We start from the raw sequence: 115,343 nt of genomic DNA, 5'->3' as shown, positions 1-115,343 counted from the left end.
AGGAACTTCACATAAACCGCAATTCCTGCAACAATTCCAGCGAAGAAAAAGGTCAACCATTGCCATATTTTCGAAAAGATTTTCATTGTAACATTTTATTTCATTACGAAGAACTGGAACAATGTGAATCCAATCGCAATCAAAGAACCTGTCAGACCGATTGATGTGACGATCAACCTTTTCATGGTCCTATTCGACAGTTGCTGGTCCTCGAGGACACGGATGCGTTTCTCCGTTTCGACGGCTTCCTTGGCATGGCATATATAATCACTTACCACGACGGACCTCTCATTGATGATTTTTTCATGTTCTGCGACCTTTCCGTTTAGTCGATCCAAACGTTGGGTGATGAGGTCGAGCTTGCAATCTATAACGTTAAATTGTCCTGTTATTTTTTCGTTTTGCGCCCTCATCGCATCCTGGATAAGTTCCTTGAGTTCCGTTGTTGATACTGTCATTTCTGGCATTTGCTTTTTGTATTTTTTAATGTTATTACGGGATCGACTCCTTTACCTTCCAATCCTCCTGCAATATGACCTGCCTGTAATTGGGTTTGACAATCTCGACCTGGTAGGTGTAGGTCTTCGGTGGATGGTTGAAATATGGAACATAAAACACCGTCAAGCAGTCCGAAGCCCCAACATCATACCATGTGTCACCTGTCACGGTGAGGAAAGCATTAGTGAAGCCAGACGATACCTTGAGAACGGCGGTGTAACCGCTCATTTCCGCGACCCTCTTGCCTTCGAGTGTGACGGTGAATTCGACGGTGTCGCCTTTGTATATTTCAATATCCTTTACGTCTGTCATTATTTCCTTTTTTATAAATACTATCGTTCCTTATTTTCCTTGAAAATTTCAATGATTTATTTTTTGGCAAGCGAACGCCTCACCGCCGTCCGGACCGATGGCTTGTCAAATCCCGCCTTGATGCCCGACAAGGAGGAAACGTGGACAGGTTCCGTCCTTTTTAATACCGTTGTCTGCTCCAGGGCGTCGTCAAATCTGTTAAGAATGATTTCATGATATTGATAGCCTTCCTTGCTTGATACAATGGTGTAAGGGTAAGCCGGTGTGACGATTGTATCTGTGCTCACAGGGTGGGATGTATTCATGCCGTTCAAGGTAATGGTGCTCGATTTCAAGTAAACATCAACGACACCCGACGCATCTGTGATAGTGGAACCGGTCAGGACGCACAAAACGGTCGATCCTGAATAGGTTGTCATTTCCGCCGGACTTCCGTCATTGCGGTTGATCCTGACAAAAACCCCGTGCATCGGATTATCATCCTCACTTTTCATTGTCAGTTTGAGATTGTAATGCAACTCGGCATATTCGTCGGTTGTCAGACCTGTCGGCGAGAGATTTTCGAATGAAACATCCGAGGTGTTGATTCGACTGCCGACGAATTGATAATGTTTTTCATCAGATGACGTTTGACCGGCTGCTATCAAAACCGGTGTTGTCATTCCTTTCTGTGATGACAACGCTATTGTCAGCATTTTTGACCCTCCAATTTTTTAATACAAGCCGTCAGTTGCTGAATTGCACGGTGCATGTGAGGTATAAGTGCCGTCGGCGATATGAAGTAATCACCTTCCGGTGTTTGACCGGCAAGACCCTCGACTCCCTTGCCCATGACATCCTGTGCGATGTATCCGGTGTGTTTGTTTGCATCCTTGTCCGATTTCCAAGCATACTCTGATACCGGAACTGCTTGAAGTACGGTTAATGCATCTATTGTTGCAGGCTGAATACAGCATTTTTTATTGCAATCACTGAGGGTGTATACTGCAAATGCACCACCTGTCGAGTTGGCAAGACCTCCGAGTTCGGTTCCCGCATTATTATAGGCTCTTAACGTGTATATGCACGTTGTCTCATTCGCACAACCCGAACGCACGAGAATGCCGAAACTGGTTGCCGCACAACTTGTGTTGCAAAATTCCGCTGCATAACCGCTTGCACTGCTGTTTGTAACATCAAGGCTGCTGTTGCAAATGTTGAAATTCGAACCGTTGCAAATGTTTATTATTGAACAGTCGAACACGGTTGTGGCATTAACACACAATTTTGAATTGTCAAACCTTAAATAAGTCCCTGCTGCATAGGCTAACTGAATCCCGTTGTTTCTTATTTCCGCCTTTCCTATGCTTGAATTGTAACAGAACAGGTCGATTTCGCTGTTCGTGCAAAGCAATAATGGACAGTTGCTTGAATTCGAATAAATTAAATATTCCGGGTCACGGTGGTAAACTTGAAAGCATTCCGTCTGGCTCACATTGTTGACAAGTGAATATGTTGTCTTTAAATAAACACCGGTTCCGCCTGTTGAATTGTTAAAAACTCCGTACAATTGCACGCTACATTGCCTGCAAGCTGCAAAGGTTGAATAAGGCGTTTTGTCACCGGTCGACCAGGTCCGGCAGGACAGAAGGTTGTTCGCATTGTCAAGCACGCAGGTGCTTCCGCAAAACTTGTAATTTCCGGCAAGACTGTATGTTTTGCAGGTGTATGTGTCACCATTGTCCGTGCAGGTGTTTGCATTAAGTGAGTATGCGGTGCTGAACCATCTGTTGAAACCAACTGTGTACATATTCCCGGCACAGGTCGGGAAATTCTTTGAGGCTTGGCATGAAGTGTAATCCGTCATTGTTGTTGAATTCCCGGCTGTTAATTCCTGAAAGTAAATCGTGCAGCTTGTTGTTCCCGCACAACGGTCAATACGCAAATCCGCACCGGTTGCGCACGATTCAGGTATGCAAAGACTTGACCCGCACAAAAGGTTTGCCAGCGGTGACAAACAGCCGTTGTTTATATTAATCCTTTCAACACCGTTCACATCCTTCACGCTTATTGTGTGCGTGCTTCCGTCTATGTCAATAAAACCGTCCGTTATTCCTGCGCTGTTTATTGTCCACACATCGCCAATGCAACCGCTTCCGGCACACACAACCCCCGACACATTTGCGTCAATTAAATTAGCGTTGCAAGCTGTCAAGCCTTCGGCGTTCAGGATTGTTTTTTTATTTGTCGCATTTATAGTTTGTCCCGTTACATTCGTGTAAAATTCAAGTTTTGGCGCACCTTGCTGCGTCCCGGTTCCGTATATCAAATTTCCTCGTGAAGGGTTTGATTTGTTGCCCCAAAGTGCAAACAACCACCCGGAAACGTCCGGCATGTTCGCTTGATAGGTGTTGCTGATGTTTACCTTGTAAGGCATTATGTTCGTGTTTGATGTTCCCATTGTATACCTGTAACGGTATGAACAGGTGTTTGCAATTTGAACCGTGCAGTTGAACATTGTGCTGCTGCTGACGGTTCCCATGTTGCAAACCAAGTTGTTTGAACAGTCGTACAGCGCAACTGCGACATTTCCCGTGTTAATCTGTATGCAATGGTTTAAATTCAAGGTTCCGCCCGTTGCACTGAATGCGTTGCTTTGCACATACTGTCCGGCTTGACAGCTTGCAACACTGTAAAACTGTCCGGGCGGTTCGATAAAACAGAAATAACAGGCACTGACATTGTTCAATGCAATACCCGTTGAACATTTGCTTTTATTCCAATTTTCACACACATACACCCTGCAAGTGCTGCTGTCACCACTGTAAGCACGCAGGAAACAACTGTGAACACCGTTTGAATTTGTTTGTAAAGACCACAATCCGTCATCCGGTTGTGCATAGTACCGTGAATCTTCGTGAACGGTGAAATAGAATCTATTTTTCGAACTGTCATAAGTAATTCCGGAAACAGCACAAACCGCACCGTTTCCAATAATCCAGTCGGTAACATTTTTAATTTTGTCAACCGTGAATTCCTTTGCGTACATAGCGCAATTAACTTTCAAATTTTGGAATTCAGCGTCTCCGGTGCTTCCAGCGCACCAACCCTGACCTGTCAGGGGGTCTGAAACAAAGTCATTTGTTTGAATGTCGCCTGTCGTTCTTGTATTGCCGCCTATGCTTAACCTTGCGTCACCAAGGTAAGCGGAATTTATTGATTGATACCCTGCAACCTTCAGGTCGGTCGTACAAGTCAGGGGTGTTTTCACGCAGGTGCTTCCGCAAACCAATGGTGAAACAACCGAAGTGCAAACATTCAAAGGTGTTGTGATATAAGTGCAGGTGTCCGTCAAACAAACCCTTTTCGTGTTGCTTGTTCGAAGTTCGAAAGGCGAATTGTCAAGGCTTCCTGCAAAGGCGACATTCGCAACGCTTGCACCGAAAGCGGCTTCAACATTGGTCGAATGCGCAACAAAATAGGCACTGTTGGTTCCCTGCATGACAACCGCATTGCTTTGCTGCAACGCTGTCGGAAAATAACAATGCAGTGCCGTTGCAGTAGCACCGGAGCCAGTGATGTGGATGCGATAATACGGCGTTGTCGTTCCGACACCCAATTTTGCAGCATTGGTGCTGCCGCTTTGTGTCAACATTGACAAATCCTGTGAAGTTGCCGAGCTTGCCCCGCCTGAGAAAACCGAACCGCTGCTTGTAATCGCAGCATTCAGTCCGAAACAGCATCCTGATCTTGATGCAGCGGGGATTGTCCTGTTTAATATAGTTATCATTATACCGATTTATCTATAAATACCCTGCGGTTATATTTCCGTGATTGTTTGGTCGTCCTGGTTCATCTCGATGAGCGTCACCTCGCTCCGGTTGCTGAATATGTATTGCTTCACCCCTGAAATCATCAGTTTTTTTCCTGCGAACTTCGGATCGTGATTATTTGTGTGATATCCGATTGGATTCACAAGGTTGTTCACAAACACCCCGTCCAATTGAATCGACGGCAGGCGGTAATTACTCAAGACGCTTCTCAGATAGAGGTTCTGCATGCTCGATGTAAGACCTTGCTTTGTATGACCTGTCGAAAAGTCCACATAATCGAAATTGAAAAAATAATTGTGAGTCTGATAGAAAATCGCACCCCTTTCGCTTGGATTCCTCACGATGCTGTCACCAATGTTCAATGTGGTTTCAGGATGCTCGTTCTCATAAAGCGGATCGAAATATGCGATTTTCTCATAATCCTGATCCGGCACGGTGTTTCCGTATTTGTCCACAATTTCAATGTCAACCCTTTTCACCCATACATCTTTTATTATGGATGTCATAGGGTCGCCATAAGGGTCGTCATTGTTCCATTCAATACCTGCAAAAGCATTAAGTATTGAGAACTGCAACTGTCCCGACACATGAAAAGGGATTAGTGAATACATACCGTAAAACATCGGGACATACAATCCCGCACTTACAACAAGCTGGTTGTCTTCGTACCGGTACGATCCGGAAACAGTGTCCGTCTCACCAATAGGTAGATCGACTACTTGTTTTTGAAAAAAAGGTATCCATAAAAGGTTTTCCGTTTCCGACCAAATGCCGTTGCTTCCGGGATATGTCGGTTCCCAATGGGTCGTCTTGGTAAACCATTGATCGCCCAACTTAAGTTTGCATGCAAGGAAGCCGCAATTCAGGTGCGAATTGGTTACAATTTCATTCGTGTTTACATCCGTTTTTTTGTAGCTGTCCTGCGTGCGGAACATTGCCGTGATGCTTATTTTGATGTAATACTTTTTATATGCATCAAGCAGGCTGTAATTATGATTTACCAGATATGTCTGTGAATTGAACGAGCAAGCTGTCTGACCGGTGTTGTTGCCTGATATGATGATGACATCCTCCGATTTTTCCTGGTTCTTCGCACCGGTTCCCTGCACTGTTGCAAGTTTTGCGTTGTATAAGGTGAATGCCGATCCGGTGTTTTGATAATAATTGTAATCAAAACCCCAATTGCCGTCGCTTGACTTTGTAACACCCGATAAAAAAGGCTGGTTTTGAACTTTCACTGTTGTGTCAATCGCTTTGGTGTTGGCGTATGGCGAGAATTTGACTTTTGCCTTGTTATATGCGGGTACTATTTGCAACTGCATTTCAGACGTCAACCCGGATGGAAGTTCACCGAGATTCGTTGATTGTACAGAGGTTCCTGCATACATGTAATTATTCTGTATGTCGAATTTTTTGTATGTGACATTGCCAGAAAGCGTCATGTTGTGATCTGTTATATACAGACCCCCGTCCTTCATGCGGATGTTTGCAGTGTATGGCTTCAAAGTGTCTTCAAGAACACCATACAACGCTTGTGGCTCGCCGTTTTCGTCGTAAAAATTATAGCTGTTTATTAGTTCGTCATGAAAGAGTGTCTCACTGCTGTCAGGAAAAACATGTGGGCTTGTCGTGGAAATTCCCACGTACAGGAATTGAATTGCATTGTAATTCATGGCATCAATGCAATCCTTTATCACATTGAACACAGGAATCAACTGATTTGTGCCTCCCGTGTAACTCAACCGCTTCAATAATGTGAACCCATTGTTCGCCACAAACCTGACGGTATACAATTGCTTGCTGTAATTCTCCGAGAAAGTTTCAGTGTTGAGCCAGCCTTCAAAAATTAAGATGCCATTGATGTACATAATAACATTCCAACGGAACATCAACGGTGTGTAAAAATCATAGAATTGCGAGTGCGTGGAAACAAGGCTGAACGACAGACCGCACGGTCGTACGACGTCGAATTTCTTCTTGTTTTCAGGATAATCCAGCACGATTGAATCATAGGCGAATTCAACATGCGTGTAGTTGCTTGAAGGGTTTGCACGGTCGATGATCAGGATTTTTGCATGGTCATCCGTATTGTATATGATTGTCGATCCGGAATAATTCATTAAATGTACCTGTTATACATATTGTCATAATTTTTAAGCACGCCGACGAGATCGGTTCCTTCAATCCTCACTGTTATCTCGCCGACTGCATTGTTCATCATCATCCTTGTCTGACCAGCCGTGCTTACTTTAGTGCCTATTGGCAGTTGAACACGCTCAGGTCCTCTTTCACCCACTATCTGAAAAGGTGTATCCACTGTCCCGGCATTTGCGAATGATCCGAGCATTGAACTGAACGCCGTTTTCGCCAGACCGCCTGCTGCTGCTGCCATTGCGGGTGCGACCAAGTAGCCAAAAGCAACCTTTGTGCTCCAGTCCTTCAATGCACTGGAAACCATTGCTGCAACTGCCTGACTGATGAGCGTCCCGATGATTTCTTTCACTGCGGATTTGAGTTGCTGACCGAATTTTTTAAAATTCTGCGCCCCTTGTCCAAGGACATTGGTAAGTTGCGACATGGATGAACTGAACGCCGTGAACAATAATTCACCTGCTTTCGTGCTATCCTCCTGCAATGCCTTCATTCCCTCCTGCAACTCTGCCATGAAACCTGTCGCCTCTTGAATCTTCTCTGTGTTGATTAAAGGCAACTTGCCAAAATCAGGCTGCTCGATCTTGCCCGATTTACTTTCGATCTTTTGCAAGAGAGGTTGTGACCGCAGTTCGTTGATCCTTTCCTGTTCCTGTCTTTGAACAGTAAGTTGAGCCGTCAATTCGCCCTGCTTTGTGACCATTTCTTTCAACCTGTCAGCTTCCTCCTTGCGTGTGCCGACCATCTTGGCATAGAGTTCGGCTTCCTTCTTGTCGTCCTCGTATGAGTTATTGCCGAGAGCGTTTTTTGCAGTAAGGATTTCATATTCCTCTTTTGCAATCAGGTTCTTTGCATTGGATAATTCCTTTTGAAGACGGATTGCCTGTGTGATGGCATTCTGACGCTCCTCGGCTGATTTTGACTTGTCCTCGGCGGTAAGTCTTAACTGAGCGATCTGAACCTCGTAATCGGCTTGCTTGCGGATCAGTTCATTCTGCTGTTTTTTCAGTTCATTTTCCCTTTGGGCGAAAGACATGGACTGTTGAGCGGTTTCTTTGATCTCTTCAAGAAGACCTCCTGAAAATGCTTGCTTGAGTTTTTCACCTGCTTGTTTGAATTTACCCTCAAAAACCAATGCAACCGCTTCGCCCAACAACTGCACACGGTTCAATATGGCAGTAAAAATGCCTTTTGCATATCCTAAAACTGTGTTGAGCTTGTCAGCACCATCCTTAGTGCCGGTCAGGTAAGAACTCAATGCAGCGAAGGCAACGCCCAAAGCCACAACAATCGCCCCGATGCCTGTGCTAATCAGTGCCGCCTTCACCCCGTTGATTGCAGGAATCATCGACTTGAACGCCTTGGCTCCGCCTCCGATTGCATCACCAATGCCAGAAATCTCGGAGGTCAGACCTCCCGTGACACCCGCAAGGCTTGAAAAAGACTGTTTTATTGATGAATTGGCATTTTGAATGCCGGTCTGCATCTGCTTCGCCTCCTTGGTGACCTTTGCAGCTCCGTCACTGAAGCCAGTAGAAGAGAGTATGAATTTGGTAACGACTGAGAAATCCTTGCCTGCCATTAGTGTATTTTTTCATAAATACTGGCGGAATCATTTATTTTGAATTAAAAAGATCAGTGATTGTTACACTTGATTATTCGTTTTGAGAATTGTTATTTTCAATTTTATAACAATTGTTACAGGGTGTCAGATTCCTTTATTCATAGCGGTTTTAGCGTATTACGCAAAACGAACAATTCCAGGAGGGGTGTTTTCTTAATTGATGCAAACATCATCCTGCACCCTGATAATGCCATGAAGTTGATGTTTACAATGAGAAAATAGCGGATTATCCGGGTTTGGTTTTTTGATTGTAGCTGTTGATCATTGTTCTCAACTCCTCCTGTGTAAGAGGTTCTTGCTTGATCTCTTCCTCCGGGTCCCAGGGGAGTTTCAATTCACCACCAAAGGAGGTGGCGACTGTGCGGGTGCGCTCCCAATCGTTTTTCAATTTGATGTTGATTTGATTGACGAAAGCATCGACCTCCCGGTCTGTCATTTCATACAGGTAGTATTCCGGAGTTACGCTGGTATGAGTGCAGATCAATGCGAACTCATCAAATACACTTGTTATTTCTTTTTTTTTGCAGGTTTCTGTTGCTCCTGTCCGGATTCTTGAGATTGACCCTTCACATTTTTATTCTCCAATTCCTTTAATGCATCAGTGAAAACCTCGATGTCAAGTTCGTGTTCATCGAGCATGTCGCAAAACTCATCGAATGAATAATTGAAAGTATTCCGGTTCGCACCTTTCATGTATGCATAGAACATCATCATCATATCCGTGTAACTGCCGGTGAATTCTTGGAAAAACTTGCCAGAAACAACCTCGAACACCATGTTCGCCTTCTTGGTCTTTCGGAGTTCGAATTTTTTGTCGCCGATTATTACATAAACCACTTCCTTCATAAAATTGTATTTTCTATAAATACTCGACTTCATTCAATAATTCGATATAAAAGAAAAAAAAGCAGGTCATCAGCCTGCTTTAAATGGAAAATTTATAATGAAAAACATGAACAAAGAGAATGTCCTTATGATATCGTCCAGTCGCCGACGCCTGAAATTGTCGCACTGTACTCGACAGCACCGTTGTAACTTGTGTCGATTTTTAAATCCTTGAACTTGCCTTGTCCTGAGATCATCGGTTCGTTGGTGTCCAATGTTTGCGGAACATTATCGTTGGTTGAGAACCCAAACGCCCAATCAATCAGGGTCTTGTTTTTATAGAGATTCGCAACACTATAAAAGTTGTTCGTGCTGCCCGATTGAGTGAAATCAACAAGACCACTGACGGTCACTGTGTACTTGCCTGGTCCGAGTTCAACTGATACACCGTCCCATGAGCTTGTGTCGATTTCTTCGTATGCATCACTGAAACTTGCCGTCCTTGCGCCGGCAACCGGCTGCTTTGTTGTGCCGGAAGTCACAAATGCCAAAAAATTCTTGCCTAAAATTTTCATTTATATTGGTTGTTAAATACTGTTATCCCTTTTGCATAAATACTGAGAGATTTATTTTTAATCGGTCTTGAAATCAAAATTCAACGTCTGCTGGAATAAATTACCATCAGTGTTCTCAATAGCACCATCGAAAGTGCAATCATGAACCACAATATTCTTATACTGACCGCTTTTATTCTCAAGCAATGATTTGACCTGAATTGCAGCATCGACGGCATCGTCATAATTATTATAAACAAGGTCGATCCGGACAGATGTCACATAAGCCAATCCGTCATAGCTGCTGTTTTCAGCGTCGATTTCATGTCCAGTCCTTTCGTAAGCTATAAGAGGAGTCACATCAGTCGAAAAGTGCGGACTGATGTTCGTTGTCACGCCCGAAAGCATGTGTTTGATGTATTTACCTATGGCTAAACCGCTCATATTGTCTGTGTTTTATCCGTATTTCTTGTTATATTTTGCAACTATCCTGCCCAAGGCGTTTATCATTGAATCCGACATTTTTTCAAACACAAGTTGCTCGGTCTGATCCTTGGCACGCTGGAAAAAATGCAACGCCCTCATCCGACCCGTTTTGTGCCATTTCTTTTCGGTCTTGAAAAGGTTTTTGCGTTTTTTTGTGAAATATCCACGCTCCTCGGTTCCCTCCTCGAACAAATGTGCAAGATGCCCTTCATATCCTCCATAACGCCTTGCACCAACAAGGGCGACATTGCGTTTTGAAAGTTTCATCCCGATTGACTTCTTGATTCTTTTGCTGCCAATATTCTCCTGTGCCTGACGGATCAACGGAGTCGACGCCTCTTTGAACCCCTTGTTCATTATTTCCCGCTGTACATTGGGCAGGAATTCATTGACCATCTTGGTGAATTCATCAAGACCTTTGATATCGGTTGCTTTAAAATCCATGATTTATTGTTGTTTCAATTCCGCAGTAATTATAAGATCGCCTTGCGGATCAATCTTGAATGGCGAGGTAATTGTGTACTCCCTTTCCCTGAACTTGATTTGAAATGTTTCATCAATATCCGTCCTGTATCGGATTTTAAATTGCAATACGGAGCTTGTGAACAATTCATAATTCTGAATTGACTTGTTGCCGCCGATCCATGTAATACCGGCACGAATATTCTTATAATCTGCAAATGTCACTTTCTGATTTGTGGAATAATCACTGGCTGAATATTCCGGTTTTTGCAGTGTTATCTTGTATTTAAGATCGTTCGCCGTCATAGTGCCAATCTTATTCGTATTTAATGAAAAACCTTTTCACATGAGGATTCAGGTATCTCTCGAAGGCATCGCCCTTTTTCTCAAGTCCGTATGAACCCCTTTCACTGTCGTACAAATCGCACACTTTCACTTTTATTGCCGACTGAAAATCTTTCGGCATCATCCCGGAATCGAAACCAGTCTTGAAATACACATGCAGTTCTTTTGCATTAACGGTCACCGGTAAATGCAACTCGAAATTGCATGTATTATGCTGAACAGTTGATCCTGTCACTGTATGGCTGACATTGTTGTGATCCGTGAAAGTGACTGCCGACAACGAATGATAATATCCTTCGTCGATCACTGCGATTTCACCTGAGAAGTCATTGATGACCCAATGGTTGACCGTCCTTGCAATGTCCTTTTGAATATAGGTCTCGGCAATGCTTACCGCTTCCTGGTAGGTATCAAGCAACTCCTGATAATCTGCTTCCTCGTCCCGCAACAGGACACGGAGCTTGTAATCGTTGAAATCAGGGTATTCCTTATGGGTTTTGTAATATTGAACCTTCATGTTCGCTGTTTGCTATAAATACTCTGAGCATTTGTTTTTAACATAAAAAAAGCGGACCGGCTTTTAAGACCGATCCGCCAACTATCATGAAAAAACGAAAAAAACAATTTTATGATTACGCTAATTTCGCATTGCGAATGACTTTGAAAGCATACGGGTTGAACGAAACGTCAGCCATTCTGTTGAACAGGAATTTCACTTCCCCTTCGTCGTCACCTTCGTAAGGGTTTATGAGAAGCTCAAGTCCGCTGAGATTGAAGAAACCAACATAAGCTCTCGCCCAATCGCCGAATATGATGTCATACATGTTCGTGTCATGCAGACCCATGAGGGTCATTACATCGTAAGCGTTGAATCCGAGCAATTTTCCAGCGTCAACGATGGTTTTAAAATCTGTCGCACCCTTAGTATTCTCAAGTTCGGAATAAATGGTCGAACCCATTGCGTAACCTGGTTTGCTGAACATAGCTGACAGAACCGATGCCTTCAATGCACCCAATATCTTTTGTGTCATTGTCATTGCTGAATTGGCAACTGCATAACCTGTCAGTGTACAAGCGGTATATGCAACAATGGTGTCCAACAATTCTTTGCTGATTTTAGCCTTGCAAGCACGGTCACCGTCAGCAATGGTTGTGTTTATGATTGAAGCAACAGACATGTTTTCCAACGAAATTATTTCAGAATGTCCGAAACGTGCTGGTTCAATTTTATCAGAAATTTTTGTACGGGTCTTTGCGCTTAAAGCACTGCCTTCGGAAACCTTATCGGAAACAACTCCCTGTCCATAGTTCAATTTGTGGACAGATGTCAAATTTGGAAGTTGTGTCACACCAAGGGTTTCGTAAACAGACGGCACTGCAACAATGTCGAGACCTGATGCTGTTTCACCAATCAAGCCGTCTGAGTTTGCATAGCTTATTCCTGCGGTTCTCAACAGAGCCTGGTGGGAAGTGCGTTCATACAGAATGTTGTCAGGAAAGAAAAGACCTTTTATCCTGTTGTTTTTTTCCTTTGAAAATGCCTGTACATCGGCTTCGTAACCGGTCAGCGACCTGCCGTTTGCAAATTCGTTGATTGCTTTTACGGAATCGTATTTACGGTTTTTTGCCTTTTGCTCAGATGTTATGATAGAAGGTGCTTCGATCCTTCTGGATTGAAGCTCCTGTTCGTCTTTGAGTTCACGTTCAAAAGACTGCATCTCTTTAAGTAAGTTGTCGAAATCGGTTCTTTCCTGTTCGGATTTCACACGTTTTTCGGTGTCAACCTTAGTGTTTATCGCTTCGAGTTTCGTACGAACCTCTGCAATTTTCGACTGTAATTCGTCTATTCTGGTCATTTTAATTTTATGTTCAAATAATATTATTCTTTACACTTTCATATAAATACTTAGCAATTCGTTTTTATGAAATAATTCCGAACATTTTTAAAGTGTCACGGTCTTTTTCAAGTTCGATGCGGTAATCTGGTTGCTCTGTAGTTTCGGACATAATACGGTTGAGCCTTTCTTTGGCAACTGCAATGTCGGATTCTATATATACATTGAAATTTTCCGAACCATCATTGATTGTCCGGACGATTTGAACGTCTGTATTGTCGTACGCCCCGAACCAAGTTGCGACACACTCGTCGATCAGCAACTCGACTTCAGTGATGTAGCGGGTGTACAAACCTGTTGCCGGATCATGCTCCCAACGCTCGCCTCCCTCGGCAATTGTGAATTGAAATGATGATTGATAATAATCGCCACGCTCAATCATTCTTAAAACATCCTCGCCTCTTGCCGTCCTTGGCATCTCAGCTTCATACATCAAACCCCTTTCATCCTTGGTAATTCTCAAAGTCCCGCTTGCGAGCCTTGCAAGAATCTCATCGGTGCGATGATTCACATCAAGCACAACGTCAAATCCTCCCCAATTGCTTGCAATCAACTTGTCAAACGCAGTGGATTCTATAATTTCGAAAAATGTCCTCCACTCACCCTTGTCGCTGATCCATTCGGTTATGATCTTTGATTTTTGGTTGAAGACAGCACCATAACCCCTTATAGTGCGGGATTCCTGCTGCGATGTTTCACCGCTTACACGGACTATTTGAGTCCGGAATTCCTTGTTTTTTATAAGAAAATCAGGGGTGCTTGCATATCTTTTTTCAATTCTTGAGGTCATTATTTCTGTTTATTATATGTTTTTGCTGATGTTTCAGCATTATTTTGATTGGATTCCGACCGTTTTTCTATCAATACCATGCGTTCGACATTCTTTCTTTCTGCATTCATAAGGTCTTCCCTGCTGAATGCGACGTTATTTGTTGTAATAAGTCTGTTTGTCATATCCTTAATGAATTTTATTCGTTTTTATTTACCATTAGATTCACACTACCAGCCGTCGCAGGAGACCATTTGCCGTCAACCATACTCAGCTCAAGAGGGATGTTCTGACTTTGCTGGTAATGGAATCGTGAATTTTCAAAATCGCCGTCATATCCTTCGATTTCAGCAGCCTCTCCCGGACTTATAATCGCCGAACTTGTAAGGGTTTTCAAATAGTTTGCCCGTGTGATCGCATCGGCTGCGAGCATCGCTTTCAAGTTGAATTCTATTGTAATACCTTTACGCCTTTCCTCCGGCATCAAGAGTTTTTTACTGAACTCCTCCTTGAAGCATTTTGCCAACGGCTGGATCGTTATTGATTGAAAAGACAGCAGTGATTGTTCAATATTGGTCTGCGATTCGAGATTGTTCATCCACATCGGTATTCCAAACAGTGCCAAAATCTGGCTGGTATTATATCTCAAGCTGTCCAAGATCATTGAGTCGGCAAACTCAAGTTTTGTTTCCTGAATCTCAACGCCAAAAGGCAAAGAAGGAACTTCTCCAGCTCTGAACACCCCTGAATTCGCCTTGAGCCAATCTTGCTGACCTTTATGGTACTCCTTGGAATCCACGTTTCCCATGCTTTTCATAAACTTATTCCCGTGAATGCCATTGCGATAATAATTTTCAGCGGTCGTCTGACCCTGCCAGTTGATTGATAACTGTTTCCTGATTGCTGCTATAGGGTTGAGTCCGATGATTCCGTCATCACTGAGTATTTTTAAATGGATCAGATCATCATTGTTTACCTCAATTTCACCATCCTTTGTCCTGAATTTGAATTTCAGAACACCTTCGGCATTAAGATCATGAGTTATATACTGTGACGGATGCAAGATTTGAAGGTTTTTCACTTTTCCTTCCTGCTTGTTCACTTTTGCGAAGGCGTTTCCCCAATCACATAAATGGTTCACAAGTGTGCTGATAAACACGTTCATCGTCTGATAGCTGTTTGGATCACTGTGAACAAGATAGAACAGCGGGTGCTCCTGATATTGTTTGTTTTTCAAAAGCACATTCATAGGGAGTTTCGACAAAGTATCAGCCAGAATCTTTTTCGCCGTGAAGACAGTATTAATTGTGTTTATATTGCCGTCGTTGAACACACCGTTGCCCTCCATTATGGCACGGATGCGTTCAGTTTGAATATCATTGAATGTCTTGTCGTTTGCGACAGTGACGTTTATGCCGAGTCCGGATAAAAAGGTGTTGAACATGTTCTTTTCCCATAAATACTTGGCGGATTAGTTTTTTAAAATTTTATCGAGATAGGTACGTATTCGATTTGATAATAGCTGTCTTTTATTTCACGTCTGATCAATTCAAGCGAGTTTTGGAATGCAATCACAGAATCAATTGAGTCAAGACTTTTCTTTTTCGAAATCTTTATGTTATTATTTTCCCCTCTATAGGTCACACAATTTTTGAATTGCCATTTAAAACATGGATTGTCGTCACAAACAACCTGACCTTGTGCAAAAATTCTGTCCAACAATTGCACAGCAGGTGTTATATCATAGATTCCCTGACTCACAAAAACGCACTCAAGCCAATATCCTTCGAGGTTTTTTAGCTTTTCCATATATGGGACGACCTCGTTTTCAAATCGACCATCGTGACCGATCCCTTTTATATTTGCAATTGAATTGATTTTCAATAGGTCGTTAATGATGTCGTTGTAATCAATACGATTTATCTCGCTTTGACATATTTTTCCATCAATGATCCATTGAGTGAGATCGACGCCACGACCACGGATTCTCTTAACTGGTCGGTTTGCCATGTAAATAAAGGGCATTACATAAAACAACCTCTTTTCAGGATCGAAATGAGTAACGCACAAACTTGAAAGATCGTCTGTCCTGCTAAGGTCCATACCGATATACACATCTTTATTCTTAAAGAAATCCAAATTGAGATTCATGTCTCGACCCTTCTGGAATGCCATGTTGACAAATTCCGGTTCAAGGAACACCTCTTCTTTAGTTTCAACCCACATGTTCAGCGTTTTGCAGAAGAAAGATTTCAAGGAACTCGGCGTCTGCTTGCTTGTCTCAAAATCGTCAATCAAATCTTCAAGTTCAAGGGAGCCGTTTCCGATGCATGGATTCGATTTCACCCACAAGTTCGGATCGGCTGCCTCGGTCTCATCGTCTTGTTCGAACATCATGACGAATGTCGTTTCGGAACTCACTTTTCCGTCGAGTATCCGGTCATAAGACTGCTCAAGCTCGTACTGAAAATAAGTCGTATTTTCCCCCCTGGTTGAAATTATCGAGAGCAGGGGGTTGTGCTGCGTCCTCATACCCTTACGGAGGATTTCGATGATTTTACCCGACTTCATTGTATGGATTTCGTCCACGATTGCCATGTTCGGCTTGATTGCCTCGCACCTGTCCTCCTTCTGAGGCAGGATGATCAGGGTATTGACCGAATCACCGTCACGGTAACGGAGAGAGTATTGCAATTTATCAATGCGTTTCTTTAATGCAGGACTGTTGGTTACAATATTCTTGGCAAATTCCAGTGCACTTTCCTTGCTGGTGCTTTCACTTTGTGAAACGATAACGATTTTACTGTTCCTTGATTCCTTGGTCAAGGCGTACATGCTGCATATAACTGCAAGGGTGGTCTTCCCGTTCTTCTTTGCAAGCGTAAGGAATGACGTCGTGAACCTCCTTTTATTCATATTCTTCGCCCAATGGAATCCGTAAATATTGGCAAAGTAGAACACCTGCCAAGGTTCCGGGTTGAACCGTGTGTATTGATCGGCTTCCTTGTCATGGAGGATTTTGACATAAAAGAGGTAGTTGAAAAACTTGTCAACCGCATCGGTACTGAAATAAAAAGAGGGATTTTGACGATCCCTCACATAGCGGTTGACCGCCTTCCTGATCTTCTTGCAACAGACGACCGTGCCGCCGGTAACACCCGCGACGTAACCTTCCAGCTTGTCATACAACGATTTCCTGTATTCTGCTTTCTCCCTTTCTATATCCAGTATTTCCGTCACTGATCATCTTGTTTATCCTTTAATCGTTATTTTTTCTAATTTTTCCATATTTTAAAATCGCTGAAAGACCTGATACAGGCTTAAAAGCCGTCATCATGCGATTCAACTGATTTTGATAGACCGAGTTTCTGTCTCTCTTGAACAGTGATGCCAAGTTTTGTGGATAATGCCAATATATTCTTCAGACAATTGTTATATATCGTCGATTGCGCCGACACTTGCAAAAGTGGATAGTTCTCATCCTTTCTGACTTGCGTCATATAATCACCTGACAAGAGGTCATTCATGACCCTGTCAATCAATTTGTAATTAAAGACAAGCTGATCGACCATTGTGATGTCAATCTCTTCCTTGACGCCTTTGCCTTCAAGGAGTTTAATGATGTTGCGTTTGAGAAGAACGTATTTGTTCTCCTTTCGTGTTGTTGCCGCTTTCTCCGCTCGTGCCTTGTTCTTGATTAATTTATCCCTTTTTGGCAAATTGATCGAATTCATATCTGTTGTTATTTAACCCCCCCTTGAAAATAACCTGTGAGTATATTCGAAAGGGTGGGACGTGGTATCAGTCAATTAGTTACGAGACTGTCGCCTCTCCCCCCTGTGTCAGTGACGGCTTTCAAAAGACGCTCGGTGACGGCGTCGAAGCGTTTATTTTTCCTTTCTTTATCCCTTGCGACATTCAGGGATTGCATGGTCAAACGTGAATGGTGATCATGTGTGCAGGACATGAGATTGCTGTACGTCAGCCGAAGCGACCAGTCTTGGTCTATATCAACTATGTGATGGACTTCCGATGCCGGTAATGAGTAACCGTATTCAAGGCACACGGGGCACTCGCAATCCGGACACATTTGGAGCTTGTAATCCCGGAGCTTTTTCCAGGCTGCCGACGCATAGAAACGATCCTTTTGATATGACGATATCCTGTTCATACTACCTCATCTTAAACAATATGACATTAGCCACTATCAGCAGGTTGCATGAGAGCAGCCATTTGCATAATGTCTTATCAACCGAGGCGAGTACGATGTAACCAATCAGGAAAAACATCAACATGGTCACAATGGTGAATATTGATTGCAATTGCCTCAGACGTGCTTCTGTTATGCTTATCCTCCCAATTCGCACCGCTGATATTATTTTCAAGCACCATGTTCTAAATTGTTTCACTGATGCCTTTTCAGGATTCTTCGCATCAAGTCCTGCCACCCTTCTTGAATATAAATCATATATCGCCATTATTTCATTTTACCATAAATACTGCCTGTTATGTTTTTCGACTTTTCCTGGTCGGACAACCAGTCCCGTATCAAGGCATTGCAAAATTTATCGAATGAAAGACTTGGAATGGTGTCTGTCAATCTGGTGATTGCTCCATCCAGTTCCTTGCTCAACTGCAATTCCACATTGACATACTTGTCATGTTCCTCGCCAGGCAGGATAATATATTTCTGCATATACACTGTCCTGTGCTTCATGTGATGCCTGATCGTTGTGATACTGAAACCAGTCTTGGCTGTACAATCCTTGACCGAGTCGTAATAACTGATGTCACCGGTCTCAACATCCCTGACGATCACAGTGACATCCCTGCCGTGCCTCGCTCTTTCGCCATTATAATTCATGTTGTTTTGCTCTTTTTCGTATTGTCTGACCCATTTGCGCACGGCATTATCACTGACTCCGTATTTCCTTCCGGTTGCCGACCAACCAAGGGTTTTGACATCATTCATTATGTATTCCATTCCCGGTCTCGGTTTCACCTTCCTTCCATTCAACTGTGCACATTTGACGCACCGTCTGACTTTGTTCTTGCTTTCCACCGACAACGGCTCACCGCAATCTGTGCAGAAGCCCGTGTTTTTCCTTAACGCCTTTTGCCAGTACGAGATCGTCGAAGGCGAAACATTGTACTTTGCTGACACCTCGTCCCTTGTCAAGGTTTGCAGCTCGTTGTATAGCTGAATGTCAGCGACCCGCTTCGTTTTTTGCTTCATTCAAATAATGCAATGAGAGGTAATAAGTGATTATGGTTTCCAACATTTCAATGATGTCGACCCTGCTGTTCAGACAATGATCCCGGAATTGGTTGAAAAGATGGTATTCGATTTTGACCTTCTTTGTGACGCCCTTTGTGTTGACTGTTTCCCCGGAATCTATATAGGTGTCGCCATAAACATCGAACAACAGGTCGAAGAGTGCAAGTTTGCCGGAATCATCCAACATAATTTGGTGATAATCCTGTTCCATCTTTACTATAAATACACAGGATTCATAAGGAATTCAGTTTTTTGTTAAAATATTTCTTTACAATTTCCTTTCAATGGCAAAATTTCGGAAATGCGGATGTGCGGAAGTTTTTTACACCCCTTGCGGATTGCTATCCATTGCAGCACTAAGGATACAGAAATTTTCCGCACTTCCGCACGTTCCGCACGGGCGTCCGTTTTCAATTCTCATTTTTTTTACTAAAAATCAAATAAATTTGCTATCAATTTGATTTTCATATAAATATATATAAATTATTATACTATTTTTTGTTGCGGAATTCGGATTGCGGTTTCCGCAAGCAGACGCCCCTTGCGGAAGTGCGGAAGTGCGGAAACTTCAGCAAAACCCCGTGGCTCTAAGAATAGCAATCCGCAACAGTCAAAAAACACATGTGCGGAAGTGCGGAAACCTCCGAAAAACCCCGTGGCTCTATGATCATATGCTAACGGTGATGCAAATCACCTTATATTATTCAGACTTTCAACCTCATTTTCCGTTCACTCGCAAATCCAGTTATGAAATCAATTAGAGTTCAATTGAATAGTGTTAATGCTTACAACCTTTCTGTAATACAGCAGGCGTTTGACATTGAAGAGACAGCCATCATTTACACCTTGTTGCATACGCATCTCACACTTGCCGAACTGTATGATCAAGCACAGTTAGAGCTTGCAAAGCGTGACAATCATAGAATCACCACCAAGATCGACAACCGGTGATCAAACCGGTATTATGCATAGCAAGGTAATCTGCGTTTTAAGTACCAAAAAATTTGTTAATGCATTGATAATCAATCTCGCATTTTCCAAATTCTAATACTATTTATTAGAAAACATAAGAATTATTTAAAAATATAATCATGAGCAAAGAGGAAGATTTTCTCCAATCCAAGCCTGAATTGTATAACCACTATTACACGGTGATACAGTACTTGAAGGAATACGTCGACATTCTTGTCGAGAAAAAAATAACCGAAATGAAAAAAAAGAGCAGCAACAATGGAAAAGATCAATAAAGCGGAGAACGATTGCTGCAATGCAATGATCTTGAGAAATGCTGAAATACAAACTGTGAGCGAGGCTTTCGGCGTCGATGCATGCAGCATTGCGCGTCTGACATGCAACTGCGACGATATGCTCACCAAGTTGTTCGAATATGCCGTGAGGAAGCAATCAGGCAGTGAGGAATACTGTCTTTGCAATAACTGTATTCATAACCCCTCAAACGATGTTCAACAATGAGCTGTCAATGGCTTTGCCAGGGAGTTTGAACGAAATCAACAGGCGTTTCGCAGAAATGCTTAATGTGAATGAAGCCGTTGTCATCAGTCAAACCCTTACTGTCCTTGGTTGGTCGCTTTGTAACCGGTATGAATCGACCATTACCAGCACGTGGTATTACCGCCCGAATTTGTGGTGTATGTCAGTACTGCCAAGCGGAGCAAACAAATCCGGATCGCTCGACACAGCATTTAAACCCCTGGAATCGCTAAATGCTGAGGTCTACAGCAAATATTTAAAGCAAAAAGAGGCGTGGGAAGCAGTTCAAAAAGCAGAAAGGCAAAAGTCCCGGAAACAAAAAGACCCTGAAAGCGTGACGAAAAGCATTGAGGAAATAGACAGGGCATTGAATTACAAGCTCTATAATGCGGGTCACAACATCACAGTCGACAAACCTGTAAAATATGAATGCTACCTTGAGAACATGACCATGCAAGGGATGCTCCGTTCGCTCATGAACAACGAGGGACGGGCGGCGATAATACGATACGACGAGATAGCGGGGTTCTACACGAGTTTGAACAATAGTGGATCGGATGAGACGGATTTAAACAAGCTCTATGACTACAGTTCCTATAAAAAAACAAGGCAGGACAGCACGCTGGATGCTTTCATAAGAGAGAAGACAGTATCCTTGATTTCCACGACGCAGAAAAAATTTCTGTTCGACATATTCAAACAGATGCGAATCGACAACGGCAATTTGTTCCGGTTCCTGTTCGTCTTTGAAAGCAGCGACGGTGATGACAAACGATTCGTAAACCCATTCAACATCAACATCGGAAAAAAAACGGCATTTGAGGATGCAATGCGTGATTATATGGAATTGTTCAATCATTTCCTGCCTTCTTATGAAAGCACCCCTTCGAGGATCAACCTGCAAATCACCGATGAGGTGATGATACACCTCGCAATTGTACGTGATGAAATAACCCAATATTATGCTGACAAGTGTGAAAGCGGTTTGCTGGCTTCCATAATTGCAAAATTCGACGGTTATCTGGTCAAGTTTGCTATAATCCTGAACCGGATTTGGGCATATTATGAAAACACCGAAGACGACATCACACTCAAAGACGTTGATTTCGACCGTGCCTCAGTTCTCGTTAAATATTACCTGGACAACACACTGAAAGTATTGGAATATGTTTCAAATCCTGCAAACCGTCTTGTCGACAACCCGAAGGAACTTGACTTCATCGCAGAAATGCCGGATAATTTCAGCACATCGGCGTTCATTGACAAATACATTGTAAAATACAATTGTGGCAAGAGAACGGCTGAAAAGTATCTATCGACCCTGAAAAACAAAGGTCTCATACGAAAGAACAAACAGGGAGAATATTACAAGGCGACCATTGAACAGAAATAATATGTACAAATACACACTAACCAACGCCAGAAGGACAGATTGCCCGCATTGCGGCAAGCGTGGCAAATACAGTGCATATATGGACACAATGACCAACATGCTCGCGCCATTACAATACGGGATGTGTTCAAGTTGTGGCGTGTATGTCATCCCTCCCGACAATTGCATGTTGGAAGATGAAGCAACTGTCCCTGGCAGGTTTGACGGTCTGTATTGTGATGCTGATACTATCGACTGGAATGAGTATAGGCATTTTCACAACTCGAAAGGCGTTGAAAATTCTTTCCTTTTGGGTCTTGTTCAACGCTTCGGCGTGGATCGTGTGAAACATGTGTATGATCTTTACAAGCTCGGCAGGTTTGATGACGACGGGATAATGTTCCCGTATTTATACACCGACGATCATATCTGCTCGGTCAAGATAATGTGGTATGATGGTGATTTGCACAGGGTCAAGGAAGGTCGAAAACAACATCCTCACTGGCTTCACAACTTGGTGTACAAGAATGACAAAGGATACGTCACCGATTACCGGAATCTTGAAGCCGACGATGATGGAAACGAGTTTGTATCATACAAATTGAAACTGTGTCTGTTTGGTCACAATCAAATTGTGAATGAACAGGAAAAAACAATATGTCTTGTGGAATCCGAGAAAACTGCGATAATAATGTCAATGGTATTTCCTGATTTCATTTGGCTCGCATCGGGTGGGAAAACGCTAATCCAGGATTATAAATTCACATTTTTCACCGGCAGGCGTTGCCTTGTGTTTCCTGATCTGTCGGAAGACAACAATGTGTGGAACTATTGGGTCAAAAAAATGACATATTATTCCATGAGTTTGGAATGCGATTTCGTTTTCATTGACTATTTCAGCGGATTCCTCCAAAAGGACAGGGAGTTGATTGGAAAAGTGAAATCGCTGTCATTCGATCCAGCCGACTTCGTGCTTGATTTCAACGACGGTGGCTGTTACACCACATGGTTAAAAAATCAAATAAATAAATGAATATTATAAAATGTTAGAAATGAAAACAAATGAGAAAATAAATGAGCTTGCGGGTTATCTTGCCGCTTACATGCTTAGAGGCAGAAATCCAGCCGAATTTGATATGAGAAACATCAAAGTGATAGAATTCGTGGCGTCTTATGATGATTTGTTCAATCACGAGGAATTTCTCGATGACCGTGATATAATCATCGAATACGAACCTGAGATCATCAGTGCGGCTTGCGGGAGGACCATACTATATGTCGAACGTTATCCCGGCGGCATGGACATAGGCTATAAATATAAAGATGAGTATGATGCCGAAGCACCGATGTTGTTCAGCTTTGACACGGATGCAACTGATGAGGAAGGTATCATCGAGGATTTTCTGACTGCCTTCATGCCGCTTGTGAACGTCGGAAAAAATTGAGAATTAGCGGTAAAGAACGCAGTAAATTCATGAAACTAAATGGGTTGTTCACAAAATCTGTTAAAACAAAGGAATGTCTCGTATGTTAAATCATATTAAATTTATCTTTGCAAGCTAAAATTCATGATCCGGTGTGTTGATAAATATAAAATTTTCGCTATTTTTCATAACACTCAGAGGGTTTTTCATGATATTGTGAATCAAACTTTTAATATTTTTCGTACACTATTTATACTGCATATCTTGTAATGGCAATTCATGAAGTTTTTCCCAAGCCTTTAGTTAAGCAGGTGATTTTTCAGATAAGGTTTCCGAACTTGTTTTACATTGAAAACAAGATAGGAGACATACAGCTTAAAATAATGAAGAAATTCCCTGTGTCAAACCTGTTGGTTCAAAAACAATTTCTTTTCGCTGATGTTAATCAGGAAAGCAGTTTGGAGGAGATAAAAGCCAACATTTCACCGAATGTGAATAAAAAGATATGGCAATTCAGGTCTGAAGACGGTGTTGTATTGAACATTCTTCCTGATTCATTGGATATGACGTCAACCAGTCATAAAACATACAACAATGAGGGATCGGAGCACCGATTCAGAGATGTTATTCAGTTCGTGGTTGATGCATTCCTGAGGGAAACTGGTATTCCGATCATCAACAGGATCGGTTTAAGGTATATAGATGAGGGTCCTGTTTTCGAGAACACGAATGATTCCTTCAGCTCATGTTACAATTCGATATTCAACCTCGGAAGGTTTGACTTGCGCACGGTCAACGCTTTTAATTCTATCGCATCCATTCAGGTTGACGGTAATACGTATGTAAATTACCGTGAAGAGTTGCAGAAAACTGAAGCGGGAAGCAAGTTGACTTTGGATTTCGACGGTGTTTCTAATAATATTGATGTTGAACGGTATTTGGAAGTGCTTGACCGGCTTCATGAGATTATTTCGAATGAATTTGAAAAAACGATTCAGCCCCGTATTTATGATTATATGAAAGAAAAATCCTAAACCTATGGAAAACAAACGCAATTATTTCGACCAGACAGGCAGTCATTCTGTAAATCAGAATATTTCGTCACTGAATTACCCCTTGGGACAGTTTATGGTTAAAGTTCAGGTTAACGAAAACAATCAATTTGTAGGTATTTCAGAGGTTTCCGTAAACAAACAATTTGTTGATTCCGGTTCATTATCCAGCAACAAGGGATTCAAAGATATTGAAGAGTATTACAAGGAAAAATAGTCATGTTTTATCAATCCCATGATGAAATTGACAGTAATTTGAGATTTGGCGACATCATTTCCGGTTTTCCGTTCATTTCATTTACTATTGACGATTTTCCCGAAACCGTTCATAATTTCAACCTGAATTTTTCATCAAAAAAATTCTATGTTGTTTTAACTCCATGTTGTTCCATCGAAGATGGTGCGTTGATTTTATCACCACTGGAACAAATACTGCCAAAGTTTTTCGATAATCCTTATTTCAAGGAAGACTTTACAAGGATTAATAGAATCACCCTTCCCAAGTACATGTTGCCTGAAATGGCATGGTCAAGAATGAAGCCTGAAGAACGGGATGAAAAGTTATCCAGAGAACCGGAATATCCTTTCGTTGAAAACTATATCTACAGTGAACATGAATTATTGCCGAAATATGAGCTAAAATACAAATCCACTGTAATTGCGACTACAGGATATTACATGATAAACTTCAAACGCATTGTTCAAATAAACTCAAAGAGGCTCAACAGACCTGTTCAAATACCGAAAATATTGCAACTCACAATTCCTACACGTGAAGAGCTAAGAAAAAAAATCGTCAAATATTACAACAGGGTTCCGCAAGAAGATATTATAGCATAATAGCTAAAGACGGGTGGCTCATTAACCCGCCACCCTTACACATGCCACTGTAATTAAAGTGCCCTCATCCTTGGAATTTTCGGAACCACTTTTTTCAACAAATCCTGTTGAAAATCTCCATCATTATAATTGTTTTTTGAATCAAACCAAACACAAGTCACCTTATCATCAGTGACATAATTTTCGACTGTCATATCCGGACCACCGGACTTTAGCTTGACAACATCGCCGCTTTTGAATATCTGTGACATAATAATGAATATTTAATTAATATCAACCCCTTGGAGGAAATGGATCGCTTTTCTTTGGAAACGTCCGCTCCTCCTGAATCCTGCCATTCTCCTTATGTATTACGACAGAGGAATCGCCTTGTTTTTTTGCCAAATCAGTTGTGCTTTTCACAACCTCCTGCTTGGTCTCACCTGTGGTGGACGCCTTTTTACCGCCTTCAGCCTTGCCTTGCCAGCCAGTGTCGGTTTTTGTTACATGATATGTTTTCCTGGTCATAGTTTTGTTGAATTTAAATATGTAAAAATAACCATCTAAGGTGGTGAAAACCACCGATAATGAGCGAAAGATTCATTGCTATTTTTTCAACTTTTTTTCAACAACATTGACATCATAAATTGTCTAAGCAAATCTGTTAGGCAAATTTTTCAAATCCATTGTCAACAGTCATGATACGCCGGTCAATACTTGTTGTAACAATGCCGTTTTTTTTGGCGTATCAGCATAAAAATAAGCAATATGAAAAAATATCACACCCACCTGCCGGATATTCTTGAACGTTATTATGTTTATGAAGCAGGGTCCGGACATTGCATTGAAGTGTTGACAATAGGCGATTCCCTAAAAGTCAGCGGAATGAATTCCGAATATGTTTCGGATTTGTTGGTTCCCTGCCCTGTTATCACAGTGCTGAAGGGTTACAAAATTGTCAAATGCAAGGATGGTCAGGAGTTTGTTGTATCCGAAGTTGCAGAATATAATGATGAGTTGGGATTGATCACCGATCCTAATGACGAAGAATTTTAACAAGATGAAAAAAGAGTTGCACATAGATGCCACCCCTGTTGATTAACTCCTTTGGAACTAATCTATTTCGCATTTTTACCGGGATATTTCACCTTCTTGCCATTGTACAGGAAAAAATCCGCACGTTGGGACAAGTAAATGGTCACCGTCTGATTGGTGACGCTTATAATATCAACTTTGACGGTTTTGTCCTGCCGGTTTGTTGTCAATATTTTCGGGTCTTTATTTATTACAATCTGTTTAACAACCTGCCTAATCTGTTCTTTTGAGACAACCGGTTTATTGATTTCATATTTACCATCCTTCATTTCATACAACGCCCCGAAACTGATGCTTTTCACGTTTACAATCTTGCTTTGTGCCTCGGCGATCAATTGATTTATCCTGTTTTCTTCCGTTTTCAAGGCGTCTGAATCCTTGTCAAACTGTTGCATGTCTATCTTTTCAAATGTGTATAATTCGACCAGTTTGTTACGCCTGTTTTCAATCTTTTTCAATTCGGCTTTCAATGTTTTAATATCTGATAAATTTTTGTCATTTTTTGATTCGTCGAATTTCAGGAGTTTGTACATATCCCGCAGGAAGACATACTGAACGGCGAATTCCAATTTGTTGATGTTTATTGAAGTGTTCCCGCAATTCTCCTGATAACGTATGCTGATGCATTTATAGGCATTGTCTCGCAAATCCTCACGCCGGTGTGCAAAATAGGATTTTCCGCAAACCCCGCACGTGATGAGCCTTTCATCCAATAAGTAATCGTATGTTCTATTTATACCCGCCTTGTTGTAATTGCTTGCTCTTATCTTATTGGCTTGTTTGTATGTTTCCTCGCTGATAATGGCGGGTGCTGGAATGAAAAACGACTGCCCTTTGCGTTCGGGTTTGTTTTTATTCTTGCTCTCTTTACGATCCTTGTAATAAAGTCGTTGACCATAATACAACGGATTCATTATAATATCATAAACAACCTTGTCACGCCACCTCACTCCCGTGCGGGTCGGGACGCTTTTTGCATTTAGATAGGCGGCAATTTTTTGAGTGCCATTGCCTTCGCAATACAATCTGAAAATATCTTCAATAACCGGTTTTTCTTCAGGGTTAATGACCAGTTTTTTGCCGTCAGGTTCTCTCATATAACCATAGGGCAGCATTTTGCCGCCTGTCCAGTTCCCCTGCTTTGCACTGTACATCAGTCCGGATTTACTCCGGTACTTTGTTGTTTCAAGTTCGTAACTATTGATGCTCGAAAGGATCGACATCACAAGCCCGCTTGTATAATTGACTGTCCTGTCGTCGTTGAGGGTTTTCAGGGTCTCCTTCAATGATATCAACCCGATTTTGTATTCATTGAGCGTCTCTATGGTGAAAATCACCTGCCCCGTCCTTCCCAAACGGGATAGTTCTGAAACAAGCACGAAGGATATGTCATTCCTGTTTTCTTTGCAGTATTCCAGAAGCTCCGTCAACATCTTTCTTTCGCGATTGCGTCCGGTCTCTTTTTCGCTAAATTCCTTGACAATATTGTAATTGTGCTTTTGACAATGATCTTTGATGTCCGAAATCTGCCGGTTGTAGTCCATGATATCACGGCTGACCCTGGTATACATGCATACATTGATTGTTTTCATTGCATTGAAATATTGATATTCAATGCAAATATACGCCAATTAATTTAAGTATGTTACGTCGGAAATTGTGTGGTGTGGCGACCGGAAAGGCCTGCACGTCATCAGCGAAGCATCCTTTCCCATTTTGCCGGCCACCGAATGTATTTTCGTCGTTTCGAGGGCTTCGTTAAGTGAAAGAGGCGGCAGGATCGTAGGAATCCGTTTTGCCAGCATAGTCTTTCCTGAGCCCGGAGGGCCGATCATCAGGAGATTATGCGAACCGGCCGCAGCGATTTCAAGTGCCCGCTTTACATTTTCCTGGCCTTTTACATCAAAGAAGTCCTCATCGTAATCGTTGATATTGTTGATGAATTCATTTCGTGTATCCACTACGGTTGGTTCAATCTCGGTTTGCCCCGTAAGAAACTCAACCGCCTGTTTGAAATGTTCCACACCTATGACGTCCAGGTTATTTACAACAGCTGCTTCACGGGCATTGTGGGCCGGAAGAATGAATCCCTTATAACCCTGGCGCCGGGCCTCAATGGCAATGGGCAACACTCCTTTAATAGGTTTAATGCCGCCATCAAGTGACAGCTCACCCATGATAATATACTTTTCAAGGTCGGGACATTCAATTTGCTCGCTGGCAGCCAGAATGCCTATTGCGAGGGGAAGATCATAGGCAGACCCTTCCTTCTTCAGATCGGCCGGTGCCATATTGATAATGATCTTACGGCCCGGCATACGGAATTCGCATGATTTGAGGGTGGATTCAATCCGGAACTGGCTTTCCTTAACGGCACTGTCAGGCAACCCGACAAGGAAGAAGCTGGCGCCCTGGATAATGTTGACTTCCATGGTTATCACCGCGGCATTAACTCCATACACCGCTCCACCGTATGTTTTTACAAGCATGTAATATGTGGCTTTATGATTAGCCGTTTGAATAGCTCCTTCTCTGCCTAACTCAACACCATTTCAACAACCTACTTCTTATGCTTCGACTCCCGATTTCATCGGACAAGTTCCGCTCTGCATGACATTCTTAATTACCTTGAGGAGCTTACAAGAGATAAATTTACGGTTTTGAACTATTAAAGACAAAAATATTAAAATAAAAAAGCGGAGACACTTACATCTCCGCTCTTTGTAATGGTGTGCCCGTGCCGGCAGATTGCTTCACCCCGGAGGAACCGGGGTTCGCAATGACGATCTTTTTATGCTCTATTTCTTTGCCATCGGCACTGCCAGCGCTTTATCAACCACTGCAACATCTTCATTTTTCGTAAGAAAATTCCAGCTGATGAAATCAATCATCCATTTATTGTCCGCTTTAATAGTATGATAAATGGTTCGTATCCATAATTTCTTGCTTACTGATGGCATGACGTATTGTTCAACAACCATTGCAGAGTTTCCATCCGGTGCTACATTGATTTCACGTTTTTCAACAGTATAGTTAATATGAACAGCTGTGTCAGCAAACATTTTAGTCCATTCATCCACTAAATTTTTCTTAGGCCAAAATTCTGAGGGATCCGTACCCCATGCAGCCAGGTTTTCAGACAAATTTCCGGCAATTGTAGTGACATCCTTTTGGTTGAATGAGTTGTTGAATATTGTAAATAATGAATCCAGCTTTGCTTTTTCTGCGGCAGTATCCACCGGTTTGACTTCAGGTTTGGTCTGGCATGATCCCAATACAAGAGCAGCCACAAACAGGAAAAGGAATGTTTTTTTCATAGTTTTTTAGGATTAGTTAAGAATGGAATGAATGAAAAGCAAACACAAATTACAAATTATTGAAATAAAAGTCAATAGGGATTTAAGTGATTGGTGACTGGTGACTGGTGACTGGTGACTACTATTTCCTCATCTCCCTCTTCCTTTCCCTCCGGCTGCTCTCATTTCGCATCCAGCTGCAGCCGCAATCATTGATATCGAAGTCGTTTTTACACCCCAGGTTAATATTGAGACCGAACCGGGCATTTATATTTTTTACACTTAACGGCACAATGAATCCAACCAGGTTGTCGGTTATAAAATAGATCTGCACAGGCCTGCGGCCATAAGAAAAACCCAAACCCAGGTTTAAGGGACTGTGATTCATATACGACCAGCTCAAACTTGTTCGGAATGCCTTATCAGCCCTTGTCAGTACTGAAACTGTTGCTCCTGTCTGAAGCTTCGACGGCAACAACCGGTTATAAAGCAGGAAATTTATATCGTACCTGTCATTCAATTTGCGGCTCGCACCCAAATATAGCCTGGGTCTTAAAAAGTAAGTATAGCTTTCGGCTGTTAGGCGGGCATTCATATTTGTATTCCATTCATTGAACATAGGTCTGAAATACCGGTTATCCCATCTGTTTAATCCGAATTGCCCGGTATACAGGTCAGATCCGTTAATCGAATAGGTATTCAGGTTTGATCTGTACCACAAAAAACCAAGATCCAATAAGCTTCCTGAAAAACTCCAATCATCAGAATATTTGTAAATAAAACCCATATCGAGTGCGAGGCCCGGATTATTCATATTCATCATGCGTTTAAACCATGACTCCGGGTATATTTCCTGCCAGTCATAAACACCGGGCGCCGTTTGTACAAGGCCATAAGGCAAAGAGCTGTTGTAACCGGCTCCTAAATCGAACAGCAGGTTCCGGGTTGTGGGTTCAACCGAAATTCCCAGGTTACTGCTTCCTGTTGTGAAATTGAATTTGCCGAAAAGTACCTTGAATTTCAACCCGAATGTCAGCCTGGTATTGTACTTATGTGAAATCCCCAGTGCATATTCGCGCAAATGATCCATTGTGAACCGCAATCCGTCGAGCTGGATCTGTTGTCCTTCGAAATTCTGACTGCCCCTCAGGAAAAATTCAATGAAATCAGGGGTGTAAATTATTTCACCGTTGTTTTTTTCAGTGATCGTGAAAGAATAGTAGAAGTCGTTTCTTTTCACTCCGACGGCCAATAGAACGGAATGTAATTCGGTAAGCAGATAATTCTTAGGCATCATCCCGCTGGTGCTCATTTCCGTTCGGCGGGAAAAGGTATTATCTGTATAAATAGTTACTATTTTCCCTGCAGGAAAACCGCTATTGGCATAATTGAAATGGAATGATGAAACAACGGGTAATCCGAGGAATATGCCGCAGTTAATCTGAACTGCCGGGTTTACATAATTCGCCTCAGGCAAATTATGCATAAAAAACAATGTATTATTTTGTTGCGCAGAAACCGGTAAGGTTAATGCCATAAAAAAGATAAAATGCAGAATCAGGGTGAAAATAAATTGAATCCCCTTCATAGCACCCGGTTTCAGATATTCAGTTCAATATAGTGAATCAGGGAATGAATAATTTTTATGTGAATCTCTTGTGTTCTGTCGGAGTATGTCGATTGGGGTGCCCTGACTTCAACATCCGCAATGCCGGCCAGTTTACCACCCTGTTTACCTGTGAGCGCAACAACTTTCATGCCTTTCTCTTTGGCAGTCAGCGCTGCATTCACCACGTTTGCACTGTTTCCGCTGGTGCTGATGGCAAGGAGTACGTCGCCCTGAAAGCCCATGGCCTCAATAAACCGGGAGAAGATATGTTCAAAACCAAAATCGTTGCCGGCACAGGTTAAATGTGAAGGGTCCGAAATTGAAATGGCTGCAAGAGCCTTTCTCCTGTCACGGAACTGCCCGGATAGTTCTTCCGCGAAATGCATGGCATCACTCATCGACCCGCCGTTTCCGCATGAAATAAGTTTCTTTCCCGATTTCAGGGCATCCACCATAATTCTGCCTGCAGATTCGATTTTTTCAAAATTCGAGTCCTCGGCAAGGAATGATTCCAGTATGGTTTTGGCTTCAAGAAATTCTTTCTTAATCACATTCATGGTTTAAAAACACCTGTAAGTTGTTCTTGTTTAATTTTCGATATGCTCTTCTTCATCAGGTTCCAGGTCCGCATCGGTCAGAGGCAGGAAGCCTGTAGCTTCTGCCTGGGGCAACGATTCAACATCCCTGAGTCTTCGCTGAATGGCTTTTGTGCGTTTTCCCACGAGTTCATCAAGCTGATTTGATGCCGTGTGCAGGTTCTTCTGTGCCTTTTCCAGCATACCTCCGAATTTCTCAAATTCGGTTTTAATGGCACCCAGCACCTTCCATACTTCACCGCTTCTTTTCTGAATGGCAAGTGTTTTGAATCCCATCTGCAGACTGTTGAGTATGGCCGCCAGCGTGGTTGGCCCGGTTACCATAATCCTGTAATCACGCTGCAACTGCTCCATAAGGTTGGTGCGCCTTATTACTTCAGCATACAACCCTTCAAAAGGGAGAAACATAATACCAAATTCAGTTGTGTTGGGAGGATCAATATATTTTTCCTGTATATCCTTTGCCATTCGTTTTATGGCATTGTCTAGGGTTTTGCTTGCCGTTTCAATCAGTTCCGGATCGCCCAGTTCATACATATCGACAAGGTGATGGTAGGCATCCTGCGGGAATTTGGCATCAATCGGCAGGTATACCACGCCCCTGTCGTCATCTTTGCCCGGCAGGCGAATGGCAAATTCAACAAGGTCAGAGGATCCGGCCTTTGTTTTCACATTCGAATCATACTGTTCCGGAGCAAGAATCTGCTCCAGCAGCATTTCAAGCTGCACTTCGCCCAAACCGCCCCGCATTTTCACATTGCTGAGCACTTTCTTAAGTCCACCCACATCCTGGGCAAGATTCTGCATTTCGCCAAGTCCTTTCTGCACACTTTCGAGCTGCTTGCTTACCAGTTCAAACGATTGTCCCAGCCTTTCATTGAGTGTCTTCTGCAGTTTCTCATCTACCGTCTCCCGCATCTGCTCCAGCTTCTTTGCTGTATCTGCGATCAGGTCATTTTGCCTGCTTTCTAGTGAACTGAACTTCTCTTTCTGAAGATTATTAAAGGAAGCCACATTCCGGTCGAAGGATTCCTGGAAAGTTTGCAGGCTCCTCGCCAGTTCGGAACGGTTTGTATCATGAATGAGCTTAAGCTGATCAAGTTGTGTTTTCGAAATTGAATTCAGGGCTTCAAGAAAAGAAGTCTGAAACGTGGTAAGGGTTACGGTGAGTTCCTGCCTGTTTGCCCTTACCTCTTCACGCAGTGCGGCTTCGAGATTGCTGTTGCTCTTTTCAAGCTCTTCAAGCCGTGAAGTGATTGATTTTTCAATGGTACGGGGACCATAAACCAACTGAAGAAAAAGAATAACAATTGCCAAAACCAGGATAACAACGATGAGAAAAATTTCCATTTTATAAAACAGTTAACAGAACCTTCTAAAATTGATAAATATCCGGTGTTTTAATAATCGGATTGTATTAAATTTAAGAGGTCTTAATACTCTATAAAGATAACAATTAAACGTCAAACTAATTCTATGAAAGTAAAACCGTCACGCAGAACATTCATCAGGCAGCTGGGAAGTTCCTCATTATTACTTGCAGCTGGCTCGATTAATTCACTGGCAAGTGAAAACAGGATGGAGAAAAGGGTTATCCCTTACAGGAAAAGGATTTCATCAAACGACAACATTCAGGTTGCCACGATTGGAATGGGAATCATGGGTCATGCCGACACGGATTCAGCGATTAAAGTACCGGGCGTTAAGCTTGTTGCAGCCTGTGACTTATATAACGGCCGTCTCGAAAGGGCTAAGGAACAATATGGAAAAGACGTTTTCACAACCCGAGATTACCGTGAACTGCTCACGCGCAAAGATATTGACGCCATAATTATTGCAACCAGTGATAACTGGCATGCCCGTATTACAACCGAAGCATTGAACGCCGGCAAACCCGTTTATTGCGAAAAACCCGTAGTTCAGAAAATCAGTGAAGGCTTACCGGTTATCGAAGCCTGGAAAAAATCAGGAAAAACGATGCAGGTGGGCAGTCAGCGTGTTAGCAGCATCGTATGGGCCGAAGGTAAAAAGCAGTATAAAGCCGGAGCCATTGGCCAGCTCAACTGTATAGAGGCTTTCTACGACAGGCAAAGCGCATTGGGTGCATGGGAATACACAATGCCTACCGATGGTTCACCCCAGACTGTAGATTGGGATGCCTACATCCGCGGAGTGGAAAAAATGCCCTGGGATCCCAAGAAATTCTTCTGGTGGAGAAATTATAAGGATTTCGGAACAGGCGTGGCCGGCGACCTTTTTGTTCACCTGCTTTCAGGTATTCACCTGATCACCGATTCGATGGGACCTGTTAAGATTTTTGCAAACGGTCAGCTGAACTACTGGAAAGACGGCAGGGATGTACCCGATATCATGACCGCTCTTATGGAATACCCGCAAACAAAAGAACATCCTGCATTCCAGGTAATGCTGAGAGTGAATTTTGTAAGCGGCCAGGGCGAAAAAGGCGTTACACGCTTCATCGGAAGTGAAGGCGTCATGGATATGCTCGACAACGGGTTTGCGCTTACAAAAAGCATTATGCCGAAAGCACCGGGTATCGGGGGCTGGGACGCCCTTCATACTTATCCGCAGGCAATGCAGGACGAACTGATGAAGAGATACAATGAAAAATGGTCACAGCAGGATCAGGCTCAGCCGGAAGTACCGGGTGTGAAATACGAAGCCCCTGAAAATTATGATGAACATTACGAGCATTTTGTCAATTTCTTCGATGGAGTGAGGGAAAACAAACCTGTTGTTGAAGGACCGGAATTTGCCTTCCGTGCTGCTGCTCCCACACTTGCCTGCAACGACAGCTATTTCCAGAAGAAGGTGATCAACTGGGACCCTGTAAATATGAAGATCGTTTAACCAATTAACTAACGTGATATAATAAAAAAGCTATGAAAAAATTCTTTTTGTATGCGGCCTGCCTGTTCCTGCTTTCAGCCATGGTCACTTCATGTGGTAAAAAAGCTGAAACTCCTGCTAAAACTGATTCGGTATCAGCCAATGTGGATACAAACTGGCGCCAGCTGTTCAACGGTAAGGACCTCACAGGCTGGAAGCACGTCGGAGATGGCGAACACTATGTTGAAGACGGTCTGATCAAATCAAAAGGCGGGATGGGTCTGCTTTTTTGGGAAGGCCAGAAATTCGGAAACTGCAAATTAAAAGTGGTTTTCAGGATGCGCGATGAGAACAGCAATTCAGGAGTATTTATCAGGATTCCCATCAAACCATATGAGGCCTGGATGCCTGTTTATTATGGATATGAAGTACAGATTGATAATAAACCTGAGTTATCACAAGAAGATTATTACCACTATACAGGAGGTTTGTATTCTCTTACATGGCCGAAATCAAGGCCCGGTAAACCCGGTCCCGAATGGAATACTTATGAGATCACACTCGACGGTCCAAGGACAATCGTAGTGGTTAACGACAGCCTGGTAACCGATTTTACCGAAGGTGATTCTGTTCCCGAACGTAAATTCGATTTCGAACCGTTCCACGGACCAAGGCCTGACTCCGGCTATTTTGGCATTCAGAACCACGGAGAGAAGGATGTTGTCTTCTTTAAGGAAATTGCCTGGAAGCCTCTTATGAAGAATCCAAAAAAATAAGATATGAAAACAAACATATCGAGACGTAATTTTGTAAAAACAGCGGCCTCAGCAACCGCTGCTTTTACAATCGTGCCCAGCTTTACAGTAAGCGGACTGGGCCATGTTGCTCCAAGTGATAAACTGCTCATTGCTGCTGTGGGTTGCGGCGGTGAAGGTGCCGACGATATCCGGCATTACAACATTGCTCCCAAGAAAAACGCTGAAATCGCTTTCCTGTGCGATGTGGACGACAGGATGGCTGCCCCGAGGATTAAGGAATATCCGAAAGCCAAATTTTATCACGACTGGAGGGAAATGTTCGATAAGGAAAGTGCTCACTTTGATGCGGTTTCTGTGGCTATCCCCGACCATAACCATGCGATTGTGGGATTGAGCGCCATGCAGCTGAAAAAGCACTTATACCTGCAGAAACCACTGACTCATGATATTTATGAGGCCCGCATTCTGACTCAGGCTGCCGAGAAATACAAAGTGGTAACCCAGATGGGCGACCAGGGCGCTTCATGCGACGGCATGAGAACCCTGCGTGAATGGATCGAAGCTGGCATTCTTGGCGAAATTGAAAAGGTGTATTGCTGGACCGACCGTCCCGTATGGCCTCAGGGAATTCCCTGGCCGAAGGACCGCCCGCCGGTTCCAAAAGAACTGAAATGGGATTTATGGCTGGGAACAGCTCAGTATACCGACTATATCGACAACCTTGTGCCCTTTAACTGGCGCGGATGGTGGCAGTTCGGTACGGGAGCGCTCGGCGATATGGGTTGTCATATCATGGGACCTCCTTTCAAACTGCTTGAACTGGGTTACCCGACCGAAGTGTCCTGCAGCGCCAGCACGGTGTATGATGGCATTTTCAGCGAAGCACAGTACCCTGAGAGCGGACCTGTTTCAAGTTCGGTACGTTTCAGGTATAAATTGAAAAGCGGTAAGGACCTGGATCTGTATTGGATGGACGGCGGGATCACGCCCGAACGGCCCTATGAGATTGATCCGAGCCTTAATATGAATGATGTAATGGGCGACTGGCCGGGACTTAACGATTATGAAGGTGCTACGTTGTTCATAGGTACCAAGGGAAAGGCAGCATGCGGATGGGGTGGAAGGAACCCGATCCTGCTTCCGGTTGAAAAAACAAAGGAAGTGAATGTGCCTAAAAAATATCCCCGTGTGGAAGGCGATATGGATGGCCACTGGTGGCAGTGGATTGATGCCTGCATTGCAGGTTATGGTAATATGGAGGTTGACTCACCATTCGTAGGTTATGCCGGTCCGCTTACCGAAACCGTGCTGATGGGCAACCTGATCCTTCGCAGTTTCAATATCCGTGAGAAGATTACAAGAAAAGACCCGACTTACGGTGAAATGGAAGGATTCATATATCCCGCCCGCTACAAATCATTCAAGTGGGATGGTGAGAACATGAAGATCACCAACTTTGAACCCGCCAACCAGTTTGTCAAACGCGAATACAGGGAAGGCTGGGGAACGATTAAACTGTAAGTAAACAAAAAGCGGAGGCCAACCCTCCGCTTTTTTAATACTTCTTAAATTAGTCTTTTATAAACTTATACCTCCTGCCACTTATTTCCAATAAATAGCATCCTGCATCCAAACCTGAAATATCAATCCTGTTTTCTTTTAAAGTTTGCTTCAGTACAATTTTACCCATAATGTTGTAAATCGAAAATTCACAATCGGAATTATCAGCCGGAATAATTACGTACCGGTGAGCAGGATTTGGATAAAGCATGCCATCCATTTCTATTCGGTCAATACCTGTAAACTCCTTAACGGTTAATGTTCCGTCAATCAAAACAAGGTTGTAGTTATTATCAGTACCGCCTGTCAATGTGATAGGATATGTTCCGACAGGACTGCCGGTTGTTGCTTCTGTGGTAATGGCCGGAAGTACATCAATGTCATCAGCATTGTCACTATTTACAAAACCATTATAAATCATCAAAAGTTGAGGATTCACAGAGCCCTCTGTTTTACTTGTATCCTTTGCTGAAATTTCAAGGTCCGCCTTGGAAATTTCAAGGTTCCTGGATATATCAGGAGCGGGGTTATACACCAGGTTACCCGGCTGATGGGCTGTAATGGTAAGAGGTCCGGCTCCAAGAATTGTAATCGTATTATCATTAATAAGGGCCGAAGCATTATCGGAAACGGTATATATAACAGGCAATCCTGAATTAGAGGAGGCGGTTAAAGCAAAGGGTGTTTTACCGTAAGTTAAGGTTTCCGGAGCATCAAAAGATATTACCTGTTCCTTTTTGGCTGTATGGAAATCATAAAGGTATGTGACTCCATTGGATAATCTTCGTGGTGAACCAACTGCAATTTCAGGATAGCCGTCAAAATTCATATCGCCCGGCGAACAAACTGAGTAACCGAAGTCGGTAAGAAAATCTTCACCTTTTAATTCAATATCAGCCGTAGTATCCGGTTGAACGCCTCCGAAATAAATGTAAGCGCTTCCTTTATAAGAATCAATGTAAGCGCCACCAATTATTATATCATCAATGCCGTCATTGTTTAAATCTCCGGTGGAACTAACTGACATTCCGAAATTATCGCCCTCACCTTTCCCTTCAAATACTAAATCAGGCGAAGTGCTTATTACATCACCACCAAAGAAAAGATAAGCTTTGCCTGTTCCATTTGCACTTAAAGGAGCACCCACAAGGATATCATCAAAACCATCATGATTAAAATCAACAATGGCCATACTATTGGTTTTGAATTCCGTAGTAGGGCTGCCAGTTTGAAGTGCAAAATCCGGTATGCCGTCAGGCTCATCTCCTCCCAGAAAGACCAAAATTTGATCGGCTTTATTCTGATTAATAAAAATTTCAGTAGTAATAATAAGATCTGAATAGCCGTCATGATTAATATCGCCTGAAGAAACCGATTTACCATCTGTGTGAGTATAATTTCCGCTCAATGTCAAATCGGCCGCATTATCCATTGGGCTGCCTCCATAATAAACTTTACAATCGCCCCCACTTGTTGTATTATTATTCAACCCAACAATGACATCATCAAAACCATCATGGTTAAAATCGCCGGCTGAAATAACACTTTTGTACTGGTATGTTCCTGGTAAAACAACATCAGGAGTATTGTCTATTATATTTCCACCGAAATAAATATAGGATGCTTTTGACCCACAAATGATTATATCATCAAAACCATCCTGGTTACAGTCACCGGCAGCCGAAACAGAATTTCCAAAATTTGAAACGGAAACCGGCGCATTAAACAAAACATCGGCCTGGTTATCGATCTCATTACCTCCCAAGTACAAATAGACCCTGCCTTTTGAGTTGTTGTAGTATTGGGCTGACATCAAAAAATCATCATACCCGTCACCATTCATATCGCCGGCAGGAGAAACTACATAACCGGAGTAATTGCCTCCCGGGGCATCCCTAAAAGTGTAATCAGAAATACTATCCAATTCGCTGCCTGCAAAATATAAAAATGCACCGGATCCATTTATATAGCCAAATCTCGATCCAACCAATATGTCATTGGTTCCGTCGTTATTCACATCGCCGCTCATGGATACCGAAAAACCGAAATCCTCAAAACCTTTTTGATTCTCAAGAATTAAATCGGGTTCAGAGTCCATTTCTGCCCCTCCTTTATAAACATATACATAACTTTTGGAGGTTGAATAGTATGGATAATAAAAACACCCTACGATAACATCGTCATAGCCATCCTTGTCAAGATCTGTACCACCGGCAACATCAAAACCAAACGAACTAGAAGACACAGGAGAGGTTAAGGTTATATCAGGAGTGTTGTCCATACTATCACCCCCAAAATAAATGTATGCCTTTCCTTTTATATCTTTCGTACCAATATAGTAACCAATTATTATGTCATCATATCCGTCATGGTTCACATCTCCGGCTGAGGAAAGAGATGTTGCAAATCCTTTAATACATTCGGCTCCGTTAATTATTATATCGGCTTTATTGTCCATATTTTCTCCTCCGAAATAAATATAAGCTTTAGGAAGGCCCTCACCTATAGCCCCAACTATTATGTCAGTGAAACCATCACTATTAACATCTCCTGCAGATGCCACACTACCTCCAAATAGTTCTATATTTCCCTGGCCGTAAAAAGTTATATCGGGACTGTTGTCCATGTTACTTCCACCGTAAAAAACCTGGGCTTTTCCAAACCCGTATATATCATATTGCCCTGATTTTTCACCCACAATAATATCGTCAAATCCGTCTTTATTCAGATCACCCAGCGCAGCTATCGAATATCCGGTAAAACCGATCATATGATTACCCCTGATAATGACATCCGGGTTGGCATCCATCGGATTACCACCGTAATAGATATAAACAGCACCACTTATATCGGATTCCATATATGCGGAGACCATTATGTCATCGTAGCCGTCATTATTCACGTCTCCCGCTCCTGAAACTTTAGAACCAAATTGAGAATCATGGGTTTGTCCGATAAAAAGGACATCATATACTGTATCGGCGTTTTCTCCGCCGTAAAAAAGGTAAGCGCAACCTCTTAGACCATTATAATTTGGGGCACCGACAATCATATCGTCATATCCGTCATGATTCACATCACCGGCAATGCTTACCGATCTTCCGAACTCTGACGTTACGCAATTAGTGTTAGGTTCGCTGAAAGTTTGAAGCAGAGTTTGCGCTTTGGAAGAAGAAATAAAAGATAAAGAAATGAATAAAGCCGCAATGGCTTTTGAAGACAAAGTTGCTTTTCCAGGTATCATAACAAAAGGTTTATTATTGGGTACCCGAAAGATAAGAAAAAAGTTATTTCACCCGCATAAACATCATCCTGCTCATAAAATAGGCGACAATGGCCAGGGGAATACCTAGAATTAACCCACCGGTTGCCAGTGCCAGCAATATTTCCCAATTTCCGAGGATACCTGATAAAAACCCTGAGAACGTCATGGCCCGGTCAACCGCCAAATGAAGCTCCGTGCCGGTTACCTGCTTCCCAACCAAAAATGCCATGCTGTAGAAAAAGGGTGCGGTAAACAGGTTAATATGATATACACCAATAACGGACGCCACTTTGCTCCACTTCAGAAAATAGGTCAGACCCAGTGCAATGAATACCTTGGTGCCAATAAACGGGGTGGTTCCCAAAAAGACACCCAGGGCATACCCCTTTGAAATTTCATCAGGTGAAGCTTTTATTGATTGCAGCTTCTGCCGGACTTTATATATTGTTTTCATTGAAATGCTATTATTTATTCATCATTTCCTCGGAAAGTTCTCTCATTGAAGCCATGGTGTCAATGAGATTCTTTTGAATTAGCGGATCCGTTGCCCATCGCGGAAAAACCGGTTTCTGCTCTGAATAAACAGTGTATTCCACCCTGCAGTCCGAACCAGAGCCCTTCGATAATTTCCAGCTCCCGACCATATGAGATATTCGTTCGACTCCCTCTCTGCGGGGGAGATAGGATGGATACCCTTGCAGATTCAATTCATAGTTCTTTCCGTCTTTACTACGGATATAATTGTACCGGATTATACAATCCTGGTTGTTCAAAGGCCATGGTATATTATACTGGATATAGGCATACCAGCTGTTTTCTGATTCGAGTTTTACAATAGAGTATTCTGAAAGGTTTTTCATCCAATTTTTTGCCATACCGGCGTTTTTGATCAGGGCTAATACCACCTCAGGATTTGCCGAGACATAAAACTCTGCTTTTAATTCCCTTGTTTTGCTGTTCGAAGAAGTGGTTCTCCACCGTGATGAAAGGGTAACTCCCTTTGATTCTTTAATTACTGTAAACTTTGGTCCCGGGTCATTGCTTTTACCCTGTAATACTGATACTATCAGTAATAGTATTATACATATTGTGAGTCTCATGATTATCTTAATATTTTAATAATGAATTTCCTGTGATCGGAAAGGTTCAACGGATCAATCCTTTATGTTGAAAATACCTGACTGAATCCATTATGGCTTCATCACAGGAAGTGTATTCAATTTCAAGTTCCCTTCGGGATTTTTGATTGGAATAAAAATTATGGATACATAAGATCCGCATATTCGTTGAGTTTAAGGATGTCTTAAACCCCGCTTGCTTAAGAAGATCGCCGATAAATCCGGTAAAAATCAGTACCGCCCGTGGTACTTTAATCATCAACGGATTCTGATTAGTAAGCCTGTTCAGCCTTTTAAAGAATTCGTAATATGTGAGATTTTCATTTGCCAGCAGGTATCTTTCACCATTTTTACCATTTACAAGGGATGAAATAATTCCCTTTGCCACATCTTTAACATGTACGAAATTCTTGCCTCCCGGCGGATAAAACAGGATCTTCTTTTTCCATCCCATTAAAATAATCTTACCGGAACTGGGTTTCGTATCATGTTCGCCCAGCATAAAAGTCGGATTGATTATCATAACTTCAATTGCCTCTTTATTGGCTAAAAGATAGTCTTCTGCTTCCTGTTTGCTTTTGGCATAATTTGAACCGCTGAAAGGATATGTAATCGGGTCTTGTTCCGTACCGCCAACATCCGCTGAACCAAATCCAATAGTATTTGCAGTACTTACAAACACGAACTTCTTTACATTACAAAGTCGTGCCGTATTGAACAACTGAACGGTGGCATTGCAGTTAATTTTATGATATTCTTCATACCGGCTGAGATCCTGCCTGGTTTCGGCTGCAACATGTATTACCACATCGCAGTTGCTAATGATTTGGGTCAGATCATCAAATAAGCTACCCTGAATAAGTTCCAGGTTCCTGTGAGGAGGCAATACAAACCGCGATGGATTACGAAGAAGCGCTTTGATATTGAATTCGTGTGCGAGCAATTCCAGGATCAGGTTTGTACCCAACAATCCGGTTGCGCCGGTTATGAAAATGGTCTTCATTCCTGTAATATTAAGCGTGAACACACCTGAGTTCCCTTTCCACTGCCCTCGTCATTAACGGCAATTTAATCCATACAGGAACAAGATTCAATACCAACCAACTCAGTGGATTAATAATAATGACAGTATCTTTTCTGAAAAGTTGGCTGATCGCTTTTTTTGCCACAACTTCCGGTTTGGAGAGGGAGAATTTACCTAATATTCCCTGGGCTTTAATACGTGCTCTTATTTCATCATTGGTATCCATGGCGCCGGGATTCACAACGCTTACAAAAACATTTGTATTTTTTAGTTCAGCATAAAGACCACGGGTGAACGAATGTACAAATGCCTTTGTGGCCGGGTACACTGTCTTGTTTCCAACAGGCGAAAATGCTGCCAGACTTGATACATTTAGAATATACGATTGATTCTGTCGCATCAGATTGGGCAGTAACTGGTGGGTAAGAACAGCAGTGGCCATTACATTAACCTGTATAATGTTGTTGATATAGCCCACCCCAACATCCCTGAATTTATGTGTTCCGCCTATACCGGCATTATTGATCAGTAAATTCACATCAAAATTGTTGTTTATCCATAAGGCCAGTAACCTTACATTTTTATCATTCGTCAGATCGGTTTGGTAACAAACCGCCTTTACTTGATACTGTTCTGCCAGCTCTTCTGATAATTGCTGAAGATTTTGGTCGGGCAAACTGACTAATATCAGATTTTTCCCCTGCCTTGCGAGTTCAGTGGCAAAAGCCTTTCCAAGGCCCTGGCTGGCCCCGGTAATAACTGCAAACATTGATTCCTGATTTTTCATGGCTTATTGAGATTAAAACATATGCCACAAAAATATCTGGGAGAATGGCCGGAATGGTTCGACCTTATAAATCCGAACGCTATTTACAAAATATGTATCAGTTTGATTTTATGAACGTTAAAAAATAAACATGTTCGTGTTTATAAACCGGTACTCTTCAGTTTGTATTCCGAAGGCGTAAGATTGGTAATTTTCTTAAAAGTTAAGTTGAAGGCAGTTTTCGAATTAAAACCTGATTCGAAAGCAATGCCCATTATTGAATAATTATTGAGACTATTCGATGTGAGTAGCTGTTTAGCCCTTTCAACGCGGAACTTATTGATGAACTGGAAAAAATTCTCATTAAAACCTGAATTAATTATATAGGATAACTGGTGAGGAGTTACATCTAATAAACCTGCAAGTTTTATAAGATTAAGCTCACTGTCGGTAAAAGGTTTCTTTTCACTCATCAGTTTGTTTAATTCCGATTTATACCGGATGAGTTCCTGATCAGAAACGATTTTCTTTTTTGTTATTTCATCGGGATTATCCAGTGATATAATATCCCTGGTCTGATTTTCATTGAATGGAAAAATTTCCTTTTGCCTGAGCGAATAATAGGCAATGCTGAAAATTACAAACAGGAAGATCAGGTTCATAACCACGTTTAGCTCCGATCCGGCAAATATCAGGTTGTAGAGACTTACTGTGAGAAAGAGGGAGAGAATAAGCACAATGATGTATTTGAGCCAGTTTAGGTTTATCTCGGCAGTATTTGAAGAAAAAAGCTCAATACGCTTCTGATGTTTCCTGATTCGTAAATAGGAAGCGAACACATAAAACAAGCAGTGCAATAGGATCATGCCGGTTTGGATGTTCTCATAGAAAGCCTGTTCAGGAAATTTCAAAACCTCATGCGATACGATTAAAACCAACTCCAGTATTGGAGGAATCAGAAAAAGCAGGTCTCTCTTTCTGAACTTATATGCCGGATTGGTGTAGAACAACACACTGAAATAATAACCAAGTGGAGTCAAAAATCTTGCAAAAGTCAGGAAGGATAATGAATACTGTCCTAATGAAGTGTTGAAGGTCATGAACAATACTTCTTCAAGCCAGAATGTGGCCCAGATCAGCATAAAAATGCCAAACCAGAAATTTGCCTTCCGGTTAACTTTTAACGGATTAGAGATGATAATGAAGGAAAGTAAAACCAATCCTCCAAAAATCAGCAGGGCTAGTAAAGAATTGAAATTAGTATACATCGAGGTGACGCTCAGGCATTATTCAAACGGTTCAGCCCGGTTCAAAATTTTCTAAAGGTAGAAATTTTGATCATATCGTCATTGCGATGACCGGTTCCTACGGTCAGAAGCAATCTACCCGCACAGGTAATACCTTCCAAAGAGCATGACCATTAAACAAAAAGCGGGGGTCTAAAACCTCCGCTTTTAATTAAATACAATATTTTATCATCTGTTGCCTCTACTTCAGCAATTCCTTTAATTTATTGGTCAGATCATCCCCCATCAAATTCTTTGCAATGATGGTGCCTTTTTCATCGAGGAGCATATTTGAAGGAATTGACCGGATGCCGTAAAGTTTTCCGGCCGCGTTGCCCCAGCCCTGCAGATCCGATACATGGTTCCAGGTTAGTTTGTCATCCAGGATGGCCTTGGTCCATGAAGCTTTGTTCTTATCAAATGAAACACCCAATATATCAAATCCTTTTTTATGAAATTGTTTGTATACCGCAACAATATTCGGATTCTCCCTCCTGCAGGGACCACACCATGACGCCCAGAAATCAACAAGCAAAACCTTTCCGTAATAAGAGGATAAAGTATGCGGATTACCCAGTGAGTCGTTCATTGTAAAATCAGGAGCCTGACTGCCTACAGCAACTTTTTTAAGGATTTCGATCCTGTCTTTCAAACGAGTTATATAGCTTGAGTTGCCTATTGTTGTATCAAATGCATTCACAAGCGGTTCCATTTCAGGAGCATCCATTCCCCAGGCAAGCTCGTTCCACAGAACAGCAGGAGCCACATAGGAAGAAGGATGATTCTTAATAAAGTTCAGGTTAAATTCCCTCATCGCTGCTTCCGGGGCTTCTTCAATCTTAGCCATCTGTTCATAATATGATTTGGCCTCTGCATCTTTCCCGGCTTTCCTTGCAGCTTTGTACTTCACCAGGACAGAATCATATTCAGCCTCCTGGCTTTTGAATGATTGCTCGACACTGTCACGCTTTTCTTTATAAGAGGTGTAAAGATCATTTGAAACGGATCCTGTAATCCTGGCGTTCTGAACGCTGTCGCCGGTAACGGTTATCGTGCTGTTTTCAATAAATAATTCGATCTCGGAATCATCAGAAAAAGTAATGTACATCAGGTCGGGAGTTTCAACTTTTCCTTTCAGTATAAAAGTTCCCTTGAGTGTATCAACCGAAGAGGAATCGAGTTTGACAGCCATCCCGTCCTTATAAGTCACCAGGTAGGCTTCTTTCTGTTTAAGGTCTTTAATAGTTCCGTTAATTACGAATCCATCCTGCTTTTTCGGGCTGCAGGCAAAGGTTAACAGAACAATAGCTGCAAAAACAATTCTTTTCATAGGTTGCCGGTTTAATTTTCCGAAAGATAGAATTTAACCTGATACCCTCTCTAATTGTTACCTTAAAAAACATCTATGGCAAATATTATTCACCGTATTGGAATTAAAGCAACGGCTGATAAAGTTTACAGGGCTTTGGCAACTATTGAGGGATTGGCAGGCTGGTGGACTGTTATGGTTGACGGAGATGAAAAAGTGGGTGGAAAAATCAATTTCACATTCCGTGAAACATCAGGTGAAGTAAAAGGACAGATGAGTATGGAAGTTAAAGAACTGATTCCCGGCAAACAGGTTACCTGGATCTGCAGGGAAGGGCCGCCTGAATGGATTGGAACCGAAATATCCTATGAATTGTATGAAGCCGACGGACAGACCATCATACTATTCCATCACAATAACTGGCGTGAGGAAGTTGAATTTACGGGCCATTGCAGTATGAAATGGGCCGTGTTCCTTCTAAGTTTAAGGGAATATGTCGAAACCGGCAAAGGCCGGCCCCATCCGGGGGATTTGAAGATTGATAACTGGAATTGAGAGGACCGATAAACAAAGCGTCATTGCGATGACCGGTTCCTACGGTCAGAAGCAATCTGCCAGCACAGGCAAACCGTCCCCTGAACATCAAACTTCAAACTTCGAACAAGAAACACCGAATATCGAACACCGATTTTTGATTTAAGAAGTTTATTAGAACAACTAACCCTCCCACGTGAACGCATTCCTGATCATTTCCAGACTTTTCTGAACTGCCGTTAGCGGATTCTCGTTCCCTTCAAATTCGATTGAAACATAACCATTGTACCCTGCTTTTCTGAAGATGGAAGCTACCCGGTTATAATCAATATCCAGGGTGTACCATTTACCGACACCGTAATAGGTTTTAGCCTGGATGAGAAAAGTTTGCGGGGCCATCATTTCAAGCTGCTCATACTGGTTTTCTAGAAAATTACCAGTGTCAGACGTAATCTGCAGCCAGGGAGAATTAATTGAATTTACTATCCGAAGCACTCCCTCCGCGGTTCTGCCCAACCCCCAATGATTTTCGAGACCCAGAACCACACCGCATTTTTCGGCCGTGGGTATACATTGTGCGATGGAATCAATTACCCAATCAAAACCCTGGTCAACGGTATATCCTTCCAATATCGGTTCGATTCCTTTGTTTGCCATCAGGTCGTCAAACGATTTGGTTGTATTCCAACGGCCTGTGTTCAGTCGCATGGTAGGGATTCCCAGCATGTAGGCCAATTCTATCTGGCGTATTGTTTTCTTTACTTCCTCATCCCTTGTTTGTTTGTCGGGGTACACAAAACCCTGGTGCGTTGAAAAGCCCATAATGTCGAGACCGGCATGGAAAGCCCTTCGCTTAAGATGTTGAAGGTAACTGTTTTCTTCGCTCTGCATCTGCATCAGTAAAAACTCAATGCCGTCAAAACCCATTTCTGCAGCCAGGTCAATGCATTTCTCAATCGGAGAATTCTCTTTGGGACCATTAAATTGCCAGAAAGAATAGGTTGAAACTCCGATTTTATTCCTTTTAACTGACTTTTGCCTCACTTCTGGTTCAGCTCCCAAAATAACGGGAGAACTAACAATTCCTGCTGCTGCGGCAACTGAGGCATTGCGGATAAAATTTCTCCTGGATGATGTCATTTTTAAAGGTTTTACCAAAAGGTACACCGATTATCAATTCGTTATGAATTTATCCAGGAGGATTTTAGCATGGGCATCCAGTGTACTGTTTTTTGATTTGATTTCTGTATAGGAAGAGTCCATTGATTTGGTTTTGAGATGTTTTTTCATGTTCCGGAACATACTGCCTGTTCTGATCTTATAGGTAGTAAACAATATTGTTTTTGAAGGATCCAATTCAGGCAGTTTTTTGGCAAACCCTATCCATTTCTTAGTAGGACCCTGGAATAAAAGCATCAGGCCGCCCGTCCAACATCCCAGCAGAACGTAATCGGCTCCTTCTGTCTTTGTCTCTAAAATTTCATCTGTTGATTGAAATTCAGTTGAAATGCCTTTTTCATTCAGGTAGTCCTTTATATTTTCCCCAAGTTTTTTAGTTATACCCGTTTTTGATGTGTAATAAATAACCGCTTTTTTCATAATGATGTGATTCAAAATTTTTTAAAGATAAAAAATTCTAGTGGTTGATAAATTGGTGAAACGGGGTCGGAACTAACTATATCATCAGAACTTTTTTAAAAGTAACACTAACCCAATTAAGAAAAAATAGCATATTATTAATATTTGTCTTATTTCTATTGTTTTGCTCATATAATCTGGGGTAAATCCCCTTAAATTATATATGAATTTTATAATTTTTAATCTAAAAATTATAAGTAAGATAGATATCAAAACAAAAATTAAACCGATTATTCGAATATTTAATGTATTCATGGTTTTTAAACGGGGTCGGACCAAACTATATTCCTAATTTATAATATTTTAACCTCTATTATTGGCCATTTTTTAGCCTTAGAGGCTCGTTTTTGGGGTCAAAAATGGCCCTGTAAGGAATTTCTGAATCAGAAAGTATATAATCATTCTCTGTTTTGATAATTTTTCTTGATTTAGCTCTGAAATCTAATTGTTCTTTTACTCTTTCTACAAAATCTTCGGAACCAACAGCAAGGGATTCGGTCCATTTGGATTCTCTGTTTAATTGCTGTTTACTCAATAATTCATTTATCCTGTCCTTTTGGCTTTTTTGAAGTTCTTCAACTGTTTCTATGCAAAGTTCTTTCAACAACGTTTTGAAATCAATGATTCCATAACGCTTTCGCGGAAATTCAATTTCAGAATATCCTGACTCTTTCCATTCAGCAGGATCTTTGACAACTCCTGCTCTCACCATGTTTAAATTAATGTATGTCATGCAATTCATCAGATAAACATCCGAATCAATTGCCGTAGCATGATAACGATCTTCCCAGAAAGCGCCTTTGCGGTTCTTTCTCGTATTGTATTCCTGCGCCACACGACTCTGAAGCAATTGCATGAAGTCTGAAATGTTTTCTTCCCCTGCCTTGTCTTTTACAAGCAGGTGCACATGATTACGTGTGACATTATAGTTCAATACAGATATATCAAATCGCTTCTTTGCTTCAAATAACCAATGAAGCCATGTGGCGCGATCTCTACGATGCCATAGTAAAAAATCCTTTTTGTGACAACGATGGGTAATATGCCAGATATTCCCTTGCAGATAATAACGATTTGCCCTGGGCATTTCAATATATTTTCTTAGACGGCCAAAAACAGGCCCAAAAATGAGCCTCTAAGGTCAAAAATTAGGCAATTTTTTATTATTAAATGACTGTTTATTAGTATTATAGTCTGGTCCGACTCTGGAAGGGGACCCCGGATGCCGTCCTGGAATGTTGATTATAGATGTGTTAATTTAGTCCGGCCGGATGTTTTAAAATAACGGTAACTTGGAAATTTTCCACGTTTACTAAATAATTTTATGACTAATGGATCATCACTATACTTTAAAAATTTTTTAATTAAATTAGGTTCTCTTTTCTTATTTCTGAAATCTTTGATACAAAAGTGATTTAAATTCCCGTCATAATAAGCATAAAATACAATTCCAGCATATTTTCCAACACCAAGGTACCACAAGGATAGTCCAATATTGCTGATATAGTAAAGTTTATATATATTTATACTATCATGAAATTCTTTAATATAATTTTTTGTTATAAACTGAATATTATTGCATAAAGTTGTAGATGTATTAAGACTTCTTATTGTTTTTGATCTTTCCGAAAAAATTAGAAAAATTTTTTCTTGATTATTTTTAGAGGAGAATGAGGTTTTTATTCCTCCATCCATAATGTATAAAGTGTCATTCGAATATCTAATTATATTATACTTATTTGGATATGGTTGTGCATAGGTTCCAATATACATTCTCCTATAACAAATTTCTTCGTCATTAATAGGTTTAAAAAATATTTTTGATGTATATTTTATACTCCTACTACCCTGACAATAACAGTTAAAACTTATTGAGTCGTCTCTATTATTTGCCCATGTTATGTTATTTACATTCTGGCTCCAAACACTAAATGAACATAAACTAAGGCGAAGAATAACTAGAAATAATGTTTTATTTGATACCATACAATTTTTTTATCTGATACCACATTTTTGATTCATTTTGGCCCCAAACTAAGTGATGGATATTCTGTTCATAATTATGTGCTGCACCAGCAACATGAGCGCCCAATTCATGAATTATTGTCCCCAATTTAATAATATGGTCATCAATATATTGATTATTCTTATCAAAATATGGGACGCCTGGATAATATGTCTCCCTATCAAGGGCAATTAAATTATTGTTTCTATCAGGGTTTACAATTTTCATACCTTCAAAAATTGATATTTGATAAGAATTCTTAAGAATATCGTATATATCCTCTGTCTTGGCTTTATCGATATTTTCACTTGCAGTAAATTTACTGCTTAATGTTGTTAAGAAATCACTAGTTAAGGTATATCCACTAGAAACATCACTAGCATCTGGATCAGTTGGCACTTTCTCCATAAAACCAAAGTAAGCGTCATTTGTGGTGCTATTCTCAAATTCTGAAATAATACTATTACCCAATTCAGTCATTTTTGCTCCTAGATATGCACTATAAAAACTCTGTGCCTCAGAGTTATTTAAATCATCTATCAATTTTTTGGCATTTTCAGAACCTAGGTTAATTATAGAAACACCTACAATTTTTCGAATCGGTTGATTATTTTCATCTAATTTTAGATCACCATTTTCATCATATTCATTTTCATATTTATAGAATATTCCAAAGACATCTTCCCCATTAGGGTCTGTTAAGTAAAAAGGATTATTAAAACAATAATTGTATGGTGTGATGCTTAAATATTTTTCTGACATAGGATCTATAACTTGCCACCTCCCTAATTGCGGATCATAAAATCTAGCGCCATAATCATACCAGTCAAACATTGTTTCATCCCCTGATGTTCCATCCAGATTGAAGGTTTCGGATTGGAGTTCTTTGCCGTTATATAGGCGACGGTTATCATCAGTAGTGGTTGCAGCATGGTTATGAAGCATTCCGAAGGGATAATAATCCGCATATTGAAGGATTTCGGTGCTGTTGTTTTCTATCGTGCCATTTTTATTTACATCGGAGAAAACGGCTCGTGTATTACCAAGATGATCTGTCAGATAATACTCATAAACAAAAGTGCTTCCACTTTTTACCAGCCTTCCCTTTTCTGTATTAATGTAATGAAGATCATTGGTGGGAGAAAATGTTCCGGTTCCGGTGGTTTTAAAAACCACATTGCCTGCATAATTTTCGGTAAACTGCGTCGTTCCTCCCTTCACAACAATCTTTTTTAATTTGTTTCCGCCTGCATCGTAAAGATAGGTAATATAATCGTTCGATGCCGTAAAATAGACCTTGGTAGGAAGATTCAGGAAATTGTAATTTATATTATAGACACCCTTGTTGTCATCTTTATACATGTTGCCATTGGCATCATACAAATATTCACGTGTATTGGTTACCTTTTCACTAAAATCACCTCGACCTGTAATATCCGGAATGGCATCATTCACCTTCCTTAACTGGTTTCCTGTATAAGCATAATTAAGCGAATCTATTTCTGCATAGGTGAGCGTTGAAGGATTATCAATTCCCTTCCGACGCAAGGTTTTTATATTTCCATTCAAATCATAGGATATCCCGTATTCATCAAACCGGTTCTTATACTCATTTCCTCTATATCCTGTGTTAATATTTGAACCACCTTGCGAATATTCACCATAAATTGCATTGTTCAGCCTATTTAGTTTGTCATATGCAAAACCATAGGCTTTCCATATGCCGCTGAGACCTTTATTGGTCCACTTAGCTGAACTGATATTCCCGTTGAAATTTCCTTTTGTTAAATCGAGATTACTGAGGTAATCATTGTAAAAGAGTTGCATTGCAAACAGGTCCGAACTTTCCGGTGTATTGTTTAATCCTCTTAACCAGCCTCTTATATTATAAAGATAATCTACTTTTTGGAGACCAATACCATCTGTTACTCCAAGTTTTTCTGCTATTAACTGACCGAGCTGGTTATAACTATTATTAACTATTACAGTCGCAGGTTCTGAATTGATCGTTTTTTTAATCTCAAGCAATCTGGCACGATGATCCAGTGTATATTCATCCTGGACAGTATTAATAACAGTACTGCCAGACAGCGTTGTGGTTTTTGCCTGAAGCACCTCGCCAATTAAATTAATTTTGTTGCTTGTTCGTGTATTGATTGTGATTGCTTCTATTGGCTGTGTATGTTGAGCCTGAACAGTATGACCATATTTATCATAAAATGTAACGGTTTCAACAAACAAAGTTGATGCATCATTAATAATTCGCATCTTGGTACCGGTAGTCAATCCTTTGCGGGTTCCGGATCCCGGATCCGTCATGCCATCAGAAACATAAGCCTTATCAGGAGAATTGTCACCATTAAAATCATAACCATCATAATAGGTTATCGTGTTATAGGTCTTAGTATAGGAAGAGTTGGGAAATGAATTTTGGGTATAATAATGATGCGTGGAGCTTGTTGTTTTGGTTTCATAAAGATTTATTCCAGTATAGCTATTCACAATAGTTTGCAAATCATTACGACTTCCTGCATACGGGATAATGCCGGTGAGAACAGGCCGGTTAAAAGCATCATATTTAATAAAGGACCACTCTTTAGGAGTTTTGCTCCTTTGAAGGCCATCCTGAGTAGCCACCAGCCTGTCACGGATATCATACACCATGTACACTGTATCTGCGCCCGGCAATTTTTTCTTTATCATCCTCTTTCTGCAGTCGTATTGATAATAATAGCAATAATTGCTGCTTATTGTACTTGTCAGACTACCTGAACCAACCTGACTTGTAGCCTCAGGAGGAATCACATACCGAAGCAAATCAAGATCATCATAAACATAATAGGTTTTTGTGCCAAGTTCGGTTTCCTTAAGCACGACCTTCCCTTGAAGATCCTTGTATTCGGAGGTTTTGTTACCATCTTCATCCGTAATCCTGTTCACTAATAAAGTATTAACAGTATAATATCCATTCCTTGTACAGGCATTGGCAGAGTTAACCTGCCAACGTATTACCGAGGATGCCGAGTTAGAAATGTATTCAAAACCACTTTTCTTACCAGTCCAGTCGCTCCCGGGACCCTGTTGAAATAATGTACGGTTAAGCGGTGAATTTTCATAGGTTATTTCAGAATAAGCACGTGTATCTGTCTCATCCAGTCCATTCAGATTGCCGCTATTACTGTAAAATACGCTTTGTTCGCCAGAGGTGGTAATTGCATTTGGCCTGTATCCGCCATCACCCGTTTTGCTATAAGGCAAATATTTAAAACTTTCACGGCCATATTTATCGTAATCCACAGGCATAACAATATCGTTTCTTTCCGGACTTCCTTTAATGTCAATGGTTTGAATGATCCGGCCAAGCCCATCAAAATACTGTACCTGTTCAATCACATCATTATTTGAACTTGTCTTATCTGTCTCAAAATTATCCGCATTGGTTACAGCTTTTCTGAAAGTACGGCTGTATATATAATTCCAACTGTCTCCGGTTGTTGTCTGACCATCGATATTTCTTGACGGAACGGGTTCATAGTACAAATCGGGAGAAATGTTTGCTTTAAAACCTGCAGTGGCTCTGGCTGCAGGAAGAAGTTTTATGCTGACCCGTGCTGTATACTGTCCACTAACATTGGATGTAATATTCAATATGTCCTTATTGTCATCAAATGTTTGGGAAAAGGAACCTGAATGTAAAGAAGTCAGAAAAATCGCCGGAATCAACATCTGGGTGCCGGTTTTACGAATGACCTGCTTAATTGTCATTTTATGCTGGGTATTAGTTTAGTTTGAATGAATTGGGAAATGAAAAAATTCTGCCAGGCTATTCAATTATTAATTTTTCCCTTTCTATGACCTCGCCTTTTTGATTTTTAAGTTCCAGGAAGTAAAATCCACGGGAAATATCCATTTCTATCAGTTGTGTCCTTCCGTTTCCATCAATTCTTAAATTCTCAGAATGGATAAGTTGTCCATTGGCATTTAATATCCCGACTAAAGAAACGGCAGAACAATCTCCGGTTAATTTAATCTCGAATTTACCCTGGTTTGGGTTGGGATAAATAAAAACATTCAATACCGGGTCGTCGTTTTGTTTTTTCACATCCTCTTCAGTTTTGGGCTTCCCGGGTTTTATACCTTTTTGAAATTCCTGGGCACCCATGTCGATAACATCATTAATGATCCTTGGGCGACCGGTCATATCACTCATCTCTGATATCAAAGGATCCTTATTAGAGCCGGCATCGATGCAATAAGAATTTTCGCCCAGTGCAAGATAAGCAGTGTCATTTATGATAAACTCGGGATTTTCATCAAGATTTTTTACATACTCTACCTGGTTCAATGAGTCGGAGAATTCCTCAATTCCATTTAAACCATCCTGAATTGAAGAATAGGTAATTTCAGGATATCCTAATTCATATAAGTATAGTTGTTTGCCTTTAACCTTAGTTGAATTACCCCACAGAATTGTATTCTTAATGTAAGGACTTGACTCGATGCAGTGCAATCCACCCCCGTTTTCGGAGGCATAATTATTGGCAACTGTATTATTAACCATTCTTATATTACTGTTAACCATAGATGCGGCACCACCAAACCTTGCTGAATTCTCAGCTACAGTATTATTTGTGAAATAACTGCCTGAATTTTGGAAATAAAATCCTCCTCCGAATTCATCCGAAATATTTAATCTGACAAGGTTGTTTCTGATTACCGGCCGGCTGTTATAAATAAAGAATGCTCCGCCATTGCTGATACTTTTATTTCTTTCAATAACGTTACCTTCAATAATCGGATTATTATTCTCACAATAAATAGCAGCACCCGTATGAGCCTGGTTATTGAAGATCATACACTTTTTAATAATAATCATGCCTTTCCCGATAATACTTATTGCTCCACCTGAGCATTCTGAACTGTTTCCTGTAAGAGCTTTCACACCGTTAATTGAGCAAAATTCAAGAATGGATGTGTCTTTCCCTGTCCTGTGATCTGAAAACCTGATCCCTCCCCATCCGGCTATTTTCGGTGCATTGGAGTCACATAAGGATTTGACCTTATTGATTATTGATGAATCGGCAAATGCAAAAACAATTTTTTCTTTTTCCTTTCCACGGGCAATCAGTCTACCCTCAACCTTAAACCTGAAATTTCCTGCAAGATAAATTTCAGTTCCGGGCTGTATTACCAATGAAGTATCAGCAGGTACTGTAACAGTCTGTGTAATTATATAAGGAGAAGACCCTGCTGACCATATGCCCTTAACTGTATCAACAGAAACTATGGTTTGTGCATGAATCACAGCCGTGAAAAATAGTATTACAGCTGTATAATATAATTTTTTGTTCATAGTCAACTTGATTTCGTTAAATCATGATTATTCCTTATAATGATAATCGAATGTCTTGAGTATATTTCCATCATCATTTTTTATCGCTTTCAACCGGCCTAAACCATCGTATTCATAATAGGTTGTAACCCCATTGGAATCGGTTTGAGATGTGATGCCAAATAATGGAGAATACGTATAAATGGTCACCATATACCGCGGATCACTTATATAAGCAGAAAGCTGACCTTTAAGAAATAGCACATCAGCATCAACGGATGTCTTGTCTGTGTTAGAAGTATAGGAATTACTGAAAATCCTGGTGATCATCGGTGTATCTGTGATATCCGAAAACTTAATTCCTTCAATTTTAACAACAGGATACGAAATATTATTGGCCCATAAATACGTTGTAACAATGTTATCCGTCTTCCATGCTTCTTTCAGATGACCATCATTATAATAGGTCATTTTCATTCTTTCTTCATACTGAGGATCAACGTCAAATGCATAATTTTTATATGAAGATGGCGTGAAAGTTGATGGGGGCAATGTTTTAAGTGTTCTTGCTTCAACTGGAAGAACTGTTTTTCCTGCCCCGGTATTTCCTGCATAGCCGTACAAATTTAAATCAGCTTCAAGAACCTTACCTGCTTTCATCTTAACGGATTCAACCAGCGCAGCAGGATGCACTCTTCCAAGATCAGAAATAATTTTCGCCTGGCCGGTAAGATGATTTTCATAGGAATCGATACAGTTTTTTCTATCCGCTGCACATGTATAGTTGTTTTCTACCGATTTTGTGCAGCTTTCTCTCTTGGTCAGTATGGTATCATACATAATACTTTTACACTCCTGAAAATCAGCCCAACCATTATCAGTACACTGAAACTTTTTTACCAATGCCAATTGTCTTAATTTTTGCCCAACCCAGGTAGTATCATTATTATATTTGTCCATTAAATCATTGTAATATCTTTTTTTAAGATTCGCATAATCTATTGAATATTGTGTATTACAATATTCCTCAATTTCAATATATTTATCATGGCAATTACTATAATTAGGAGAATTAATCATATAAGCGTATTCATTCCAATAATTACTCATGCATTCATTTAAGTCGGTTTGATAATCTAATTCACATTGGTTATATGACTCATCACAATCGCTAAAAGCATAATCGCCGGCATATTTGTTTAACTGGAGTTTGGTCACATCTTCACTGGTCAGGGTACTGACAGTGGTTGGCTGAATGTGATTTTTCCCATTGTAAGAATAACTCGTGACATTCTTAACATAATTTGTAATGTCATTTGAATTATACAGATACTCTTGCGTACCTGAAAGAGCTTCCCAGCGACAAAAAATAGGATAATAATGGAGGCACCCTGATCCGATTTTCTGGTAAGGAAGAAATCCCCAGGCAAAATTAAATCCATCCTGGAATATCCCCTTAATAATTTTTTCATCTTTTAACTCATAGTCATATGTCGTTTTAGAGACAATCTGACCTGCGTTATTGTATACTGTTTTATCCAATAATTTTCCGTCAAATGGCAACCACTGTGAAGTATTCGGTACACCAGCAGGACGATACGGATGAATAAAACAGTCATTTGCATAATTCTTATAATTATAAATAATTTTACCGTTTTCTGCAGCGGAGGAGGTGATTTCTGTAACCCTGGAATAGCCGATATTGCTGTATTGACCATAGGTCAGATTCATCATATTGGAAGCAGTAAAAAGTATATCAGTCCAGGCATCCCTATTTTCCTGGGGAATGTTACGCTTAATGGTATAATATTTAAAAGGTATTTTTAAAATCCCACTTGACTTAGTTGTCACAACCCCTTGTGCATCGGTGAAGTCTGTTGTATAGCTATACGTTTTAACTATGTTCTTCACTGAATCCAATCCATTATAGTATTTAATTGATTTTACCCGAAGTCCGCCTCCGAAATTAATTGCAGTAGGAGAATAAACAATACGTTTTTTTACTCTACATGTAAAGGTTATAATTGCTCTTTTATTCTCATGTATTTGATTTGGATCAATGTGGATGTCCAAAGATAAGGGACCGGTAAATTTTGACAATTGGCCGGTTAAGTTAGCCGTATGGCTGGTAATATTACATTCCGGAGTTGTATTAATATCATTATCGAGGTCGTTAAAATAATAACGATGATAGTATGATGTGGTTTCTCCCCAATACAGTTTACCACCTAGATCTACATCAAACCAATTGGCACTTGTAAGCGATATACACTTGGAATAATCTGTCACATTCCACGGCATGACAACCATCTGAATCTCCGGATTGGTAATTTCCACCACATCCTCAGGAAATGTATAAGGAAAAGGTACCGTTTGGGTTATTAACGGATCGCCTGTTTGTGAACACAAAATATCAATTGTAGCAGTAAAATTACTATACGTGTATTGTTCAACCTGGTTTTGTATTTCGGGATTGCCATACTCATTCGGCTCGAATTTAAAAAGTGTACATCCTCCTGTCGGGTATGTAATTTTCTCCAATAAGCAAGCGCCCATTGTTGCCTTATTAGGATTTCGGTCAGCACCAACAAAACGTTTATAAATTGATGCAGATTCAAGGCAGGACAGATAAGACGTTTGCATATGATACGCACCCCAGGCGTCTATAAATTGATGATAAAATCTTTCATAGGGTAACTCCCCTTCGAATGAAGGTATTAATTTCGTATTGGAAGCACCATTATAGTATCCCCAATGATCTATGTTATACGAATCTTTATTGGGTAAATTAATATTAGAATAACTAAACTTATATTGAGCAGAATCACTACCATTTTTGATGGTTACTGCATTCAACCTTAATCTTTTGAAGTAACAGGAATAATCAATAGTTGAAACCCCAGAGAGATATCCACTATTTTGATTTGAATTGAAATAATCAGTATAGAACTTAATTTCTTTAACAACCTGGTTATTTTTATTTCGAACCTTAATAACTGAAAGCCTCTTGCCATTCTCAAGATCCTTTCTTCCTAATGTGTCAAATTTCAATGAACCGTATTTGAAAACAATTTCATTAAGGTATTTTTCCACAAACCTGGTTCCGGTAAATTTCTTATCGATGATGTATGACTGCGAATTATCGGAATATATTTTACTGCTATATTCTGAATAGGATGTGGTTAAAGATTGCACCGGGTTATCAACATAATTCAATATAACGGAGTCACCGGAAGGTGATATTATCTTTGTCAGGTACCACGAACCACTGACATCATACCCTAAATAATCGGTTGTTTTACTGGATGTTTCGAAATAATAGTGAAATCCATCACTTGTGGAGATACTCCATCCTTTGTCTGTATGTTTAACATTGAGATCTGTCTTTTCAAGAAAATTAGGAGTTCCATTTTGATCCAGTACAAACTTCCCATTCAAACCAAAACAACTAATTGTGAAAATATCAGGTTCCCAATCCAATTTCGTATTAGTTCCTGAATAATTGGGCGTATATATACCATTTACGATTGCAGCGGGACCACTTGTTCTCTGCTCACTATATCCGCCCAAACGTTCAGAACCGGCGAAACCATTAAAGCCAACCGGATCAATCATTGGAATATTGGTAATATATGGCAAAAATGAATGGCCACCTGTAAAATCATCCTCTCCATGAACCTCACGGGTGATTAGGGCACTGGTGCTGAGACTCCAGCCTAAACCAACCCAACTTGCCTCTTCGCTTACACGAAATCCGCCTGAATGGTAATTTAACTCAACGGGTAATTTAATATCGCCTGATTCAATTGTATATAACGGTAACGCAATAGAAGGTATTCCTGTAAATGTTCCGACAGGAAATTCACTGTATTTAGACAGCGCGGCAGCCTCGGGTGATTTAGGAATCACCACTGGCAAATCCTGCGCGGATAATACCTGACCAATCAGGAAGAACAGTATGACAACTATGTATTTTTTCATAGAAATGAATATTCACGCTTATTGAAAAATCCGGATCTGAATCTATTTTTCCTTCTCTAACAGAATAATTTTCTTCTGTAGGTCTTCAATTTTCTTATTCTGTTGTAGCAGGTATAAAGTGAGTTCTTCAATCTTCCTTAACAGCATATCATCCATTTCGCCCAAATTCTGGCCTGTTTTCGTAAAATCAATTGCTGATGGAATACCCGGGAGATGTTTATTGTTTTTAAGGTAAATTTCAAGATCCGTGAGGGGTAATAATTGATACGCCGGTTCGAATACATAATCTGATGCAATGCTGGATACTACCTCGACTTCTTTTGCCAGGATTTTACCGTTAACTGTTAATTCAGTCGTTGGATTGGCAGTGAGAATTCCAACTTTTCCTGCCAGATAATAGGCATTGGTTCCGTTGAGTAACCATGCTGCCGTAGGTAAAGCAACAACCGTAACAGCACAGGTAGCCGTCTTGCTTCCATCCTGGGTAGTGACTGTAATAGTCGCACTTCCTGCTGCAACGCCTGTAACAACACCGGTTGATGAATTGACCGTTGCAATGGATGTGTTATTCGATGACCATGTAACTGTTTTATTTGTGGCATTTGTCGGACTTATTGTAGCTGTAAGTGCAGTGGTTGACCCGACATTTACCGATGCAGTGGTCGGAGAAACCGAAACACTTGTTACGGCAACATTACTAACAGTTACCGCACATGTAGCTGTCTTGTTTCCATCCTGGGTGGTGACCGTTATTGTGGCGTTTCCTGCGGCTACTCCGGTGACAACACCAGATGAATTAACTGTTGCTATTGATGTATTGCTTGATGTCCAGGTTACATTCTTATTTGTGGCATTGGTCGGACTCACTGTAGCTGTGAGTGTTGTTGTAGAACCTGTGGCTACTGATGCAGTGGTCGGGGAGACAGAAACACCTGTAACCGCAACGGATTGCACCGTTATGCTGCTTGAAGCAGTCATACCATTTTCACTGGCAACCGCATTTATTGTTATGGTACCTGCAGCAACACCTGTAACCAATCCGGTTGAATTCACCGAAGCGATTGTAGGATTGTTTGAGTACCAGGTAACCGCTTTGTTTGTGGCATTTGAAGGCGTAATTGTAGCCGTCAGCTGTGTTGTATTTCCAACTCCGGAAATGGAAGCTGTGGTGGGGGAAACCGAAATACCTGTTACAGGCACTGAAGAAAACGGATAAGCTGATCCGGCTCCTGAATTGTACAACTGGGTTACCTCACTTGCAGTGAGTACTTTATTCCAAATCCCGACTTCATCAATCGATCCGGTAAAAGCTTTATATGATCCTGAGACATTCCTGTACCCGATACAAAACGATTCTGTATTTGTCACTGTTTCTGTAACTGTAGTGACAGAGCCTGTTGCCTGTTGTGTTCCGTCTACATATACTCTTAAAAGGCCATCCCGGTCAAATGTTGCAGTGATCAAATGCCAGGCGTTATTATTTACAAGGGTTGTACCTGTTACTGCAATTGCTTCTGCAGAACCAGTGCCTACTCCGTCTCTGATCACGGCATACGCATATCCTCCGTCAGTACCTATAAAATAGCCGGGAGTATATCCGGAACCGTATTTTGAAACGATGAACTGATCATTGGCTGACGACGTCTTAAACCAGGCTGATATTGAAAAATCTGTCGAAGTACCCATATTCAGAACACTCTTATTGCCCATAGAAACCCCATCATCGGTTCCGTCAAATGAAAATGCCGTGCTTATTTTTCCGCTTTGATTTACCGTAGCACCGCTTCCGCTAACGGTTCCGGGATTTGTAGTCAGTGCATCATTTGCTGTTGATCCTGAGGTCTCATCCAGTTTCCAGTAACTTACCAGGTTAGTGGTTAATTGACCGAAGGTACTGATTGAAAAAACCGTCAAATAACCAAGCAATAAAAGGGAGAATTTTTTCATAAGTAAAAATATTAATTCGAGTATTATAAATATACGCCCATTAGAGATCGATTAATTTTCCTCTAAATCAGTAAAAGAAACTGAAATATATCAGTTTATGTTAATTATCAATTATTTCCCTTAGCAACACAATTTCCACCTATGCACTAGCATGCATACAAAGATTAATAAAAGAAATTGAAAAAAGCAAATTTTTTGTAAAATATTTGCATTTTTATTCACAAGAAATATCTTCAAGCCCTTTTAAAAACACCGAACACCGCTGATTTGCGATTTAAGAAGTTGTCCCTGGAATAACGCTGTCAGGTCCTCCGGACGCTGACAGGTTATTCCACACGGAATACCTGTAACGGTCCGTTGTTTACGGCGGCCAGTAAATAGGTTTTGCCGTTGATTTCAATTAAGGCGGTTTTGCGGGCGTCACCCATGATAGTTAAACTGCTTTGAGAGGGCCAAAGAACTCTATATCCCCCGGATGTACCCTGCAGGAACCAACCGTATGACGCGTCGTATTTTCCATAGGTTGGCCTTACCACATAGTCGTTTCCACTTACTATCAAATCTGTGAAGCCATCATGATCAAAGTCGCCAACCTGGATGTCCCTTACAACCGAGAATTGCGCCTCGGCAGGCAGGGCTTGTACTTCAAAGGTCCCGTCACCCTTGTTGATGAAAACGCTGCTTTCCAGCATCACCGCACTTTTTCTGAATGTGCGCTTCATGGCTTCCACCCCGAAAAGCTCACTGACTGATTTCCCGGACATTTCACTGTAAGAACCGAATTTCTTATCCAACCCGGTGATTTTACCCATGAGTTCATCCAACTGGGCAACCGGGTAACTTTTCCCCTGCCTCCAGACACTGATAACCTGGTCGAGCGAACCATTGTTATCATAATCGCCCAGGTAAAGTTCCAAAGGCTCCTGCACTGATGCTCTTAAAATACTATTCAAACCCAGGTTTCCTGCAACCAGGTCCTGGTCGCCATCACCATCCACATCAGCAGCCTTAATTCCATACCACCATCCCGAAGTGAAATCAAGTCCAGCCATGGACGTTACCTCTGTGAACTGACCATTATCATTCCTGAACATAGTTATCTTCATCCATTCGCCGCAAATCACCAGGTCGGCATCTCCATCTGCATCATAATCCAACCATTCTGCACCGGTAACCATACCTGCATTTTTCAAACCTTTAGCATTAGTTGCCATTATATTGGTAAATTGGCCATGCCCGTCGTTTTCAAGCAGGAATTGCTGTGGCGATAACCCATATGCCCCGGGAATTGATCTTGAACCAACAAATAAATCAAGATCACCGTCTTTGTCGAAATCAGCTGCATGCACACATGAACCGTTATGTGAAATGAAAGGTAAGCCCGCACTTTTTGTAAAGTTACCTCTCCCGTCATTTATCAGCAGAATGTCATACTGTGCCGAATCACCCGCAGCCAACTCATTACCACCCCTGACTATATACAGATCCTTATCGTTGTCGTTATCCGCATCGAAAAATAATGCATCAATGCAATCGGTGCGGGTTTCATTTTTTAGTGCTGTAATTTGCATTTCTTTGAAAGTCCCGCCACGCTGCTGAATAAACAGGGAGGATGGTTGTCCTTTGGCACCGCCAAGGAAAACATCGCTCAACCCGTCTCCGTTTACATCGGCGACAGTTAAAGCCGGGCCTTCAGCTGACAGGCTGTGAGGAGTAAGTGGCTCACGTAAGAAGTCAATCCAGAAATCTTCGTGGTGGGTGTAGTTTAATCCTGTAATAGTAGTTTCATGGAATAACGCTGTCAGGTCCTCCGGACGCTGACAGGTTATTCCATCAGGACGGTATTCCACTGTTATGTTTGTGTCAATCCGATTTACAATTACTGTTTGGCATTTACGATCAGGCCATTGGATAACCAGTGAATCCAATTTTTCAGCCTTGCCTAGTCCGAAATGAAGAATATCGGATGAGGCCGACATAAAGCCTCTTGTAGTATATTTTTCAAGGGTTTGTGTTACACTGTCTGCATAAAGTGTAACCCTGGCACCCGTTCCCTGTGTATTCAATCCGTTTCCTTTTAACTGAACGGACAGGTAATGATTCCCGGAAAGATTGTTATTCCTGTAGATTTCAGCTTCATCATTTATGTCATTTACGACCAGATCCAAATCGCCGTCATTATCCAGGTCGGCATATGCACACCCGTTTGAGAAGGCTTTTTCTCTAAATCCCCAATCAGTGGAAACATTGCTGAATGTCAGGTTGCCGTTGTTCCTGAATGCAAAGTTTGTATTGGGATACAGCGGCATTTTTTCGTACAGATCTTTATCGGTCAGATTGCGGTTGTCCTTTGCAGGCTTGAACCGGTTGCCTCCTGTCAGAAACCGGATATAATCAAGATCATTCGCCCTGTGATAAATTCCGCTTGTTATAAAAATGTCCTTCCATCCGTCATTATCCAAATCGCAGATCAACGGGCTCCAGCTCCAGTCGGTTGAACTGATGCCTGCAAACTGCCCGATTTCGCTGAACAGGCCTCCGCCAAGGTTCAACTGCAGGGTATTTCGTACAAACTGGTCATTATAACCGTTCTGCTTTTTAATTGCCCATAACTCGTAATCATCTTCACCACCCGACTGCTGCCTGATCTTTTCATCGTCAGGAAGCATATCCAGTACGATAATGTCGATGAGACCGTCATTATTGAAATCAGCGGCATCATTGCCCATTGACGACCGGCTCGTATGGTTCATGCACTGAGTAAGCTTCTCGCTAAAAGTTCCGTCTGTATTATTGATATACAGGTAATCGTTTTCATGAAAGTCATTTGAAACATAAATATCCGGAAAGCCATCGTTATTCACATCGCAAATACTCACGCCTAACCCGTAACCGATCTGACTGCTGAATATGCCTGCTTCTTTTGTCACATCGGTAAATACGCATTTTCCATTCACCTGGTCGTTTCGGTAAAGCTTATCACCAGCTTTGGGATCGTCCATAAAACGCAGATCCATTCTTCCGTAGGTTCTTGAAGAGTGCACTGAATGAGTTACCAGGTACATATCCAGGTCGCCATCCGAATCGTAATCGAAAAACGCTGCCTGAGTGGCAAATCCTCTGAAGTCAAGTCCATACTCTTTGGCTTTTTCGCTGAACGTAAGATCTCCATTGTTAATGAAAAGCTGGTTAGCGCCTTTCAGACCTTTATAATCGGCAACCTGGCAAACGTAAATATCCAACTCCCCGTCACCGTTCACATCAGCCATGGTGACTCCGGTTTTCCAGTCGCCTGTACCTCCGACACCCGCTTTTACAGTAATATCTTCAAATTCAAGATTGCCCTTATTCAAATAGAGTTTGTTTGCGACCTGGTTGCCTGTGAAATAAATGTCAGCAAGCCCGTCATTGTTGATGTCACCAAGAGCCACCCCTGCCCCGTTATTGAAGTAGAGATATGCAATTATATTGAAAGATTCTGATTCGGCCAGCTTATTATTGAAATAGATTCCGGTTAAGGCCGGTTTAGCCAGCAGAAACTGCGTCTGCATCGCGGAATCATTCCTTTGGCAGGAATATATAATAAGGATTAATATTAACAGAAGGCCATGTTTCATTTATATTACCGGTCGGAAATTTGGAATACCTCCAGTTTATCATTATTTCTTGCCACTACTATGCATCTCTTATTCTGAATAGTTATGGGTTTGATATCCCTTATTTCACCAGGAACATGAAAACCGGAGATGTCAGAAGTGATGATCCGAAATTTTCCTGTGCCATCACCTGACAAAAACCAGCCGTAACTGGCATCATATCTTCCGGTCTCGGGTTTGGCATTGTAAAGATTTCCACCCATCAGCATATCCGGATTTCCATCCTGGTTGAAATCTCCCACTTCAATTGCATACACAGGGGCAAATTGAACCTGCAGTGGCAATGACCCTTTCGTAAAATATCCTTTGCCATCATTCAGGAATATTGCGGATTCGAGCATAGCGACATCCAGTTTCAACGCATTTTTCAGCTGAGCCGGAGTGAAAATATCTTCTGCACGCTGATTTTTATACATTTCATATTTCGGGTACTTTTTCAACAGCGATGGGATCTGGTTCGTCAGATCATGTTTAAGAGCAAGCGGATAAGCAGTGTCTCCGTCATATGTGCAAATTATCTGCTCTGCACTGCCGTTAAGATCAAAGTCGCTTACGTACATGCTTACCGGTTTTTCAGGAGTGGCATGGAACCTGCTGTTTAACCCATGATTGCCTGCTATAATGTCCAAATCACCATCATTGTCAACATCAGCCGTTTGTATGCAGTTCCACCACCCGGCGGTGTTTATGTTACCAAAAGCTTCCTTCCGCAGCTCAAATTTGCCATTGCTATTTATCAGGATTTTTAATGGCATCCAGTCCCCCGTAATAACTAAATCCGGATCACCATCACCATCTACATCCGCCCATTGTGCGTCGCGGATCATTCCGATGTTCTTTAATTCCGGAGCTAATTTATCGGTAGCATTTGTAAAGTTGCCTGACCCGTCATTTTCCAGCAGGTATCCGTCGACGGGTACTCCGTATAAATAGGGCTTCAGTCTTAAGCCAACAAATAATTCAGTGATACCATCGTTATCAAAATCGGCGGGACGGACACAGGAACCTGTTTGAAATTTTCCGGCAGGCAGAATCTGTTTTGACCTTGTAAATTTTCCTTTGCCGTCATTCAGGTAAAGCCTATGCTTTAAAGCCGATGAGCTTTCTGAAAATTCATTACCCCCGCTTACAACATACAGATCGATATCCTTATCTCCGTCGGCATCAAACATGGCACAATCGACATCTTCACTTGCCTTATCGGTTGAGAAAACATTTTGCTCAGTTAATTCCATTCTGCCGCTTTGTTTCTGGACAAACAAAGATCCCGGCTGATCTTTGGCACCACAAATAAATAAGTCTTCCAGACCGTCGTTATTAACATCTCCCTTGCACATCCTTGGCCCTTCAGTCGACATCATATGATAAAGAAGCGGGCTACGGTTAAAATCATTAAATTGGTTTTCGTGATGTATGCAGGAAATCTTGTTTTCGCCCGTAATGTCAGTCAGGAACGGTTTCGCGTTCTTTACCCGGAAACCATGAGGAGTGATGACCGAACCCGTATTCATTGAATCATTCTCATAGAATTCAAGTATCTGATCGGTTTTAACCTGTGTTTGCACAACCTGTTTTCCATCGGGCCATTCAATAACCAGGGTGTCTAAAATCCCGATGTTACCTAATCCCAGATTCGGTCTTGGATCAACTGTTGAAAGGTATCCCCTCATGGGCATCTGCTCCAGGTAAATGCTTTTTCCTTTGTGCTTTGCAAAGATCCTGGCGCCTATTGCCTGTGTATTTGATCCTCTTCCATGCAATATCAATTTCAGAAAATGATTCGGCGAGTTCCTTTTGTCCGATTCATTCCTATATACAAACATGGGCATATTCACATTATTTACAACAAGGTCCAGGTCCCCGTCATTATCCAGGTCGGCATAGGCCGAGCCATTTGAAAAACTTGGTGTTCCGAGCCCCCATTTGTCTGCAACATTTTCAAATCTCAGACTGTCTTTGTTTTTAAAAGCATAACTGGGAATCCTGACCGAAGGAATAGCATCAATAAGTCTTTTATAATCCACTCCTTTGCCCATAATGATTGACATCACCATGTCGCGGTTCGAAAAATACTGTATATAGTCCTGATCCGTTAAATCCTTATAAATGCCGTTGGCTACAAAAATATCTTTTAACCCGTCATTGTCCATATCCATGATAAGCGCGCCCCACGACCAATCAGTGGCGTTTACTCCTGCCAAACGGCCGATCTCGCTGAAAGAACCATCGCCGTTGTTCAATTGAAGCATGTTGCGTGTAAACTGGTGATAATACCCATTATTCACATTGGCCATATAACTTTCCCAATTGTCGAAAGTAGTTTTAGTCTTAAGCCTGTCATTGTGTTCAGGCACCATATCTGTTGCGAAAATTTCAGGATAACAATCGTTATTGATATCCGCCATATCAGCCCCCATAGAAGCCGCCGATATGGATGGCATCATTTCAGTCAATACTTCCCTGAAAGTACCATTGTGATTATTCAAATACAGATAATCGCGTTCGAAAAAGTCATTTGACACATAAATATCCATCCATCCGTCAAGGTCTATATCACCGATTGTTACTCCAAGTCCAAAACCGATTACACTTCCATAGATTCCGGCTTCTTCACTGACATCGGTAAAATGATCGCCATCGTTTCGGAACAAATTATCTCCACCGAGTGAATCCCTCACCGTCCGTTGGTTTTGCTTCAAATTAAAGCTTCCGATAGCTTTTGAATAGTTATTGAGAAGGTAAAGATCGAGATCATTGTCGTTATCATAATCGAAAAAAACGCCCTGAGTTGAATTCCCTGTACCTCCTATGCCATAATTTTCTGCCTTTTCTGTAAAGGTCAGATCACGGTTGTTTATGTAAAGTTTATTAAGATTTTCAATACCTCCAAGGTTTCCGGAATTGCACACATAAATATCAATCCATCCGTCGCCGTTCACATCGGCAAAACTAACCCCTGTAGACCACCTTCCATTGCCCTGAATTCCGGCAGAAACAGAAATATCTTCAAAAACAAAATTTCCTTTATTCAGATAAAGAACTTCGCTGCCGGTGTTTGAAACCATGAAAACATCCATGAGGCCGTCATTATTCACATCGCCGATAGCGACACCTCCTCCGTTATAGAAATTGCGGAATGTGTAAATGTTAAATTTATTCCGGAGCTGCTCATCATAGTCAAGTTGATTCACAAACCCTGCATGAGTTGTTTCTGAATCCAGCAATGTAAACAAATGTTCCTCAACTGCGTGGTTGTTTTTGTGTGAACAGCCAGCCAAAGCCCCGGCAAAAATGACGGGTAACAAAAAAAAGTGCCGACGCATGTTACCTGGCATTTTGGAAAGTCTCCGGATTCATGATCAGTTTTTGAGTTACAGTGAGATCAGTGAAAATTACCCAAACATCCAGATCATCTTTTGTGAAAATTGTAATTCTGCGGTTTCCGTCAATTTTTATATACGCTGTACCACGTTCAGGATGCTTAACTGTTATAAATCCTTTTCCATATTTCTTTTCATAATATTTTTTTATGTCCTGTTGCAGCTTTTTCGATGAAAGTTCTTTATTCCATGGAGCCCATCCAACGTATTTATATTTAACGGGCATGTCATATATTTTATCATTTTTAAAATGAGGGTAGAAATTCATTAAAGCCGGATGGTTTAATTCATTGTTCATTTGATATTCAACGGTTTTATTTCCTGCACCCTGCCTTACCAGTCCTTTTTTATTCAGATCCCAGCAATGTGCGTAAAACTCACGGGAAGGCATGCCCAGATAAATTCCCATAAAAAGGGAATCATTTCGAATGCCACTTGCCAGCTCATGTTTCAACCTGCGATCATATCGTTGTTTTGGACTGCAACCGGTGAACAGGAATATTAAAATAAAAACACATAATGCTGCAGTAGAAAAATTAACTCGATTCATTTTTGTAATTCGTAAAAAAGTAAAGGTTCATCATTTAAGCCAACCAAAATTACTTGTTTATTTTTAATGGTTGCCATTTGAAAGTTTCGAATCTGACCCGTTATGGAAATTCCTGACCTTTCCGGATCAATGGTTTCGAAGGCACCTGTTAAGCTGCCCTTAAGTAAAAGGCCATAACCTCCTGCATAAATACCTGTTTGCGGTTTGGCTGAGAATTGATTACCGCCGAGTAGTATATCACAGAAGCCGTCGTGATCAAAATCTTTAGCCAGAATTGAATATACAGGGGCAAGTTGGGCTTCTGCGGGAAGTGGCTTTATTGTGAAAGGTGCCTTGCCATTGTTGATCAGGATGCAGGTTTGCAGTGTATACGCCTTAAGCACCAAAGAACGGTTAAGTACAGGTTCTGCAAACAGATCCTCAACTGTGGCATCCATATAACTGCTGAATTTGGGAAATTTCGACAGGAGTGAAGGTATCTGGTTCACCAGTTCATCCCTCATGGCAACCGGGTAAAGCCTGCCGTTCTCATACATTGCAATTACCTGTTCCACTGAGCCATTCATATCAAAATCGTTCACATACATAGTCACTGGTTGTGTGTCCGATGTTTTAAAAAATGAATTGAGCCCGTGGTTTCCAAGTATGATATCCATTTTTCCGTCGCGGTTCAAATCGGCGACCGCCATTGAATGCCACCATCCTGATGTATTTTGCAATCCATAATCAGTAGTTGCCTCAGTAAAATTTTTGCCCTTATTGTTTAAAAATACTCTTACAGGCATCCATTCGCCTGCAATTATAATATCCTGATCACCGTCATTATCCATATCCACCCATTGCATACAGGTTATCATTCCTGCATTATTCAGTTCAGGAGCTTTCTGGTCGGTTATATTTCTGAAATTTCCTTTGCCATCGTTTTCAAGTAAATATCCGTTTGCAGGAACACCGTAACTTAAGGGAATTAACCTTCCGCCCACAAACAAATCGATATCACCATCGTTATCATAATCCGCCGGGCTAACACAGGAACTGCTGATAAACTTTGATACAGGCAGACTCTGTGGAGATTTCCTGAAATTACCGTGTCCGTCATTAGTATAAAGCCTGTCGCGCAATGCAGACGAGCTTGCAGGAAATTCACTGCCACCGCTGGTTACATACAAATCCTTATCCTCATCACCGTCGGCATCGAAAAAAGCACAATCGGTGTCTTCCGAAAGGCTGTCATGGGCAAAAACGCTGATATCAGACGATTTAAACTCTCCCTGATTATCCTGGATCATTAACCGGCCGGCAGTTCCCTTTGCTCCGCATACATATATGTCGTCAAGCTTATCCCCGTTCACATCAGCCACGGCAATATGAGGACTTTCATTTGAAGCCATAATAAAAAGCAGGCTATTACGGCTGAAATCATTAAATCGGTTTTCCTTACAGGTAAATTGAAGTCCTGCAGGAGCAGGGATTTTCTTCAATATAATTTCTGTATGTAATGTTTTTACATGCGGTTCTGCAACCAGGCTTTCCTTTTGTTCTAATGTCAATATCCGGTCAGGTTCTACCCTGTGCTTTACCGTTTTTTTGCCATTCGGCCAGATCACTACAAGTGAGTCAATTAACTCACAATCCCTTCCCAGTCCAAAATGAAGCCTGGAATCCATAGTCGACTGGAATCCCCTCATCGGGTACAATTCAGCCCAGGATGCGGTGTTGTTATAATAAAGTGTAGCGGAGGTTCCAATGGCAGAAGTGTTCATTCCTTCCCCTTTGAGCCGGATCTCAAGGTACCGGTTTCCACCTGATTTTTCACTGTTATTACGGTAAATAAATGGGGCCATGTTTACATTATTCACCACCAGGTCAAGATCGCCATCATTATCCAGGTCACCATAAGCAGCGCCGTTAGAAAATGAGGGTGTATTAAGACCCCAGGACTGTGACTGATTGGTGAATGTAAGATCAGCATTGTTGTGGAATGCATAGTTGGGAACAGGAACCGAAGGGATCAGACCGATGATTTTGAGTATGGCTTTCTGTTCAGTTTGAATTAAACTCCTCATCATTCGCGGATTAGAATAAAAATCAAGATAGTCGCGATCGAGCAGGTCTTTAAATATACCATTTGCCACAAAAATATCTTTCCACCCATCATTGTCCATGTCCATGATCAGGGCACCCCAGCTCCAGTCTGTTCTGCTGACTCCGCTATACCTGCCAATTTCACTGAAAGTTCCGTTACGGTTGTTCAATTGCAATACATTACGGGCAAATTGACGGTAATACCCATTATCTGCTTTCATCCGGTAACGATCCCAGTCTTCAAACAAAACCTTAGTCTTGTAGCGGGCATTATCCTCGGGAGTCATTTCAGTTGCAAAAACCTCAGGCCATGTATCGTTATTAATATCTGCGATATCGGCACCCATGGCACCAAGGCTTATCTCCTGCATTTCATCCTCAAGGCATTCACGGAATGTGCCATGACCGTTATTGATATACAGGTAATCCCTTTCAAAAAAATCATTTGATACATAGATATCAGGCCAACCGTCACGATTCAGATCCCCTACACTCACTCCAAGTCCGAATCCTATTTTGCTTGTATATATTCCGGCTTCACGACTCACATCGGTAAAATGGCCCCCATCATTTCTGAACAGCCGGTTGCCTCCCAGTGAATCCGGTTTTTCACGAGCATGTGGCTTTATGTCGAATTCAGTAACTGACTGAAAGGAATTATTCAGGAGATAGCAATCCAGGTCACCATCCCGGTCATAATCAAAAAAGGATGCATGATTGGAAAGGCCTGTTACGTCTAATCCGTATTCAGCTGATTTTTCGCTGAAAGTAAGATCATGATTGTTTATGAACAGTTCGTTATTACGGTGAGGACTCTCCGGATTCCCCGATTTACACACGTAGATATCCTGCCAGCCATCGCCATTCACATCAGCAATGCTGACACCGGTGCACCATACATCCTTACATGCCACTCCAGACTTTTCCGTTATATCCTCAAAACTAAAATTGCCTTTGTTAATGTAAAGCTTATTCTCTACCATGTTGCCGCAGAAATACAGATCCGGCAAGCTGTCGTTATTGAAGTCAGCAATGCCTACCCCGGCACCATTATAAAAATTTCTGTAGGTATAGGTGTTGAATTGTTCGGTATATTCCACCGTGTTGAAAAATGTGATACCTGTTGAAGAAGTATCAAGCAATGTAAATAAAGAATTATTCCTGCTGTGGTTCTTATTGCACGACAGGGCAAGGATGAACAGAGGTATTATAAAGGCAGTGCGGAAATGATACATGATCAGAAAGTAAAAAAGAGAGCAGGTAAAAATAATAATTTGCCTGCTCTCTTAAGGAAACTGTATTTATTCAAAGCTTATTCGGTGGGGTAACCCGGATTCTGATCCAGATTAGGATTGGCCGAAAGTTTGTCACGGTTAATCGGGAATAAACGGAGGTATTCATCGGACAAAGTGACATCTCCCACATTATGGAACGGAATTGTCCATTTTGCGTTCATTTCCCAGAACCCCCAACGGATCAGATCCTGACGCCTGTTGTGTTCAAATGCCATTTCACGTCCCATTTCATTGAACAATTCACCACCTGCTACAGAACCATCCTCAATTGCAAAGCTCAGAGGACCGTCAAGTGAAGCCAGCGGATCAATACCTGCACGATCACGAATCATGTTGACTTCAGCAAGGGCATCCACATCGGCGGCATCACCACTAAGACGCCACAACGCTTCGGCTTTCATCAGATGTAAGTCAGCCAGACGGAAAATTCCGAAATCATTACTCAAATCAGATGTAGCTCCTGCTGTAAATTCCCATTTTCCGATCCTGACACCGGATTGTCTCCATGATTGGGGGCCCAGTTCATTAATCTGTGGCTGACCTGTTCCGATGTTTCCAAAATTCAGTGTATCGCCATCCGGATCTTTTTTATCATGACCGTCATCTTTTACAAAGGAACCGTTTGAATTATATTGAATTCCGGCAAGGAAATTCCCACGTCCAACAAATGGTTCAGTAACTGTACCCGGTTGTCCTTTTCTCTTATCGGTTGCTTCATATGAATTATAGAATTCTTCAAGAGAGCAGAACCCGTTCCATGGCTGGGCAGTCAGGTTATAAGTAAACTGGCTTCCATAATGCAAGGTCTGCATGGGAAGGTTAAAACCTGTAAAAAATACTTCGTCATAAGGGATTGCCCAGATAATTTCACTTGAAGTATTGTTGGCTTCATTGAAATTTGCAAAATAGTCCTCGGTTAATTTATAAGGACCATCATTAATAATCTCATCGCAAATATCAATTACTTTCTGCCACTGTGGAGTTCCAACATAAACACCGGCATTCATGTACAATTTAGCCAGAAGTGTTTTTCCTGCCCAATACGTTAAACGTCCGTAGGTATTGTCATTTCTATCTTTCGACAAAGCCGGAACTGCATCCTCAAGATCGGCAACAATAGCATTATACACTTCAGCCCTTGTTTTTGTGGGAGGAGCAGCTTCTGCGGTAGCCCAATCAAGAACCAAAGGTACATTGCCATAAAGGTCAATCAGCTGCCAGTAGAAGAAACCTCTTAAAACACGTAATTCAGCGGCGTATTGATCAGCCACTTCCTGAGTGATAGATCCCTTTACGACCTGTTGTTGAAACTGGTACATCACGTTATTACAGGTACTTACACCCTGGAAACAGAAATCCCATGCACCACCGGTAGCATTATCTTCATATTTCCATGAATGCAGGTGGAGCCTTCTCCAGTTACCTCCGTCATCCCAGTCAGAACCTCTCGTAGGTACAACCATTTCATCGGTAGTAGTTTCCTGGAGATTATTTACATCACCTGAAGCGTAACCACCCAACCTTACATATGCAGTACCAAGAGCAGCCAGAAATTCTTCTTCACTCTGGAAGAATTCATCAGGCAGCAATTCAGTATACAGTTTTTCATCAAGGTTTGTACATGACATTACCGGGAATACCAGTACAATTACAAACATTATTGCCTTAATCAGAAGCAATGATTTCATATTTAATTTTCTTGTTTTCATAATGATTTCATTTTTCAGATTAGAAAATAATATTTGCACCTACTGATACAGAACGTGTCCGGAACCATGTGTCTCTGCGGTCAACACCCGGTACAAGCGGATTATTAAATGTTCCCAGGCCGGGATCACTGTCCACATAGCGCGGGTTGGGATCCACTCCTTTATAACCTGTGATATAGAACAGGTTGTTGCCTGCCACATAAAGTCTTATTTTCTGTATTCCCCAGTTTTTGGGAACATTGAAATTATAACCAAGGCTTGCATTGTCAAGTGATACAAAGTCGGCTTTTTCAATATGGTAGCTTGAAAGTTTACCGGAAGTTGTATTCAGATAAGTGCCTGTAGTCGGATTCTTCTGATCTTTTGCTGTCTTCGGAAGATTGTAGGAGGTAATCAGCTGCGGAACTTCGTAGAATCCCCGGAATGAATTCAGCAGGTCATGTCCGAAAACACCGCGGAAGAAAATATTCAAATCCCAGTTTTTGTATGAGAAATCGTTTCCAAAGCCAATTAAGAATTTGGGCAGTCCGTTACCTACAATTACGCGGTCAGCCTGGTCAATACCTGCTGAAGTTCCAGGCTGGTCAACAAACACCAGGTTACCTGTTTCATCAATTCCCTTGTACTCAAGAGCGAGAAGTTCACCAATTTTTCCACCTTCCTTTACACGGGTAAGCGGGGTCTGGTTTTGTCCCGGTGATCCCATATCGCCAAGGTCTTTCACACCATATTTCAATTCAAATCCGTTATAGGATCCCGACAGGGAAACCAATGTATTATCAAGATTGTACGACGGGCTTAAGGAGAATGTATAACTGAAATCGGCGGATTGAACAGCTTTAAAGTTAAGTGTCAGTTCAAGTCCGCTGCTCTTGATTTCGCCGAGATTCACCCAAGCGGTTGAATAGATATTCGGAGGATTGGGTACTGCAAAATTGAACAACAGGTCAGTTGTTTTACGGGTATAGAAGTCAAAGGATCCAAATAACCGGGCGCTGAACATCGAAAAGTCAAATCCGGCATCAAACTCGCTTTGTTTCTCCCATTTCAGATCAGGATTCGGATTGCTGACAACTCCATAAACCGGCTGATATCTACCGTTAATCGGGAAGAACTGGCTTAAGTAACCGATTCTTTCCAGGGAAAGATAGCTGTCCTGGGGAGTATTACCTGTGACCCCATAATTGGCGCGAATTTTAAGGTTATCAATAGCTGCCACATTCAGGAACCTTGATATTTCAAATCCCGCGCTGACACCGGGGAAAATACCCCATTTATTGTTTGCCCCAAACTTGGACGATCCTTCATAGCGTGCGCTGGCCATAAGGAATACCATATCCTTATAATTGAAATTAGCCCTGCCGAAGAAAGCAATCAGCTTGCTTGAATTCCTGTAGCTGGTTGCAGTAGCACGACCGTATTTGAAATCGGTTCCGGCGCCTACGTTATAGTATTTAAATTTATCGACAAGGAAACCACCACCCTGGGTATAAAAACCTTCATTATTGAAGTCCTGGTAAGAATATCCACCCACGAAATTCATATTCAGACCTGCGGTTAAGTCTCCATTATAGTGAAGAGTAGTTTCAAACAATTCTGTGTTTGAAGCATCTTCCTGGTTGGATGCCAATCCGTCACGGTTTAAACCACCCCAATAATCATTCTGGTCACGGTAGTCGTTTCTTATGCTTGAATTGGTCTGGAGAGAATAAAATGCTTCAGCTCTCAAACCTTTAAAAATTTCAAGAGATGCTCTTCCGGACAGGGTCAGTAACCTGTCTCTTCCGGTGTTTGAGTTCAGTCTTAAAATAGAAACCGGGTTATAGTAATCAAAAAGTTCATTCTGGTAATAACCCTGGTATCTCGCGTAATCAGGATCAGTAGGCTCAGCATAAACCGGTGCAGTAGGATTATAAATGCTGGCATAACGGAAAGCTGCATCGTAGCCAAAGTCGGTGTTTTTCTGAGTAGCACCAATATTCAGATCAACTGTTAACTTGTCATTCAGGGCTTTCTGGGTTAGATTTAACCTGCCATTCAGCTGATCATTTCCGCTGGTGATCATGATGCCGTTTGCCTGACGATAGTTGAAAGCAGCACGGAAGTTCGTTTTCTCAGTTCCACCTGATAAAGACACGTTATGCACCTGGGAAATACCGGTTTGTTCAATTTCTTTAAACCAATCGGTTGATGCTCCGTAATCGGTTCCTACTCCAATTTCATCAGAAAGAGCTCTCCATTCGGAAGCTGTCATAACAGGAGTATTTTTGGCCACCATTTCAAAGGTTACATAACCATTATACTCAAGCTGTGCGGTACCTGCACGGCCTTTCTTTGTGGTTACCAGAATAACACCATTGGAACCACGTGTGCCATAAATGGCCGCAGCCGATGCATCTTTTAATACACTAATGCTTTCCACGTCATTAGGGTCAACGTTGGTAAGGCTACCTCCGATCAGACCATCAATAACAACCAGCGGGCCTGTATTGCTACCTACGGTGTTCAAACCTCTTAAACGGATATCAAAACCTGCATTCGGGTTTCCGCCGGGTTTGCTGATGGAAAGTCCTGCTACTTTACCCTGAATCAGCTGAACAGGGTTGTTCACATTACCTTTGTTGAAGTCTTCCGCTTTAACACTAGCCACGGCACTGGTAACCTCATTTCTTTTCATGGTACCATAACCAATTACAACGATTTCCTGCAATTGGGATACCTGGGGTTCCAGTTGCACATCCAGTGTGCTCTGACCAGCTACCGGTACTTCCTTTGTGGCATAGCCGATATAAGAAACTGCAAGTACGGCATCTGCTGCATTCGGTACATTCAACGAATATTTACCGTCAGCATCAGTAATTGCGCCCTGCTGGGTTCCTTTAATCAGCACGTTTACGCCTATCAGCGATTCGCCAGTTGAAGCATCAGTAACTTTACCTTTAACAGTGGCTTGTTGAGCTGAAACCTGGGCAACCAGTAGAATCAGCAGAGCAACAGCCACCTTAAAAATCATCAGCCATCTCTTACAATTAGTAAAAAATGCTGATGATTTGTACAGTTTTTGCTTTTTCATAAATTGAAACGTTTGATGGTTAGTTTAAAAAATGTTTTGGTCAATTTTTCGACAAAACAGGTATGTAGGGTCATACCTGATTTCTTTGAGTAATTTAAATCATAGGCAATTTTCCTCTGTATTAGTTTTTAATTTAGTTAGGGTCAAAAGGCCATTTATGGGAAACGGCGCGAAAAAAGAAAATGGTACAGTTAGATTTAATCTAATTTAAGAGAATATTTTATATTAAACAATGCTTTTAGCTTTCCGTTTAATAGAAATTTTAACTTTTTTTTAATGTTGTTTTAATCTTGTTTTAATGTTTTACTAATGAATACAATAAGGTCAAGGTTGATTCCAAAATCAACCCCATTTAAATTACAAGGTACGCCTTAACAATTGTAAAATGTTAAAAAAACATAATTTTATGCTTGAAAAGTTCCGCAAACGTTTGCGAAAACGATTGCATCACCAATTAACTTTGAATTCACTAACCTGGTGCACAAAAGCCTGAAGCCTAGTCTCCAGTGAAACGGTGTCCTGTCCGTCATAAGCCACATTAATCCATGGAATGTTTTTATGATCTTTCCGGAACGAATCACTTACGGCGGAAATGAGGGTTCCGGGCATGCAGGTGAAGGGCAGAATTGCCGCTATTCCTGAAATACCTTTTTTATAAAGAAAAGAAGCCGCTCCCATAGCTAACGGCGGATCACCATCATAATCATGATGCACGTAAGGCTCACATAATGAAAGGATATCTTTCAGATGGGCTGTCTTTTCATGATCGGTTGCATGTATAATACTGCCGGTTAATTTCCGCTCCGTTATTTCCTGAACAATTCGCTGGAGCTGAGATTTTACATACCCCTTTGAACTCCTCTTCCAGATGCTGTCGCGAGTATATCGATATGTTGAGTAAGTAATCCATTCCGAAAAAGGTGCAATCACTGTTTCAGTACCGAGTTCCTCAAGCCGTTGAACCAAACGGCCATTACAGAACTCATTGTCGCGCATGAAAATTTCACCGATAACAGCCACCACCGGTTTTCTTATCCTTTTATCTACGGGAATCCTGCCGAAATCATCCGTAATTTCTTTCAATACAAGATGCAATCCTTTCCCTCCCGATTCGATACAGTGAATGATTTTCTGCAATCCCTGCCGGTACGCTCTGACTGTGTCACCTGCATTGATTTCATAAGGTTTAGTTTCCTGCCTGAGTTTACGGATAAAATCAACAGCCACAAATCCTCGCCATGCATTGAAACGGAATTTGGGAGCTGATCTGCCTGCTATGTCGGCATAGGAAGAATCATTGGAAGGACAAAGTATTTCTGCATTTCCGTAACCCAGTTTATCAAAAATGATCCGCTGTAAATGATTGTATTGCCCGAACCGGCATGGTCCGCTGTGATCAGGCATGAAAAAGCTTACTTTCGACGGATCCACACCCGGCTCCATGAGTTTCTTAAGAAAGCTGCCGGTTGTGCAGATCATTGGAAAACACTCCCGCGATGATGTATAAAGCCTTCCCAGCTCCAGGTCGCGCTCATCCTGCATGGGCAATACTTCCGACGGTATACCGCAACTACGTGCCGCAGCTGAAATGGCATGTGCATTGTCGTTCATATAAGGGAAATACAATACTCTTTCCCTTACTGGTGCAGTTGGCCCGGGCCTCGGTACAAAAGCTTTTTCGGCTTGCTGATTATTAAACTGCACTCCTTTCAGGCTTTCTATAAACGCTTCAATCCGGGTTACCATACCAGCGTCAGCCGAATGTTCATCCACCTCAAGATGAAGACAGGGTTTCCCTTTCAATTCTTCGTCCACATAATGAAGGATGAATGAATCGGGACCACATCTGAAATTGCCTGTATATACGGCATATAACCGGTCATTTTTGGCAACATGACGGGCAGCAGCCAATATTTTCTGCCCGTTCGGCCAGTACATGCTCCGGTAATCAGTAAAAATCTCATTGATCTGCAAATCGAGGAAATCCAGCGGAACCGGCATCAGGTTGTGACGGATCAGCTTTTCTACAAGTCCCAGGTTCATCATGGGATCGCAGGTATTGTAAGGTCTTCCAAGGAGAACCACAGGTGTACAGTCTTTCGGAATGTCTGCCATGACTTTCCTGCCAAATTCACGCAAACCGGATTCAAACTGCATTTGAGCTGAATCAGCCGCTTGTATGGCTCTTAACACGACTGACTTTTTAATTCCCAACTGATCATGAGCAAAAGTGATGAGCTCATGTTTCAGGGCTGTGTTAAAATGCCTGAAATGAAGAACAGGTGAAAGAATCCGCTCAACCGGGTATTGCGATCGTAACGCAGCCTTTACCATAAAGGTATGGCTTTGGATCCAGGGACAATTGCAGTTGGTTGTAGGATTTCCTTTTTTGACCCTGGCATCCACAATGAATGGCAGGAATACCTTGTCGACACCCTGTTCAATCAGATCGATCACATGACCGTGCATCAGTTCTACCGGTAGACAAAACTCGGTTGTGACCGCCTCAAGTGAACGGGTAACCATTTTCTTATCGGTTTCCCTTGAAACAATAACCGAATAACCCAGGTTTTCAAAAAAGGTGTGCCAGAACGGGAACTGCTGGTAATAGATCATCAGGGCCCGGGGTATACCGATAGTTTTTTGCCCGGTTGCTTTATTATTGGAATAACCGGTTTGCAAAAACTCAAGCCTTTTTAGGAACAGGTTAGGGATAACCGTTTCCTTTTTCTGAACATCCCGTGTTTCGTACTTTTCACATCGTCCGCCATAAAAGAGTGGCTTTGATTCACCCTCAATGACTACTTTCCTTATTTCACACTCATTTGAACAGGCCTTGCAGTCGAACCGGCTCGCTGTATAAGGTACATCACGCATATGGAAGCCCTTAAACCGGGTAGTACCTTTGCCTTGCATAGTCTGCCGGGCCAGTATGGCTGCACCGATAGCTCCTGTTACATCAAAATTCGGAGGAACGGTTACCGGAACTCCGACCACTTGTTCAAAAGCAGCCACAACGGATTTGTTGTTGGCGACACCGCCCTGGAAGAATATATGTTTACCGACAGGTCGTGGCCCTACCACCTTCTGAATATAATTGTTCACGATGGAATAAGCCAGTCCCCCTACAAGGGTATCCACACTTGCCCCTTTCTGCTGAAGTGAATTCAGATCCGATTCCATGAACACCGTGCACCGGTCGCCCAGTTTGGCCGGGCAGTCGCAATCGAGTGCCAGCTTTCCGAATTCATTGATGATGCTGATATTTAATTTTTCAGCCTGCTCTTCGAGGAATGAGCCGGTACCTGCAGCACATACCTTGTTCATTTCAAAATCAACTACAACGCCGCTTTTTATGCTGATGTACTTTGAATCCTGGCCTCCTATTTCAAAAATGGTATCCACTGACCTGTCATAATCAATTGCCGCCGTTGCCTGCGCCGTAATTTCATTGATTATGATATCCGCACCAATGAAATCTCCCGTAAGGTACCTGCCCGACCCGGTGGTGCCCGCACCCATCACAATCACATCTTCGCCCACACTGTTATAGATTTCTGTAAGGCCTCTCTGGATGGCCTCAATGGGCTTGCCTGCTGTAGGCAGGTACCGGCGGTCCACCACTTTGTGATCTTCTGTAATCAATACCAGGTTTGTGCTCAACGAACCGATGTCAAGTCCAAGGTAAACCGGAATTTTCTCCTTGCCATCCGGATGAAAATGCACCGGTTTCTGAATGGGGGTGGACGATTCGGATAAACGGGGCAGTCCGGCTGTTTTATCACCGCCTTCCTGAAGATAAAGGCTCAACTTTTCAATACCGGTGAAAAGGCTTGTGACATGATTTCCTGAACAGGTATATAAAACAGCCCCTATAGCCCCCATCGATGCGTGACGTTTAGGAACAATCAATTCACCGTTTCTGTAATCAAGCACTTCCCTGAAAGCTCTTACCATTCCGGCATTTGCCGCCACTCCTCCTGAAAAGACGACCGGGGCCTCAATTTTCTTTCCATGGGCGATAGTGCTCTTAAAATTCCTTGCCAGCGCGAAACACAAACCGGCAACGATATCATGCAAAGGAGTGGCTATCTGCTGCAAATGGATCATGTCGCTCTTGGCGAAAACACTGCATCGGCCTGCGATTCGGGGAGGATTAGCGCTTTTCAGCGCCATGGTGCCAAATTCATTTTCTATGGATAACCCGATGCGTTTTGCCTGCTGATCGAGAAATGAACCTGTGCCGGCAGCGCATATGCTGTTCATTTCAAAATCAACCAGCTGTGTGCCTGATTTAGCGGCAGTATCCAATAGGATCAGTTTCGAATCCTCTCCTCCAATTTCTATTACGGTTTTTGCCTCAGGATATAAAACTGTGACAGCTTTTGCCTGTGCTATCACTTCATTCACGATATTGCCGCCAATCAGTCCCGCCGCCTTTTTCGCGCCTGAGCCTGTTATGGCAGTGACTTTAAAGGAGTCAACCGGGTATCGTGAAATTATATCGGAAAGCCTGTTAAAAAGAACATGAAAGGGCTTGCCGTGAATGAAATCATAAAACTCTTCGATTACTTCGAACGATTCATCAAGAACAACCGTGTTGAGCGACACGGATCCCAAGTCCAATCCCAAATACAAGGAATTTCTCATCTCATTTTGGATTTAGGTAAAAAATAGTGAGACCTGAGAAATTTCTGTTAACCTGTGCTATGTGATTTTTTAAAGATAATAAAAATTTTTGGTTTGAGGTTTGAGGTTTGTTAAAAAGCTCGTCATTGCGAACCCCGGTTCCTACGGGGTGAAGCAATCTGCCTGCACGGGCTCACCCTTACAAGAAGAACTGTTCAAATTCAAAATGGTTATGTGATATAGATTCATTCCCCGGCCTGAAGGCAGGGGCTATTAAATCCCCGCATAAATAATCATCCCCAATCCCGCCACGAACAGCAGGAACATCAGCAAGAGGAGCACAGAAGTTCCTTTTGGCGCCGATTTGAATTCTTTCCAGATAAATACTCCCCAGAGGGCTCCGATTAACGTGGCTCCCTGGCCAAGACCGAATGAAATGGCATAACCGGCTTTACCGGCTGCAATCAGGCTGAGCGATGTACCCACGGCCCAGATGATACCACCTAACACTCCGGCCAGATGCCCTTTGGCTCCGGCTGAAAAGTACTGCCTGAATGTTACAGGTTCACCTTCAATAGGCTTTTTCATCAGCCAGGTGTTGAAAATAAAGTTGCTGACTACAATGCCAGCGACAAAAAAGAAAAATGCCGAATACGGAGTGAGCTTACCCGGTTCAGGCATCAAAGGATCCGATGCGATGGAACGGGCTACGAACCTGAAAAACCAGGCCATCAGGAATCCGCCGAGAACGGATAACATAATACCTTTAGCAGGAGTTCTCTGGTTACTGGCAGCCAGTTTCCTGTATGCCATGGCATCAAACACTATGGCCAGCGTAACCAGTCCGACTCCCGTAAACAGCAACACCGCATCACCCTGCGGCGAAGCGATATAATTGATGATTACTCCCAGTACCATGCAAAGTCCTATCCCCACCGGAAAAGCGATAGCCATACCTGCTATGGCAATGGCGGCAACAATAAGAATATTCGACAGATTGAAAATAAATCCACCCAGAACAGCGCTCAAAATGTCAGACAGGGATGCCTGCCTTATGCTTTCCGCAAACCCCGTACCTTCTGATCCCCTGCTACCAAGTGTAAATCCTAAAACAACCGAGAAGATGAGAATGCCGAGCACATAATCCCAGTAATACAGTTCGAAACGGTACCCTTTCGCAATTTTCTGGGTGTTTGCCCATGATCCCCAGCACAGCATGGTGATGAAGGTGAGTATAACTGCAGTTGTGTAAGAAGTTACTATATACATAGGATTTGAATTTTATTTTTCGAATGAAAAATGATATTGCTGATTTTTTTTCGGGCTGGTTTTGAATACAAGTGCTTCCTTTACATACACATTGACACCTGCAGATTCAGGACGTTTTTCACCTTTCACAACCAGCTTTAAAATGTGCTTACCTGAAGGAAGCCCGAAAATATGCCACAGGTTTATTCCCTCATGCTCCTGGTTACTGTAGAAGAAGTAGGTATCAAAAACTCCTTTCGATTCATTATCCAGGAAAACCTCTGCCTTTCCGCCATCCTTAACCCAGCTACCCATCAGAACAATGCCGGTTCCTTCAAACGGAATTTCAAGGGAACTGCCCGATTCCGCCGCCACAATACCTTTTTCAGAACTGATCCAATCCCCTGTTTTACTGGAAGAAATTTTATCAGTCAAAGAAATTTTCTTATCAAATACCACATCAGGAAAAGAAACTTCCAGGGGTAATTCAGCCGGAGCCTGTTTTACAATTTTCACCTGTTTTTCGCTCACCTCTCCCCCCTGTTCGCCTATAAAACGAACGGCATATTTGTATGAACTTTCGACTGCTTTATTGAATGTATAATTAGTGTTGATGAATACCGAATCAGCTACCGCTCTGATTCCTTCTTTCATGGTTTCAGGCAGTTTGCTGAACCCGTGCATAACCCCTAGAACCGCGAGGGCATTGGACGGGTTGCAATCGGAATCCTGACCGCAACGGGTAGAGACCTCAAGGGTCTTCATCGGATCACCTTCACCGTAAAGCAGTCCCATTACTATATAAGCCCCGTTCAGCTTGGCATCTATGTTGAATGTGCTGCCGGCTCCGCAGATATCCACATCACCCCATTTGGCTTCCAGTTCTTTCCAGGCTGAACGCCAGTCAGACGGATAATGACTATGCAATAATATCACATCCCGTATTATGGCTGCATAATCACTTGCAGAAGGAATCGATTTAAGTGCGTTCTCAATCAGAGAAGGGATATCATCATTAAAAAAAGCTTCGGAATAAAGGGCCGCTACAAACACTCCGCCATAAAAACCGTCGCCATAGTTCATGATATGGCCGGGTTTATCGCACAATTCAGCAGCCTTACGGGGCATTCCGGGACACATAAACCCGATGTAATCCGCTTCAATCTGGAAATCGATGTCATCGGCATGGTAGTTGAATTGCGGATTTCCTGACTGCGGCGGGAATATACTATCATAGTAATTCTTTCTGGCCTGCACATTGGCGTGCCACAGCGGATAACCGGCCCTGGCAAACAGCTCCTGGAATTTTTTTGCCGGTGCATCAATCCCGTATTCATCCATTGCCATTAAAAAGGTGAGCTGAACATACAGGTCATCCTGCCAGATGCTTCCTTTTATATCGGCAGGAGTCCATTTAATACTGTCCTCGAAAGTCTTTCCCTGGGCTCCGAACTCTGTGGGAGCACCATATGTAACTCCGATCATCTTACCGGCCCAGCCACCGGCGATTTTGTCTTTCAGTTCTTCGGGTGTAATAGTCAGATAGTTCTCCTGGTTGGATTTGCATGAAAAGAGGAGGAGAAACAGGAATGCGGAAAACAGTAATTTATTTACCATAATAAGATCATTAATCAATGAATTCAAAACCTGAGACGTACGGCCGTGCGTCTCTACCTGCGAGCAGGAACATACATCATGCGGTCCTCAAGGAACCGGGCAATATCATCAACCGGCATTTGCTGAACCACATACTGGTGATTGCCGGCGGGGTCATCAATCCAACTGTTGCTACCATCGGGATGTACAACAATCTTTCCTGTTACGGTTGTGAAAAAGTTCTTCGTCCCGTACACGGCGATCAGCACGGCCGTTTCATCCCAGCTCATTCTGCCCAGGGAATCTTCGGCTGCCATCGGAATGCTTATCCTGAATACATCTTTGGCAGGATTGTCCTTCACATCCAATTTAGCCAGTCGGAGACCAGTATGAATCTTAGCACCGATTTCAAAGCCGGTGAAAATTACAGGGGTGGGCCAGTTCTCAAACACATACTGTGAATCTGTTGAATCCATGTGAATGTTAAACTCATGACCCGCAGGAAAACCACCTGCCATTGCCACCAGTTTTTTAACTTTTTTTGTTACAAGGTCGCGACCAGAAAGATCAGTCAGGCTGTCAGGGGCCGACTTCAGTAATCCTGCAAGGTTCGTGAGGAAGCCAACAGTTACGATTGTAACGCTTGTATCAGGCTGGGAGGCTAGAACTTTGCGGTAAGTTATTACGGCATCAGGCAATTCGGAAGTAGAATTTATTGTATGAGGATACTTGGCAACAATTGAATCCGGCCAGTGCTGGAAGGCGCCCAGGTCAACGCCGGTTCCCTTCGGAGCTCCCATAGGTAAATCAGGTCGTCCGTAATAAATATTCATCACATTGATTGAAGGCCCAACCAGTTCATTGCGGTTACTTGAAACAGTCGCCAATATTTCAACTTTACCGCTGTCGGCCATAGCATTAAGAAAGGCAATAGCCCCCACATCGTCGTAATCGGGACCGAAATCGGTATCAAAAATAATTCTGGCAGGTTGGTTCTGCTGTGCTTCCTGTTTGCAGGATGCTACCAGTGCGATTGTGATGAATAATGCAAGAAATAGTTTCATGGTTTTAATCTGTTAGTCTTCTGGTCTTCTGGTCTTCTGGTTTGCTGGTCTGCTGGTCTTCTGGTCTGCTGGTCTTCAGGTCTGGGACCTATGGGACCTATAGGACGAATGGGATCTGACACCCCTTCTCCCCTTCTCCCCTTCTCCCCTTCTCCCCGTCTCTCCTCTTAATCCAGACGCTGACAGGTCTCCGACGATGTCAGGTCTCTCTCACTTCTTCCCTAAAAGGCGCAGATGCTTGTGCACCCATCCGCGTCACAGAAATAGAAGCGGCTTTGATGGCAAAACGAACCGCCTCTGCGAGTGGCATGTTTTCAGCCAATGCCACACAAAGTGCCCCGTTAAACACATCACCGGCAGCCGTTGTATCTATGGCATTTACCTTTGGAGCGGGAATGCTATTTCCTTCACCATTTGAATATATATAGGCGCCTTTGCTGCCGAGTGTTATGATAACATGCCGGGTCCCTTTTGATACCAATATTTCTGCCGCTTTTTGAGCCGAGGGTTCGTCTGTTACATGAACTCCGGTTAATACCTCCGCTTCGGTTTCGTTCGGAGTAATCAGGTACAACTTTTTATACAGGTGATCAGGCAATTGCCTTGCAGGTGCGGGATTTAAAACCACTTTGCTGCCGCCTCTGAATGCGAGATTAATAGCATATTCAACCGTTACTAGCGGAATTTCAAGCTGCAATAAAACAATTTCTGATTCCAAAATTTGCTTTTCTGCTGATTGAATGTCGTTTGGCGTCAGTTTGTCATTAGCGCCCGGGGCAACAGCAATGCAATTTTCGCCATGTTTGTCAACATTGATCAGCGCCACTCCTGAAGCACTTTCTTCATCTGTACAAACAGCCCGGGTATTAATTCCTTCCTTGCTGAACAATTCTTTGGCTTGCCTTCCGAATACATCATTTCCTGTTTTTGCAACAAAGCTTACATTACCACCAAGCCTTGCCGCTGCAACAGCCTGGTTGGCTCCTTTACCACCCGCATTCATGAAGAACTTTCCTCCAAGCAGGGTTTCTCCCGGCCTGGGCAACGTATCGGTCACAACAACCATATCCGTGTTGGTGCTGCCGATGACCGCAATTTTTTGGCCTTTTACTTTATTTTCAGCCATTCCGTAGTTTTTTCAGAATAAAGATAATAAGATAAAGTTAATTCCCGCCCACGGTTCGGCGAATCTGCTAAAACTTTACCTGCAATCCGAAAAGGAACTGCCTTACATTCGGATAGCTTCCATTATCGATCCCTGATGAGTTTCCGGTTTCGGGATCAAGGCCTGAATAGGATTTCAGAGTGAACAGGTTCAATGCATTTAAGTACAACCTTACTGAAGAAAGCTCAATTTTTTCAAAAACTTTCGGCCTCAGGGTATAGCCCAATTGAAGGCTTTTCATTCGGATGTAAGATCCATCTTCGACGTAGTAGCTGTTGATTTGGGTATTGGTAGAAAAATTTGATGTAGCGGAAGCTTTGGGGACTGATGCATCCGGATTTTGTTCGGTCCAACTTTCATTTAAAAGGCGTTCGCTTTTCTGTCCCTGGAAGGACGGCCAGAAATCAGTCCACCACTTTGTGAAATTGAAGATTTCCGTGCCCTGGCACCAATAAACAAAAGCACCCAGGTCAAAGTTTTTATATTCGGCACCTACATTAAGTCCCATTGTAAAATCCGGATGAGGACTGCCCAGAAATGTCCTGTCATCCATAGTTATCTGGTTATCCGGCTTCAAATCCGCATACCTGAAAAAGCCGGGAGCTGCACCATCCTGTATAGGTGCCTGTGATATTTCAGCATCATCCCTGAATAATCCTTCCACCTTGTATCCGAAATAGGTAGAAACCGGCTGGCCTGTATGGTTACGCACTATACTTCCTATTCTTGAGCTTTCGCTGTCAAAAAATTTCGTTGAACTCAGGACCTTTTGAATCTTGTTGCTGTATTTAGTAAAAATGAGTTGAGAATTAAACCCGAATCCATCCCATTTTTTATCAAATCCTATTTGCATATCCAAACCTCTGTTCCGTATTGAACCTGAATTCATGTATATGAACACCGGGTCACCTACATCAACAGGGTTTTCAAAACTCATCAAAAGATTGGGGCTCTTTTTTGAATACCAGTCGACCATAAAGTTTATGGTATGCCAAAGTTTGCCCTCAATACCCACATCTACAATTGTCATATATTCAAATCCTGAATAAATATTTCCAGCTGAGCCATAAGATCCTCTTATATCAAAACCCGATAACCATTTGCTTTTATTCAGGAACTCCTCCTTCCCGACGCGCCAGGTTGCAGCAAGGCCTGTATAAATCCTCGATGATTCAGGCTTAAAATAACTCGAACCCTTGTCATTCCTGAAACTAAAATCAAGCAGGTACCTGTTTTTAAACCCATAATGGATCCCGAAAAATTCTGATTTCATCGGTAAGGTAGTCCCGGTCCAGGATGAGGCATTAACTAAATTTGATCCGTTTGACACAGTTCTGAATGAAACCGCATCCGAAAAGTATCCGGATCTGGCAACGTTTAATTCACGAAAATCCCCTGTTCTAATTTTTTCAATGCCGGCAAATGCGTTTATTTCATGATTACCAAAAGTTGCCACATAGGTGAGTAAATTGGTCGATATCTTATTTCTTATATAACCTGCTCCTTCTGTTGCAGTCGATTGGGATAAGTTTTCGGCCCTTTCATAGGTAGCACAAGAATAATGCACCCGGTAATCATTTGTGAAACTTCCTCCATACGAACTGGTGAAATCAAGACCTTTTAATAAATGGATTTTAAAAAAGGCACTACCGATTAATGAATTACTATTCGTATAATTATCCTTGTTACGGATAAGATCAGCGACTACGTTGGGAGCATTTCCCAAACGGGGAGCCATACCAGTACCCCCAAATTCTCCCTCTGTGAACTGATGTGAACTTCCGGTTACCGGTTCATTAATAAACACCGGTATTATAGGCTGAGAACGAAAAGGTCCATCAAGAAACGCATTGTAACCCAGGTTCTCCATGTCATTTCTCCTTGCTAAAGAAAAAGCAATATTTTCGCCAATTGTTACCCGGTTGTCCCACGCTGTCCATTCCGAATTAAAGCGAACACTATACCTTTTTGAATAAGTATATTTCAGCAATCCTTCCTGGTTATGATATCCGAATCCGGCTAGAAATCTGGCATGTTCATTACCTCCGTTAAATGTAACCTGGTGAACGTTTACTGAAGCTTTATGCGTCATTTCTTTGTACCAGTCTGTATTGGCAGCCCATGACGGTAAAGTTGGACTTTCCTGTGTTGAAGGGCCATATAACGGGTTTATCTCTTCGTAATTGTCATTCTTATATACAAGCCACTGCAGGTCGGCGTATTCTTGTGTATTTAACACATCCGGCCCCTTACCCGGTAGTTGCATACCGGTAATAAAGTCATATGTCATATGAAATCCCCTGCTGCCCTTCTTTGTGGTAAGCTCAATAACGCCGTTCATTCCCCTGGCTCCATAAATGGCCAGGGCCTGGCCGTCTTTAAGTACTACCACTTTATCAATATCGTAAGGATTTATGGCCGATATATCGTCGACAGGAACACCGTCTACAAGAATTAAAGGACTGTTTCCTGAAAACCGGCCGTATCCCCTGATAGAAATCTCAGGCAGGTTGCCTGGTTCACCGCACCCGATAACCTGAACACCCGGAATACTTCCCTGGAGTGACCCGGTAATGTTTTGGGCCGGAATATTCTTTATCGTTGCACTTTCAATAACAGATACAGATAATGGAATTTCCTGCAAACCAATCCCGGAATATCCGGTATAGATATATTTTGCTGTCGGATTAATTGTATCGTTTGGTATTGAATCCTTTTGGTTTTGTGCGGTTGCGAAAACGGAACAAATCAATAATCCAAAAGTTGGAATGATTCTGTGAAATTGTAATGTATTCATGTCAATGAGAATAATTTCCTAAAAAGTAATGCCGGCACCAAGTGTGAACGACCTTGTCCTGAACCATGTATTCGTTCTTTCAATCCCCGGAATCAGCGTATTGTAGGAATAATCATAACTATCGCCATACCGGGGATTTGGATCCATTCCTTTATACCCGGTTATATAAAACAGATTGTTCCCGGCCAAAAAGAGCCTTACACTTTTAATATGTTTTGCCTGGCTTAAATCACAAGTGTACCCAATACTGACATTGTCAAGTGAAAGGAATGACGCCTTTTCTGTATGACTGCTTGTGAGAATTGATGATGAAGTCATATAGGCTCCGGAAGGATTTTTTAGCTCTTTTGCACTTCTGGTAAGATTATAGAAAGACAGATATTGCGGAGTTTCATAGAAAGCACGATACAAATTCACCATACTGTGCCCGAAGACTCCCCGTATAAAAAGCTGTAAATCCCAATTTTTCAAATTAAAACTCTCCTGTAAACCAAGAATGAATTTCGGAAGGCCATTACCTGTTATAATACGATCCGATTGATCGATTCCTTCAGAAGTCCCCGGTTGATCTTTTAAGATAAGATTTCCGGCTTCATCAATTCTATCAAACTCCAGGGCGAGAAGCTGACCGAAAGGTTTATCTTCTGAAACCCTCACCAAAGGTACATAGTAATTACCCGGTGAACCCAGCCTTCCTAAATCCTTAATCCCATAGGAATTTGTACCTGATGTAAGAGACACCGGTTTATTTACAAGACTGTATGATGCAGTAACAAGTAACGAGTTTGACCATCCGGATGAAATTATCTTGTTGCCAAGCACAAATTCAAGTCCGGTATCCTTTACTTTTCCAATGTTCATATATACAGGCGAACTGATATTGGGGGGCACGGGAACCTCAACGGTTGCAATGGTGCCCTTTGTGGTTGCAGAATAAAAAGTAAATGATCCGGAAAATAACTCTTTTAAAATTGAGAAATCAATGCCTGCGTTAAACTCGGTAATGGCCTCGCTTTTTAAATCAACCTTTGTAAAACCGGTCAGATGTTCATTTACAAAATAGCCATTATAAAGTAAATTCTTATCGGTTCCTGTTCTGTAATAAGATAGATAACTGACAGGTAAAAGATTCCCGGTGGTTCCAATACCTGTTCGAAGAATCAGCTTTTGTTCTGCTGCCGGATTTATTACCCGGGCAAGATTAAGACCTGCAGATGCTCCGCCATAGAACGACCATTTATTACGGGGTAAAATGGATGAACCATGATAGATGCCGTTAACCCTGAAAAACCATAACTCATTTTCAATTCCTGCATTGGCAAAAAATCCTGTCATTATATAGCTGCTCTGGTAGAATGTAGGTTCATTTAAAGATTTGAAACCGATCTGTTTAAATAAATTTCTGAACGAAAGATCGGTTACCTCAATTTCTCCCTTAGCGGCAGAATGTCCATCTGCTTTACATTTCCGGTTCTCATAACCTGCATTAAGAAATAGTCTGCTATCTCTAAGATAATGAGAATAGTCCAACTTTAGTGTGAATTGATGGTTTAAGCTGCTGTTTTCCTGTCGTTGTGCCAGTCCATGCCGGTTAAATCCTCCCCACATGGAATGCGGATCAAAATATTGTATGCCGGTTGTGTTGAAGTCTTGAATGGCATAAAAAGCACTGACACTAAAATTCTTTACGATGGTGTACGTGAGGCGTGCATTCAGATTTAAAATCGATGTAAGCCCTTCATTCCTGTTCAGTTCAATTATTTCTACAGGATTGTAATAATCAAAAAGAGACTGATTGAAGTATCCTTTGTACATATCAAACAATGGGTCATTGCTTCTTACAGGTGTTGTCGGGTTTGAGATAAGAGCATATTTAAAGGCATCGGAAAAGCTGAAATGAGATTTTCTTTGAGTGCCTGCCAGGTTCAGACCGGCTGTAAGTTTTTCTTTAAAGGCTTTTTGGGTAAAACCAAACCTCCCGTTGATTTGCGAATAACCGGAATTTAGAAGAATACCATCCCCTCCCCTGTAGCTTACCGATGCCCTGTAAGTTGACAGTCTGCCTCCTCCGCTTAATGAGAGGTTGTGCACCTGACTGAAGGCAGTGCGTGTGATTTCACCAGGCCAATCGGTGTTTTCAGAAAAATCAGTACCAAAACCCAGTTTATCCGAAAGCGACCGCCATTCTCCGGCATCCATAAAAAGAGATTTTCCGGCCACTTTTTCCAATGTTACCTGTGTCGAATAATCAAGTGAAGGCTTGCCTTTTGCTCCTGATTTTGTTTCGATGACAATCAAACCATTGCCTCCCATGTATCCATATGCCGATGTTTCAGAAGCATCGCTAATCAGCCTGATTGACTCTATATCGAAAATATCCAGGTTTTCAGTATAGGCATCAATCATTCCGTCAATGATTATGGTCGGTTCAGTGTTCCCGCTCAATGTGCGGAGACCCCGCATTCGCAGCTCGTAAAATCCATTGGGATTGCTGCCTGGCTTTGAAACGGACAAACCCGCCATTCGACCCTGAATTTGTTCAAAAACATTGTTATAATGTCCCCGGTTAAACTGATCATGGGTAAGATTCTTACCGTTAATAATATTTTTCCGGTTCAACATGGTGGCAGAATCTTTGTAAATGTTTTTCTGCATTGTGTTTTCCTGTGCTTTTAGCCCGGGTTGTGAGAAATCGCAAACAATTGCAAAGAATGTCAGCCAAAAAACTGAAATAAGTTTCATTGTTAATTAATTGATTCCTAGAAATTTCTTTGGGTTCTCAAACGCAATTTTTCTGAAAATGTCTTCACCCAGGTAGCCCCGGAGGTCAATACTGAAGCGGCGTTCGGTGGCTTTGTTTTCAACCATGTAATAGTCCGATCCGAATAAAATCTGGCTGTTGATTTCGGGATCGCTCATCAGGACTTTCAGTAACGGAAAGTATTGCTGATTATTCAGCGTATAAGAGACATCGGAGTACAGATTCTTATATTTTGCCATCATGTCTTTAATGATCGTAAACCAACTGTCTTTGTCCTCCGGATGATCAAGGAACTGGTCCCAGTAATACTCCGATCCGAAATGGGCCAGGCAGATCCTCAGCTTTTTAAACTCATCCATTACAAAAGGAAAATTCAACGGGTTTGCAAAATTCGAACATAACCTCTTGCGGTTACAGGTGTCGCGGTCGAGCGGAATTTTTGAATCCGAAAGCATGGCCTTGATTTCATAAGGCCAACTCCGGTTGTATGTGGGATTATACGGACTGCAATGAGAGATTATGGGAACGTCAAACTTTTCCGCATACTGATACACCGGCTTTAACCTTGCATCATAGGGAAAATAGCCAACTGACGGGTAGATTTTAATTCCCTTAAAATCCCATTCTTCCATACATTGCTTAAGGATATCCATCATTCCCGGGCGCCTTGGATCAAGGTGTACGAAAGGCAGAACAATTTCGGGATACATCTTTTGAAGTTCCGCAAGTTCTTTTAACTGGTCTTTGTACTTACGGGGTACCTTACCTGCATTCATATATTCCATGTCCATGGATACCACCACAAACCTGGAATTTTCAGGGTAAAATTTCCTGCATTCCTCAAAGATTTCCTTCTGGCTTTTGTAACGGCCTATTTCAACGATCTTTTTGTATCGTTTAAGCTGGTCGTTACTTGTTATTGGATTCAGGACGTTAAGCAGGAAGCCTATTGTCTGAAAACCTGGTGTGGTGGATAAAATTCTTACAAGTCCCAGAGGCAGATAACGGCGTGGAATGTCTTTCTCAAGGAAGGTGTGAATGTGACAATTGTAAATCATTGCTCATAGCTTTGGGTATAAGCAAGGTAGTAGAAAATTTTGAAAGTGCAAAACTTCAAACTTCTTCTTCAAACTCTTCTTCAAACAGCGAAGCGTTCAAACAGCGAAGCATCAAACAGCGTAGCTTTCAAACAGCGGAGCGTCATTCCCCTCTGTAAACCCTGCTCTTCCTCATTGCGCAATAGGCAGTGAAGAAGCCCACTGCCTTATCATGTGGTTCAATATTGGTGGGAATATTGGCAGAGGGACCGCTGAAAATCGGCACCTTTGGCTGGTATTCTGAAATGAAGCCGACAAGAAAATCTTTGTATTGCTGGGTTATTCCATCCATTTCAAGTGTTACCACATCCCCGTCCACCAAACGCTCGTCAAGTTTGTTGTAGTTCAGGTAATATACTGAAAATCCATTGTAATAACTTCCTTCAAAACCCGTATTATCAGCAAAACTGGCACATTCATAGGCACTATCGGTAAGCAGCACATTGTTTTTCCAGGCTTTCACGAGGTAGAAATTCCTGCCGCCCCCTATTTCCTGGGCATACATATTAATAATCCATCCTTTATACTGAGGCCCAAGCTGCTGGTAGCTCACCTTGATTGAATCAATGGGATTTATCAATGGTAAATACGAACTGGCTGAGTATTCTTCATTATTGCCATCCCCGTCAATGTCTACATTCGAAATCTGTAATGTGTATGTTTTCCCGGGAACGCCATACACGGTGGAGTCTGTTTCATACACACCAGGGGTTTCAGGGTTTTCATGCAAACTGAAATTGTTTGATCCGTCATAAATCGATACGATTGCTCCGGAAATCTTATTTCCCGGATGTTCATTCAGTGCATCGCCTGAACAGCTTAACTTCACACGGTGAACGGTTGTATCGGTATTGATTTCACCATCCACGACAAGACGCACATAGGTGCTTTCAAGCGGAAATTCTGCCTTTTCTGTACAGGCAACAACAACTGAAATGATTACAGCGAAAGTGGAAATATGATAAATTAAACTGTGCCTTTTCATGGGGTGATTCATTAAAATTTGAAATTATAGGTAACACTCGGGAAGAAAACAAAGGGAAGATAATACCTTGTGGCAACCACTTTGGAAGGATTCTTTTCATCCTGTTCAAAGTTGATGATCCAATCGTTATGCCGTCCATACACGTTGTACATTGAAAAGTTCCATTCTCCCTGCCAGAATCTGCCGGGTTTTACCTTACCGGTTAATGTATAAGAAAGGTCAAGCCTGTGGTAATCCCTCATTCGGTAACCATTGCGTTCGGCATAAATTTTATTAATTGTATTTCCGTATTCAAAACTGCCTACAGGCGCTGTCATTGGCGACCCGGTGGCATATATCCAGGCAGCGGAGAATTGTGACCTTTCTGAAAGCTGGTAATTCAATATCACATTTACCGTATGGGGTTTGTCGTATGGCGAATTGTAAGTCTTTCCGTCATTAATCTCTTTAATTGTGCGCGTGGCTTTTGAAAGGGTGTAGCTTACCCATCCGCTGAACTTACCTTCATTTTTTCTTACAAGAAACTCAACTCCGTAAGCTTCAGCCTTTCCGGTCCGGATTTCTCCCTCGATCCTCGGGTTCATCAGCAATTCGGCATGATCCTTAAAGTCCACCACATTGTACATTTTCTTGTAGAAGGCTTCAACCGAAGTTTCAATATTATTATCCATGAAATTCCTAAAATAGCCTATTGAGAACTGGTCAGCTTTCTGGGGTTTTACATTGGGACTTGCGGGAAACCATACATCAAGCGGCATTCCGCCATTCGAATTGGATGCCAGCTGCATGTATTGTATGGTTCGTGAATAGCTTGCCTTAACCGATGATTTGTCGTTTACGACATAGTTCAGCCCGAACCGGGGTTCAAAACCATGGTATGTATGGAATATTTTGCCACTGCTGTATGACAGCGTATCCGAAACACTATAATCCGTGTTGAATTTGTAAATGGTGGCCTTACCCATGTTTTGGAATATGGTATAGCGCAGGCCGTATTTGAGAGTAAGATCGTCACCTATCTTTTGCTGGTTTGAAATATAAATAGCATATTCCAATTCATAATTTTTTGAAAAGGGAACCGTAATTTTGCTGCCTTCACTTTCCATCCAGGCATCACAAGGTTTTATATCATGATAGGTGGATGATACGCCGAATTTTATTTCGTTATCAGGACTTGGAAAATAGTTGAAATCCAGTTTTACTGTATAATCAAGTAAACCGGAAGTCCATTTATACTTAAAACTGGCCTGATCGGCCGATAAACCGTAATCATACTTAGCCCGTATTGCAGTGAAGTTGGAGAACAGCTGCTTTGAAAAAAGGTGGTTCCACCTGAGCGTTACGGTCTGATTGCCGAATCCGAAATCCGATAACCCTTCCTGCCCGAATTTATCCCTGCCCAGGTATGCTGAAAGATAGAACCTGTTATTTTCATTCAGCTGATGATTTACCTTAAGGTTCAGGTCATAAAAATACATTTTGCTTTTTCGGAGTCCCGAATCGGTTGACAGGGCGAAAAACAAGTCGGCATAAGAACGGCGGGCCGAAATGAGGAATGATGTTTTCTCGCTTCCGATAGGGCCTTCCACGGTGAGCCGGCTTGAAATTAATCCGATACCGCCTGTTGCGGTAATTCTTTTATTATTTCCTTCCTTCATCCTTACATCAAGCACAGAAGAAAGCCTCCCCCCGAAATTTGCGGGCATATCGCCTTTATAGAGTTTTACATCACGAATGGCATCATTATTAAAAACCGAAAAGAAACCCATGAGGTGAGAAGCGTTATATACGGTAGCTTCATCGAGGATCACCAGGTTCTGATCATTTCCGCCGCCTCTTACACTGAAGCCCGAGGTGCCTTCGCTTGTCGGCAAAACACCGGGAAGCATCTGAATCACCTTGATCAGGTCAACCTCACCCATCAGGGCCGGTATCTTCTTGATGGTTATCATATCCAGTTTGGCAACGCTCATTTCGGGTTTTTTCACATTGGCATCCACCCGTTCCCCTTTGATTACAACTTCGCCAATGTTCTTTTGCTCAAGTGCCATTTCAATGGTAGATGTAAAATCGGAATTCAGTTCGATTTTTTTAGTCTGTGCCTCATATCCGATATAGCTGTAAGTGACCGTGTATTGTCCGGCAGGTAGTCGGAGCGAATAGAATCCGTAGGCATTGGAAGAGACCCCCGATTTCAGTTCCTGGACATATACGGTTGCACCGATCAGGACTTCACCGTTCTCGGCATCTTTGATGTAACCGCTCAGGGTATAGCGAAGCGGATCATTATCTCCGGCTTTAGTGAGGTTTTTGTTAAACGTTACTATACATAACGCAAATAGTAGCAATTTCAGGTTCATAGAGAGTTTACTGTAGTTTGGTGTTTATTAAATACAACTAATGACAAAACTTTTTAAACTAAGTTGCCTCGATTCAAAAAATTCAGTACAAAAGTGCAAAGATATTAAGGTCTTAGTGATTCACCAGGCATTTTGTATGGTGAAATGAATTAAATTCACTTTATAAAACTTGCTTTCCGATGCGCTTAACGCTCATTTTCCTGGCTTTACTGCTCCATATATGCTGTGATAAAAACGATAAGGTGATCACAAAAACCCTGTTCTGCAATCACCGGGTTGTACTTGATGCGGAAGGAAAACTTCTCCCCTGGTATGAACCGCAGGGCATGGCATATGATCATTTTTTACGCACCCGTTGGAACTTCATAAAAAATGATGTACCCCTTTCTCCCGGTCCGGAGCCGAGATCCCAGTATCCGCAATATTATTTTTATTGCGCTTTTAAAAACAACGAGGGTGAACTGGAACCGGATACCTGGATGAATGATGTGGGAGAGAAAATACCCAACTGGTTTGAGAATGCCCGGTTATATTACGCCTATACCGGTGATGAAAGCGTGATGGCACTGATTCGTGATTTTATGGATTATGTTTTGAAACATGGAATGAGTGATTCCACATTTTCATGGCCTGGTTTCCCCTATACAACAACCAATGCAGGCGACACTGTCTTCAGGGGCTTTACATCAGCCGGGCGATTTGCATTGCATGAGATACAGCTGGATCATGCAGGTGAAATGGGACTTGCTTTTTACCGGATGTACCTGTACAGTGGTGACGAAAAATACAGGAAGGCAGCACTGAATGTGGCCAATGTTCTTGCATCACATATAAAAGAAGGCAACGGTGAAAGTTCTGTTCTGCCATACCGCGTTACAATGAATGATGGAAAGATAACCGCACCCTATGGTGCAAACTGGACCGGATGCTATATGCTATTTGAACACCTCATTCGCGATAATAGCGGGGATGTGAAGTCTTTTAAAGATGCCAGCGATAAGATCCGGGGATTTTTACTCAATTACCCGGTGAAAAATGGCTACTGGACCGATGGGCATTCAGATACCGATGTTAAACTGAATACATATAAAAGTAATCTCAGTGCCAGCAACATGACACTTGCCCTCTTCGATTATCCCGATTTGGACCCGGAGTGGAAATCAGACATTCCAAAACTCATAAAATGGACAGAAGACTTGTTTGTATTCCGCACTGCACCCGGGGAACCATCCACCATGTGGGGTGCAAATATTGTGGGAGAACAGGATTCTTTTATTTATAAAATGGATTACCAGACAGCACGCTACGCTGCGGCATGCGCACGCTGGTACGGCATTTCAGGTGATGAATCGTACAGGGAAAAGGCGTATCGTTCACTAAACTGGGTAACCTACTGCAATGACTCAACCGGTTTGGCTTTCGAAAGCCCGGTAAGCAAAGGGATCAACAGTTGGTGGTCTGATTGTTACGGTGAATGTCCGAGGATGTTTTACCATGTATTTGCCGCTATGCCCGAGCTGGCGCCACCGGGAGAAGATCATATCCTTTATTCCGAAGGCATATTGAAAAATGTGGATTATAGCCCGTTAAAAATCCGGTACAATTCAGTTTCGAAAGGATCCGAATACCTGCGCTTATCATTCAAACCCGGTAGCATCACGATCGATGGAAAATCAATCATCAATGGGAAAAGCTCTGAAAATTCATATGACATCAAATCACTTAAGAAAGGAGATTATTCAGTCATCATTCATCATACTGCAGGCGGAAAGATAATCATCACCCATTAAACTTTTTATATGAAAATATACGGTATACTCTTACTACTGGCGCTCGGATCATGTATTTCCCAGTCCTTCAGTCAGTCAGCAATAAAGGTGGATGCAGGTATCAGATACCAGGAAATAGACGGCTTCGGAGTAAATATTAATGCGGCATGGTGGCTGGATGGTGAATACAGGAATTCAGACGTTGTAAAACCCGCCATTGATTTGCTTATCGATTCATTGGGTGCAACAATATTCAGGGTGGTAATCGAAGAAATGGACTGGGAAACCGTAAATGACGATAATGATGCCCGCCATTTCAATTGGGATTATTTCAACAGAGTTTTTACAAGCCCGAGATTCAATGGAGTCTGGAACACATTACACTACCTTAATCAAAGGGGTATCACCGATAAACTGATGATCAGTTTTATGGGAGCGCCTTCGTCACCTGCACCATTAACCGCACCCAATGCGAAAAAAAGCTGGATGGGAAATACAAATCATACCGTGGATGCTTCCATGGAAGATGAATTTGTTGAATCGATTGCCGCCCTGTTGTATTACGCAAAGAATACGGAGAAAATAAAATTCACCCTGGTTTCACCCATGAATGAAACCGATATTGTTTCAGGCACAAAGGGTCCCGAACATCCCGATGGCATCGTGGAAGGGCCCAATATGCCGGATCCTGTCCAGTATGCCCGGATCCTGCACAAACTTGCTGAGAAGCTTGATAAGATTGGTCTGAATGATATCCGGTTTGTAACACCCGATGCTGCAGGTGACCAGTTATTCAATGCCTGTTTTGATGAAATTATTAAGGACCCTGTTGTGATGAATAAGATCGCGCACTGGGGTGTGCATCAATATGGCAAGGATGCCCGGAACTACCTGGATAAAATAAGTGATGAAAAGAATCCTGTGAAAACCTATTGGGTTACTGAAACGGCAGGAATAAAAAACCTGGCTGGACAACTGGATGATGATGCATCCTCGCAAATTTTCTGGGATGGATTTGATTGCGATTACCAGCATGCCCGCCGTAACGGATATGGAAACGAGCCGCCTAATGACTGGGTTTTCTGGGAAGGAGAAAAGGGAAAACCACTGATTGCCTATGATAAGTCAACCGGGAGCTGGACTCCGCGAAAACAGTTTTATGAATTTGCACAGTTGTTCAGATATATAAGGCCGGGGGCCATTCGGATAGGAGCGTCCGTAAGTAATAATGACCTTATCGTTTATGCCTATTTAAACCCGGATGGCCGAGTTGTGATCGTGGGCTATAATAAAACCGGGAATGAAACGAGAATATTGGGGAATCAATCTGATGTAATAGTCCGGGGTAAAATGAGGTTGTACCTTACCAATGCACAGTACAACTTAAAGGAATCCGAACTTCAGCCAACAGGGGAAGGATGGCAGGCAACCATTCCGGGCGAATCGGTCTTCACCATAACATATTCAACCCCTACAAAACCAATTTCTCATTTAAAACCCGAACCGGATGACTGGTATGCCGGTGATATGCATGTACACAGGAACTGCGGCGATGCAACGGCTATATGGACTGAAGACAGCCTCCACAACATGATGGAAGTGAATAACCTGGCAGTTGTCACACTGCTTGCCGATATCGGCAATGGTGAAGTGAAGGATAGCAAAACCGACCCGGGAAAAGTGAACGGTGCTGACCTGCCACAATCCGAACCGGGCAGGATCATTCATTACGATGCGGAATGGCACTTTGACCCTGCGGGGGTTACTTTTGAAAACAAGGCGCTGGGAGGCCACCTGGTTTTACTGGGACTTAAGGAAGCCCATCCTATGTGGAAAGAATCGACCTATAACATCCTTGAATGGGGACGTAAACAAAACGCCGTCCAGGGATTTTGCCATATGCAATATCTGAATGATCCCATACAAAACGAACTGACATGCTGTATTCCCATTGATTTCCCGGTGGAAATTGCCTTTGGAACCGTTGATTTTCTCGCTGAGGATGTATGGCTCAATGATGCTGCCATCAATGCATATTATAGAATACTCAATTGCGGTTTCAGGCCCGGATGGTGTGCCGGAACCGATTTCCCCTGCAACAACGCGGCACCGTTGGGATCCCTGCTCACTTATGTACAGGTAAAAGAACCGCTGACTTATTCAGGATGGATCCACGGTATAAAGAATGGACGTACAGTAGTTACAACAAACGGCCACAAAGAATTCCTGGATTTGAACGTTGGTGATTCTGCGACACCTGGTGATGAAATACACTTAAATTCAGAAAAAAATCTGCAGGTTAAGGTAACATGGACATCGGTTGAAAACCAGAATGGAAGTATTGAGCTGGTATGCAATGGTAAAATTGTTGCCCGGCAAAATGCTTCAGCCGGTCCCGGAAACCCGGCAATCCTTACCGCCGATTTGCCTGTTGATCAGAGCAGCTGGATATGTGCGAGAAGAATGAACGAAAAGGGACACCAGTCGCACACAGCGCCTGTTTACATCACTGTTGGCAATAAACCGGTGAGAGCCAGTGCCGGTGATGCAGAATATTTTGTGGCATGGATTGACAATATAAGTAAGAACATCAGGGACGGTGGGCCCTGGAGGAAGTATTTCAGGGAGGATATTGAAGTAGTAAGGGCACGGTATAAAAAAGCTGAAGACATTTACAGGAAAATTGCTTTTGAGGCAAAGGGACGATAGGGACGATAGGGACGATGCATATTCTTTACTGATTGTTCTTCCGTTGTTCCAATCGGGCTTTCAACATGCGTTCCCTGATTGTGATCTGCTGTCCAGGCCTTCAATTTATTGGTTCGTAAAAAGTCATTGTAGTCTTTCTTAAGTTCTTCAAGTGATGAACGCGCAACATTTGTCAGAAAAATTTCAGTTTGCTTTGACATCGCTGATGCCATACTGGCTTCAACGATATTCTGCTTACCGCTTCTTGCAGCCTGAACCATTTGATCAGATGTACGGTCGGACTTTGAGACAAATCTTTTAGTGAAATATATTGTACCATCGTAAATGATTTCGGCTTTCTGATAAGAAATCAGTTTTTCATACCCTCCATGCCTGGGGATGAATTTTACGGGTTCTGTGTTATATTGAGCCATAACTTAGATATTATTTGGTGTTTGAAATTGATTGTTGTCACATTACTATGTGTATCATCACTAGCGTCCCTATTGTCTCTAACGTCCCTATCGTCCCTGTTCGCGATTTCTCTTGAATTTGATTATTAAATCATCAAAGCCTGTATGAATAATATACTAAATTCTTAAATAGTTTTTTTTAATACTCATATTATTTGTTAATCTCAGTGACTTTAGGGACGCTAGGGACAATAGGGACCTTAGTGACTTCAAGGAAGCATCTGAAATTTTGCTAGTTTTGCAGCAATCTTTTTGTATCATGCTTTCGCTTAAAACTTTCACTAAACGCAAATATTTCGCTCCTGCATTTTTGTATTCGTGTTTCAGTCTTGTTTTCAGCACCTGGGTAACGTATATACCTTACACGGCAGACCGCCTGAACATCACCGAAGGGAAAATCGGCGGGGCTATCTTTTTCATGGCCTTCGGTTCGCTGAGCATGCTCCCGATAAGTCGCTGGCTCACTGACAGGCTGGGTGTCGGCCGCCAGGCTTTCATTGGTTTTACAGGTTATGCAACAGCAATATTTGGTATGTTCCTGGCCCCAACCTACGGCTTTTTGTGTGCAGCACTCTATTTCTTCGGAATGATGAGCTCTGTTTTCGCCATTTCTCTCAATTCACTTACAGCAATTATAGAGCGGCAATCGGGAACCTACATTATGACCGGAAGTCATGGGTTCTGGAGCCTCGGAGGTATGATTGGCTCATCTACCGGAAGCTTCATAGCCGGTTTGCTTCACCGGCCTTTGCTTCACCTGGCTTTACTGGTTTCTACGCTATTTATCATCCAGCTTTGGCTTAAAAAGGAATATTTCCATATCAGAACTGAAAAATTCGAGAAACAAAAACATCAGAAATTCCCTATTAAACCACTTCTGGGAATTTCATCCATAGCCATTATCATGATGATCTCCGAAGGTGCCATTGCCGACTGGAGTGCGCTTTATCTCAAGAAGATCGTGCAAATGAAAATCCAGTATATCGGACTTGGTTATTCACTATTTTCACTTGGAATGGCCATCGGACGATTCACCGGGGACACCCTGAGCCGCAGGCTTGGATCATGGAAATTGCTGCGGATAGCCATTGGAACCAGCCTGATAGGATTCATGCTTGTGCTTTTGGCATCGCCGCTTTCAACCTATCCCGGATTTTTTGTTATTGGACTCGGCTTTTCAATCATTGTGCCTGAAGTATACCGGCTTGCTTCAAACATAAAAGGAATACGAACAGCAGACGGAGTGGCCTTTATAGCTGCAACAGCGAATGTGGGTTTTCTGATGGGACCTGCTGCCCTGGGCTTCGTTGCCGAACTGCAGTCGCTTCATCTCAGTTTCATAGTGTTGTCATGTTTTATAACACTGGCTTTTATCCTTACTTTCTTCAGAAAATAAAACCGGTTACGATTTACGATTTGCGATTTACGATTTACGATTTACGATTAAATGAATAAATCGAATAAATTTGATTGATAAATAAAGCCCATGATCAAAGTCGCAACTTTCGGCGAAATTATGCTTCGCCTTTCTACGCCAGGATTTGAGAGATTTTCACAGTCTCATCAATATAACGTTTGCTTTGGTGGAGGAGAAGCCAATGTTGCCGTATCGCTTGCCAATTTTGGGATGCCTGTTGATTTTATTACCCGGCTTCCCGAAAATGATATTGCCGCTGCCTGTACCATGGAGTTAAGAAAATTCGGTGTGGGTATTGAAAAAATCATCTATGGCGGTGAAAGAATCGGTATTTACTTCCTCGAAACGGGAGCTGTTGCAAGGGCCAGCAAGGTGATTTACGACAGGGCCCATTCATCCATTGCTACTATTGAAAAAGGAATGATCGACTGGGAAAAGGCATTGGAAGACGTGCAATGGTTTCACTGGACCGGCATAACACCTGCTATTTCACAGGGTGCCGCTGATGCGTGCCTGGAAGCGATTAAAACTGCAAATAAAAAGGGGATAACTGTATCAACTGATCTTAATTACAGAAAAAACCTTTGGAAATACGGTAAAAAAGCTTCCGAAGTAATGCCTGAACTGGTTTCAGGCTGCAATATCATCCTGGGTAATGAAGAAGATGCCGAAAAAGTATTCGGTATCAAACCTGAAAATGCAGACATTACTGGCGGCCATGTGGATGCCTCAGATTATGAATCCGTTTGCAGGCAGCTGATGACCCGGTTTCCCAATGCGAAAAAGGTTGTAATAACGCTTCGCGGTTCGGTAAATGCTAATCACAACACCTGGAGCGGAGTGCTGTGGAACGGAATAGACCTGTTAATAGCCCCGGTTTATGATATCACACATATTGTGGACCGTGTGGGAGGGGGAGATTCCTTTATGGGCGGTCTTATTTATGGTATGAATACATATGACAGCGACCAGAAGGCACTTGATTTTGCAGTGGCCGCCTCATGCCTGAAACACACCATACCCGGCGATTTCAACCTTGTAACCGTTGATGAAGTAGAAAAACTGATGAGCGGTGACGGGTCGGGGAGGGTTTCCAGGTAAGTGTTTTTTATGTTGTTTCATATGGTTTCATATGGTTTCATATGGTTTCAAAATAATTACAATTGTTCCGAAATTTTTGAATAACTATTCCTAACCCACAAAACGAAACAACCTGAAACAACATGAAACAACTTTGAAACAACATGAAACAACTTTGAGACTACAAACTACAAACCTCAAACAAAACAACATGTCCCGCTTTACCCGCATACAAGTCGCAGTCACCATGATGGAAACCGGAATTGTGCCGGTATTTTATCACAAGGACATTCAACTGTGCAAACAGGTACTGAAAGCCTGCTACGACGGTGGAATCAGGGTTTTCGAATTTACCAACCGGGGCGATTTTGCCCATGAGGTATTCCGCGACCTCAACAAATATGCACTTCAGGAACTTCCTGAAATGATCCTGGGAGCAGGATCCGTGGTGGATGCAGGAACCGCCTCAATTTATATACAGATGGGCGCGGGATTCATTGTCTCACCCGTTCTGAACGAGGACATGGCCAAAGTGTGTAACCGCAGGAAGATTATGTGGGCACCAGGATGCGGATCGGTGACTGAAATTTCAAAAGCGGAAGAACTTGGAGCTGAAATTGTGAAAATGTTTCCGGGCAGCCAGGTCGGGGGACCGGGATTCATTGAAGCCATTAAAGGGCCTATGCCGTGGACCCATATTATGCCTACAGGTGGTGTTGAGCCTACCGAAGAAAGCTTGGGCGCCTGGTTTAAAGCCGGTGCTGCCTGTGTGGGAATGGGTTCACAGCTCATTAAAAAAGGCTGGCTTGAAAAAGGTGACTTCGGGCAGATCACCACTATCTGCAATTATGTGCTTGAGATAGCAAGGAAATATAAATAAATATACCCACTAATAAACCTATTATGAACCACCGCAGAGATTTTATTAAAAAAAGCCTCATCGGCTTATCGGGTGCTGCACTGATACCTTCCGCAGCACAAGGAACCAACTTTAGATTAAAGGAAGAACTCCCGGTAAGAACACTTGGAAAAACCGGTTTAAAAATACCGGTTCTCAGCATGGGAACAGGCGACACAAACAATCCTGCCCTCGTGAAAAGCGTCCTTGAAAGCGGAGTTAAACTGTTCGGCACATCCACATACTATGGAAACGGCAATAATGAAGCCATGCTCGGCCAGGTGTTTAAAGGCCTTCCCAGAGATTCATTCATGGTGGCAACCAGTTCCATGCCAAAGGGAACCGATCACCAGAATGGCCTTTTTACCGACCCTTCTGCCGGTGAAGCGTTCAAAGCTGACATCGAAGCCAGCATGAAGCGACTGAATGTGGATTACCTCGATATTCTTTTCCTTCCTTTTGCAGCAAAAAAAGAATCCGTGTTTTTTGAGCCGTTGCTCCGAACCATGGAGGATTTCAAAAAATCTGGAAAGGCCCGTTACATAGGTATTGCTACCCACAGCTTCTCCGACCAGGCCGTAACAGCTGCGGCTGATACCGGTATTTACGATGTGGTGATGATGGCATACAATTTCAGGATGAATGAGGCACAGGCAGTGAAAGACGCCATTGATTACGGTGCCAAAGCCGGATTAGGCTTTATTGTTATGAAAAGCATGGCTGGAGGATACTGGGACAGCGGACGCACTCAACCAATCAACTCCCAGGCCGCCCTTAAATGGGTTTTGAAGAATCCGAATATGCATACCGTTATGTCGGGCATGACAACTTTTGATGAGCTGCAGGCCAATCTTGCCCTGTTAAAAGATCTGAACATGACAGACCAGGAACTTAAGGACCTCAGGTTGGCTTCAGCAGGTGAACCGGGACTGTTCTGCCTGCAATGCCAGGACTGCAGGGATCAGTGTAAACAAAACGTCGACATACCCACACTGATGCGGAGTTATATGTATGCTTACGGTTACAGGAACATGCATCATGCCCGCCAGACTTTTGACATGGCAGCAGGCGCAGATGCCTGCGGAGAATGTGATAATTGCAGCGTGGTTTGCAGCGCAGGATTTGATGTTAAGGAAAAAATCAGGAATATAAGCCGCATCGGCGATGTTCCCGAAGAGTTCCTGGCATAAACAAGGCTATAGGCTATAGGCTATAGGCTATAGGCTATAGGTTGAATCTACTAAAATGCTAACCTGCTTAAAAGCTAAAAAGCTACAGAAACAGCCTCTTCAGGTGTTTTTCAAGCAGGTTGTGCTTTACCCTGGATGCAATAATTTCATGATGTTCGTCGAGGGCGTCACGGAATGATTGTCCCATTTCCGCAGCAATTTTATACCCCACATGGATCAGCTGCCTGAAATGCGGGTTATACGCCGAACAACGGGTGTCATGTGTCAATGCATCGGCAAAATGAATGCTGCTCCAGGTATCTACTTCAGTCGGCGACGGAAGTTCTGACCGGTCGATTTTCAGAACTGTGGCATAGGGACCGGCGAGCTCATCAAAGCGCTCAAAGGATTTCGCATATATTTCCTTTGCCATGGCCAGACCGTTTTTCCCTGCTTCTGCCAGTCCGATCACTTCTTCAAGCCAGGTAGTACCGGCCGTTTTTACATGAATCCCGGTATCAAATTTCTGAATGGCCTTTTTAATTGACGGATATATCGAAAACTTGTCGCTTCCGCTGTGCACACTTAACTTCAAACTGTCAGCCAGTCCCAGTTCGCTGATGGCAAACTTAACAACAGCCACATCATTCTCAAACTCATCTGAAAAAGCGCTTGTGTCCCCGATGTAATCAATTCCTTTGGCAAACAATCCAGAGAATTTCGGGGCAATTGTCTGAACCTCCACATCCAGGTGTTTCAATTCAGCCAGGATGAAGAACAATTCAACCGGTCCCTGAACCATTTCAGCCTCATCAACGGAAACTTCCGTAATAAATGTGCCCGGCCCTTTGGCAGTAATAATTCGATCATAGATTTTTTTTACTTCATGAAGTGCCACCAGGTAATTCTCTGCAAGCTTCTTCAGAAAATCCTCCCTGATTTCGGGCCCATCCGGGATTCCGGGAATTGCCAGTTTCCTGTATTTTCCATGGTGCGAAACAAAATCGGCTACCTCATCTTCCGAAGCTTTCTTGCCTATAAAATGAGCCACGTCAATGGTGAAAAAATCGGATGAAGAAATAAACCGGTCAACCGTTTCAAGATTAATGTGATCTGCATCCACAAAGTAATTGCCGGTATACCCCGCGGACCTGACTGCCCGTTGGGCTTCATCCCTTACTTCGGCCGGCACCGAACCGATAATGGAATGTTCGCGGTTCGATTTATTCCACACAGGAACCACAGGAATACCAAGGGTGTTCATTTCTCTTATGGCATCTAGCTGTGCCGTACCTTCTTTTCCGAAACGGTCACCGGTACCGAAAGAATATTTATCAATTTTCATAGGCTAACTCTGAGGAAATTTCCATCCGTTCTGATATTCAGGCGTAATGAATTTGTTGGCTGATGCCGAATTGAATGTCTGTGAATCCTGTTTCCAGTAAATTTTTTCACCGGTGCGATAGGCAATGTTCCCCATTTGAGCCACCAGAGCCACATTTTTACCGATATCAATACCGGCATTCAATTTCTGAGGGGTATTATTCTGCAAACAGTCAATGAAATTCCTTACATGAAGATCGAGGCCTATACCTTCATTCTTCTGCAAAGGAACTGCCTCCATCCTGTCCTTTTCAGGGAACACCTCCCAACCGTTCCTGTCGAGCACAAGTGTTCCGTTCTCTCCTATATATGACATGCCGTGTGGCCTTTTCCAGTTACCCAGGCCGATACCGATGGTATGCTCCCAGATCATAGTAAAATCACCGAAATCATAAACGGCTGTCAGTGTATCCGGTGTCACCATATCATCCTCAGGGTATGCATACTTTCCTCCCGATGCCATAACTGACAGAGGAAGCGGCTTATTCATACCATATAAAATGTAGTCGATAAGATGAACGCCCCAGTCGGTCATCAGGCCCCCTGCATATTCCCAATACCACCGCCATGTGAAGTGAAAGCGGTTGCGGTTGAAAGGCCTCAAGGGAGCTGGGCCCAGCCACATTTCATAATCAACTCCATCAGGAACAGGTTCGTTCGGGATTTTAGGAACTGGTCCCTTCCAGTCGACATATGACCATGCCTTACAGGTTCTTATCCTTCCGAGCTTTCCGGAACGCAGAAAACTGACGGCATCCACAAAATGAGGCTGACTTCTTTGCCACTGGCCTACCTGTACCATTTTGCCGTATTTCTCAACCGCTTTTTTCATGGCGTTGATCTCTGCAATTGAATTTCCCAGGGGCTTTTCGACATATACATGCTTTCCGGCAGAAAGCGCATCTACAAACTGCAGGCAATGCCAATGATCGGGCGTTCCAATGATCACCACATCAATATCCTTGTTTTCGAGCATTTTCCTGTAATCGAAATACCTTTTCGGAAATTTGGTTATTCCCTGGTCTTTAAGATCAACAACGCGCTTTTCAAGAAGGTTTTTGTCCACATCGCACATGGCGATAAGGTCTACTTCCGGATTTTTAAGAAATGAGGTCAGATCATTAAAACCCATACCGTTCACACCTATCAATCCCACCCGGATCAAATCATTGGGCCCGCGTTTTCCGGTAACAGAAAATGCAGATGAAGGAATAAAAGCGAAGGCCGTTAACAATGAGGCATTACGTATAAAATTTCTGCGTGAATTCATAAACTGAGGATTATAATTTCGGTTCCCATCCTTTTTCATATTGTCTTTCCCATAACTTCATGGCTTCGGAATTGTTCAGGATATGCCCGTTGGTTTCATTAAGCTCAAGCGGGGCATTCACCCTGTACGATATATTGGCCAGGTGACCGAGCAGCGTGCTTTTCGCTCCTTCAGTAATGGGCTGGTTTTGCTGGGGAGCAGTGCCCCTGATCGTATTTACAAAATTCATAATATGAAGGCCGTCCATTCCCCCTGCGCCGCCTGGCTGGGTTGTCTGTGCCACCTCTTCCGACTTTCTTTCTAGCAGCAGTTTCCCTCCCAGGTCGAAAACTTTATATCCATTCCTGTTTAAAACGGCAGTGCCCTGCGAACCATAAATAATGCTTCCCCGGTCCATGCCATAAGTCTGGTAATTCGACCTGCTTTTACCGTCCCACTTAATGACTTTGCCGTTCGGAAATATAAATGAGGCATCCATTGTATCGTACATCGTCCAGCCGTCATCACGGTAATGCTGTTTTCCTGCAATTACGGATACCCGTTTCGGAAAGTCGAGTTCCAGTGCCCACCGGCAAATATCCAGTTCATGAACGGCATTGTTTCCGGTTTCACCTGTTCCGTATTGCCAGAACCAGTGCCAGTTATAATCGAAATACACATCCATATACTGCGCTCTCGGAGCCGGTCCCTGGAACAACTCCCAATTGAGAGTAGGAGGAGGATTGACAGGCAGCGGATTGGGAACCTTTCCCCTGCTGTTTGAATAGAACGCCAGACCCATGTAGGTTTCACCCAGCAATCCCTTGTGAATTTCGCTTATGATCTCGCGGGTTTCAATAGCAGAACGTTGCTGTGAGCCCATCTGGATTACCCTGTTGTACTTTTTCTGAAAATCAACAAGCAATTCGCCTTCACGCGGATTATGAGAACATGGTTTTTCAAGATATACATGCTTACCGGCTTTCACGGCCATAAAGGTGGCAGGCGCGTGCCAGTGATCGGGAATGGCAATAACAACTGCATCTACCTTTTTATCCTCAAGGATATTTCGCAAATCTTCCTCTGCATCTGGTTTATAGCCCATTTTCTCTGAAACTTTTGCCTGGGCATCTGCCATTCTGATTTTGTCCACATCGCACACATACACTACATTGATGTCATCGGTGAGTTTGGGCAACGAATCCATGTAAGCATTGAAGCGCCTGTAACAGCCAATCATTGCAAAATTCATTCTTTCGTTGGCTCCTACAATCCTTGCATAAGAAGATGCTGGGAATCCGATGCCTCCGATTGCCAGGGCGGATGCACCGAGTCCGGCTTTCTTTATAAAATCACGGCGGGAATTATTCGTGTTGGTCATATGAGTTATTTTAGTTGTCTTTCGGGTTAAAGAAAGAAAAAACGCTGACAGGTCTCCGAGGATGTCAGGATTTTTCTTTCTTAAAATTAAAGTAATTCTTAGCATTCCTGTAACAAACGTCTTCGATTATTTTGCCAAGCCATGCCTTATCATCAGGCAGTTCACCTTTTTCAACATCACGGCCGATCAGGTTGCACAGGATGCGCCTGAAATATTCGTGCCTCGGATACGACAACAGGCTCCGGGAATCGGTGAGCATACCGACAAACCGGCTTAAAAGTCCCAGGTTTGAGAGGGCGTTAAGTTGCTTTTCAATTCCTTCTTTCTGATCGAGGAACCACCAGGCAGCGCCGAACTGTATCTTACCCGGGAAACTTCCATCCTGGAAATTACCGGCCATGGTGGCTATGATTTCATTGTCTGCAGGATTGAGATTATACAGTATGGTCTTTGTAAGTTTGTTTTCAAGATTAAGCCTGTCGAGGAAAGCCGACATGGCGGATGCATACCTGTAATCGCCTATCGAATCAAATCCTCCATCGGGACCAATGGTTTTCAACATGCGGGTGTTATTGTTGCGCATGGCACCAATGTGAAACTGCTGTGCCCATCCCCTTTTGTGATCCATTACAGCCATTTCATACAGCAGTGCAGATTTAAATTTTAAGGATTCCTCATTTGAGATTTTCAATCCCTGCCTTGCTTTGCCGAGAATGACATTCAATTCGGAATGTGTGTACGGTTCCGTGTAAAATGTTTCAAGACCGTGATCAGAAAGCCTGCACCCTGACGAGTGAAAGAATTCATGCCTCTTGTCCATGGCTTCCAGCAAGGTGTCGAAACCAGTGATTGCTATTGCTGTTAACGATTCAAGGTTCCGGATGTAATCATTGAATGGTCCTCCATTATCAATATTCAGCAATTTATCCGGTCTCCAGGCGGGAATCATTGATATTTCAGGATGAGAGGCTTTTACCTTTCCGTGGTATTCAAGTGAATCAATCGGATCATCAGTGGTGCAAACCACTTCAACCTTCATTTTGCGGATAAGGCCAACAGGCGAATAATCGGGATGGCTGAGCATTTCAGCTGTCCTGTTATAGATACTGTCAGCTGTGAGCGGACTCAGTAATTCTTTAATTTCAAAGTACCGCTGAAGTTCGAGGTGAGTCCAGTGATAAAGCGGGTTCCGCATTGTATACGGAACTGTTTCAGCCCATTTATCAAATTTTTCCCTGTCGGTTGCCTCCCCTGAGCAATAGCGCTCGTCTACCCCGTTGGTACGCATGGCACGCCATTTATAATGATCGCCGTAAAGCCAGGATTGGGTAATATTTTCGAAATTCCTGTTTTCTGAAATCTGTTTTGGTGAAAGGTGGCAATGGTAATCGATTATCGGAAGTGACGCTGCATATTGATGATAAAGGTATTCAGCAGTTTCCGTTTCAAGCAGGAAATTTTCGTCGAGGAATTTTTTCATAGTGATACGGTTATGATCTTCATTTTGGGAACCAGCATTTTCATAAAAGTCCACCCGATCAGATAAGCGAAAGCACAAATGCAGAATATGATGAAATAACCTGCAGGCTTTCCCTGGAAGCCGAAGAACGTCATATTGGTATTACCGGCATATACAAAAAGGTTACCGGCACCTTTCTGAAGGATCATCGAACCAATTCCGCCCGCCATACCGCCAATACCTGTTACCGTAGCAATAGCACCCTTCGGAAACATATCGCCGATGGTGGAGAATAAATTGGCGCTCCATGCCTGGTGAGCGGCACAGCCAAGAGAAATAAGAAGCACGGGAATCCAGGCGGCGTTTTTTCCCAGGTCGGCAAACTTCATTCCCAGTGGTTGAGCCAGCAGTACAAAAAGCGGGAAGAAAGCAAATATAAGCATGGCTTTCATTCTTGCAGCATAGGGATTCTGACCGCTGCGATTGATGAAGATTGTAGGAAGTTTCCCTCCGAAAATGGAAAGGATAGTGACAATGGCATATAATGTGAAGATCAGCGCCATCCCGAGACCTTCTGATGTTTTGATACCAAACTGGGTGTTCAGGTAAGAAGGGGTCCAGAACAGGAAAAACCACCATACACCGTCGGTCATGAACTTGCCCACAGCAAAAGCCCATGTTTGCCTGTAAGAGAAAGTTTGAAAGAACGGTATCCTTGTTTCTTCTTTTTTGCTGTTATCCGGTTCCTCATTCCTGTCTTGCTCGATATATCTCAGTTCATATTCATTTACATGCCTGCTGTTTGCAGGTTTGTCGTAAAGAAAGACCCAGAAGGCCATCCAGATGAATCCCAGGGCCCCGATGAGGATAAATGCAGTCTCCCATCCGAAATGCTTTGCCAGGGGCGGAATGGATAAAGGGGCGAACAGCGCCCCGATGGAAGCCCCGGCATTGAAAATAGATGTGGCGAAAGCCCTGTCTTTTTTCGGAAAGTATTCGGCAGTGGTCTTAATGGCTGCCGGGAAATTACCGGCCTCACCGAAGGCCAGGATACCTCTTGCAAATAAAAAGCACCACATGCTGACCGTAGCAATCTTAACAGCCATGTCACCTGTGGCAGTTGTGAGTTCAGCTGCACTGTGCAGCCCGACATTTGCCTGGGTTACCTGTCCGCACACTGCATGAAGGCAGGCACCGGCACTCCAAACCCCTATTGCCCAAAGAAACCCCCTTTTTGTTCCCATCCACTCCACAAAGCGCCCGGCAAACAACATACAAACCGCATAAAATATAGAAAAGAATGAGGTGATGGTGCCATAATGCGATTCGTTCCAGTGAAATTCAGGTTTGATAAATTCATCCCATGTAAGCGACAAAACCTGCCTGTCAAGGTAATTGATCGTTGTGGCAAAAAACAACAGGGAACAAATCGTCCAGCGGAATTTTGAGATGGTTTGTGTCATGGTTAGTCTGTTAGTCTGTAGTCTGTTTGTCTGTTAGTCTGCTGGTCTGGTAAAAGTTCTTAAATCTTAAATCGGTGTTCCTTGTTCAGTGCTCATTACTGAGACCTATGGGACTTATGGGACCTATGTGCTTTTAAATGATCCCTGATCCCTGTTCCCTGATCCCTATCCGGAAACCCTTCCCTTCCAAGCCCATAGTCCCAGTGCAGGATTCGAAATATAATAAATTTCCTCTCCGTCAGTCATTGTGTTAAATCCGTCCTTCAGTTCTGCCGGATTATAGCGTTTGCTCATCTCTTCATACGCGGCGTATTTGAAATTTACTGATTCTATTTCGCGACGGCTCAGATGGCCGGGACAATATGTAATTGAAAACCTGCCTTCAGAACTTCCGTGAATAAGGTGTGCCGCTGCACTGAGGTTGCCGGCAAGGTCATTATTTTCTTTCAGTTTCCTGAGGGTTTCCGGTGTACCAAAATAACCGTATTTTCTGATGAGCCGGTCGATTTCAGGATCTTCGCCGAATTCTTTCACGCCCGGTGCAAGTACGATGAGCTCGCCTCCGTCCGCCAGTGCCATTCGTGTGCGGTAAATACTTTTGTTGCCGAGCCAGGTGCTTTTGAATTCAGAAGGATCAAGATATACAATCACTTTTTTGAGCGGATTGTCAAGCGTTGTGAAGTTTACCTTAACTGAAAGTTCCGCAGCCCTGGTGAATACTTCATGATCATTGCCGATGAAAAGTCCTTTTACTGCAAGGCAGCCGGTTTCATCGCGACCAATTACGGTATGGATATATACAACAGGCAGGCTATTAATAAAGTGTTCCGATGCATAATTGAGTAACCTGCGAACGGGATTGTCGGCAATGCCCATTAACTTTTCCATGCCATAAACGGCTCCGAGGAAATGACTTTTATTAATGCCTTCAGATCCGCCGGTTCCGACGAATAAATTCTTATTATAGTTGGCCATTCCGATCACTTCATGAGGCACCACCTGCCCCACTGAAAGGATCATATCATGGCCGCCTTCCCATATAAGGCGGTTTATCTGGGCCGGCCATTCGAATGAAAGGGCACCGCCTGTAATTTCAGCTACGTAGCTTCCAGGCACCTTTCCCACGGTGACCACATCATTACGCCAGTCATGAACCCTGAAGAGCTCTTCAGGCACTCCGGGGAACATGATTTTAATCTGACCGGCCGTCATAGGAGAATGGGTACCCAGGGCGGGCAGTATGTCTGTGACGTTTCTGCCGTAAAACTCATAAACCAGGGAGGTAAGTTTCCCGGCATAAGAATGAAAACGTGTAAAATCAGGAGGTACAATAAGTACCCTTTTCCTGTCGCCAAGCTGATCAAGAACTTTAAACAACAGCAATTTCAGATCGCTGTCAGATAAGCTTTTCGGCACTGATCCGGTATCACAGTAAATCATATCTTTCCATTAATCGTTTACACTCCTCCATAGGCGCTGTATCCTCCGTCTACCGGTAACACAATGCCTGTAATAAATGAAGACCATTCTGAAAGCAGGAATAATACGGCACCCTGCAAATCGCCCGGTTCGCCGTATTTTCCCATGGGTGTGTTGGCCATTATTTTCATCCCCCTTGGTGTGGCAAGTCCTGTTTTCTCATCGATCAATAAAAACCGGTTCTGGTTTGTAAGAAAAAAACCAGGTGCTATGGCATTCACCCTGACACCGGTTTTTGCAAGGTGAACAGACAACCATTGCGTAAAATTGTTAACCGATGCTTTGGCGGCTGAATAGGCAGGAATTTTGGTAAGAGGTCTGAACGAGTTCATCGATGAAATATTGATCACCACACCTTCTCCGCGCTCAATCATTTCAGGAACGAAAACCATTGTTGGCAACAAAGTTCCTGAAAAATTGAGGGCAAATACCTTGTCAAATCCGCTCAAATCAAGGCCAAAGAAAGTTTCAGATGCATCAAATTTCCCCGGTCTCTCAATTTGCTCCTGCTTTGTGGTGGCTGCAGGTGAGTTTCCGCCGGCACCGTTGATGAGAAAATCGACCTTGCCCAACCGGCTGATGATTTCTGAGCGTGCGGAAATCAAAGATTCTTTATCCAGTACATTGCCTGCAACAGCTATGCATGGTGTGCCGGTTTGTGATGTTAACTCATCTGCAAGTTTTCCTGCCGATTCCGGATTGAGATCAATTATTGCAGTTTTTATACCCGAAACCGCAAGTGCCTCACAAACCGATCTTCCAATAATCCCTGCCCCGCCGGTTATTACGCATACCTTATCTTTCAAACCCGAAAAGTCGATTTTTCTCATAGAATTCAATTATTGTT

General features: G+C 42.4%; 91 protein-coding genes (2 of these 91 cut by a window edge). 20 read left to right on the top strand and 71 right to left on the bottom strand.

What is annotated here, in order from left to right; translation table 11 throughout:
- From VK179_19595 to VK179_19485, 23 genes are all read right to left on the bottom strand, one after another.
- Nucleotides 1–86: the 5' end (the start) of a hypothetical protein gene (locus VK179_19595; GenBank protein ID HLO60965.1), read on the bottom strand. It extends 151 nt beyond the left edge of the window; the window shows 86 of its 237 coding nt (coding positions 1–86); the start codon lies at nt 84–86; its stop codon lies beyond the left edge, outside the window.
- 9 nt (nt 87–95) lie between these two features.
- Nucleotides 96–467: a hypothetical protein gene (locus VK179_19590; protein ID HLO60964.1), complete on the bottom strand. Its 372-nt coding sequence runs from the start codon at nt 465–467 to the stop codon at nt 96–98.
- 25 nt (nt 468–492) lie between these two features.
- The gene (locus VK179_19585) at nt 493–810 is read right to left on the bottom strand and encodes a hypothetical protein (GenBank protein HLO60963.1); all 318 of its coding nucleotides are present in this window, start codon (nt 808–810) and stop codon (nt 493–495) included.
- Nucleotides 811–866: 56 nt separating this feature from the next.
- Nucleotides 867–1,505 (bottom strand): hypothetical protein, encoded by a 639-nt coding sequence (locus VK179_19580; protein ID HLO60962.1) that lies wholly within the window; start codon nt 1,503–1,505, stop codon nt 867–869.
- On the bottom strand, nt 1,499–4,579 hold the full coding sequence (locus VK179_19575) for a tail fiber domain-containing protein (GenBank protein ID HLO60961.1): 3,081 nt from the start codon (nt 4,577–4,579) through the stop codon (nt 1,499–1,501). Before VK179_19575 ends, VK179_19580 begins: the two co-directional genes overlap by 7 nt.
- Before the next feature lie 30 nt (nt 4,580–4,609).
- Nucleotides 4,610–6,742 carry a hypothetical protein gene (locus tag VK179_19570; protein HLO60960.1) on the bottom strand — a complete coding sequence of 711 codons (2,133 nt, stop codon included), beginning with the start codon at nt 6,740–6,742 and terminating at the stop codon, nt 4,610–4,612.
- Nucleotides 6,742–8,355, bottom strand: a complete 1,614-nt coding sequence (locus VK179_19565) for a hypothetical protein (GenBank protein HLO60959.1) — start codon at nt 8,353–8,355, stop codon at nt 6,742–6,744. The genes VK179_19570 and VK179_19565 overlap by 1 nt, the downstream gene beginning before the upstream one ends.
- A 268-nt stretch (nt 8,356–8,623) precedes the next feature.
- Nucleotides 8,624–8,785, bottom strand: a complete 162-nt coding sequence (locus VK179_19560; protein HLO60958.1) for a hypothetical protein — start codon at nt 8,783–8,785, stop codon at nt 8,624–8,626.
- A gap of 119 nt (nt 8,786–8,904) precedes the next feature.
- Nucleotides 8,905–9,243: a hypothetical protein gene (locus VK179_19555; GenBank protein HLO60957.1), complete on the bottom strand. Its 339-nt coding sequence runs from the start codon at nt 9,241–9,243 to the stop codon at nt 8,905–8,907.
- A gap of 125 nt (nt 9,244–9,368) precedes the next feature.
- Nucleotides 9,369–9,797, bottom strand: a complete 429-nt coding sequence (locus VK179_19550) for a hypothetical protein (GenBank protein ID HLO60956.1) — start codon at nt 9,795–9,797, stop codon at nt 9,369–9,371.
- A 57-nt stretch (nt 9,798–9,854) separates the two neighbouring features.
- Nucleotides 9,855–10,220, bottom strand: a complete 366-nt coding sequence (locus VK179_19545) for a hypothetical protein (GenBank protein ID HLO60955.1) — start codon at nt 10,218–10,220, stop codon at nt 9,855–9,857.
- A 12-nt stretch (nt 10,221–10,232) separates the two neighbouring features.
- A complete protein-coding gene (locus tag VK179_19540) occupies nt 10,233–10,706 on the bottom strand; it encodes a hypothetical protein (protein HLO60954.1) in 474 nt (157 codons plus the stop codon).
- A 3-nt stretch (nt 10,707–10,709) separates the two neighbouring features.
- Nucleotides 10,710–11,030 carry a phage head closure protein gene (locus tag VK179_19535; protein HLO60953.1) on the bottom strand — a complete coding sequence of 107 codons (321 nt, stop codon included), beginning with the start codon at nt 11,028–11,030 and terminating at the stop codon, nt 10,710–10,712.
- Nucleotides 11,031–11,040: 10 nt separating this feature from the next.
- A complete protein-coding gene (locus VK179_19530; GenBank protein ID HLO60952.1) occupies nt 11,041–11,586 on the bottom strand; it encodes a hypothetical protein in 546 nt (181 codons plus the stop codon).
- Nucleotides 11,587–11,701: 115 nt separating this feature from the next.
- A complete protein-coding gene (locus VK179_19525; protein ID HLO60951.1) occupies nt 11,702–12,925 on the bottom strand; it encodes a hypothetical protein in 1,224 nt (407 codons plus the stop codon).
- A 64-nt stretch (nt 12,926–12,989) separates the two neighbouring features.
- A complete protein-coding gene (locus tag VK179_19520) occupies nt 12,990–13,754 on the bottom strand; it encodes an HK97 family phage prohead protease (GenBank protein ID HLO60950.1) in 765 nt (254 codons plus the stop codon).
- The gene (locus VK179_19515; GenBank protein ID HLO60949.1) at nt 13,754–13,918 is read right to left on the bottom strand and encodes a hypothetical protein; all 165 of its coding nucleotides are present in this window, start codon (nt 13,916–13,918) and stop codon (nt 13,754–13,756) included. The genes VK179_19520 and VK179_19515 overlap by 1 nt, the downstream gene beginning before the upstream one ends.
- 14 nt (nt 13,919–13,932) lie before the next feature.
- Nucleotides 13,933–15,177: a phage portal protein gene (locus VK179_19510; GenBank protein HLO60948.1), complete on the bottom strand. Its 1,245-nt coding sequence runs from the start codon at nt 15,175–15,177 to the stop codon at nt 13,933–13,935.
- A 35-nt stretch (nt 15,178–15,212) separates the two neighbouring features.
- Nucleotides 15,213–16,973 (bottom strand): terminase TerL endonuclease subunit, encoded by a 1,761-nt coding sequence (locus VK179_19505; GenBank protein HLO60947.1) that lies wholly within the window; start codon nt 16,971–16,973, stop codon nt 15,213–15,215.
- An 80-nt stretch (nt 16,974–17,053) separates the two neighbouring features.
- Entirely contained in the window at nt 17,054–17,467 is a 414-nt protein-coding gene (locus tag VK179_19500) for a P27 family phage terminase small subunit (protein HLO60946.1), read from the bottom strand.
- Between the two features lie 438 nt (nt 17,468–17,905).
- Entirely contained in the window at nt 17,906–18,211 is a 306-nt protein-coding gene (locus VK179_19495; protein ID HLO60945.1) for a hypothetical protein, read from the bottom strand.
- Nucleotides 18,211–18,717 carry a hypothetical protein gene (locus VK179_19490; GenBank protein HLO60944.1) on the bottom strand — a complete coding sequence of 169 codons (507 nt, stop codon included), beginning with the start codon at nt 18,715–18,717 and terminating at the stop codon, nt 18,211–18,213. The genes VK179_19495 and VK179_19490 overlap by 1 nt, the downstream gene beginning before the upstream one ends.
- Before the next feature lie 223 nt (nt 18,718–18,940).
- The gene (locus VK179_19485; GenBank protein HLO60943.1) at nt 18,941–19,198 is read right to left on the bottom strand and encodes a hypothetical protein; all 258 of its coding nucleotides are present in this window, start codon (nt 19,196–19,198) and stop codon (nt 18,941–18,943) included.
- Nucleotides 19,199–19,758: 560 nt separating this feature from the next.
- Between VK179_19485 and VK179_19480 the strand changes: the two genes are divergently transcribed.
- The 9 genes from VK179_19480 (at nt 19,759) to VK179_19440 (ending at nt 25,190) form a co-directional block, all read left to right on the top strand.
- Nucleotides 19,759–19,962, top strand: coding sequence for a hypothetical protein (locus VK179_19480; protein ID HLO60942.1), 204 nt, complete (start codon nt 19,759–19,761; stop codon nt 19,960–19,962).
- Nucleotides 19,963–20,102: 140 nt separating this feature from the next.
- The gene (locus VK179_19475; protein ID HLO60941.1) at nt 20,103–20,258 is read left to right on the top strand and encodes a hypothetical protein; all 156 of its coding nucleotides are present in this window, start codon (nt 20,103–20,105) and stop codon (nt 20,256–20,258) included.
- Complete coding sequence (locus tag VK179_19470; GenBank protein HLO60940.1) at nt 20,242–20,484, top strand: hypothetical protein; 243 nt, start codon at nt 20,242–20,244, stop codon at nt 20,482–20,484. Before VK179_19475 ends, VK179_19470 begins: the two co-directional genes overlap by 17 nt.
- Complete coding sequence (locus VK179_19465) at nt 20,471–21,895, top strand: DUF3987 domain-containing protein (protein ID HLO60939.1); 1,425 nt, start codon at nt 20,471–20,473, stop codon at nt 21,893–21,895. The genes VK179_19470 and VK179_19465 overlap by 14 nt, the downstream gene beginning before the upstream one ends.
- A gap of 1 nt (nt 21,896) precedes the next feature.
- Nucleotides 21,897–22,907, top strand: coding sequence for a DUF6371 domain-containing protein (locus VK179_19460; protein ID HLO60938.1), 1,011 nt, complete (start codon nt 21,897–21,899; stop codon nt 22,905–22,907).
- Nucleotides 22,908–22,926: 19 nt separating this feature from the next.
- The gene (locus VK179_19455) at nt 22,927–23,319 is read left to right on the top strand and encodes a hypothetical protein (GenBank protein HLO60937.1); all 393 of its coding nucleotides are present in this window, start codon (nt 22,927–22,929) and stop codon (nt 23,317–23,319) included.
- A 248-nt stretch (nt 23,320–23,567) separates the two neighbouring features.
- Nucleotides 23,568–24,332: a TIGR04255 family protein gene (locus VK179_19450; GenBank protein ID HLO60936.1), complete on the top strand. Its 765-nt coding sequence runs from the start codon at nt 23,568–23,570 to the stop codon at nt 24,330–24,332.
- A 4-nt stretch (nt 24,333–24,336) separates the two neighbouring features.
- The gene (locus tag VK179_19445) at nt 24,337–24,567 is read left to right on the top strand and encodes a hypothetical protein (protein HLO60935.1); all 231 of its coding nucleotides are present in this window, start codon (nt 24,337–24,339) and stop codon (nt 24,565–24,567) included.
- 2 nt (nt 24,568–24,569) lie between these two features.
- Complete coding sequence (locus VK179_19440) at nt 24,570–25,190, top strand: hypothetical protein (protein ID HLO60934.1); 621 nt, start codon at nt 24,570–24,572, stop codon at nt 25,188–25,190.
- Between the two features lie 53 nt (nt 25,191–25,243).
- Here VK179_19440 and VK179_19435 read toward each other — a convergent pair whose 3' ends face one another.
- Both VK179_19435 and VK179_19430 read right to left on the bottom strand, forming a co-directional pair.
- Nucleotides 25,244–25,441, bottom strand: coding sequence for a DUF2158 domain-containing protein (locus VK179_19435; GenBank protein ID HLO60933.1), 198 nt, complete (start codon nt 25,439–25,441; stop codon nt 25,244–25,246).
- Between the two features lie 22 nt (nt 25,442–25,463).
- A complete protein-coding gene (locus VK179_19430; protein ID HLO60932.1) occupies nt 25,464–25,697 on the bottom strand; it encodes a DUF2188 domain-containing protein in 234 nt (77 codons plus the stop codon).
- Between the two features lie 240 nt (nt 25,698–25,937).
- Between VK179_19430 and VK179_19425 the strand changes: the two genes are divergently transcribed.
- Nucleotides 25,938–26,225 carry a hypothetical protein gene (locus VK179_19425; protein HLO60931.1) on the top strand — a complete coding sequence of 96 codons (288 nt, stop codon included), beginning with the start codon at nt 25,938–25,940 and terminating at the stop codon, nt 26,223–26,225.
- A gap of 62 nt (nt 26,226–26,287) precedes the next feature.
- Here VK179_19425 and VK179_19420 read toward each other — a convergent pair whose 3' ends face one another.
- From VK179_19420 to rmuC, 6 genes are all read right to left on the bottom strand, one after another.
- Nucleotides 26,288–27,856: a recombinase family protein gene (locus VK179_19420; protein HLO60930.1), complete on the bottom strand. Its 1,569-nt coding sequence runs from the start codon at nt 27,854–27,856 to the stop codon at nt 26,288–26,290.
- A 39-nt stretch (nt 27,857–27,895) separates the two neighbouring features.
- Nucleotides 27,896–28,753, bottom strand: a complete 858-nt coding sequence (locus tag VK179_19415; protein ID HLO60929.1) for a magnesium chelatase domain-containing protein — start codon at nt 28,751–28,753, stop codon at nt 27,896–27,898.
- Between the two features lie 309 nt (nt 28,754–29,062).
- Nucleotides 29,063–29,581 (bottom strand): nuclear transport factor 2 family protein, encoded by a 519-nt coding sequence (locus VK179_19410; protein HLO60928.1) that lies wholly within the window; start codon nt 29,579–29,581, stop codon nt 29,063–29,065.
- A 121-nt stretch (nt 29,582–29,702) separates the two neighbouring features.
- A complete protein-coding gene (locus VK179_19405; protein HLO60927.1) occupies nt 29,703–31,148 on the bottom strand; it encodes a DUF5723 family protein in 1,446 nt (481 codons plus the stop codon).
- Nucleotides 31,149–31,159: 11 nt separating this feature from the next.
- On the bottom strand, nt 31,160–31,726 hold the full coding sequence (gene lpcA / locus VK179_19400) for a D-sedoheptulose 7-phosphate isomerase (protein ID HLO60926.1): 567 nt from the start codon (nt 31,724–31,726) through the stop codon (nt 31,160–31,162).
- Between the two features lie 30 nt (nt 31,727–31,756).
- Nucleotides 31,757–33,115 carry a DNA recombination protein RmuC gene (gene rmuC, locus VK179_19395; GenBank protein HLO60925.1) on the bottom strand — a complete coding sequence of 453 codons (1,359 nt, stop codon included), beginning with the start codon at nt 33,113–33,115 and terminating at the stop codon, nt 31,757–31,759.
- A 126-nt stretch (nt 33,116–33,241) separates the two neighbouring features.
- Here rmuC and VK179_19390 point away from each other — a divergent pair, with 126 nt between their 5' ends.
- The 3 genes from VK179_19390 to VK179_19380 are packed head-to-tail and all read left to right on the top strand — an operon-like array spanning nt 33,242 to nt 36,894.
- Entirely contained in the window at nt 33,242–34,636 is a 1,395-nt protein-coding gene (locus VK179_19390) for a Gfo/Idh/MocA family oxidoreductase (GenBank protein HLO60924.1), read from the top strand.
- A gap of 32 nt (nt 34,637–34,668) precedes the next feature.
- Nucleotides 34,669–35,391, top strand: a complete 723-nt coding sequence (locus tag VK179_19385; GenBank protein ID HLO60923.1) for a DUF1080 domain-containing protein — start codon at nt 34,669–34,671, stop codon at nt 35,389–35,391.
- Nucleotides 35,392–35,394: 3 nt separating this feature from the next.
- A complete protein-coding gene (locus VK179_19380; GenBank protein HLO60922.1) occupies nt 35,395–36,894 on the top strand; it encodes a Gfo/Idh/MocA family oxidoreductase in 1,500 nt (499 codons plus the stop codon).
- Nucleotides 36,895–36,943: 49 nt separating this feature from the next.
- On the opposite strand, the gene VK179_19375 is transcribed toward VK179_19380, so the two are convergent.
- The 7 genes from VK179_19375 to VK179_19345 form a co-directional block, all read right to left on the bottom strand.
- On the bottom strand, nt 36,944–40,177 hold the full coding sequence (locus tag VK179_19375; protein ID HLO60921.1) for an FG-GAP-like repeat-containing protein: 3,234 nt from the start codon (nt 40,175–40,177) through the stop codon (nt 36,944–36,946).
- A gap of 43 nt (nt 40,178–40,220) precedes the next feature.
- Nucleotides 40,221–40,652: a DUF2062 domain-containing protein gene (locus VK179_19370; GenBank protein ID HLO60920.1), complete on the bottom strand. Its 432-nt coding sequence runs from the start codon at nt 40,650–40,652 to the stop codon at nt 40,221–40,223.
- Between the two features lie 10 nt (nt 40,653–40,662).
- The gene (locus VK179_19365) at nt 40,663–41,298 is read right to left on the bottom strand and encodes a hypothetical protein (protein HLO60919.1); all 636 of its coding nucleotides are present in this window, start codon (nt 41,296–41,298) and stop codon (nt 40,663–40,665) included.
- Nucleotides 41,299–41,344: 46 nt separating this feature from the next.
- Nucleotides 41,345–42,319, bottom strand: a complete 975-nt coding sequence (locus VK179_19360) for an NAD-dependent epimerase/dehydratase family protein (protein HLO60918.1) — start codon at nt 42,317–42,319, stop codon at nt 41,345–41,347.
- A gap of 10 nt (nt 42,320–42,329) precedes the next feature.
- Nucleotides 42,330–43,127, bottom strand: coding sequence for an SDR family NAD(P)-dependent oxidoreductase (locus VK179_19355; protein HLO60917.1), 798 nt, complete (start codon nt 43,125–43,127; stop codon nt 42,330–42,332).
- 140 nt (nt 43,128–43,267) lie between these two features.
- Nucleotides 43,268–44,374 carry a helix-turn-helix domain-containing protein gene (locus VK179_19350; GenBank protein HLO60916.1) on the bottom strand — a complete coding sequence of 369 codons (1,107 nt, stop codon included), beginning with the start codon at nt 44,372–44,374 and terminating at the stop codon, nt 43,268–43,270.
- Between the two features lie 220 nt (nt 44,375–44,594).
- Entirely contained in the window at nt 44,595–45,722 is a 1,128-nt protein-coding gene (locus VK179_19345; GenBank protein ID HLO60915.1) for an AhpC/TSA family protein, read from the bottom strand.
- A 75-nt stretch (nt 45,723–45,797) separates the two neighbouring features.
- Here VK179_19345 and VK179_19340 point away from each other — a divergent pair, with 75 nt between their 5' ends.
- The gene (locus VK179_19340) at nt 45,798–46,256 is read left to right on the top strand and encodes an SRPBCC domain-containing protein (protein ID HLO60914.1); all 459 of its coding nucleotides are present in this window, start codon (nt 45,798–45,800) and stop codon (nt 46,254–46,256) included.
- A gap of 162 nt (nt 46,257–46,418) precedes the next feature.
- Here VK179_19340 and VK179_19335 read toward each other — a convergent pair whose 3' ends face one another.
- The 24 genes from VK179_19335 to VK179_19220 all read right to left on the bottom strand — a co-directional run bounded on the left by VK179_19335 (nt 46,419) and on the right by VK179_19220 (nt 96,588).
- On the bottom strand, nt 46,419–47,375 hold the full coding sequence (locus VK179_19335; GenBank protein ID HLO60913.1) for a sugar phosphate isomerase/epimerase family protein: 957 nt from the start codon (nt 47,373–47,375) through the stop codon (nt 46,419–46,421).
- A gap of 33 nt (nt 47,376–47,408) precedes the next feature.
- Nucleotides 47,409–47,834, bottom strand: coding sequence for a hypothetical protein (locus VK179_19330; GenBank protein HLO60912.1), 426 nt, complete (start codon nt 47,832–47,834; stop codon nt 47,409–47,411).
- A gap of 352 nt (nt 47,835–48,186) precedes the next feature.
- Entirely contained in the window at nt 48,187–48,960 is a 774-nt protein-coding gene (locus VK179_19325; protein ID HLO60911.1) for a transposase, read from the bottom strand.
- A 155-nt stretch (nt 48,961–49,115) separates the two neighbouring features.
- A complete protein-coding gene (locus VK179_19320) occupies nt 49,116–49,859 on the bottom strand; it encodes a hypothetical protein (protein HLO60910.1) in 744 nt (247 codons plus the stop codon).
- Nucleotides 49,846–53,271 (bottom strand): DUF6443 domain-containing protein, encoded by a 3,426-nt coding sequence (locus VK179_19315; protein ID HLO60909.1) that lies wholly within the window; start codon nt 53,269–53,271, stop codon nt 49,846–49,848. Before VK179_19315 ends, VK179_19320 begins: the two co-directional genes overlap by 14 nt.
- A gap of 430 nt (nt 53,272–53,701) precedes the next feature.
- Nucleotides 53,702–55,231 (bottom strand): right-handed parallel beta-helix repeat-containing protein, encoded by a 1,530-nt coding sequence (locus VK179_19310; GenBank protein HLO60908.1) that lies wholly within the window; start codon nt 55,229–55,231, stop codon nt 53,702–53,704.
- Nucleotides 55,232–55,258: 27 nt separating this feature from the next.
- Complete coding sequence (locus VK179_19305) at nt 55,259–59,191, bottom strand: RHS repeat domain-containing protein (GenBank protein HLO60907.1); 3,933 nt, start codon at nt 59,189–59,191, stop codon at nt 55,259–55,261.
- Nucleotides 59,192–59,233: 42 nt separating this feature from the next.
- Nucleotides 59,234–61,138, bottom strand: a complete 1,905-nt coding sequence (locus tag VK179_19300) for an Ig-like domain-containing protein (protein ID HLO60906.1) — start codon at nt 61,136–61,138, stop codon at nt 59,234–59,236.
- Between the two features lie 326 nt (nt 61,139–61,464).
- The gene (locus VK179_19295) at nt 61,465–64,689 is read right to left on the bottom strand and encodes a VCBS repeat-containing protein (GenBank protein ID HLO60905.1); all 3,225 of its coding nucleotides are present in this window, start codon (nt 64,687–64,689) and stop codon (nt 61,465–61,467) included.
- Between the two features lie 71 nt (nt 64,690–64,760).
- Nucleotides 64,761–68,117: a VCBS repeat-containing protein gene (locus tag VK179_19290; protein ID HLO60904.1), complete on the bottom strand. Its 3,357-nt coding sequence runs from the start codon at nt 68,115–68,117 to the stop codon at nt 64,761–64,763.
- A gap of 1 nt (nt 68,118) precedes the next feature.
- A complete protein-coding gene (locus VK179_19285) occupies nt 68,119–68,724 on the bottom strand; it encodes a hypothetical protein (GenBank protein ID HLO60903.1) in 606 nt (201 codons plus the stop codon).
- Nucleotides 68,721–72,044 (bottom strand): VCBS repeat-containing protein, encoded by a 3,324-nt coding sequence (locus tag VK179_19280; protein ID HLO60902.1) that lies wholly within the window; start codon nt 72,042–72,044, stop codon nt 68,721–68,723. Before VK179_19280 ends, VK179_19285 begins: the two co-directional genes overlap by 4 nt.
- A gap of 77 nt (nt 72,045–72,121) precedes the next feature.
- On the bottom strand, nt 72,122–73,813 hold the full coding sequence (locus VK179_19275) for a RagB/SusD family nutrient uptake outer membrane protein (protein ID HLO60901.1): 1,692 nt from the start codon (nt 73,811–73,813) through the stop codon (nt 72,122–72,124).
- A gap of 19 nt (nt 73,814–73,832) precedes the next feature.
- The gene (locus VK179_19270) at nt 73,833–76,886 is read right to left on the bottom strand and encodes a SusC/RagA family TonB-linked outer membrane protein (GenBank protein ID HLO60900.1); all 3,054 of its coding nucleotides are present in this window, start codon (nt 76,884–76,886) and stop codon (nt 73,833–73,835) included.
- Nucleotides 76,887–77,333: 447 nt separating this feature from the next.
- Nucleotides 77,334–81,536 carry an acyl-CoA dehydratase activase gene (locus tag VK179_19265; protein HLO60899.1) on the bottom strand — a complete coding sequence of 1,401 codons (4,203 nt, stop codon included), beginning with the start codon at nt 81,534–81,536 and terminating at the stop codon, nt 77,334–77,336.
- Between the two features lie 252 nt (nt 81,537–81,788).
- The gene (locus tag VK179_19260) at nt 81,789–82,784 is read right to left on the bottom strand and encodes a GRP family sugar transporter (GenBank protein HLO60898.1); all 996 of its coding nucleotides are present in this window, start codon (nt 82,782–82,784) and stop codon (nt 81,789–81,791) included.
- A 12-nt stretch (nt 82,785–82,796) separates the two neighbouring features.
- On the bottom strand, nt 82,797–84,380 hold the full coding sequence (locus tag VK179_19255) for an ADP-ribosylglycohydrolase family protein (protein HLO60897.1): 1,584 nt from the start codon (nt 84,378–84,380) through the stop codon (nt 82,797–82,799).
- A 53-nt stretch (nt 84,381–84,433) separates the two neighbouring features.
- A complete protein-coding gene (locus VK179_19250) occupies nt 84,434–85,423 on the bottom strand; it encodes a nucleoside hydrolase (GenBank protein ID HLO60896.1) in 990 nt (329 codons plus the stop codon).
- Between the two features lie 199 nt (nt 85,424–85,622).
- The gene (gene rbsK, locus VK179_19245) at nt 85,623–86,549 is read right to left on the bottom strand and encodes a ribokinase (GenBank protein HLO60895.1); all 927 of its coding nucleotides are present in this window, start codon (nt 86,547–86,549) and stop codon (nt 85,623–85,625) included.
- Nucleotides 86,550–86,616: 67 nt separating this feature from the next.
- Nucleotides 86,617–89,385: a TonB-dependent receptor plug domain-containing protein gene (locus tag VK179_19240; protein ID HLO60894.1), complete on the bottom strand. Its 2,769-nt coding sequence runs from the start codon at nt 89,383–89,385 to the stop codon at nt 86,617–86,619.
- A gap of 18 nt (nt 89,386–89,403) precedes the next feature.
- Nucleotides 89,404–92,127, bottom strand: a complete 2,724-nt coding sequence (locus tag VK179_19235; GenBank protein HLO60893.1) for a hypothetical protein — start codon at nt 92,125–92,127, stop codon at nt 89,404–89,406.
- Nucleotides 92,128–92,133: 6 nt separating this feature from the next.
- On the bottom strand, nt 92,134–93,204 hold the full coding sequence (locus VK179_19230; GenBank protein HLO60892.1) for an amidohydrolase family protein: 1,071 nt from the start codon (nt 93,202–93,204) through the stop codon (nt 92,134–92,136).
- A gap of 142 nt (nt 93,205–93,346) precedes the next feature.
- Nucleotides 93,347–94,228, bottom strand: coding sequence for a DUF4249 family protein (locus VK179_19225; GenBank protein ID HLO60891.1), 882 nt, complete (start codon nt 94,226–94,228; stop codon nt 93,347–93,349).
- 11 nt (nt 94,229–94,239) lie between these two features.
- Nucleotides 94,240–96,588 (bottom strand): TonB-dependent receptor, encoded by a 2,349-nt coding sequence (locus tag VK179_19220; GenBank protein ID HLO60890.1) that lies wholly within the window; start codon nt 96,586–96,588, stop codon nt 94,240–94,242.
- Between the two features lie 179 nt (nt 96,589–96,767).
- Here VK179_19220 and VK179_19215 point away from each other — a divergent pair, with 179 nt between their 5' ends.
- Nucleotides 96,768–98,378, top strand: coding sequence for a hypothetical protein (locus VK179_19215; protein HLO60889.1), 1,611 nt, complete (start codon nt 96,768–96,770; stop codon nt 98,376–98,378).
- 9 nt (nt 98,379–98,387) lie between these two features.
- Entirely contained in the window at nt 98,388–101,066 is a 2,679-nt protein-coding gene (locus VK179_19210; GenBank protein ID HLO60888.1) for a CehA/McbA family metallohydrolase, read from the top strand.
- On the opposite strand, the gene VK179_19205 is transcribed toward VK179_19210, so the two are convergent.
- Nucleotides 101,030–101,479, bottom strand: a complete 450-nt coding sequence (locus VK179_19205) for a four helix bundle protein (protein HLO60887.1) — start codon at nt 101,477–101,479, stop codon at nt 101,030–101,032. The genes VK179_19210 and VK179_19205 overlap by 37 nt on opposite strands.
- 298 nt (nt 101,480–101,777) lie before the next feature.
- Between VK179_19205 and VK179_19200 the strand changes: the two genes are divergently transcribed.
- The 4 genes from VK179_19200 (at nt 101,778) to VK179_19185 (ending at nt 106,103) form a co-directional block, all read left to right on the top strand.
- Nucleotides 101,778–102,914 carry an MFS transporter gene (locus VK179_19200; protein HLO60886.1) on the top strand — a complete coding sequence of 379 codons (1,137 nt, stop codon included), beginning with the start codon at nt 101,778–101,780 and terminating at the stop codon, nt 102,912–102,914.
- Nucleotides 102,915–103,004: 90 nt separating this feature from the next.
- Nucleotides 103,005–104,036, top strand: coding sequence for a sugar kinase (locus tag VK179_19195; GenBank protein ID HLO60885.1), 1,032 nt, complete (start codon nt 103,005–103,007; stop codon nt 104,034–104,036).
- Nucleotides 104,037–104,226: 190 nt separating this feature from the next.
- A complete protein-coding gene (locus tag VK179_19190; protein ID HLO60884.1) occupies nt 104,227–104,895 on the top strand; it encodes a bifunctional 4-hydroxy-2-oxoglutarate aldolase/2-dehydro-3-deoxy-phosphogluconate aldolase in 669 nt (222 codons plus the stop codon).
- A gap of 23 nt (nt 104,896–104,918) precedes the next feature.
- Nucleotides 104,919–106,103: an aldo/keto reductase gene (locus VK179_19185; GenBank protein ID HLO60883.1), complete on the top strand. Its 1,185-nt coding sequence runs from the start codon at nt 104,919–104,921 to the stop codon at nt 106,101–106,103.
- 82 nt (nt 106,104–106,185) lie between these two features.
- Here the strand turns inward: VK179_19185 and VK179_19180 are convergent, their stop codons facing one another.
- The 8 genes from VK179_19180 to VK179_19145 all read right to left on the bottom strand — a co-directional run.
- Nucleotides 106,186–107,427: a tagaturonate epimerase family protein gene (locus tag VK179_19180; protein ID HLO60882.1), complete on the bottom strand. Its 1,242-nt coding sequence runs from the start codon at nt 107,425–107,427 to the stop codon at nt 106,186–106,188.
- Between the two features lie 3 nt (nt 107,428–107,430).
- Complete coding sequence (locus VK179_19175; GenBank protein HLO60881.1) at nt 107,431–108,735, bottom strand: Gfo/Idh/MocA family oxidoreductase; 1,305 nt, start codon at nt 108,733–108,735, stop codon at nt 107,431–107,433.
- 10 nt (nt 108,736–108,745) lie between these two features.
- A complete protein-coding gene (locus tag VK179_19170) occupies nt 108,746–110,095 on the bottom strand; it encodes a Gfo/Idh/MocA family oxidoreductase (GenBank protein ID HLO60880.1) in 1,350 nt (449 codons plus the stop codon).
- 64 nt (nt 110,096–110,159) lie between these two features.
- Nucleotides 110,160–111,575, bottom strand: a complete 1,416-nt coding sequence (gene uxaC, locus VK179_19165) for a glucuronate isomerase (GenBank protein ID HLO60879.1) — start codon at nt 111,573–111,575, stop codon at nt 110,160–110,162.
- Nucleotides 111,572–113,017, bottom strand: coding sequence for an MFS transporter (locus VK179_19160; protein HLO60878.1), 1,446 nt, complete (start codon nt 113,015–113,017; stop codon nt 111,572–111,574). Before VK179_19160 ends, uxaC begins: the two co-directional genes overlap by 4 nt.
- 165 nt (nt 113,018–113,182) lie before the next feature.
- Nucleotides 113,183–114,457 carry a lactate racemase domain-containing protein gene (locus VK179_19155; protein ID HLO60877.1) on the bottom strand — a complete coding sequence of 425 codons (1,275 nt, stop codon included), beginning with the start codon at nt 114,455–114,457 and terminating at the stop codon, nt 113,183–113,185.
- A gap of 17 nt (nt 114,458–114,474) precedes the next feature.
- Entirely contained in the window at nt 114,475–115,326 is an 852-nt protein-coding gene (locus VK179_19150; GenBank protein ID HLO60876.1) for an SDR family oxidoreductase, read from the bottom strand.
- A 5-nt stretch (nt 115,327–115,331) separates the two neighbouring features.
- A protein-coding gene (locus VK179_19145) for a substrate-binding domain-containing protein (GenBank protein ID HLO60875.1) crosses the window boundary here: on the bottom strand, nt 115,332–115,343 show its end. 1,065 nt of this gene lie beyond the right edge of the window; only the last 12 of its 1,077 coding nucleotides appear in the window; its start codon lies off the right edge, out of view; it ends in the stop codon at nt 115,332–115,334.

The sequence above is a fragment of the Bacteroidales bacterium genome, assembly GCA_035299085.1.
Taxonomy (GTDB): Bacteria; Bacteroidota; Bacteroidia; order Bacteroidales; family UBA10428; genus UBA5072.
Note: the sequence above shows the minus strand (reverse complement) of the source record. Positions and strands in the feature narration are given on the sequence as shown.

Coding starts and splice junctions, on each gene's coding strand:
- VK179_19200 (HLO60886.1), top strand. CDS start 101,778: ATGCTTTCGCTTAAAACTTTCACTAAACGCAAATATTTCGCTCCTGCA.
- VK179_19555 (HLO60957.1), bottom strand. CDS start 9,243: ATGAAGGAAGTGGTTTATGTAATAATCGGCGACAAAAAATTCGAACTC.
- VK179_19430 (HLO60932.1), bottom strand. CDS start 25,697: ATGACCAGGAAAACATATCATGTAACAAAAACCGACACTGGCTGGCAA.
- VK179_19415 (HLO60929.1), bottom strand. CDS start 28,753: ATGCTTGTAAAAACATACGGTGGAGCGGTGTATGGAGTTAATGCCGCG.
- VK179_19520 (HLO60950.1), bottom strand. CDS start 13,754: ATGACCTCAAGAATTGAAAAAAGATATGCAAGCACCCCTGATTTTCTT.
- VK179_19355 (HLO60917.1), bottom strand. CDS start 43,127: ATGAAAAATCAGGAATCAATGTTTGCAGTTATTACCGGGGCCAGCCAG.
- VK179_19150 (HLO60876.1), bottom strand. CDS start 115,326: ATGAGAAAAATCGACTTTTCGGGTTTGAAAGATAAGGTATGCGTAATA.
- VK179_19180 (HLO60882.1), bottom strand. CDS start 107,427: ATGAAAATTGATAAATATTCTTTCGGTACCGGTGACCGTTTCGGAAAA.
- VK179_19260 (HLO60898.1), bottom strand. CDS start 82,784: ATGTATATAGTAACTTCTTACACAACTGCAGTTATACTCACCTTCATC.
- VK179_19410 (HLO60928.1), bottom strand. CDS start 29,581: ATGAAAAAAACATTCCTTTTCCTGTTTGTGGCTGCTCTTGTATTGGGA.
- VK179_19310 (HLO60908.1), bottom strand. CDS start 55,231: ATGAACAAAAAATTATATTATACAGCTGTAATACTATTTTTCACGGCT.
- VK179_19550 (HLO60956.1), bottom strand. CDS start 9,797: ATGAAAATTTTAGGCAAGAATTTTTTGGCATTTGTGACTTCCGGCACA.
- VK179_19295 (HLO60905.1), bottom strand. CDS start 64,689: ATGCAGACGCAGTTTCTGCTGGCTAAACCGGCCTTAACCGGAATCTAT.
- VK179_19405 (HLO60927.1), bottom strand. CDS start 31,148: ATGAAGGGGATTCAATTTATTTTCACCCTGATTCTGCATTTTATCTTT.
- VK179_19220 (HLO60890.1), bottom strand. CDS start 96,588: ATGAACCTGAAATTGCTACTATTTGCGTTATGTATAGTAACGTTTAAC.
- lpcA (HLO60926.1), bottom strand. CDS start 31,726: ATGAATGTGATTAAGAAAGAATTTCTTGAAGCCAAAACCATACTGGAA.
- VK179_19515 (HLO60949.1), bottom strand. CDS start 13,918: ATGACAAACAGACTTATTACAACAAATAACGTCGCATTCAGCAGGGAA.
- VK179_19335 (HLO60913.1), bottom strand. CDS start 47,375: ATGACATCATCCAGGAGAAATTTTATCCGCAATGCCTCAGTTGCCGCA.
- VK179_19540 (HLO60954.1), bottom strand. CDS start 10,706: ATGGATTTTAAAGCAACCGATATCAAAGGTCTTGATGAATTCACCAAG.
- VK179_19190 (HLO60884.1), top strand. CDS start 104,227: ATGTCCCGCTTTACCCGCATACAAGTCGCAGTCACCATGATGGAAACC.
- rmuC (HLO60925.1), bottom strand. CDS start 33,115: ATGGAAATTTTTCTCATCGTTGTTATCCTGGTTTTGGCAATTGTTATT.
- VK179_19230 (HLO60892.1), bottom strand. CDS start 93,204: ATGATTTACAATTGTCACATTCACACCTTCCTTGAGAAAGACATTCCA.
- VK179_19285 (HLO60903.1), bottom strand. CDS start 68,724: ATGAATCGAGTTAATTTTTCTACTGCAGCATTATGTGTTTTTATTTTA.
- VK179_19265 (HLO60899.1), bottom strand. CDS start 81,536: ATGAGAAATTCCTTGTATTTGGGATTGGACTTGGGATCCGTGTCGCTC.
- VK179_19435 (HLO60933.1), bottom strand. CDS start 25,441: ATGTCACAGATATTCAAAAGCGGCGATGTTGTCAAGCTAAAGTCCGGT.
- VK179_19365 (HLO60919.1), bottom strand. CDS start 41,298: ATGAGACTCACAATATGTATAATACTATTACTGATAGTATCAGTATTA.
- VK179_19390 (HLO60924.1), top strand. CDS start 33,242: ATGAAAGTAAAACCGTCACGCAGAACATTCATCAGGCAGCTGGGAAGT.
- VK179_19590 (HLO60964.1), bottom strand. CDS start 467: ATGCCAGAAATGACAGTATCAACAACGGAACTCAAGGAACTTATCCAG.
- VK179_19280 (HLO60902.1), bottom strand. CDS start 72,044: ATGTATCATTTCCGCACTGCCTTTATAATACCTCTGTTCATCCTTGCC.
- VK179_19300 (HLO60906.1), bottom strand. CDS start 61,138: ATGAAAAAATTCTCCCTTTTATTGCTTGGTTATTTGACGGTTTTTTCA.
- VK179_19275 (HLO60901.1), bottom strand. CDS start 73,813: ATGAAAACAAGAAAATTAAATATGAAATCATTGCTTCTGATTAAGGCA.
- VK179_19185 (HLO60883.1), top strand. CDS start 104,919: ATGAACCACCGCAGAGATTTTATTAAAAAAAGCCTCATCGGCTTATCG.
- VK179_19330 (HLO60912.1), bottom strand. CDS start 47,834: ATGAAAAAAGCGGTTATTTATTACACATCAAAAACGGGTATAACTAAA.
- VK179_19475 (HLO60941.1), top strand. CDS start 20,103: ATGAGCAAAGAGGAAGATTTTCTCCAATCCAAGCCTGAATTGTATAAC.
- VK179_19425 (HLO60931.1), top strand. CDS start 25,938: ATGAAAAAATATCACACCCACCTGCCGGATATTCTTGAACGTTATTAT.
- VK179_19240 (HLO60894.1), bottom strand. CDS start 89,385: ATGAATACATTACAATTTCACAGAATCATTCCAACTTTTGGATTATTG.
- VK179_19500 (HLO60946.1), bottom strand. CDS start 17,467: ATGAATTCGATCAATTTGCCAAAAAGGGATAAATTAATCAAGAACAAG.
- VK179_19545 (HLO60955.1), bottom strand. CDS start 10,220: ATGAGCGGTTTAGCCATAGGTAAATACATCAAACACATGCTTTCGGGC.
- VK179_19440 (HLO60934.1), top strand. CDS start 24,570: ATGTTTTATCAATCCCATGATGAAATTGACAGTAATTTGAGATTTGGC.
- VK179_19160 (HLO60878.1), bottom strand. CDS start 113,017: ATGACACAAACCATCTCAAAATTCCGCTGGACGATTTGTTCCCTGTTG.
- VK179_19215 (HLO60889.1), top strand. CDS start 96,768: ATGCGCTTAACGCTCATTTTCCTGGCTTTACTGCTCCATATATGCTGT.
- VK179_19575 (HLO60961.1), bottom strand. CDS start 4,579: ATGATAACTATATTAAACAGGACAATCCCCGCTGCATCAAGATCAGGA.
- VK179_19490 (HLO60944.1), bottom strand. CDS start 18,717: ATGGAATACATAATGAATGATGTCAAAACCCTTGGTTGGTCGGCAACC.
- VK179_19470 (HLO60940.1), top strand. CDS start 20,242: ATGGAAAAGATCAATAAAGCGGAGAACGATTGCTGCAATGCAATGATC.
- VK179_19235 (HLO60893.1), bottom strand. CDS start 92,127: ATGAAACTTATTTCAGTTTTTTGGCTGACATTCTTTGCAATTGTTTGC.
- uxaC (HLO60879.1), bottom strand. CDS start 111,575: ATGAAAAAATTCCTCGACGAAAATTTCCTGCTTGAAACGGAAACTGCT.
- VK179_19320 (HLO60910.1), bottom strand. CDS start 49,859: ATGGTATCAAATAAAACATTATTTCTAGTTATTCTTCGCCTTAGTTTA.
- VK179_19565 (HLO60959.1), bottom strand. CDS start 8,355: ATGGCAGGCAAGGATTTCTCAGTCGTTACCAAATTCATACTCTCTTCT.
- VK179_19510 (HLO60948.1), bottom strand. CDS start 15,177: ATGTTCAACACCTTTTTATCCGGACTCGGCATAAACGTCACTGTCGCA.
- VK179_19420 (HLO60930.1), bottom strand. CDS start 27,856: ATGAAAACAATCAATGTATGCATGTATACCAGGGTCAGCCGTGATATC.
- VK179_19585 (HLO60963.1), bottom strand. CDS start 810: ATGACAGACGTAAAGGATATTGAAATATACAAAGGCGACACCGTCGAA.
- VK179_19155 (HLO60877.1), bottom strand. CDS start 114,457: ATGATTTACTGTGATACCGGATCAGTGCCGAAAAGCTTATCTGACAGC.
- VK179_19250 (HLO60896.1), bottom strand. CDS start 85,423: ATGAAACTATTTCTTGCATTATTCATCACAATCGCACTGGTAGCATCC.
- VK179_19370 (HLO60920.1), bottom strand. CDS start 40,652: ATGAAAACAATATATAAAGTCCGGCAGAAGCTGCAATCAATAAAAGCT.
- VK179_19195 (HLO60885.1), top strand. CDS start 103,005: ATGATCAAAGTCGCAACTTTCGGCGAAATTATGCTTCGCCTTTCTACG.
- VK179_19270 (HLO60900.1), bottom strand. CDS start 76,886: ATGAAAAAGCAAAAACTGTACAAATCATCAGCATTTTTTACTAATTGT.
- VK179_19535 (HLO60953.1), bottom strand. CDS start 11,030: ATGACGGCGAACGATCTTAAATACAAGATAACACTGCAAAAACCGGAA.
- VK179_19205 (HLO60887.1), bottom strand. CDS start 101,479: ATGGCTCAATATAACACAGAACCCGTAAAATTCATCCCCAGGCATGGA.
- VK179_19495 (HLO60945.1), bottom strand. CDS start 18,211: ATGGCGATATATGATTTATATTCAAGAAGGGTGGCAGGACTTGATGCG.
- VK179_19345 (HLO60915.1), bottom strand. CDS start 45,722: ATGAAAAGAATTGTTTTTGCAGCTATTGTTCTGTTAACCTTTGCCTGC.
- VK179_19325 (HLO60911.1), bottom strand. CDS start 48,960: ATGCCCAGGGCAAATCGTTATTATCTGCAAGGGAATATCTGGCATATT.
- VK179_19385 (HLO60923.1), top strand. CDS start 34,669: ATGAAAAAATTCTTTTTGTATGCGGCCTGCCTGTTCCTGCTTTCAGCC.
- VK179_19525 (HLO60951.1), bottom strand. CDS start 12,925: ATGACCAGAATAGACGAATTACAGTCGAAAATTGCAGAGGTTCGTACG.
- VK179_19380 (HLO60922.1), top strand. CDS start 35,395: ATGAAAACAAACATATCGAGACGTAATTTTGTAAAAACAGCGGCCTCA.
- VK179_19455 (HLO60937.1), top strand. CDS start 22,927: ATGAAAACAAATGAGAAAATAAATGAGCTTGCGGGTTATCTTGCCGCT.
- VK179_19210 (HLO60888.1), top strand. CDS start 98,388: ATGAAAATATACGGTATACTCTTACTACTGGCGCTCGGATCATGTATT.
- VK179_19255 (HLO60897.1), bottom strand. CDS start 84,380: ATGGTAAATAAATTACTGTTTTCCGCATTCCTGTTTCTCCTCCTCTTT.
- VK179_19480 (HLO60942.1), top strand. CDS start 19,759: ATGAAATCAATTAGAGTTCAATTGAATAGTGTTAATGCTTACAACCTT.
- VK179_19465 (HLO60939.1), top strand. CDS start 20,471: ATGTTCAACAATGAGCTGTCAATGGCTTTGCCAGGGAGTTTGAACGAA.
- VK179_19305 (HLO60907.1), bottom strand. CDS start 59,191: ATGAAAAAATACATAGTTGTCATACTGTTCTTCCTGATTGGTCAGGTA.
- VK179_19175 (HLO60881.1), bottom strand. CDS start 108,735: ATGAATTCACGCAGAAATTTTATACGTAATGCCTCATTGTTAACGGCC.
- VK179_19485 (HLO60943.1), bottom strand. CDS start 19,198: ATGTTGGATGATTCCGGCAAACTTGCACTCTTCGACCTGTTGTTCGAT.
- VK179_19340 (HLO60914.1), top strand. CDS start 45,798: ATGGCAAATATTATTCACCGTATTGGAATTAAAGCAACGGCTGATAAA.
- VK179_19225 (HLO60891.1), bottom strand. CDS start 94,228: ATGAAAAGGCACAGTTTAATTTATCATATTTCCACTTTCGCTGTAATC.
- VK179_19450 (HLO60936.1), top strand. CDS start 23,568: ATGGCAATTCATGAAGTTTTTCCCAAGCCTTTAGTTAAGCAGGTGATT.
- VK179_19570 (HLO60960.1), bottom strand. CDS start 6,742: ATGAATTATTCCGGATCGACAATCATATACAATACGGATGACCATGCA.
- VK179_19580 (HLO60962.1), bottom strand. CDS start 1,505: ATGCTGACAATAGCGTTGTCATCACAGAAAGGAATGACAACACCGGTT.
- VK179_19290 (HLO60904.1), bottom strand. CDS start 68,117: ATGCGTCGGCACTTTTTTTTGTTACCCGTCATTTTTGCCGGGGCTTTG.
- VK179_19350 (HLO60916.1), bottom strand. CDS start 44,374: ATGTATACTAATTTCAATTCTTTACTAGCCCTGCTGATTTTTGGAGGA.
- VK179_19360 (HLO60918.1), bottom strand. CDS start 42,319: ATGAAGACCATTTTCATAACCGGCGCAACCGGATTGTTGGGTACAAAC.
- VK179_19445 (HLO60935.1), top strand. CDS start 24,337: ATGGAAAACAAACGCAATTATTTCGACCAGACAGGCAGTCATTCTGTA.
- VK179_19170 (HLO60880.1), bottom strand. CDS start 110,095: ATGACCAACACGAATAATTCCCGCCGTGATTTTATAAAGAAAGCCGGA.
- VK179_19460 (HLO60938.1), top strand. CDS start 21,897: ATGTACAAATACACACTAACCAACGCCAGAAGGACAGATTGCCCGCAT.
- rbsK (HLO60895.1), bottom strand. CDS start 86,549: ATGGCTGAAAATAAAGTAAAAGGCCAAAAAATTGCGGTCATCGGCAGC.
- VK179_19375 (HLO60921.1), bottom strand. CDS start 40,177: ATGATACCTGGAAAAGCAACTTTGTCTTCAAAAGCCATTGCGGCTTTA.
- VK179_19530 (HLO60952.1), bottom strand. CDS start 11,586: ATGAAGGTTCAATATTACAAAACCCATAAGGAATACCCTGATTTCAAC.